We start from the raw sequence: 107,044 nt of genomic DNA, 5'->3' as shown, positions 1-107,044 counted from the left end.
CCGGTCGGGACCGCCATTTTTTTACATAAAGGCTCGGTAGCTCAGTCGGTAGAGCAGAGGACTGAAAATCCTCGTGTCGGCGGTTCGATTCCGTCCCGAGCCACCATTTTGAAATCGCAAGCCGGCTTAGCTCAATTGGTAGAGCAACTGACTTGTAATCAGTAGGTTGGGGGTTCAAGTCCTCTAGCCGGCACCACTTTCAAAATGAGCCATTAGCTCAGTTGGTAGAGCATCTGACTTTTAATCAGAGGGTCGAAGGTTCGAATCCTTCATGGCTCACCATTTACAATTTAATATGCGGGTGTAGTTTAGTGGTAAAACAAGAGCCTTCCAAGCTCTGGTCGAGAGTTCGATTCTCTTCACCCGCTTTTCAATTATGGGCCTATAGCTCAGCTGGTTAGAGCGCACGCCTGATAAGCGTGAGGTCGATGGTTCGAGTCCATTTAGGCCCACCATAATTGTTCCGCAGTAGCTCAGTGGTAGAGCTATCGGCTGTTAACCGATCGGTCGTAGGTTCGAGTCCTACCTGCGGAGCCATATTATAGAGAAGTACCCAAGTGGCTCAAGGGGCTCCCCTGCTAAGGGAGTAGATCGCTAACGCGGTGCGAGGGTTCGAATCCCTTCTTCTCTGCCAGAACTGGCCCGTTGGTCAAGTGGTTAAGACACCGCCCTTTCACGGCGGTAACACGGGTTCGAATCCCGTACGGGTCATACTAAAAGAGATAGCATAATCTGCTATCTCTTTTTTATTGTGTAAAAGCGGACTTTGAAAAACATAATGTATTAAACCTCCCAAGAAACTTTGTCCCATTTCGAAAGTATTCAGGAAATTCATTTTTGATATATACCCTATTGTTTCATTTGAGCCGCGATATATTTTACACTGGTTTCACCATCGCTCTACTGAATATCAAATTCACTGCAATCACGATGGCTGCACCGATAAGGGTTGCAAATACACGGTCGAACAGAATGATAAACTCGAACGGCTTGCCGGCTTCCATGATCAAAATAATGAGCGGGATCATGGTTGCAGAGTATACAAGATAATTTCGAACCTTTAGAAGAGGTCGAACACCTGCGAATAGCCCGATACTTATAACTAACCCCCAAATTGGTAGACTGGTTGCGAGAAGCAAGCTCGCAAAAATCACGCCGATTACTGTACCAAGCACTCGTTGTGTTGTTTTGATTGGAAAGAGTTCTATTTTCCGCTCAGTAAGGATCGCTACGGTAATTGCAATCCAATAGAAGTGATGCTCGGGCCAAAGTATTCGCAATCCCTCAGCTATACTTAGACATAATGCGAGCCTGATTGGGAATTGCCAACCGGATAGGTGTGCAAGAGAATTCCTCCATAGAATGATTTTTTTCGATGTTGGCCCTTTCACAGCTCCATTCAGCGATGATTTAAAACAACGGTGTACCCAGATGCCAAGCGCCAAGCTGATACTGACGGTCCAAATCGCGCCTGCTAAGATTGACAAAATTAGTTCCACCCGGTACTCTGTCTGGTCGACCATGTTGAGGATGATAATTAGGAATATGATAAAGCGTGTTGTTGCCACCGCCAAGGCACGACCATATCCGCCAATTAACGCAGCAAGGCTTACCAGCAGGATCAAGACTCCAAATGTCAGATAGCCGTGTCCGAAAGAGAGAAAAGCAGCAAGCGCAGCGAGCACTACTGATATCAGCGCTGATGCCAACTTTTTCCCGTGATTTATAAAACTCGAACCGACTTTCACGCTACTGACTGCCAAACTGCCTAACGATGCAGCAAAACCAAGAGCCTGATAGCCTAGAACTGTGGCGAACAGAACAGGTCCGGCCATACCTATGCCGGCGGAAAGGAGTTCTACTATTTCTACCTTGGTCTCCTTAGACCAAGAAAACACTTGAGCCTTATATGACTTTACATTCATCTATAACACCTCTTCCGACCCAAAGAGTAGGGTACAGTTTATAGGCTCTTTCTTTAATCCATGGACACGTGGTGATACCTATTTCCATTAGGCTAATATTTTGAAGTATCCCCAAAATGAAAATTTTATCTTTCCAGAGTTATTTATAATCATTCAGCTCATTTTTTTTGATATGGGGAAATGCCAATGTCTTAAGTTGATGGCAATGTATGGTGACTCCTTATAGAAACCTCTAAAAGGATTGTTGCTTATTTACAAAAAGAAGTACGTAAAAGCTGCTGTATTAGGGGCTACTGCGGAAAATAAATAATATAGATAGAAACAAAGGTGGTGCTTAAAAAGCACCACCTTTGTTGATCCCGCAAATAGCAGGATCAACAAAGCTCTTACAGAATAAAGTTTCGCTTTATTCTGCCCAATGCTGCATATATAGTTCATTATCTTTTTTAATGACTCTATATGTATAGTGGAACTCTTTCACTTTTTCTTCATTGTTTTTAGTTACACCAATTTTTTCATATGTTTTGATCTCATATAAATTTGTTTGAAGTTCTTTGATTGATTGGACTTTTGCTTCATAGAATGTCTCGCTTATATCTCTACTATATAAGTTACTAACAAGTTTCTTTTGTTTTTGATAAAAAGCACTTTCTGTATCAATATAGGGTGAAACTTGTGAAAAGTCTCCAGAATTAATGGCTGTTACCAGTGCTTTTACATATGTAGTAAAGTGATTGTGTATGTTTTCTTCTAACGTCGAAGTAAGTACATAATCCGATTGCTGTGTTGTGATAGTTTTTGTATCAGTATCCTCTTTTTGTTGGAAGTGATAAATAACTATGCTACAAATTATAAGTGCAATACAGACGAGTGCAATTAATTTGTGAAGCTGTTCTTTCATAATTTCCATAATTAAGCATGATAAAAGAACAATGGCGACACCACCCCATTTAAAATCATAAATCGTACCTAATGCGAACATGGCTGCTAGTCCTGAAACATAAAGATTTAAGTTCCATCTTAATAGTGAAAGTAGAAAGACGATGATAGCAAGTGTGAGTGTTAATCCTGTGAACTCCATTTCAGACATTGTTACCCCCCCTTATATTAGTATTATTATTATAAATGGATTTTTCATCTGAATATATGTTTTTTAGAATAGGGACTTCACAAACATAACAAAATGCCAAAATTGGTATGGATTCCACACCTATTCTAATAACTTTACACTTTATGTGAAAATGTTCACAAATAGGTCATAATTTGTGAAGTGATTCACAATGATCCGTGCTACAATATGAATGTAAAGAAGTTAAACAACATTAAATTAGTATTTTAATTAATTACTTAAACAATAATAAAAAATATATGTAAAACAATTGAGAGGGGAAATTACCATGAAAAAAGGTATCAATCGCGTAGTATTAGTAGGAACAGGAGCTGTAGGTTGTAGTTACGCTTACTCAATGATCAACCAAGGTGTAGCAGAAGAATTCGTACTTGTAGATGTTAATGAAGCAAAAGCAGAAGGGGAAGCAATGGACTTAAGTCATGCGGTACCATTCTCTCCAGCAGCAACAAAAGTTTGGAGCGGTAGCTATGCAGATTGTAAAGATGCAGATTTAGTTGTTATCACTGCTGGATTACCACAAAAGCCAGGTGAAACTCGTTTAGACTTAGTTGAGAAAAATACAAAGATCTTTAAACAAATCGTTCGCGGTATTATGGATAGCGGATTCGATGGAATCTTCTTAATCGCAACTAACCCAGTTGATATTTTAACTTACGTAACTTGGAAAGAATCTGGATTACCAAAAGAGCGCGTAATTGGTTCTGGTACAACTTTAGACTCAGCTCGTTTCCGTTACATGTTAGGTGACTACTTAGATGTAGATCCACGTAACGTTCATGCTTACATCGTTGGTGAGCACGGTGACACTGAACTTCCAGTATGGAGCCACGCTACTGTAGGTGTACAAAAACTAGAAACAATCTTAGCGAACAACGAACAGTATAACCAAGAAGATTTAGATAAAATCTTTGAAAATGTACGCGATGCAGCTTACCATATCATCGAACGTAAAGGTGCAACTTACTACGGAATCGGTATGTCACTACTTCGTGTAACTAAAGCGATCTTAAGCAACGAGAACAGCGTATTAACTGTATCTGCATACCTTGAAGGCCAATACGGTGAGAAAGATGCTTACGTAGGTGTTCCAGCTGTTATTAACCGCGAAGGTGTACGTGAAATCGTAGAACTTGAGCTAAATGAAGAAGAAAAAGCGAAATTCGCTCATTCTGTAAAAGTGTTAAAAGAAACAATGGCACCAGTACTATAATAATTGCTAAATCATTCAGAGGCGGGAAACTGCTTCCTACCTCTGAATTTACCCTGCGTTAACGCCCAACTGGTGTGGGCTAATAATCAGTGAGAATGAATAAAATCCCCGCTGATTATAGTTTTACTTTATATAATTTAATATAAATTCCTTTTCCGGTTTCCCTTGTATATCCCCAATATACCCCTTTTGCTGGATAAGGGTTGTTTATAGAAAAAAGCACTCTATTTTCGAATAGAGTGCTTTTATATGTTATTTTTTCGTCGACGATGCCGTCTTTTACAGATACTCCTTTTTTACTATAGTTATTAGCGATAATTTCAGCATTTTTACTATTAATTCCTTTATCGCCATTTACGTCGCCTGAAGTATAGATAGAATAAACATAGCATTTTAGTATGAATTGTATTTGTGAAGGTTTTAAGTTCTTTATTGAGAACATGCATATGCTTACGAATTTTCCATTTCAAAAAAATTGTGACAAAAAATGTTGAGAAACATTCTTTTATGACCAATTATTTTGCTGCGATTTTAAGTGAAAATAGCGTAAAAAATAGGATGAACCTAATACAATAAAGGTTGAGAAAAAAATAAAAGGAAGAAAATAAAGCGTTTGCAATGAATATTCGTCAAAATTCGATATTTTATATAGAAATGTGAAGAAAAATAAACATTTTCAAGAAAAAAACGTATATTTTTTATAAATTAACAAGGATATTTCAGTTTTTCGCCGAAATGGTTTAAAGTATAAAAAATTCTGTCATCTTAGTGAGGTGAGCATATTGAGTGTAATAAATTGTGAAGAAGTGAAACGAGATGAGTTTCATACAGAAAAGTACTATGAGAGTTATAACATCTTTGGGGCACATGTTGTGACGGAAGATGAGATGCGAGGTGTACGATTTACAGTATGGGCTCCTCATGCGAAAGCAATGAGTGTTGTTGGGAATTTTAATGAATGGGATTATGAGCAACATAAGATGCTACAAGTGACAGAAGATGGGATTTGGTCCTTGTTTGTACCGCATATTGTAGAGAATGAGATATACAAGTATGCGATTGAAACGATGGACGGTGGCGTTATTTTAAAAGCAGATCCTTACGCAGTATATGCAGAAGTAAGACCAAATACGGCATCTGTAGTTTTTGATATAGAGGGATATGAATGGAATGATAAAAACTGGATTCGTAAGAAAAAGAAAAAATCGGTTTATAAAGAAGCGATGACGGTTTATGAATTGCATTTTGGTTCTTGGAAAAAGAAAGAAGATGGAACGCTGTATTCTTACAGGGAAATGGCAGAAGAACTCATTCCGTATGTGGTGGAACATCAATTTACACATATTGAAATTATGCCACTTGTTGAGCATCCATATGATCGTTCTTGGGGATATCAAGGAACGGGATATTATGCCGCAACGAGTAGATTCGGCACGCCACATGATTTGATGTATTTTGTCGATGAATGTCATAAATATGGAATCGGTGTCATTTTAGATTGGGTGCCGGGGCATTTTTGTAAAGATGCTCACGGTTTATATTTGTTTGATGGGACACCGACTTATGAATATAAAGATATAGATGTACAAGAAAACCAGGTATGGGGAACTGTTAATTTTGATTTAGGAAAAAGGGAAGTACGTAATTTCTTAATTTCAAATGCGTTATTTTGGATGAGGTATTTCCATATTGATGGTTTCAGGGTAGATGCAGTTGCGAATATGCTGTACTGGAATAAAGAAGGAAAAGAGCAAAGTAATGAACACGCTGTTTCTTTCTTACGAGAGTTAAATGAAGCGGTGTTTGCAGAAGATGAAGATTTTCTTATGACAGCAGAGGATTCAACAGCGTGGCCACTTGTAACAGCTCCAACGTATGAAGGCGGGCTTGGGTTCAATTACAAATGGAATATGGGCTGGATGAATGATGTGCTGAAATATATGGAGTGTGCACCTGAGTATAGGAAACATATTCATGAGAAAATGACATTTTCTTTAATATATGCTTACTCTGAAAACTTCATATTACCGCTTTCTCATGATGAAGTCGTTCATGGGAAGAAGTCGTTATTAAATAAAATGCCGGGAGATTACTGGGATAAGTTTGCTCAGCTTCGTTTATTATATGGATATTTCTTTACCCATCCAGGCAAGAAGCTACTCTTTATGGGGGGAGAATTCGGTCAGTTTGATGAGTGGAAAGATCTTGAAGATTTAGATTGGAATTTACATGATTTTGAAATGCATCGTTATATGCATGATTATTTTAAAGAGCTCATAGCATTGTATAAGCGCTCAAAACCACTGTGGCAGCTTGATCATTCGCCTGAAGGATTTCAGTGGATTGATGCTAATAATAATGAGCAAAGTATTTTCTCGTTTATCCGCCAAGGGGATAAGCAAGAAGATGCGTTAGTTGTCGTATGTAATTTTACGAAAGCTACATATGAAAACTACAAAGTAGGTGTACCAGATTTTGAGTATTATAACGAGATTTTAAACAGTGATGCTGAGCAATATGGCGGTTCGGGGCAAGTGAATAAGAAACGTCTCAAGACGATTCTAGAACCGTATCATAATCAAGCAGCATATGTAGAAATTACAATTCCACCATTTGGCGTATCCATATTACGACCAGTGAAGACGAGAAAGGGGAGCAAAAAACAAGATGGCTCAAAAGCAAAAGTGCGTAGCAATGTTACTAGCAGGGGGAAAAGGTAGTCGTTTAAGTGCATTAACAAAAAATTTAGCCAAGCCAGCTGTTCCATTTGGTGGTAAATATCGCATTATTGATTTTACGCTAAGTAATTGTGCGAATTCTGGTATTGAAACAGTTGGGATTTTGACGCAATATCAACCACTCGAACTTCATAATTATATCGGAATCGGAAATGCTTGGGATTTAGACCGAGTAAACGGTGGAGTCACAGTGTTACCTCCTTATGCGGAGTCTTCCGGTGTGAAGTGGTATACAGGTACGGCAAGTGCCATTTATCAAAATTTAAATTATTTAAGTCAGTATGAGCCGGAATATGTCCTTATTTTATCCGGCGACCATATTTATAAAATGGATTACAGTAAAATGCTAGATTATCATATTGAAAAAGAATCGGACGTTTCAATTTCTGTTATTGAAGTGCCATGGGATGAAGCGAGTCGTTTCGGCATTATGAATACAAATGAAGAGATGGAAATTGTTGAATTTGAGGAGAAGCCACAATTCCCAAGAAGCAATCTTGCATCAATGGGAATTTACATTTTTAACTGGGCCATTTTGAAAGAGTATTTAGAGATGGATGCAAGAAATCCTGAATCTAGTAATGACTTCGGAAAAGATGTACTTCCGCTTTTATTAGATGAAGGGAAGAAGCTGATGGCGTATCCGTTTGAAGGATATTGGAAAGATGTCGGAACGGTGAAGAGTTTATGGGAAGCGAATATGGATTTACTTCGCGATGAAACATCACTGAACTTAAACGATCGTAATTGGCGTATTTATTCTGTCAATCCAAATGAGCCGCCTCAATATATTTCAGAACAAGCAAAAGTAGAAGAATCACTTATTAACGAAGGGTGCGTCATTGAAGGGGACGTGAAGCATTCTGTTTTATTCCAAGGAGTAACGGTAGAAGAAGGTAGTATGGTAATCGATTCCGTCGTTATGCCTGGGGCAAAGATTGGGAAAAACGTTGTGATTGAAAGAGCGATTGTTGGATCGGAAATGGTTATTGAAGATGGAACAATAATTCGTCCAGAAAAAAATGTTGACGATGTAGTACTAATTGCTGAAGGGAAATAGAAAAGGGGGATGAAATGAATGGGAGAAAAAATGTTAGGAATTATTAATGCAACGGGAAGTTTTCCTTCCTTAAAGAAAGTAACAGGGCATCGTTCACTAGCGGCGTTACCGTTTGGGGGCCGTTATCGACTCATTGATTTCATGCTTTCAAATATGGTGAATTCTAATATTCATAGTGTGGCGGTTTTTACAAGTCATAAAAACCGTTCGTTAATGGACCATGTCGGTTCAGGAAAGCAATGGGATTTAGATAGAAAAAGAGACGGACTATTTTTATTCCCACCAAACTGCCAATGTGACCAAGATGAGTTTGGGTCTTTTGCACATTTTAGAAGACATATTGATTATTTTCTAAGAAGCAGAGAAGAATACGTTGTTATTACGAATAGCCATCTCGTAACAGCATTAAACTTCCAAGCGGTGTTAGAGCGACATATACATACGTCAGCTGATATTACTGAAGTTTGTCATAATGGTGTTTCGCTTCAAACATACGTGTTAAAGAAACAATTATTATTAGATTTATTTGAGTCATATAAAGATGTGGAGCAATATAGTTTATTTGATGTAGTGAGAGAAAAGCGCGGAGAATCACTGCATATTGCTACGTATGAGCATACAGGATATGTAGCTATTATTGACTCAATTGAAAGTTACTATAAACATAGCTTAGAAATTTTGCAACCTGCTATTTGGAAGCAATTATTTAAGAAAGAAGCACCGATCTTTACGAAAGTAAAAGATGAACCACCAACGCGTTACTTGAAGGGTGCAGTTGTGAAAAACACAATGATTGCAAACGGCAGTATTATTGAAGGCGAAGTAGAAAATAGTGTTGTCTCCCGTTCTGTTAAAATTGGAAAAGGTTCAATTGTTCGTAATAGCATTATTATGCAAAAGAGTCAAATTGGAGATAATTGTATAATAGACGGTGTTATTATTGATAAAGACGTGAAAATTGGTGACGGTGTCGTGTTAAAAGGAAATGCAGATGAGCCGCATGTTGTAGAAAAAGGAAGCGTTCAAAATAGTACGATTAATAGTTATTCTTGAAGAATCAGTGGGGGGAGTCCCCCACTGATTAAAGTTTTAATTTAAATGAAAACTCGAAGGGAGGAAGCTGCAAGAGAAGTAGTGTAAGCTTTTCGCGCAGTGGAACAACAAGTGAATATTTTATTTGCAGTATCAGAATGTGTACCGTTTGTGAAATCTGGAGGATTAGCTGACGTAGCGGGTGCGCTCCCAAAAGAGCTAAAAAAATTAGGTGTGGATGTTCGCATTATACTTCCGAATTATAGTCTTATTCCGAAAAAATTAAGAGATGGATGCACGCTTCATAAAGTAATTAACATTCCTCTTGGTTGGAGAAATCAATATTGTGGGATTTTAAAAGGCGAACAAGACGGAATTACGTATTACTTAATAGATAATGAATATTATTTTAAGAGGGACTCTCTGTACGGTCATTATGATGACGGGGAGCGTTTTTCTTATTTCTCGAAAGCAGTTTTAGAGTGTATTCCGCATCTTGATTTCGAAGTGGATGTTCTTCATAGCCATGATTGGCATACGGCTATGGTTAATTTCTTGCTTCGTGAAAAGTATCAAGATAACCCGTTATATGAGCGTATTAAAACGGTATATACAATTCATAACTTGCAGTTCCAAGGCGTATTTCCTCCTGAAGTGATGTATGACTTGTTAGAGCTTGGTGATGAATATTTTCATAGTGAGCAGCTTGAGTTTTACGGAAATATAAACTTTATGAAAGGCGGCATTATCGCTTCTGATCAAATTACAGCAGTTAGCCCAACATATAAAGAAGAAATTCAATATGAGTTTTTTGGTGAGAAGTTAGATGGATTGTTGCGAAAATATAATGATAAGCTTAGCGGCATTGTAAATGGCATTGATACGAGCGTATATAATCCAGAAACGGATTCATATATTACAGCTCAGTATAGTGCAGATACATTAGATGAAAAGAATGAAAATAAACGCGCCTTGCAGCGTTATTTTGGTTTGCCAGAAAAAGAGGATACACCAATTATTTCAATGGTAACAAGGTTAACGAAGCAAAAAGGTCTTGATTTAGTACGTACTGTATTCCGTGAAATAATGGAGGAAGATGTACAATGTATTATTTTAGGATCCGGCGATTCTGAATATGAACAATTCTTTGAGTGGATGGCATATGAGTATCCTGGGAAGGTAAAAGTTTATATCGGATTTAATGAAGAATTAGCTCACCAAGTATATGCGGGAAGTGATTTGTTTTTGATGCCATCACTGTTTGAACCGTGTGGACTTGGACAACTGATTGCATTAGCGTACGGTACGATTCCGATTGTAAGAGAAACAGGGGGATTAAACGATACTGTACAATCTTATGATGAAGAAACAGGAGCAGGAAATGGCTTTAGTTTCACAAACTTTAATGCACATGACATGTTGTATACAGTCCGCCGTGCACTTGAGTTTTATCACGATAAACTAGTGTGGGAACAGCTTGTAAAGCAAGCGATGACTGAAGATTATAGCTGGGAGAAATCAGCTCTTGCCTATAAGAAATTGTATAAAAGTCTCATGGAATAACATGTAGGTGGTGAAAAAATGTTTACTCATGTTGAAAGTTTCAAATCAGCTTTTCTAGAAAAGTTAGAGACGATGTGCGGGAAAAGTTTTAAAGACTCTACAACTCGTGATCAATATAATACGCTCGGGCATATGGTACGTGAGTATATGAATAGTCAATGGATTGCAACGAATGAAAGTTATCGGTCTGGAGAGCAAAAGCAAATGTATTACTTATCCATTGAGTTTTTACTTGGGCGTTTGCTTGGAAGTAACATATTAAATTTAGGTATCAGAGATGTATGTGAGCAGGGACTGTCTGAGCTTGGGATATCTTTGCACGAGTTAGAAGAGGTGGAAGCAGATGCAGGTCTTGGGAATGGTGGACTTGGACGATTAGCAGCCTGTTTCCTTGATTCACTCGCTTCTTTAAACTTACCAGGGCATGGCTGTGGAATTCGTTACAAACATGGATTGTTTGATCAAAAAATTGTGGATGGTTACCAAGTTGAATTCCCAGAACAGTGGCTGCTTCATGAAAACGTATGGGAAGTAAGAAGACATGATCAAGCTGTAGAAGTCAGTTATTTCGGCAGTGTTGAACCGCAAGAAATTGATGGGCGTTTAGAGTTCAGGCATACGAATGCAGAAGTGATTATGGCCGTGCCATATGATGTTCCAGTAGTAGGTTATGAGACAAGTACTGTAAATACACTTAAACTTTGGAATGCTGAACCAGTTCCATTTCCGCAAAACTGCAAAGACATTTTGAAATATAAGCGTGAAACAGAAGCTGTATCGGAGTTTTTATATCCAGATGATACGCATGATGAGGGGAAAATACTTCGTTTAAAGCAACAGTACTTCCTCGTATCAGCAAGTTTGCAAAATATCGTTCGTATGCATAGAGAAAGATACGGTAACCTTCGTCAATTACATGAAAAGATTGCGATTCATATTAACGATACACATCCCGTTTTAGCGATTCCAGAATTGCTGCGTATTTTATTAGACGAGGAAAAACTAGCATGGGAAGAAGCTTGGCACATAACGACGCAGACGATTTCTTATACGAATCATACGACGTTATCAGAAGCGCTTGAGAAATGGCCAATTCACATTTTTAAACCGTTATTACCGAGAATATATATGATTATTGAAGAGATTAATGAACGTTTCTGTCACGAACTTTGGGAGCGTTATCCTTATGAATGGCATCGCATTGAGGACATGGCGATTATTGCACATGATCTGGTGAAAATGGCTCATTTAGCAATTGTCGGAAGTCATAGCGTAAACGGTGTCGCGAAAATTCATACGGAAATTTTGAAGCAGCGTGAAATGCGATTGTTTTATGAATTTTATCCAGATAAGTTTAATAATAAAACGAATGGAATCGCCCATAGGCGCTGGCTTATGAAAGCAAATCCACAGCTAACAAATCTCATTTCAGAGGCAATTGGAACAGAGTGGAAGAAAGAACCGATTAAGCTTCAAGCGCTGCAAATGTTTCAATACGATGCTAGTTTTCAAGAGAAGCTTGCAGGAGTAAAGCAAGAGCGTAAGGAGATTTTAGCAGAGCGTATTCATAATAAAATGGGGATTACGATTGATCCAAATTCTATTTTTGATGTGCAAGTGAAAAGACTACATGCCTATAAACGACAATTATTAAATGTTCTCCATATTTTATATTTGTATAACCGTTTGAAAGAGGATACTAGTTTTTCATTTTATCCGCGTACCTTTATTTTTGGAGCAAAAGCATCACCTGGCTATTATTATGCGAAGAAAATCATTAAATTAATCAATGAACTTGCAAGAAAAGTAAATAACGATCCGTATGTAAGTCAATTTATGAAAGTTATCTTTCTAGAAAACTACCGAGTTTCTGTAGCGGAAGATATATTCCCAGCGGCTGATGTAAGTGAACAAATTTCAACTGCGAGCAAGGAAGCATCCGGAACAGGGAACATGAAATTTATGATGAATGGTGCGATTACAATCGGGACGTTAGACGGGGCTAATATTGAAATAAAAGACCGTGTCGGTGACGATGGTTGTTTCATTTTCGGTTTAACAGCGGAAGAGGTTCTACATTACTATCAAAATGGTGGATATCGTGCAAGTGATTATTATCACCACAATATGCACATGAAAAAAGTAGTCGATCAGTTGACGAATGGGTTCTTTGCACAGTCGGGAGCTGAATTTGAAGCGATTTACGATTCTCTCGTTATTCAAAACGATGAATATTTCGTTCTGCGAGATTTTGGTCCATATGCGGAAAGGCAAGAAGCTGTTGGCAGAGCTTATCAAAACCAAACAAAGTGGTTAGAAATGTCGATTTTAAATATTGCACAATCGGGTCATTTTGCGAGCGATCGAACGATTTTGCAGTATAGTAATGAAATTTGGGGTATTGGTAATACAGTTAAACAGTATTAAGTGAAAGTCCCTTTTGAAGGGACTTTTACTCATTATATTGAAGTTACATTGAGACAAAGTGTATTCACTTTTAAAGCGGGAATACAATCGCTTAGAAAAGTAAAACGAGCTTAAAGAGTTTAAGCTCGTTTTACTTATTTTGCTCAAGAAAGAAATGGAATCGCGGTATACATTATACCTGTTCCGCCGTATTCTCCTGTCGCAAAGTATGAAAATGTAAAGAAACCTGTAACCGTAAAAAGTGCAATAAGAAAAAGTGCAAAGAGAAATTTTAGCATGTAAGGTCCCCTCATCCAAAAAATAACTTCGTATATTATTATAGTATGAGAATATTTGATTTCCAATTGTTTACTGTTTAAAAATGAGAAGTCAGACATGTTTTGTATGTTGTAATAGAATGATTATTCGTAATGGATTTTGTATTTTTTGTAAATGTCATGTTGTGATGAACATGTGCATATTCCCAGTTTTGATCGTTAAAATTGACATTTCTCGGAGGAAGAAGAGGAACGACATCAAATAAATTAACGAAGCGAAAGCTACTTGCTACTTGTAGTTTATAATAGTTGCGAAATGCAATATCTCCAACTTTTGGAGAGGCAAATGTATAAAGACCGTATTGTGCGAAGGCGGTGTTTATACGTGCATCAAGTATATGTAGCGTAGCGAGCGCGCCGCCTAAGCTATGACCTGTTGCAAGAAGTTTTTTATGAGCGGGTAATGATACGAGCATATCCATAATAGAATCACGGCAAGACTCATAAATAGAAAGAAAGCCGTTATGGACATTCCCACTATTTAAAGTGTACGGATAAGGCCTTTGATTGACGAGTGAATCGATGATCCAGTCTGTATCTGTTTGTGTACCCCGAAATGCTACAATAATCGTATCCTCAGATTCTAATATAAATCCGAACCATTCTGTCGTTTGAATGGCCTTTCCTTGAAACCCTTGTACATATTGGAACCCATCAGGTATTTCGAAAATCCCATTTTGTTTATATTGTTCATACGTTAACTCGCAACAAGAAGCTAACAATATGGCAGTGTCTTTATCAAAGGATAAAGGAGTACGCATCAAGGAAGCCCTCCTTATGAAAAGGTATAGTTCAATATATGCAGTGAGGGACTTGATTCATTCTTTTGGAGGGGGGAAATAGTTTGTATCGCTTATCTAAATCAGTGGATGAAATTATATCGACTTATCGACGAATAATGTCAAAATAAAACAGCGCCCGATAAGGGCACTGTTTACTCTTTTCCATCTAATAAATGACCAAGTCTACCTAAAACGCTGCTTTCACTAGGGCTTTGCGCTGCTGGGCTTGTAAGTCTTGCACTTATTAAAAAAAGCCGATTTCCATCTCAAGGAATCGACTTTTTTCGTTATTCTTAATGAACTAGCGCATGCGTTAGTTGCATAAGTAAGAGATTTGAAAAAATAGCCTGTATATATTTGAACGATGAATGACTTACCTATTTTCTTGTGTTTGTTTGCTTTATATACAGAAAATTCAGGGGAACATAACACATTATTTATCCGTTTGTTTTTGCTTCTTTTTCAAATACTCCGCACGCAAGTTTTCAAGTTGCTGCTTTTTATCAAATTTGGCAGGCTTCTGCTTTTCATGAAACTTTGCCACAGCTACCTGACTTTTGTAATCTAATTGATATTTTCCCACTTTGTTCACCTACTTTTCTTGTCTTTAAAGAGAATCGATTCAACAAATATAATATACCTTATTTTACTGAAGTAAACCTTATTACTTTATTAATGCAATAAATTTGTTAAGAAGGGGCTCTTTTATTGAGTATGCACTTTGTTGTTTGTAGACGTAAATGAAAACACCCTTTCACTGCATTACTGCAAGCAAGGGTGTTTTCATTTTATTATTTTATTAGTCGATGACCATGCACCTATAAGGGCACTATTTACTCTTTTCCATCTAATAAACGACCAAGTCCACCTAATACACTGCCTTCACCGCTGCTTTGCGCTGCAGGGCTAGTAAGGCGTGCTGCTAAGCGACTAAGTGTTAAGGACTGAATCCAAACTGTTCCAGGCCCTTCTAATGTAGCGAAGAATAAGCCTTCGCCGCCAAATAGAGCTGTTTTTACTTTTCCAACGAATTGAATATCGTAGTTAACATCTTTTGTCATAGCAACGAGACAACCTGTATCAATGCGAAGCTTTTCGCCATGTTTTAATTCACGCTTATATACAGTTCCGCCTGCGTGCATGAAAGCAAGACCATCACCTTCAAGTTTCTGCATAATGAAACCTTCACCACCGAAGAAACCAGATCCTATTTTTTTCGTAAACTCGATTCCGATAGAAACACCTTTTGCGGCACAAAGAAATGCATCTTTTTGGCAGACTACTTTTCCTTGATACTCTGTTAAATCTACAGGAACAATTTTACCAGGATAAGGAGCAGCAAATGATACGTGGCGTTTGCCGTGACCTGTATTTGTAAATACAGTCATAAACATACTTTCACCTGTAACGAGACGTTTACCAGCTCCCATTAGTTTACCGAATAAACCGCCAGATGGTCCAGAACCGTCTCCGAAGATCGTTTCCATTTCGATATGATCTTCCATCATCATCATTGCGCCAGCTTCTGCAATAACGCTTTCTTCCGGATCTAATTCAATTTCAACGAACTGCATATCATCGCCATATAACTTATATTCGATTTCATGTGCCTTCATTTTTTTCACCTCATATGTAATAGATACTTATATTGTACAGAATTTAATAGGATTAGAATACTTTAGTTTTGGTAATTTTTAAATAAAATATGAAGATGGAAATTCAACATTATATTAAAATTATAAAAAAATGATAAAATGAAAGTGTTCTCATTTGACGTATTCGATATAGCGTGATATAGTGAAGTCACTATTGAGCTACATAATGTGGTACGGAAATAAAGCGCGTGGAATTATTAGGCTTTACGCTTGTTATGCATTCATGTCCTTTATATCCACCTTTTCATGTGGATTCATAGTTTCATTTTTATTTAGGAGGTACATGACATGCAAACAGGTAAAGTTAAATGGTTTAACGGCGAAAAAGGTTTCGGTTTCATCGAAGTTGAAGGTGGAGACGATGTATTCGTTCACTTCTCAGCTATCCAAGGTGAAGGTTTCAAAACTTTAGAAGAAGGTCAAGAAGTTTCTTTCGAAATCGTTGAAGGCAACCGCGGACCACAAGCAGCTAACGTTACAAAAAACTAATTAGCTGATGATAAAAAGCATTCCGAATTTCGGAATGCTTTTTTTATTCTTTGGAACTAGATTCATTTGAAGATAATTCGCCTTTAAAGGTACGTTTTTCAAAGTCGTCGAGCATTTGTTCATATTCTTCATGTTCTTCTGTTGCAAAAACTTGCAGATTTTTTCCATGCATATCTGTTCCGATAAAGTTTTCAAAATCCTCTACATAACCAACATTTTCCTCACTATTTACGTACATTCCATTATAGTTTTTTGAGTCCTGTCTTTCTAAATCAGACGGTGTTTCTGACGTACCGTAATTTGCGACATCTTGCCACGCATCTTCCGCGTCATATTCAACAGAATGGTCTTCATCATGCTTGTGGAAAGAAGGAGCTAGTACTTCCTCTTCAACAGGCCGCGTCGTCATATTTAACTTATTTGTAGCGTGCTGGATGCATGTTGTAGCAGTTGGCAGCGCTTCTAATCTTTCAAACGGAATTTCCTCACCGGATACTTCACAAATTCCATATGTGCCCGCTTCTATTTTTTGTAGAGCGTGCATTGTATCTTCTAGCTGTTTATGCCAAAGTTCGATGAGTCCGAAATCTTTTTCACGTTCATATAATTCTGTTGCCATATCGGCAGGATGGTTATCATAGCTAGATAATTCTCCAACGGAATCGCGTTCAGATGCACGATCTTCATTTTCGTGAGTTTGTATCGTTTGTTCCAGTTCTTGTTTTTGTTTTTCTAAAGTGGATTTAAATTGATTTATTTGTTGTGGAGTTAACATAGTCGTCCACCTTCCTACAATTCAGTTTCTTTACATAGTATGAGCGTTGGTGGTGGGAATTATGAGGTGAATTTCAGCTTAGAAGTTGATATATGAAAAAAGAGCTGCATCAGCAGCTCTTTTTTATAGGAAATATCCAAGTAGTAATCCGATTCCCATTAGGAAACCGAAGATTGTATTTGTTTTTGCTGTCGCAATCATTGCAGGTACCATTTCCATTGGAATGCTTTTGCCGATGAAACCTTTTGTCGCTTTAAATGCTTTCGGTGCACTTAAAAATACGATAAGCATCCATGGTGATACGATGTTCACGATAATTAAAGCAATTGTCCAAATGTAAGCAACAATGAACATAGAAGCGAGAACACCAACGGCTTTTTCGCGTCCAACGAGAATTGCTAACGTTTTACGACCATTTTCCTTGTCGCCATCTAAATCACGAATGTTGTTAGATAGTAAAATTGCACCAATTAAAATGGAACTTGGGATAGATAGTAAAATGACTTCAGATGTTACTGTTCCAGTTTGGATAAAGAATGAAATACCAATAATGATGACGCCCATAAATAATCCTGCTGTTAACTCTCCAAATGGTGTATACGCAATTGGAATTGGCCCACCTGTATAAAGGTAAGCAACGGCCATACAAACAAGACCGATTGCAGCAAGCCACCAGCTAGAGTTCATGCAAATATAAACACCTAATAGTATTGCGATGCCGAAAAATCCAAATGCTAAGTTCAGTACTGTTTTTGGCTGAATGCCATCGCGAACGATAGCGCCGCCGATACCCACTGAACCTTCGTGATCGAGTCCTCTTTTATAATCAAAGTATTCATTAAACATGTTCGTTGCTGCTTGAATGAGAAGGCAAGCAAGAAGCATCATAAGGAAAAGAGGGAGATGTATTTGATTTATACCTCCGACCTGCATCGCATATGCTGTTCCGATGAAAACAGGAACGAAAGCTGCTGTTAATGTATGGGGACGTAGTAAACTCCACCAAATGCGCCAGCCTGTTTGTTTATTTGGCTTTGGCGCCGTAGGAGAGGAATTCGTTTCGACGTTCATTTCCATGTTGAATCCTCCTTAAGTCACATATTGTACACAATTAAGTGTAGAAAAAGCATCATTTAGTGTCAACGTTTATTTTCTAGGAAGAGAAGGTGAATTTCTCAGAAATGCTAAACGTTGACAGGCCTTTCGTTTGAGGTGTATCTTAAAATCAAGCGTAATTATGACTATTTTTCGCCCATAGGGGGGAGACAATTGTGATTCAAACGAAACAAAAAGGCTTGCAAGAAGTTCTTAGTGCAGCCATTAAGAGTGTAACGAATGGAAAAACATTAGTTAGTTTTGTAAAACAAATAGACTGGGTGGATCCACTTCTGTTTTATGCAGCAGGAAAAAGGATTTCATTCGAAAATAGATGTTATTTTGCAGACCCAGCTCAGCATGTAATATTTGCAGGAATTGGCTCTGTTTTCACTATAGCAAATTCTTCTCATAAGCGCTTTCAAACTGCTCATGATGAGTGGGAGAAAGTAAAAGAGCATGCAATTGTACAAAGAGAAGAATATGAATTTGGCACCGGTCCTCTTTTATTTGGTGGATTTTCATTTGATCCAGAAAAAGAGAAAACGGACTTATGGAAAGAATTTAAAGACACGACATTTTCACTACCAGCATTTTTATTAACTGTAAAAAATGAAAAAGCATGGTTAACGATGAATACATTCGTTTCAGCAACAGATTGTGCAGATACTCTTTATAACGAAATGATTTCTTTAGAAGAGAAAATTTTTGGGGAGAGTAAATGTGCGCTAGAAGGATCGAAATTAATTGTTACTTCTAAAGTAGAAGTTGATCCGAAGGGCTGGATGAAGGCAATAGAGAAAGTGCAAGATGAGATGAAGCAAGGGAACGTGCAGAAGGTTGTATTAGCGAGGGAGTTAAAATTAGAGACGAATCATCATATTGATTCTGCTCTTGTTTTAGAAGCGCTTCGTATTGGGCAACCGGATTGTTACGTATTTTCTTTTGATTATAAAGGAGCATGCTTCTTAGGAGCGACGCCGGAGAGATTAATTCGCAAAGAAGATGAGAAGTTTACTTCGATGTGTCTTGCTGGTTCAATCGGTCATGGTCATTCTATAGAAGAAAGTAAACAAAATGGTAATACGCTTCTTCATGATGAAAAGAATTTAGCTGAACACGGTTATGTAGTGAATATGATCAGGTCGGTATTAAATGAGCACTGTGAATCCGTTAATATTCCGGAAAGTCCAGGGTTATTAACAACAAGAAACTTAATTCATTTATATACGCCCGTTGAAGCAAAAGGTGATGCGAGTCTGTTAACGATGGTAGAAGAACTGCATCCAACACCAGCTCTTGGCGGGACACCTCGTTTGGAAGCAATGAAATTGATTCGTGATGTGGAATTGTTAGACAGAGGATTGTACGGTGCGCCAATTGGGTGGATAGATGATGAAGGAAATGGTGAATTTGCGGTTGCACTGCGCTGCGGTTTATTAAGTGGCGAGAAAGCATCCTTATTTGCCGGTTGTGGGATTGTAATTGATTCAGTACCGCAGCTTGAATATGAAGAAACAAGTTTGAAGTTTAGACCGATGCTCGGTGCTTTGGAGGAATTAATGAAATGAATAATCATATAGAAGCATTATCATATTATTTAGGCGCGTTCGTGGATGAACTGACGCGTCTAGATGTATGTGATGTTGTCATTAGTCCAGGCTCACGGTCAACGCCGCTTGCTTTACTAATGGAACAACACGAAGGAATGAACACATATTTACATGTAGACGAAAGATCGGCAGGATTTTTTGCGCTTGGTATCGCGAAAGCGAAGAAGCGTCCAGTAGCATTATTATGTACATCAGGAACAGCAGCAGCGAACTATTATCCTGCTGTATGTGAAGCGTTTCATGCACGGGTGCCGCTTGTCGTATTAACAGCAGATAGACCGCACGAATTAAGAGGTGTGGGTGCACCGCAAGCGATGAATCAATTTAATTTATACGGTACTTTTGTGAAGGAATTTACAGAGATGGCACTTCCAGAAGCAAGTGAAGCGATGTATCATTACGCTCGTATGACGACGCAGCGCACGATAGCAAATGCTTGTTTAGCACCGCGAGGACCTGTTCATCTCAATTTTCCAGTTCGCGAACCGCTTATCCCGGATTTCTCATTAGAAAGCTTATGGGATAAAGGACGTGGTGAATATACAGGAGTAGTTCAGCAAGGGAACGCGGTGATGCCGAGCGAATATGTAGATTCTCTTGTAGGGCGCCTTTCACATATGGAAAAGGGGCTTATTATTTGTGGAGATGATAGTCATTCGGAACTAGCTGCATCGGCGGCGGAACTAGCTGAAAAAACTGGATATCCAATATTAGCGGATCCACTTTCTAATATTCGTAGCGGATACCACGATAAAACGATGGTGATCGACTGTTACGATACATTTTTACGAAATGAGCTGTTAAAGGAAACGTGGAAGCCAGAAGTTATTATTCGCTTTGGTGGTATGCCTGTTTCTAAGGCATTAACGCAGTTTGTAAAAAAACAAACGAAAGCTGTTCATATCGTTGTAGATGATTCAGGACAATGGAGAGATCCAGCTCTTGTGGCGACAGAAGTTGTACACGCGGGTGATATTGAATTTTGCAAGGCAGTAATAGAAAAAATGCCGGTTGTGAAAAAGAATGATTGGTTCGGAATGTGGCAACATATAAACGAAAAAACAAAGGAAACACTCCTTGAAATAGAAGGATATGAAACTGCATTTGAAGGAAAAGTCATTACGGATATTGTTCGTGTATTACCAGAAGGGGCAACGTTATTTGCGAGTAATAGTATGCCAATTCGCGATACAGATTCATTTTTCTTCACATCAGATAAAAACATACAAGTTATGGCGAACCGCGGTGTAAATGGTATTGATGGAATCATTTCGACAGCTTTAGGAGCGAGCGTTATTTGCGATCCGCTCGTATTAGTCATTGGTGATTTATCGTTTTATCACGATTTAAATGGACTGTTAGCAGCGAAATTGCGTGAATTAAACATAACAATTGTCGTTGTAAATAATGATGGCGGTGGTATTTTCTCATTCTTACCACAGTATGAGAAAAAGGAACACTTCGAATCATTATTTGGAACTCCAATTGGGCTTGATTATGAGCATGTTGTCAAAATGTACGGCGGTTCATTTAGCCGTGTAAATGGTTGGAAAAACTTCCGAGAAGAAGTACAAAAAGGAACAAGGGCGGAAGGTTTACACGTTGTGGAAATTTGTACGAACCGTGATGAAAACTTAACCTTGCACCGTAAATTATGGGCAAAAACGATGGATGTAATTACTACATCTTTGCAAGGTGAATCAAAATGAAAGTAACGCTGCAAGGTGTATCGTATGAATATGAAGTAGTCGGAAGCGGGGAACCACTTCTACTTCTTCATGGTTTTACGGGAAGCATGGAAACGTGGCGTTCTTTTATCCCTTCATGGAGCGAAGAGTTTCAAGTGATTGTAGTAGATCTTGTTGGGCACGGAAAGACCGAAAGCCCTGAAGATGTAACGCATTATGATATCCGAAATGTAGCGCTACAAATGAAAGAACTACTAGATTACCTTCATATTGAAAAAGCGCATATACTTGGCTATTCGATGGGGGGGAGATTGGCGATTACGATGGCATGCCTATATCCAGAGTATGTACATTCTCTTTTATTAGAAAATTGTACAGCTGGCCTTGAAAGTGAAGAGGATAGAAAAGAACGCCTGGGAAAAGATGAGCGACTTGCCGACAAAATCGAGCGAGAAGGCATAGAAAGTTTTGTTTCTATGTGGGAAAACATTCCGCTGTTTGAAACGCAAAAATGTTTAGCACAAAACGTGCAAGAAGCGGTGCGAAAAGAACGACTTGCTAACAAACCAAAAGGGCTTGCGAATAGCTTGCGCGGCATGGGAACAGGGGCCCAGCCTTCATGGTGGCATAAGTTAGAACAGTTTCATATGCCTGTTCTTTTAATGAACGGGGAATACGATGAAAAGTTCTTTCACATATTAAAAAACATCGAAAAATGCGTCTCTCACGCGAAATTTGTCAAAATTGATGGTGCTGGCCATGCAATTCATGTGGAACAACCGGAAAAGTTTGATACAATAGTAAAGGGATTTCTAAAAACTATGCAGTGATGCTTTTTTCATCTAAGAAGGAAGCCAAACTTATAGAGGAGATCAGAAATATACAAGGAGGTAATAGTAATGGCTATTGAATGGGTAACAGAAGGCAATTACGAAGATATTATTTATTCAACATACAATGGTATCGCAAAGATTTCGATTAACCGCCCTGAAGTACATAACGCATTCCGTCCAAAAACGGTAATGGAGTTAATCAATGCTTTTGCACATGCTCGTGATGATGCAAATGTTGGCGTTATCATTTTAACAGGTGAAGGTGGACGTGCATTCTGTTCTGGCGGCGACCAAAAAGTTCGCGGTCATGGTGGATATGTAGGTGATGACCAAATCCCACGTCTAAACGTATTAGACTTACAACGTCTAATTCGCGCAATTCCTAAACCAGTTATCGCAATGGTAGCAGGTTATGCAATTGGTGGAGGACACGTACTTCATATCGTATGTGACTTAACAATTGCTGCAGACAACGCTGTATTCGGACAAACAGGTCCTAAAGTAGGAAGCTTTGACGGTGGATACGGAGCTGGTTACTTAGCTCGTATGGTAGGCCACAAGAAAGCTCGCGAAATTTGGTACCTATGCCGTCAATACAGCGCGGGGGAAGCGCTTGATATGGGCTTAGTAAACACAGTAGTACCATTAGAAGAGCTTGAAGCAGAAACAGTACAATGGGCACAAGAAATCTTAGCAAACAGCCCAATGGCACTTCGTTTCTTAAAAGCTGCATTCAACGCAGACACAGACGGTCTAGCTGGTATTCAACAACTAGCTGGAGATGCAACGTTATTGTACTACACAACTGACGAAGCAAAAGAAGGTCGCGACGCGTTCAAAGAAAAACGCACTCCGGACTTCGGTCAATTCCCTCGTTTCCCTTGATCAAACCAAAAGCAGAAGCGGCTCGCTTAGAACAAGAGGGCGTTGGAACTCCTGACGTAGAGGCGCTTTTTGCCTCGTAGGAAGGCGTGAAACGACCGACTGTTCTAGCCGCTGTAGCTAGATGTTTCAAAAGCGGAAGCGGCTCGCCCATAAAGTGAGACGTAACCGACGATCAAAACCGGAAACAAAACAACTAAGAGACTTGATGTCATATCAAGTCTCTTTCTTTCATGAAAGGAGAATGAATGATGGAGACAATGCCTAATTGGTTAATGCAACGTGCATTTTTGACACCAGATCGCACTGCAATTGAAATAGAGGAAGAGAAAGTTACTTTTATGCAGCTGCATGAAAAAGTAGTATCTGTTTGTGAATACCTCCCGCATGTTGGAGTAAAGCGAGCGCAAAAGGTGGCTGTTCTGATGAAAAATGGTATGGAGATGATTACAGTTATTCACGCCCTATCTTACGTAGGTGCAGTAGCTGTTCTTTTAAATACGCGTCTTTCAAGAGAAGAGCTACTTTGGCAAATGGATGATGCGGAAGTTGTTTGTTTAGTGACGGATCAAGATTTTGATGCTGAGGATGTTCCCGTTTATTCATTCGCCGAAGTGATGAATGGACCGAAGGCGGAAGCATCTATACAAGAAGAATTCTCTTTAGAAGAAGCGATGACAATTATTTATACGTCAGGAACGACAGGGAAACCGAAAGGAGTTATTTTAACGTACGGCAATCATTGGGCGAGCGCAGTCGGTTCTTCGCTTAATTTAGGGCTTCGTGATGATGATTGCTGGTTAGCTTGTATGCCGATGTTCCATGTTGGCGGGTTATCTCTTTTAATGAAAAATATTATGTACGGTATGCGTATTTTACTCGTTCCGAAATATGATGCGAATTTTATTCATAAAGCACTTCAAACGAGGGGTGTTACGATTATTTCTGTCGTTTCTAAAATGCTAACAGATCTTTTAGACCGACTTGGAGAAGGAACATATCCATCTTCTTTACGCTGCATGTTACTTGGCGGAGGACCAGCGCCGAAACCATTATTAGAAACATGTGTAGAAAAAGGAATTCCCGTGTATCAAACGTACGGTATGACAGAAACATCGTCGCAAATTTGTACGTTATCAGCAGATTACATGTTAACGAAAGTAGGATCAGCTGGGAAGCCACTATTCCAGTGCCAACTACGGATTGAAAAAGATGGAGTAGTAGTACCGCCACGTACGGAAGGCGAAATTGTTGTAAAAGGACCAAACGTAACGGACGGCTATTTTAACCGTGAAGATGCGACGCGTGAGACAATTCAAAACGGATGGCTTCATACTGGTGACCTCGGTTATTTAGATGAAGAAGGATTTTTATACGTATTAGATCGCCGCAGTGATTTAATTATTTCTGGCGGAGAGAATATATATCCGGCTCAAATTGAAGAAGTGTTGCTCTCTCATCCAGCGGTAGCGGAAGCTGGTGTTGTTGGTATGGCTGATGATAAATGGGGACAAGTACCTGCTGCTTTTGTTGTGAAAAGCGGGGCGGTAACAGAAGAAGAAATTCTTCATTTTTGCGAAGCGAAATTAGCGAAATATAAAGTGCCGAAGAAAGCTTGCTTCTTAGAGGAATTACCACGAAATGCTTCGAAAAAATTGTTAAGACGAGAGTTAAGACAATTACTGGAGGAGATGTAAGTGGAGATAAAAAAAGCGACACTTTATCTAACGGAAATGCCACTCGTAATCCCGTTTGCGGCAAGTTATGGGACTTACGAAAAGCGTGAGAGTATCGTCATTGAATTAGAAGATACGGATGGGTACATTGGATTTGGGGAAGTCGTCGCGTTTTCTGAACCGTGGTATACGGAAGAAACGGTGAAGACCGCGCTGCATGTACTACAAGATTTTCTATTACCAGATTTATTGAAAGCTGAAATTTCACATCCGAATGAAGTACCGAGTTTGTTCCAGCATATAAAGAGAAACCGAATGGCAAAGGCGGGAATTGAAGGAGCTGTTTGGGATTTATATGCGAAGCGTCAAAAGAAATCGCTTGCGACATTACTGGGCGGAACGAAGTCTGAAATTGAAGTCGGTGTGGTGATTGGGATCAATACGATTCCCACTATGTTAAAACAAATCGAGAAGTATGCGGAAGAAGGATACGAGCGTTTCAAGGTGAAAATAAAGCCAGAGCATGACTATGAGTTATTGAAAGAAATTCGTAAAGAGTTTCCGCATATTCCGCTAATGGCTGATGCAAATTCAGCTTATACATTAGCGGATGTAGAGAAGTTGAAACGACTAGATGAATTTCAATTGATGATGATTGAACAACCGCTAGCGGATTACGATTTTCTTGATCATGCACAGCTGCAAAAGAGAATTGAAACGCCGATTTGTTTAGACGAAAGCATTCATAGTCTAGAAGATGCGCGCGTTGCGATTACACTTGGTAGTTGCCAAATCGTGAATATTAAGCCAGGACGAGTGGGCGGATTAACCGAGTCGGTTCAAATTCATAATTATTGTATGGAACATAACATACCAGTTTGGTGCGGCGGTATGGTAGAGATGGGGATTTCACGAGCGCAAAACGTTGCGTTTGCTTCATTACCTAACTTTACGATTCCAGGGGATATATCTGCTTCCAGTAGACATTGGGAGAAGGATATTATTTCGCCGGAAGTGACGCTTAAGGGCGGGAGAGTAATTGTGCCGCAAAGCATTGATACTGAGTATGAAGTCGATCGCGGAAGGCTGACGGAAATAACGAAGCAGCGGATTGTGTTTGAGAGATAAGTTTGTCACTTAGTACCGGTAAGTCGAGATAATTTTATAAGAAAAGGTTACTCTCATGAGTAACCTTTTCTTATTGTACAAATTGGATAGACTAGTTTAAAATCGAGCGTATGAAAACAGAATGAAGTAGGGGGAGTAAAATGAAGCGCATTTCAATTTTGATAGCTGATGATGAGGCAGAAATTGCTGATTTAATTGAGATACATTTAGAAAAAGAAGGTTATCATGTTGTGAAAGCGGCTGATGGAGAAGAAGCGATTCGAGTGATTAAGTCTCAGCCAATCGACTTAGTAGTTTTAGATATTATGATGCCGAAAATGGACGGATATGAAGTGACGAAACAGATTCGCACCAAATATCATATGCCGATCATTTTCTTAAGCGCGAAAACATCTGACTTTGATAAGGTGACAGGTCTTGTACTAGGTGCGGATGATTATATGACGAAGCCTTTCACACCGATTGAATTAGTTGCACGTGTAAATGCACAACTACGTAGATTTCTTACGTTAAATCAGCCAAAAGTAGAAGAGAGTAAATCTGCTTTGGAAATTGGCGGAGTTGCTATTGATCCTGAGCGCCGAACGGTAGATGTGTATAGTGAGCAAATTGAATTAACCCCAAAAGAGTTTGATATTTTATATTTATTAGCGAGTCATCCGAAGAAGGTGTACAGTGTGGAAAATATCTTTCAGCACGTATGGGCGGATGATTATTACGAAGGTGGGAATACAGTGATGGTACACATTCGTACGTTGCGGAAGAAGCTTGGGGAAGATAAAAGAAAGCATAAGTTAATAAAAACAGTGTGGGGAGTAGGGTATACTTTCAATGGCTAAAAAGATGAGAAGCTTTCGCTCGAAGATGGTTATGCTATTTGCGTTAAGTATGATATTAGCTGGTGGCGTAACGTATATGATTTATGAAGGATTACGGCTTTACTATAAATCAGTAGTCCGTTATGAGGATCCTTTAGCTCAATTTCGTTCAATGGTAAGACAAATTGGGGACATTAATTTCTTTTTAATTATATTTATTCCTCTGTCCATTATGTTTTTCTTCTTCCTTACTAGACCGTATTTAAAATATTTTGATGAGATTTCTAATGGGATTCATCATCTTGCGAATGGTGATTTTACAAATGAAGTTCGCGTTTCATCCAATGATGAGTTTGGATATATCGCACGCGAAATTAATGTAGCGAGTGAAAAATTAAAAGAAGCGGTAGAACGAGGAGATTTTGCTGAAAGTAGTAAGGATCAGCTCGTTGTGAATTTAGCTCATGATTTAAGAACTCCATTAACATCTGTGTTAGGATATTTAGATTTAATTCTTAAAGATGAAAATTTAACAAAAGAACAAATTAAACATTTTTCCACGATTGCTTTTACGAAATCGCAAAGGCTTGAAAGCTTAATTGATGAGCTATTTGAAATTACACGTATGAACTATGGCATGTTACAACTAAATAAAAAGCCAATTGATATAAGTGAGCTGCTTATACAGCTAGATGAAGAATTGTATCCGCTATTAGAGAAACATCATTTAGAAGCTAGATTGAATGTTAATCCGCATTTACCGATTAACGGTGATGGGAAATTATTAGCAAGGGTATTTGAAAATCTTTTAACGAATGCGATTCGTTACGGATATGATGGACAGTTTGTTGATATGAATGGGTATATTGATCATGAAGAGATAGTTGTACAAATTGTTAATTACGGAGATAACATTCCGGAAGAAGATTTACCGTATCTTTTTGATATGTTTTATACAGGTGATAAAGCTAGATCGGAGCAGCAGGGCGGAACAGGTCTTGGACTATTTATCGCTAAAAATATTATTGAGCAACATAACGGGACAATCTCTGCTGAAAGTAATGTAGTTAGAACGATATTTGAAGTGAGATTGCCAAAAGAAGAGAACCAGGCAATTTAATAAAAATTTAAACTTTACCCCACTTTTTATTTTAATAGTTTTTTTTATTCTATACGTAAGTTACGTTAAGGAGGAACTAGAAATGAAAAAGTGGGTATTTATTTTTCTTTTTATAGTGTGCACAGTATGTGTAGGCTTTTATATATCACCGTTATTTCAAAAGGAAATTGATGTGAAAATCGGAGGGAAGGATAGTACGGTAAAGGCTGCAAATATGGAAAAGGTAGAGATTACAAAAGAAGAAATTTATAAGGGAGATCTATTATTAGTTAACAAAGATTACCCAGTAAAAAAAGATAGTATTAGGTCTGATATTATAAATGTAAATCATAATAGTGAATTAGTAAGAGGCTATGTAATATTTGATAGAAACCTTTGCTTATCAAAGGATGTTGTAAAAAAGTTTTTGAACGTTGTCGATGCAGCTGGGAAAGATGGAGTACAGCATTTCTTAATGAGTAGCGGGTATCGAGATTTTAAAGAACAAAGTAAATTATATAAAGAAATGGGATCCGATTATGCACTCCCAGCAGGATATAGTGAGCATAATTTAGGATTATCACTGGACGTTGGATCAACGCAAAAGAAAATGGAGAAAGCTCCTGAAGGAAAATGGATTGAAGATAACGTATGGAAATACGGATTTGTTTTACGTTATCCGAAAAATAAAAGTAACATTACGGGTATTCAATATGAGCCGTGGCATATACGTTATGTCGGTTTACCTCATAGCGCAATTATGCAAAAAAAGAAAATTACATTAGAAGAATATTTGGACTTCTTAAAAGAGAAAAAAGAAATTTCGACTGATGTTGAAGGGAAGAAATATACGGTTTCTTATTATAAAGTTTCAGGGGATATGAAAGTGAATGTTCCGGTGAATAAGCAGTATGAAATTTCGGGGAATAATATGGACGGGGTTATTGTGACGGTTCAGGAATAGAGGTTCTTTTGAAATAAAATGATCTAACGTCAACTTCAAGTCTTTATTTTCTCTTTTAATTTATAAAGAAATTATAATTATTGTAACGTAATCTTCTATAACGGTATCCTGTAGGTTTGAAATAAATTTCGATTAAAAACACTTCAAATATTCATGCTTTACTATAAATAAAAAGAAACCATTTTGAAAAATCTTTGATTCAAATGGTTTCTTCTATAGCAGATTTAAGTTTGGTTTTTATAAAAGGTTTAGTCATCTTCTATCTGTGTTATTCAACACTCGTGCTTGATTGTTGAATAACATGACTGGCGTTTGTTAAATAAATTTATTATCTCTGTACATAATAATAGAAAAAGCAATGTTCATAACCGTATTCGGTTTTGTCCTTTTGCTGCATATTTTTTTAGAAGATACCTTAACAGGTATCTTTTTTAATGAAGCCATTTCCAAAAACAAGCCCGTTTTTAGGTAAGCCAAGCTTCCGATTCGCCCTGAAAACATAATATAAATGGAATCCCCTCATTTAGAGCAAGGCGAACTTGTTGTGAATGATACTAAAGGAGGAATAGAGTAATGAGCGAAAAGTGTGAACACAGACATGATGATTGCGACCGTAGACGTGGCTGCGGAGGCGGTTTTGCGCTTCTAATCGTATTGTTTATTTTATTAATCATTATCGGTGCTAGCTGCTTCGGCGGTGGCGGTGGTTGTGGTTACGGCGGTTATGGTGGATATGGCGGCGGCTATGGTGGATACGGCTGCTAATTATTAAAAACTATTGAAAATGGCCTTGTGCGTATTGCACAAGGCCATTTTATTCATATCTTGATATGCTGTGATAATTTATTGATGTAAAGAGAACGGATTAAGAAGAAGAAAATAATCTCGATAATCCCGAACAATGTGAGTATGATTAATAATTCTTTTAACAAAGAAAAAGCAAACATGCTTTGTAAGAACTTAATCGCAAATATTGTATGAATACCAGCAACGATATAAGGAATAAAAAATAAAATTCCTAATTGAATCGTTGCAGAACGAAACATTTCTGATTCTGTTAAGCCGAGTTTTGTAATTGTAATGTACTTTTGTTTTTCAGTCGTTAAGTCGTTATACATACGGAAGTATAAAACACTGGCTGCCCCAATAAAGAAAATAAAGCCGAGAAATGTCCAAATAAAGAAAGTAGCAATTGAATTTCCTTTACTGTTGTTTAGATCATCAGCAGCTGTATGAATACTAAATGGGGGGGGAGGAGCCAATTCTGTATCTTTATATGCCTTAGAGAAGTTATCCGCATCATTCCTAATATGTTTTAACATATTTTTCGTCGGAACAATTGCATTTTCCCAGTTCTCAACGAAGTAGTTATACACTATGGTCGTTTCAATATGAGGAATCATATTATCAAATACATAATCTTGTACAACAATTATATGTGGGAATGCATAGGATGGTTCGATCCCTTTATTAATAAATCCTTTAATATGAAATTCCTTTTTATTAGATCCGATTGTAATTGTATTTTGTTTTGCAAATGGATTTGATACAAGATTTAAGAGTTCTGGCGAGTACTGAGAAATAATATAAACTTGTGTAGAATCAAGGGTTATTTCCGGTCTCTTTAATTGTTTCGCAAGTGTGTTATAGTCACTCATTTTCATAAGAGTAATGTCTTCTTTTAAAGCGGTATCTTTTAACATTGTAAACTTATGCTTATTGTATTGAAAATTAGCATTTGTAAGCTCTGTTTCAATTGTAGCAATGTGCTTTTGTTCAAATGGATTTTCACCTTTGGACATATATGTGAAGGGGAAAGGATATTGTTCTACTATCGATGCTTTCGTATTATTATTAGCAGCAAATAACCCAATAATAATTGTAAATGCAAGTGCTGACAACATAGAAACGATAAAGAGCACATTAATATTACTACGCGTACGGCTAGCTAAATCTGAAATCCATAACATATTTATTTGTTTCATATAAAACTTTCTCCGCTTTTTTAAAATAAAAATAAGGAGAAGAAATGTTTGTGAAAAGAATAAATATGTTCCGACTATTACGAGCGGTAAAATAGATAAAATAATAAGGTATACAGAGCCGTTTTGTGCATTTTTTTCTGTTATATAGCTTTGCGGATAACCGGCAATATAATAGCACAGCCCTAAACAAATTACGGCAAACAATGAAATGAGTATAGACGGCCTTTTTTCGTCTTTTTCATTTTTATTATTTTTAATTAATCGAGTTGTTTTACGGGTACGAATGAACATCGGTGTAAATGTAGAAACGATGAAAAATAAAATAATAAAAGTTACTGTTGTAACGATAATGGCTTCTGTTGGCCAATATAAATAGAGGCCTTTTGCACTTGTTAATTTAGAAGTAACGAGTAAGAAAAAGTTAGAAAACACAAGACCGCCTTGAATACCTGCAAAGATAGCGAGCATTCCAATGATCATATTTTCAGTAAACAAAAGACGTTTTAATTGTTTGTGAGATATACCAAGAACAGTTAAAACGCCAAATTGTTGTTTTCGCACATTTAAAAATGTCCCTATAGAATATAAGAGAAAGAAGAAGGAGAACAAAACGATAACAAACTGTGCCATGCTAGCTAAGTTCATGAGCGGATCTTGTTCCTGCAATTTATTCATAATTTGTAACCGCGGATGATACGCGTATACAGTAAATGAAAAGAAAACCATAATAGAAAATGCACTACTTACAAAGTAGGCGAAATATGCTTTCGAGTTACGCGAGACATTTTTAAATGCAAATTGCCAAAATGTCATCCACGTCGTCCTCCTAATAATGCTAAGACATCTAATATTTCTTGATAAAATTTCTCGCGGTACAATCCGCGGTGTAGTTCATTGTAAAGTTCTCCATCTTTAATGAAAATAACACGGTTACAATAACTTGCTGCAAATGGATCATGCGTAACCATTAAAATCGTTGCATCTTCTTCTTTGTTTAACTTCGTAAATAGCTCCATTACATCAATAGCTGCTTTTGAGTCCAAGTTTCCTGTCGGTTCATCAGCTAGTAAGAGAGAAGGGTGATGAATAACGGCACGTGCTACAGCAGTACGCTGTGCTTGTCCACCTGATACTTCAAAAATACGCTTATTTAAAATGTGATCAATTCCTAGTTTTTTTGAGATATTATCGAGTTTTTGATCCATTTCTTTTAAAGGAACATTATCTAACGTTAAAGGTAACACGATATTTTCACCGATTGTTAACGTATCGAGTAAGTTAAAGTTTTGGAAAACGAATCCTAATTCTTGGCGGCGGAAAATCGCTAATTTTTCTCGGCGGAATGTGTGCGGTTGTTTGCCGTTAATTACGACCTCTCCAGAAGTAGGAGAATCAATTGTGGAAATAACATTTAAAAACGTAGATTTACCACTTCCAGACGGCCCCATGATCGCAACGAATTCACCTTTATCCACGTGTAAATTTATATTTTTTAAAGCGGTATGAGGGACTTTTCCCTCATACACTTTTGAGACGTTTTTGATGTGTAATACTTCTTCCATAATAATCACCTTTCTATTTCTTAAAACTTAATGTGTTGTGATAATTTTTGCATATAAAAGGAACGAATTAAAAGGAAAAATAGAATTTCAACTGTTCCAAAGATTACAAGTACAACCGTAATCTCAGCGAATAATGAGAGATTTAATATTTCTTGCAACATCTTTGTCGCAAACATCGTATGAATCGATGCCATAATGTAAGGAACAAAGAATAAAATAGCAAGTTGAATGGTAGCAGATTGTTTCATCTCATCTTCTGTTAAGCCAATTTTCGTAACCGTTATATACTTTTCTTGCTCATTTGTTAAATCTGTATACATACGGAAGTAAAGAACACTACCAGCACCGATAAAGAAAATAACGCCAAGGAAAGTTCCGATTAAGAAAAAGGAAGATACATTTAGTTTCGTTTCGTATAGTGAGTTGCTCGCTTCACTTGCATGGAACGGCGGATGTTCTGCCTGAATCGCTGCATTGTCGTTATTGATTTTTGTTATAAACGCAGAGCCAATATTATATGCTTTCTCCCAATCCGGAACGCTAAAGTTATATACACTCATTTGTTTTGAAATGGATGATAATGCTTCTACATTTTCATCAGATAGTACGAGTAAGTGTGATATTAAACTATTTGGGAAAGGGTTATAACTTTTATATTCTTTCACTTGTAGCTGTAAAGAGTTTTGAGAAAGCGTAAGAGTATTTTTCTTTTCTTTATCATAAATGGTTCCAATGAATTGATCATCTATGTCTTTAATAAGGATATAAGATTCATTATTCTTCAAGTCGAGATGTTCCCAGTTTAACGCCTTAGCAAGTATATTATAGTCACTTTGTTTAATTGCATAATAGAGCTGTGGGTTCTCTTCTGCTGAAGATACTTCATATATATCCGTTTTAAATTTTGTATAAGTAAAGTGCTCTTCATTAAATTGTTGCTCTAACCAGTTTAAATGCTGATCAGCTAACGTATTTTCAGTATGAGATAAATATGTAAACGGGAAAGGGTTTTGCCTAATTTCATCAAACTTTGTAAATTTCCCGAATCCATATAAGAATGTAATCATCGTAAAAGCGAGCGTCGATAGCATCGCTACAATAAAGAGCATATTAATATTTGTTCGAATTCTTGTTGCTAAATCCGAAATCCAAAGCATATTAATTCGCTTCATATAAAACGTTCTTCGTGCTTTTAATATACGAATGAGCAAGAAGCTAATTTGTGAAAAGAAAAAATATGTTCCAGCTGCAACAAGTGATGGAATGACAAATATACTAGAGACGGCGTACAAAATTCCAATTATGTCGCCTAGTGACATGAAATATAGTGGATTTGCTGCTAACGCATATCCAGATAGTAAGCACATCGCGCCAAAGAGAGAAATAAGTACAGATGCTTTTTTTTCTTTATGTTGTTTTCCTTCTTTTAAAAGTCGTACAGCTTTTCTCGTACGGATGAGCATCGGTGTGAAAGATGATACGAGAATAAAGAGCCCAAGAAAAATTATCGTAGTTAAAACAATGGCTCCAGTTGGCCAATATAAATATAAACCAGGTACATGTGTAATTTTTGCGGTAACTAATAAAAAGAACTGTGAAAAAACAAGTCCAAGTTGAATGCCGAAAAATATGGAAAGAACACCGATTAACATATTTTCTATAAATACGAGCCTTTTTAACTGTTTTTGAGATATGCCAAGTACGGTCAAAATCCCGAACTGTTTTTTTCGTACTTTTAAGAAAGTTCCAATCGAATAGAGTAAAAAGAAAAATGAAAAGAACACAATGACAACTTCTGAAATTGTCATTAATATGCTTAGAGCATAATTTACGTCTGTCGTATGCAATTTAGGGTGAAATAAGTAAACTGCAAATGAGAAAAAAATTGCGATAGAGAACGCACTGCTTACAAAATAGGCGAAATAAGCTCTGGCGTTCCGCGTTACGTTTTTAAATGCAAACTGCCAAAATGTCATTCACCTAAGCCTCCTAATAGAGTAAAGATGAAAAGAGTATGAGAGATACTCTTTTCATCAAGTTTGTTTTAAATATTTTGTCCATTCGTATACTGTGATAACTTTTGCATATAAAGCGAACGAATGAATAAGAAAAATACGATTTCGACGACTCCAAAAATAATAAGAACAGCTGCAACTTCAGTAAATAACGATAAACCAATGACATCTTGTAGCATTTTTGTTGCGAACATTGTATGAATGGATGCCATAATATACGGAACGAAAAATAAAATACTAAGTTGAATGGTTGCAGATCGTTTCATCTCTAAATCTGTTACACCGATTTTAGAAATCGTTATATACTTCTCTTGCTCGTTCGTTAAATCGGTATACATTCTGAAGTAAAGAACGCTGCCTGCTCCAATAAAGAAAATAACTCCTAGGAATGTCCCGATTAGGAAGTATGCGGCACTTCCTGATGTGATTTTATATAATGATCCTGCTGATTCAAAGGATCGAATAAGAGGTCCTTCGTATTGGAATTTATCTCGATCTTTTTGTACTTTTTCTATAAAATTATCAGCAATTTTATATGTCTGTTCCCAGTTTTGCACTTTGTAATTGTACGCTGATATATGCTTTGCCGTATTGGGTAAATTGTTTACAATAATATCTGGTAAAACTAGCGTTTGATATGAAAAGGTAGATGGAATTGCACTTATATTTTCATAGCCTTTTACTCGTAATTTCGTATTTGTACTAGAGAGTGTAATGTAATCTCTGTTGTAGCTTTGCTCAAATTCGTTGAATATAGTGATATAAGATGTCCCCGTTAAAACATATGCTTCGTTATCAGCTATGAATAGTTGTTTCATTCGTAAAGAATCCGCAAGTTTGTTATAGTCACTTTGCTTAATTGCGTATACGTCATTATAAATAGCTACATTTTTATCTTCTTTTAGTGGTGTTTCATATATATCAACTTTGATTTTCTCATAAGGAAAATGCTCTTTTTGTAATTGTTGCTCAAGCCAATTTAAATGCTCTGTAACAAAAGGATTCGCATCATAAGAAAAATAAGAAATTGGGAAAGGAGAAGTTCTACTAACCTCTAGTTTAATAAATTTCCCGAATCCATATAGGAACGTAATCATTGTAAAAGCGACAGTAGATAGCATTGCTACAATAAAAAGCATATTAATATTCGTTCGAATACGGCTTGCTAAATCAGAAATCCAAAGCATATTAATCCGTTTCATATAAAACTTTCTTCTCGTTTTTAAAATATAAATAAGTAAGAAACTAATTTGCGAAAAGAAAAAGTATGTTCCAATTGTAACAAGCATTGGGATAACGAAAATACTTGAAACCATATATATAACACCTATTTGCGGGCTTACTGATACGAAATATTTAGGATTTCCAGCTAACGCATAACCACCTAATAAACAGATCGCACCAAATAAAGAGATAAATATGGATGGTTTCCTTTCTTTTTGTTTCCCGCCATTCGCTTTTAAAAGATGTACCGTTTTTTTTGTACGAATAAGCATTGGTGTAAATGAAGATACAACGATAAAGAGACTAAGAAAAACAATGGTCGTTAAAATAAAAGCATTTGTTGGCCAATATAAATATATCCCTGGTACGTGCGTAATTTTCGCTGTTACTAATAAGAAAAACTGCGAAAAGACAAGTCCAAACTGCATGCCGAAAAAGATAGATAAAATACCAATTAACATATTTTCCGTAAAAACGAGACGGTGTAATTGCTTTTTCGATATACCTAAAATGGTTAAAACACCAAATTGTTTTTTACGAACTTTTAAAAATGATCCGATTGAATAGAGTAGAAAGAAGAACGAGAACAATACAATGACAACTTCTGAAAAAATCATTAATCCTGAAATTTCAGAGATCATACTGAAATTTTGTAATTTCGGATGAAATAAATAAACAGCAAATGAAAAGAAAACAGCAATGGAAAACGAGCTGCTTACGAAATAAGCGAAGTAAGCTCTTGAATTACGTGTTACATTTTTAAAGGCGAATTGCCGAAAATTCATATTCTATACCTCCAAGTCGAGAGTATAGCCCTATTCGTATTACAAAAAATGTATGAGAGTAAATTCTCATACATTTCAGGAGTAACTAATTTCATTCCTCTATCACCTTCTCTAACTGATTGTTTGCGGCATTATGGAAGATGATTTTAATCGTCGTTCCTTTCCCAACTTCAGAATCTAGTTTGACAGAGTGACCTAAATAATCACAAATTTTACTTACAATATAAAGTCCCATCCCAGTAGATTCTCCGAATGTACGACCATTTTTCCCAGTATAAAATGGTTCAAATACTCTTCGAATATCTTCTTGCGGAATACCTACGCCTTCATCACGAACTTCTAAAATAATATCTTTTCCGTTTCGATAAGCAGATAAGAACACTTTCTTTCCGCGCTCACCTGAGTAACGAACAGCATTTGTCATTAACTGATAGATGATAAATTTTAGCCATTTTGCATCAGAAGCAACCTTTAAATCAGAATGTACTTCTAAAACAGGGAAGACGCCATTACGGATGAATAGTTCTTTTAGGCCGTTAATATTTTTTGTCACAGTATCTTTTAATGAAATCGTCTCGACATGGAAGTCTTCATGGAAATTATTTAATCTTGCCATGTATAAAGCCATATCAAGCCCTTGGTTCAGACGATCTAATTCCTGTTTAAACTTTGGGATTAAATGTTCATCTTCCATTTCGAGCACCATAAGTTGCATGACGGAAACAGGTGTCTTCATTTGATGCACCCAGTGATTAATAAACAATTGATGTTCTTGTTGTTTTACTTCGTATGATTGTAGTTCTTTTTGGAAGAGACGGTACTGCGTACGTACGAGTTCATTTACACCGTGAGGCATCGGAGCGCTCGCCCTTTCAATAAATGCGTCTTCCATTTTTTCGGGCTGCTCACTTAATCTATGGTACATTCTACGATTGCGAACGTAACGATAAGCGAGGAAGCAAATAAATAAGTATAAGCTTAAAACAACGAAGTAAAACTTATTATTTTGAAATCCATCTACTGCATCATAGAGAACGAAAATAATTCCGAAGTTTAATACATATAGTAGAAAAAATGCAAAATGATCACGTAAAAATAGCTTCATGCTTATTCACTCCAAGTTGCGTTAAAACGATACCCAAGTCCACGTACTGTTTCAATAGAGTTCTCAATACCAAGCTCATTGAACTTCTTACGAAGACGCGTAATATTTACGTTTAATGTATTTTCTTCAACGAAGCTTTCATCATCCCAAAGGGCAGCTAATAAATCTTCACGGCTCGCTGTACGTGGGAATTTAGATAATAACATTTCTGCTAAAATTGCCTCTTTCTTCGTTAAAAGAACTTGCTCAGATCCAAAGTGAATTTCTGGACGCTCAGGGAATAACTTTAAACCTTCTACTTCAACGATACGTTCAGAAATGTTTGGTGCATAATCACCATAAATACGGCGTAATTGTCCTTTAATTTTCGCCATTACAACGTCGTAGTGGAACGGTTTTGTAATGTAATCATCCGCACCGCTTTCAATCGCCATAATTTGTTCCATTTCACCCGCACGTGCTGAAATGAAAATAATTGGACAAGTAGATTCATGACGAATTTGACGGCACCAGTAGAAACCATCGAATTTCGGTAAGTTTACATCAAGTAAAACAAGATGTGGTTTCACAGCGTTAAACGATTCCATAATATCATCGAAATTCTCCGCAACAACAGCTTCATAGCCGTACTTTTGAATGTGAGATTGCAGTAATGATGAAATATTTGGATCGTCTTCAACGATTAAAATTTTATACATATGTATATTCCTCCTCAAAAAAACAATTGTAGCTATAGTGTATCATGTGTTTCAAGTCTTTTCATTATGTTGAAAGATAAGCTAGTAAACAGTATAAGTCAAAAGCGTGAAAAGTAAAAAGGGCGCTGGATACAATTGACAAATACCGGTAATCAGTTTAACATTTAGATAAATATCTAAATGTCTAATTATCGAAAGGAAGAAAGACATTGAATCAAGCATTCAAAGCATTAGCAGATCCAACAAGACGAAAAATTTTGGATTTATTAAAAGAAGGCGATCTAACCGCAGGGGAAATTGCTGAACAGTTCAATATGACAAAACCAAGTATTTCACACCACTTAAACGCACTTAAAAATGCGGAACTTATTCAAGATGAAAAGAAAGGACAATTCGTTGTGTACTCTTTAAACACAACTGTCTTTCAAGATTTATTGACTTGGGTGTTTACGTTTACGAATAAGGGAGGAGAAGGGAAATGAGGAAGCATCTTTTTGCAATTATATTAATTGTTATAACTTGTTTAGCTTGGGCGTTTGCTTGGCCACATTTGCCGGATACAATTGCGACGCATTGGAGCGGCGGTAAGGTAGATGGATATTCGTCTAAATTATATGGAATGATTTCTATGGTTGGAATTATGATTGTGTTATATATATTTCTAAATGTAATACCGAAGATTGATCCAAGGAAAGCAAATTACGAGAAATTTTCTAAAGCTTTTATGATGATGAATAACGGAATACTCCTGCTACTATTTGTAGGGAATATAGATATTATTACAAGTGGACTAGGATATAACTTATTTATTAATCGGGTGCCAGAATTATTAGTTGGTATTTTATTTATAGTTATCGGAAACTATTTACCACAATGTAAACCAAACTTTTTCATTGGGATGCGTAATCCTTGGACATTGAGTAATGAAGAAGTATGGAGAAAGACACATCGATTTAGCGGAAAAGTATTTGTGGTGTTAGGACTTATTATGATTATAAGTGTTTTCGCTCCAGCTGATTTGAGATCTTATATGATGCTCGGGATTATAGTAGTTGCTGTTATCATAACGAATTTATATTCTTACGTTTTATATAAAAAAGAAATGCAATTGTGAGTAATAAGCGATTGAATTACACTAATCAAATTTTATAGTTCTAGTTTTTATATGTTAAGAGATTATTTTAATACTCAGTGGAGATAACAAAGGCTCTCTGAGTAAACTTTTCATTTTTAATCTGAAAATTCAGTTAAAAAGACGATTTGGGGGAAATCACATGTTAGAAATTATAAATTTTAGCAAGACATACAAGGGTGGTAAGAAAGCAGTAGATCATTTAAATATTACTGTTCAAGCAGGAGATATCTTTGGATTTATCGGGCATAACGGTGCGGGGAAAAGTACAACAATTAAGTCGTTAGTAGGAGTTATAGATTTTGAAGAAGGGGAAATTTTCGTTGATGGTCATTCAGTAAAAAAGGATCCGATTGCATGTAAGAAAGTAATGGCGTATATTCCTGATAATCCAGATTTATATGAGCAATTAACAGGCATTCAATATTTGAACTTTGTTGCGGATGTATTTAAAGTGTCTGCAAAGAATCGGGAAGAACAGATACAGAAGTATGGGGATGCTTTTGAGATTACACCTTACTTGGGAGACTTAATTTCTTCTTATTCACACGGTATGAAACAAAAAGTAGCGATTATATCGGCGGTTTTGCATAAACCGAAATTATTAGTTTTAGATGAACCTTTCGTTGGTCTTGATCCAAAGGCAGCCGTAGTATTGAAAGGTATTATGAAAGAGCTTTGTGAAAAGGGAAGTGCGATTTTCTTTTCTACGCACGTTTTAGATGTGGCGGAGAAATTATGTAATAAAATAGCAATGATTAATAGAGGGAAATTAGCACTCTCAGGGGAAGTAAATTCTTTAATAAAGGAAGGTTCATTGGAAGAGCTCTTTATGAAGGAGCTTGCTAATGAATACTAATAGTTTAGGTCTTTTAAAAATCCGGTTGATAACGCAGCTTGGTTTAAATACTTTTAAATACGAAAAAGATAAGAAAAAGAAGCAGAATAAGATTTTGCTGACAGCATCTATTGCCCTAGTTGGTGTCATGTTAATGTTATATTGCGGAACCTCGGCATATGGATTGGTGAAACTAGGAATGAGCGACATTATTCCAGTTTATGCACTAGTTATTAGCAGTGTATTAACGTTGTTTTTTACTATATTTAAGGCAAATGGAGAAATTTTTGCTTTTAAGGACTATGACTTTTTAATGTCATTACCGATTCGTGTAAGTACTGTTATTGCAAGTAGATTTTTGTATTTATACTTGCTGAATACGATCTTTTCAATCATAATCATGCTACCAATGGGAGTTGTGTATTGCATACATGAGAATCCATCAGTTTCTTTTTACTTTATGTGGTTCATCAGTATGTTTATAGCATCTTTAATCCCAACAACAATTGCAGCGATCTTTGGAGCTGCGATTACGGCAATTGCTTCTAAATTTAAAAATACGAATAAAATAACTACGATTTTAAGTTTTATAGTAATTATTGCATTCGGTTTCTTTATGCTAAAAAACGGAAATGCTCAATATAGCCTTAATGATATGAATGGAATTGGTGCAATTGTTTCAGAGCAATTAACGAAAGTGTATCCATTAGCTAGCATGTTTCAAAAAGCAATTGTTCATGCTGATATTGTAGCTTTCATCCTATTCGTTGGGATATCAGTTATTTGGTATTATCTTTTTGTAAAAATACTTTCGTTAAAATATAAGCAAATAAACACAGGGATTTCCACTTATCATATGCTTTCAAATTATGAGATTCATAGTATGAGAAAAGAAAGTGTATTGGTCGCATTGTATAAAAAAGAGCTGAAACGTTTCTTCTCTTCTACAGTGTATGTCATAAATAGTGGAATGGGAGTCGTGATGGCTATAGCTTTCGCGCTAGCTATAGTTGTAGTAGGACCAAGTCAATTAATAGCGTATCCTGGAATTGAGTCGATTTTGCAAAAGATTGCTCCATTTGCTATTGCAGCAGCGATTTCAATGACGTGTACAACATGTGTGTCATTGTCTTTAGAAGGAAAAAATGTATGGATTATTAAGTCATTGCCTATAGCGCCAAAGATGATTTATGACAGTAAAATTCTTATGAATCTTTCATTGACTATACCTGCATCAATTATTAGTGCTGTATTACTAATAATAGGGTTAAAACTAGATGTTTGGAGTTCTCTTTTAATCGTAATAACACCGATGACATATTCAGTATTTTCGGCAGTATGGGGGATTTTTATTAATAATCGATTTGGTTATTATGATTGGTTATCAGAAACTCAAGTAGTAAAACAAAGTGTAGGATCGTTTGTTGGTATGTTTGGTGGCTTAATTGTGGCTGTTATACCTGCCTTATTAATCGGTACGGCTGCTATCTCGAACTACAGAGCATTTACTCTTTTAGTTGTTATAGTGCTTATGATTATTACTATTTTCTTGTATAAGAACGAGTCGAGAAGAAGTATAAAATAAAAAGCTGCTTTTCCTTTAAAGAGGAAGAGCAGCTTCTTTATTTTGAAACAGTTTAGACCTTTATATCACTTCTTCAAAACAGGTACCCATATCTCGCTTCTGAAATTCGGCGAAGATACCTCTTTACTTTCATTCCACAATATCTCCGGCCCTTCCGCTAGTTCATAGTTTGAAGAAGGGAACCATTCGGAATAAATACGTCCCCATACATTTTGCAGTGCATCAGGAAATGGACCGACAGCTTCGAATATAGCCCATGTTGAAGCAGCAACTTCAAGTTGTTTAAACTGCTCTGGACAATCCTTCGTTGTGGCTACTCCAATATAATGATCGAGTTCGCCTTTTTCCTCCATTCTTCCTTCAGAAAAGTTAGTAGAGGCACTAATGATTCCATTTGGTTCTATGTTTGCAAGTGACTTTAACGTTTGAATGGACTCTGGGTTTAAACTTTTCCACATAGAAGCAATTTCTTCATTTACACCGTTAAAAACAATCGGGACGCGTTTTTGTATACCAATAATTCGAAATGGCTCTTTTTTTTCAATTCGATAATTCATTTCGTTTCCTCCTTGAATGGATAGCTGGAAGGTCATTGGGGAATAAGCCTTCAAAGAATGATTACTGTTTCGAGCCTCTGAAGGTGTTATGCCGTGCAAGTTTTGAAATGCACGAGAGAATGAATCTGGTGAATTGTAACCATATTTTATAGCGACATCAATGACTTTTACATTGCTGTTTTTTAGTTCAAAGGCAGCGAGAGTAAGACGTCTACAGCGAATATAATCAGATAGTGATATGCCAGCTAGAAATGAAAACATCCTTTTAAAGTGATATTCAGAGCAGAGAGCTAGCCTCGCAACTTCTTTAAAATCAATTTCATCTGTCAGGTTGTCTTCAATATAGTGCATTGCTGCATTCATATTTTTAAGTGAATCCATACTATGACCTCCTCTGTACATAGAATAGCAGGAACGAAATAGCTCCATCCGACATTTCATGCACAACTTTGTAGGTAGTTTTTTCACCTTACAAAAATGTAATGTTCCTGTAAGGAGAATCAATGGTTGCCATCATCTCCCAATGTTATAGTAACAAAGTACTTTGATTCATTACGTTAAATTTTTGATGTCTTTACTTATGTGCCTTACATAACTGTCATGTTTGTGTAAGAAACATCGATAGTGGCAAGAGTAGAGAGTATATATAGTAAAAATAGAGAATAGAAGAAATGAGGGATGTCGAGATGAAAACAGTGTTAGAAGCAAAAAATATTAAAAAAGTATATGACACGGGTGGAAATAAATTTGAAGCGTTAAAAGGTATTAACTTACAAGTAAAAGAAGGAGAGTTCGTTGGCATTATGGGACCTTCTGGTTCTGGTAAGACGACGCTATTAAACGTTCTTTCTACAATTGATAATGCGACGGACGGTGAGATTTTAATTGATGGAAAAGATATCGTGAAGATGAATGATGATAAGCTAGCGTTATTCCGCCGCGATCATTTAGGTTTCATTTTCCAAGATTATAACTTATTAGATACGTTAACAGTGAAAGAGAATATTGCGTTACCTCTTGCGTTATCAAAAGTAAAGGCAAATGAAATTGATCGCCGTGTTCTTGAAATCTCAAAGAAATTTGGTATCGATCACATTTTAAGTCAATTCCCATATCAAGTATCTGGTGGACAGAAGCAGCGCTGCGCGGCATCACGTGCAATCGTTACAAATCCAAGTATGATTTTTGGGGACGAGCCAACTGGAGCGCTTGATTCTAAATCTGCAACAGATTTACTTGAAAGTATGAAGTCATTAAATGAATATGATAACTCAACAATTTTAATGGTAACACATGATGCATTTGCGGCAAGTTATTGTAAACGAGTTATTTTCATTAAAGATGGTGAGTTATATAAAGAATTACATCGCGGTGAATTAACACGTAAACAATTCTTCCAACAAGTCGTTGACGTAATGTCTTCTATTTCTGGAGGTATGGCTGATGACCTTATCTAGCATTGCCCTCCGCAACATACAGCGGAACTTTAAAGACTACTTTGTATATTTTGCATCTATGATTTTTAGTATCGTAATTTACTTTACATTTAAAGCACTGCAATACAATTCACAAATGGAAAAAGCAGCGGAAGCTTCTAAAAAAATTAGCGGAGCATTCCAAGTTTCAAGTGTCATGCTTATCATTTTCGTAGCAGTGTTCATTATATATTCGAACGGATTCTTTACACGTAAACGTAAAAAAGAAGTTGGATTATATTCTTTACTAGGTATTCGTAAAAGACAAATTGGTAAAATGCTTTTTTATGAAAATATGTTAATGGGATTAATGTCTTTAATTATCGGGATTGCGATCGGTAGTGTCCTTTCAAAAGTATTCCTTGAGTTATTAGTAAGTATGATGGGACTAAATTTAAATGTTCATTTTGAAGTACCGATGGCTGCGATTATTGATACAGCAATTATTTTCTTTGTGATTATTTTATATACATCACTTCAAGGATATCGTTTAATTTATCGTTTTAAGTTAATTGAACTTTTCCGCGCAGAACGCGAAGGGGAAGCAATGCCAAAAGGATCAGTAGTTATGGCATTAATTTCAGTATTCTTAATCGGTTCAGGTTATTTCTTAGCGTTAATGTATGTAAAGGCACTTAAGTATGCAGACTTTATGGCAGTCGCACTTTACATTTTACTGGCGACAGTATTAGGTACGTACTTACTATTTATGTTCTTTACAGTATTCGTATTAAAGCGTGCACGAAATAATAAATCGTCGTTTTATAACGGTATGAATATGGTAACAACATCACAGTTACTATATCGCATTAAAGGAAATGCCAAGTCACTTGCAACAATTTCTATTTTAAGTGCGGTAACATTAACAGCGGTTGGTACGTCAGTTACGATGTATTACAACACATTTACGCAATCAAAAGCATTCACGCCGTACAGTTATTCTTATGAGAAAAAAGATGCAGCACTAGATCAGAAAGTAAATGAGATTCTTGCGGAAGAGAAGCAGGATCACCCTGTAAAAGACCAATTTGAGATTGAGACGGTTCCTGTAAAAGGGAAGTTTGAAGGAGAAAAAGTTGATTTCATTCTTAATTTGAATTACACGATTTCAGAGAAATATCAGTTTATGTCTCAGTCTGAATTTAACAAACTCGCTAAAAAAATCGATGCAGAAACAGTGAATGTAGCTACTGATGAAGCATTTATATATGACAGTTCGTATATCGAGGGGCATGAGTTTAGCCCGCAATATAAAGGAAACAAAGCAGTATTCCAAATTGGAAACGAAACGAAGCAATTAAAGATCCAAGGTGCAAACGACGTTGCGATTACAAATTTAGGTGAATTAGTTGTTGTCGTTTCAGATGAAACATATGAACAAGCGAAGCAAGCATTTGGCACACGTATTGTAAAAAATATTGATGTAAAAGATGAGAAAAACAGTAAAGTGTTAACAGAAAAATTAACAAAAGTGATGCCAGCTGGTGAATCAGAAATGGTGCCACCATTTAGAGACTTCTACACTGGTTTCCATATGGGGCTTGAAGGAACGGGACTAATGATGTTCATCGGAATGTTCTTAGGACTTGTATTCTTACTAGCAACAGGTTCTATCATTTACTTTAAACAATTAACAGAAGCGAATGCAGATCGTGAGCGCTACGTTGTACTTCGTAAAGTCGGAGTAACAAAACAAGAAATGAAAAAAGCTATCGCAAAACAAGTAAGCTTTATCTTTGCAATCCCGTTAGTGATTGGAATTTTGCACAGCTTATTTGCACTAAAAGGTTTAGCAAACTTATTACCATTTGAAATTATGATTCCGCTCCTAATTAGTATTGGAGTATACGGTATCATTTATATCGGATATTATTTCTTAACAGTTCGTTCTTATTATAAGATTGTGAGCGCGAAGTAATAAGAGATAACTGTAAGAAAATAAAGAGCCATTTACCTGATTTTGTATGAGGTAAATGGCTTTTTGCTTTTGTATATAAGTACGACTAAGAGGAAGAAATAATTAACGCGCATCAATTATGTCTATAAAACTAAAAGCATGTTTATGACCAAAGATATCTATGCATATTACAGTACGTTGTAAAGGATGCATTTTCATAAAATGTAAATCTATTACTATTCATTTATTCTTACTCTTTATAAAAAAGATTGCATATATTTACAGATTCATTTACTTAGGTGTTATATAACGATAGACGTATCGGTGGTGCCTTCCATAAAAGTTTTCTTTTATATCTGTTCTATCAAATACATAAATGTAAAAGAGGGAGAGTTTGTCGGTATTATGGGACCATCTGGTTCTGGGAAGATGGGTATATTCAATTTTATAATAATGATCGATTCGAAAAACGACTAAGCGGCCTCAGCTCTATGAAATATAGGGCTGAGGCCGCTTAGAATGATTTTGTTATTACAACTTGGTGAGGATATAAGTTCATTTACTATTTGTACTTACCAGAGTTCATTTGTAAATAAAAACTCCCTAAAATGAACTTCATTTAGTAAAGTATCTTCGTTTACTAGATTTCCATGAGCGTCATAAAGGTATTTATACATTTGTAAGCTTTCTATTAAGTTTCTATTTATTTTATTGTAATGATGGCTTAATTCATCATCAGAAGCGTATTTTCGACGAAGGTTTTCTTTGAGGAATGGGGGATGTATAGATAGATATAAAGTGGGTTGCTCTAATTCTAAAAATTGCTTCATGGATGGAATTAAAGAATATTCACTACCTTCAACGTCTATTTTAATAAAATTCAAATCTTTAATATTATGTGTATGAATTGTATCTTGTATCGTGATGCAATTTACGGTGCATGAATTATCTGAAAGAGTTGGAATAAGACTAGGAGTGGAGTCACCGTATGCGCTTCTTATATATAAATTAGTAGTTCCTGTTTTTTCAGATAATGCAGCGTTGATAGGAGTTACTTTTGAAGAAATTTGCGGATTTAAAGTGAGATTTTTATGCAGTTCTCCAAAAGCGACAGGATCAGGTTCGATAGCGTAGACATGTTTGGCTAAGTTGGCCCCATATAAAACTGTAGGCCCAATCCAAGCTCCGATATCGAGATAACTATGATTCTCATTTAAAAATCTATCCATAATGTTAAAAGTACATTCTTCCCAACCGTTATTATTTATTAGATTCCATACTGTAGAAGTGTGTTGATTAGCTATTACATCAAACTTAATTTTTCTTTTTGAAATAGGTATTATACCGTTAGTCATGAATCACATCTCCTTCATTATTTAGTATCGAAATCAAATTGTTGGCTGTGATTTTATTTATTGATTCCAATTACCCCATTGAGTATTCAGCATTTTCCTTTCTTCTTCTGAAATGATATTGTTCTTATACCAAGGTAAGTGTTTACATGTAAAATCATCGGCTACTCTTACTGCATTGTAAAAACCGTTATCAATAAATTTTTTATTATAAACAGCAAAAGTTGTATCGATATCAGCTCGATAAACTTTAGGATTACTATACTGACTAAAAGGAAAAAGCCAAAATTGCATTTCCCATTCTCTTACTGTGTATTGTCTAGTGGATACAAGCTCTTGGTTGAAGTCAGGGGTAGGTGAAATGTCTAAAGCAAGACCTGCTTTAAAAACTGAAAGGTCAATTGTCAACTGTTTTAGATATTCTAAAAAGTTATTGGGCATTTTTTCATTAAAAAATAAATCAGGGTCAGTTACAGCGAAAAAATCTGGAAATAAATGAATGAAATGAGGGCTTGCAAAAAATTGCGGTCCATAATTTTCATTATTTTTTATTAAATTATATTTAGTTGATATTTGTTCGTAAAATTCAAGTAGAGCAGGAGCAGTTGAATTATTATCCCAAATCCATATATTTTCAGGATTTATCTTTCTTTCTTCTAATTGCTGTAACATATTTTTTAAATAAGTAATATTATTAAAAGCTATTACTATTATAGGGATATTTGGATTGTTCTTTAAGTTGTCTATATTAGAACGACTTAGTTCATTTTTACATTCAAACATAATTTGTAACACCTCCGAAGGAGAAAACTGGGTATGAACACAAAACATAATACATTATAAGTAACATTTCGATATATTATGCATAAATAGGAGGAAAGGAATCAGTGTGAGGCCTATGTATTAAATTGAAATACCGGAAAGTTCAGTTATAATATCTGGTTTTTCAATAAAAGTTGTTATGTGTTACTGAGGTGGAGTTTGATTACGAAAACTCATCTTAAAAATTAAAGAGTAGATCAAAATGCCTTTCTAATAAAAAAGACGAGCTAAAATGTTAAAACTTTAGCTCGTCTTTTTGTATTACACAACCGCAGGGTTATAAATCATCGTAAAGTGCCCTTGTAACAATTCAATATGGCAAGGTGTATGAAGCGAGCTTTCTCCATCTGTATCTACTTCTTTTTCTTCTTTTGTTTCGATACGAATGGATTTCGCTTTTACGTGGAAGATGTCATTTTCATTTGTATCTTCAAATAGTTTCTTTCCGATATAATCTTTAAAAGCCTGAATGCCTGTTGATTTAACTACGAAAATATCAAGTGTTCCGTCATCACATTTTACATTCGGGATAAAGGAAGGGATACCACCAAGATATTCACCGTTTCCAATCATAACAAGGACAGCTTCGTCTTCATATACTTGTCCGTCGTAAGTGATTTTGACTGGGAATGTTTCAGCGTTTTTGACAGTTCGAATGGTGCTTAAGTAGTAACCAATTTTACCAAGCTTTGCTTTCTCTTCGGCATCAATATTGTTTGATACTTCAGAGACGAGTCCGATGCCCCAAAAGTTTAAGAAGTATTGTCCGTTTGCTTTTGCAACGTCAACTGGTTTTATATGTCCTTTTGTGATAAGTTTTGCTGCTTCAGCAATGTTTTGCGGAACGCCGAGTGTGCGAGAGAAGTCGTTGCAAGTTCCGCCTGGAATGATTGCAAGTGTAGGTCTAGTTTCAAGAGGTGCTAAGCCGTTTGTGCATTCAAATACAGTTCCGTCACCACCGAAGACGATGATCAAATCTACTTTACTAGCAAACTCCTGACAATATTTTGTCGCATCACCTTGCTTTTTCGTATGAAGGATGTGTAAGTCAGGAAAAGCTGCGGCAAGAGGTGGTACGATTTTCGCTAAATTTGTATGTAAGTCGCCTTGTCCAGCTTTCGGATTTATGATGAGGAGTACTTTTTCAAATTTTGTCTTTGTCATTTTCATTCTCTCCCTTTGTTTTTTTACGAATCGTGATAGAAAATAAACTTCCATCAATAATTGATGGAAGTTTATTATATTAGTTCGTTACAACTGAAGCGATAAATGGTAAGTTACGATATTTTTCCGCACAGTCGATACCATAGCCAACGATAAATTCGTCTGGGATCTGGAAGCCAACATATTCAGCTGTTAAATCAACTTTACGACGTTCTGGCTTATCAAGTAGTGTACAGAACTTTAATGATTTTGGTTTATGCATAAAGAAGTGGTCTTTTAAGAAATGAAGTGTTAAACCAGAATCGATAATGTCTTCTACGACAATTACGTTTTTTCCAGTAATATTTACATCGATATCTTTTAAGAGTTTTACTTTTCCAGTTGTTTCTGTTTGATTTCCGTAGCTAGATGCAGAGATAAAGTCGATTGTTACCTCGTTTTTAATGTGACGAATTAAATCAGCAGCAAATACGAAAGATCCTTTTAATACAGCAATTACAACGATTTCTTCTCCTTCAAAGTCACGTTCGATTTGAAGTGCTAGTTCTTTTACTTTTGCTTGTAATTGTTCTTCAGAAATTAAAGTGTCTTTTATTTCAATATTCATTGGAATCCTCCTACAGTGTAAAACTTGTGAACATTTCGACTGTAAAGGATAGAATAGAAAAAGTCAAAGAAGATCGTATTGTTCTACAAAAACAACGACAAAATCATCTGATGATATGATATACTAATCACATTAAGAAAACGCTTCCAAAAGGGTGATTATGATGAAGAAGAAAGAGTACACAAGTGTAACGTTTATAAAAGCATTACTTTTAACAATTGTTCTTGGCTTGTTGGTTTACATAATTGATGTACCTGTAATTCGCATTTCATTAATTGGCATGACTTTAGTATTAGGCGCAATTTCCCACGGTATGATGTCGCAGTTGCAAGAAGCTGATCATATGGATAAGAAATGAGAAACCTTCACGTATATAGAGTGAAGGTTTTTTTCGTTTCTTACAAAAGTGTAAGGTAGCTGTAAGACAAATCGATAGTTGCATAGTAGTGTTTTGGATAAACTATAAGTGTAAGGTAAAAGGCAAGCATATTTTAGGTAAATGAAGCTTTAGACACTCTATATGTGAAGAAGGAGTAGGAGGGCATGGAGAAACGTTGGACAACCTTTTCTTTTTTAGCGACTAGTAACACTGTAGTGTTAGCTGGAGAAATGGATTTTTTGCACTTGTTTGATCGAGAAGATGATCATTCTTCTTCTAAATTTACAATGAAATGGTGTAAATGGAGCGAAAGTTGTAGATTGGAAGAAGAGACCCCTAACGAAGAGCAAAAAGTTATTTTAACAAACCCTATTAAGGCATGGGTTGTTCAACGTCGTAAGTGTAACGTCAAAAATCACTTCAAGAAAACTGAGCCGAGACAATTAGTTATCGCTCCGGCCTGCTCTACTTCTGAATCACGCGAAAGTAACATGTAAATATTGAGACACACTCGAAAAAACATCGTATAGATTACGATGTTTTTTCTTTTTCTATAATGGAATCTTTAAATGAAATATATTTCATCTGCATCTTATATTTATATCTGTTGTTTATTCTAGTGATACATCCGATGCGACGTGATGTAAAACGTATAAGAGGAGAGAAATAAAATGAAAAAGAAACTATTACCAATTTGTGCAATGGCACTTTTAACAGTAGGTTATTCTTCAGTAGCGAGTGCTTCTACTGGAACACTAACAAAGGAAGAAGCAGCGCAAGTGCAGTCAGATGTAGCTAAAAAGGAAGAAGCAATTAAGGCACAGCAAAAGAGTGATGCAGAGAAAAAGCAAGCGGCGCAAGTACAAGAAAAAAGTGATATGGCTAAAAAAGAAGCAGCGATAAAAGTCGAGCAAAAGAATGAAGTAGCGAAAAAAGAAGCAGCACAAGTGCAACAAAAAAATGATGCAGTCAAAAAAGAAGTAGCCAAGCCAGTTGTACAAGGTGAAAAATTACCAAACACAGCATCAAATAATGTAGCAATGATGGCATTAAGCGCCTGTCTTGTCGCAATAGGTACATTATTTGGATTGAATCGTCGTAGTAAGGTTAAAGCGTAAATAAAATATTAGCCTATAAAGAATGGGATAATTTCATATATTAAAAATGGTAGGTTATTCCTACCATTTTTTGCATGGAGGGATGAAACATGAAGTTACGCAATTATATCGGTATCATATTGATGGCTATAGGGCTATTTATGGGATCCTATTACGCGGTGGAATGGTATAAAGGAAAAAGCTCCGCTCAAGAATTAACGAAAGAAGAAATAAAGAGCCTTAAAAATATACAAGATAATCAGCTTTCAAATGAAAAACTAGTAACTTCACAAGTGCCTTCTTCTCAAACCGGGCATAAAGAAGGAGAAAAGGTGGCAATGTTAAATATACCGAAAATAAAGAAGAAGTTTTCTATATATTGGGGAGCGAATGATGCCACTTTGAAAAAAGGAGTGGGTATGTTCGTTAGTGATGTAACGACAACGCCATCTGGAGGGGGACATACTGTACTGAGTGGGCATCGAGATACTGTATTTACAGATTTGGGAGAGTTAAAAGAAAAGGATACCCTTATTTTAGAGTATGATAATAAAACTTACACATATGAAATTCAAAAGATATGGATTACCCATGCGGATGATCGTACTGTTATTATAAAAAAAGAAGAACCAATATTAACACTGACAACTTGCTATCCATTTGATTATATAGGGGATGCACCAGATAGATATATTATCGAAGCGAAGTTAACTGCGAGTCATGCAAAATAAGACTGTAGTTTCTGAAAGTGAGAGGAGGATACATAAGTTATGTCAAAAAACATTTTAATTGTTGAAGATGAAGAGATTCTACGTGAAATATTAAAAGATTATTTTTTGAGTGAACAATATGTAGTGTTTGAAGCGAGAGATGGGAAAGAAGCTTTAGTTGTATTTGAGGAAGAAGAGGTTGACTTAGTTATTTTAGATATTATGTTACCGGAACTAGATGGATGGTCTGTTTGCCGAAGAATTCGTAAGACGTCCGGGGTTCCGATTATTATGCTGACGGCACGTGTTGATGAGGATGATACGCTCCTTGGTTTTGAACTTGGAGCAGATGACTATGTGACGAAGCCGTATAGTCCGCCCATTTTATTAGCAAGAGCGAAAAGGTTGTTAGAAAGTAGAAAAGTAACAAAGCAACTTTTAGAGAATGAAGATGATACGCTATCAATTCACGGCATTCACGTCCATTTTCCGTCACGCACCGTTACAGTAGATAAGGCAGACATTAATTTAACACATACAGAATTTGAAATATTAGCGTATTTCATGAAAAACCAAGGGATTGTTTTAACACGAGAGCAACTCATTTCAAGAATTTGGGGATATGAATTTGTTGGTGATGATCGAACGGTTAATAGCCATATTCGTAATTTGCGAAATAAATTAGGAGAGAAAGCAAAGTACATTACAACTGTAGTACGGACAGGTTATAAATTTGAGGGGAATGTATGAGGAAAGGCATTGTACTCAAATTATTTACTCTTACAACAGCACTATGCATGCTCATTTTAGCGACGATATTTATTGGGCAAACGATATTTTTCAAGCAATATTATGCGAATCGAAAAGTAGAAGATATTAAAGTGAATTTAAATTCCTTTGAGAAGAATTATTTGAATTATGCAGGAAATGCAGAAGAAATTCAGAACTTGGAGCAAGATTTTTTAAGAGAAAATAATACGTGGATTACGACATTAGATCAGAATGGGAATTTAAAATATGCAGAGGATTTTTATTTTGAGGTAACGATAGACCGTAGGCAACAGAAGAGCTTTGGACAACAAATATTCAAGATGCCCTTATACAACCTCATCAATATAGAGGAGATTGATAATAAAGCAGTAGATCAGTTTTTAGGACAAGAAATTTATTTTTCTGGAGTGAAAAAAGAAGATAGCTTTATTCCATTCTCTTTCTCGTTAGCTAAGCAGAATTTAAGCGGATCTAATAAACCGTTAGAAAAAGCATTTAATGAGAAAATGAGTAAACTAAATGAGGAGAAAAAGAAAGCAGCTGAGGAACAAGTTACTAAGGAAAAGAAGCCGACCGTTCAGGAACAAGCTGCCCAAGAATCAGGTATTTATATAGGAGGGCGTGTTACGAAAGTACAGTTTCCTGATGTAAAAGGCCTCGTAAATCCAATTTATAAAAACACTTTATTTTTGGATAGTATAAAGGAATTTCAAACGGATTTATTACTAAAAGAGAGTAATAAAATACAATATTCAACACAGACAATGGACTATGAAAAAAATGATATAAAATATAAATTATTAATGAAACCGATAAAAGAAAAAGACGGATCAGTGACATATATATATGCGATGGCATCTTTGCAACCAGTCGATGAAGCTGTACAAATGGTGCAAGATTATTACATCTACATCATTGCATTTGTAGTCGTTCTCATCTTCCTAGCTTCGTTCTATTACTCAAAACAAATTGCAAAACCGTTATTAAAAATAAATGATACAACGAAAAAAATAGCTCATCTAGATTTCACAGAAAAAATACCGATTACTTCTAAAGATGAAATTGGGGATTTATCGAAAAATATTAATGTGCTATCGAATAAACTCCATTCGCATATTGGACAGCTGGAACAAGATATTGAAAAGGAAAGAAAGCTAGAAAAGACGCGGAAAGAATTTATTTCTGGTGTTTCACATGAATTAAAAACACCGTTAAGTATTATGAAAAGCTGTATCTCTATTTTAAAAGATGGGGTAGCTGAACATAAAAAAGAGTACTATTTTCAAGCGATGGAACGAGAAGTAGACAAAATGGATATGTTAATTTTGGATATGCTTGAGTTAGCTAAATTTGAATCTGGTACATATAAAATGAAAAAGGATTCATTTTATATTGATACAGTAATTGAAGATATATGTGAACACCTTTCTGTGGAGATAGAGAAAAAAGAACTTCGTGTTCATAAAAATATACGTTCATTTGAAGTGATTGCAAATCAAAGTCGGATTGAACAAGTCATCGTAAATTTCATTACGAATGCAATACGATATACACCAAATAAAGAGGACATTATTATTTCTACAATAGAGCAAGAGGATCATATAAAAGTGTGTATTGAAAATAAAGGCACACACATTGAAGAAGAGCAATTAGATAAAATTTGGGATCGTTTTTATAGAGTGGATGCAGCTCGCCAGCGTTCACAAGGTGGAACAGGGCTTGGACTTGCCATTTCGAAGAACATTCTAGAACTGCACGATGCTGAATATGGGGTAAAGAATACAGAAGATGGTGTGTTATTTTACTTTTATTTACCGAAAAAAGCGTAGGCAACGCATGCTACGCTTTTTTAAGTTATTTTCATATTATCTTTACTTAATCTTTATTTTTAAGCGATATAATCTGGTTAGAAAATGAGGTTATGTAAGGAGTCGATGAACCGTGCATAGCAAATTGCTAAGTATAATGGTGTTTATTTTCTTTTGCGCATTTATTGTTTTTTTAATTGATATTACGATATGAAAAGAAGAGCGCTAATTAAGCGCTCTTCTTTTATGAATTCTGTTGATAAGCACCGGTGCTTTTGAATAAGCGTGGTGAAGTTGTAAATAAAAATATAAGTAAAACGGTACATAAAATAAATGACCCAATCATTGTGCTACCGTTTACGATTAATGAATATAGTACAGCTGATTGGCCTTTCGGTGCATATTGTCCCCAGAAAATAATACCGGCGATAAAATGACAGAAGTACCGTGCAAAGCTACCAACAAATGTTGCAAGGATAATGTAAACAAATGCTTTCCTTTTTTGGTTTTGCTTTGACGCAGGTTTATCTTTACGGCTACCTAAATTAGATGTTACGAGAGCTTTTTGAATTGGACGATAGAATAATCCGGCAAATCCGATAAAGGCAAAGGCAATGAAGTATTCAATGAATGCTTGCATAGGTGTTAAAATGTAAGCGTCACCTACGACAATTTGTAATAATCCCCAAATTAAGCCTCCTAAGAAAGCCATTTTGAAGCCCCAGCGGTATGCGATAATAAAAATAGGAATCATAGCAAATGAAATAGAACCGCCTGTTGGAAGTTTAATTGATAATGGTAAAATGTCGATGACCATGGCGAAGGCTGCAAGAATGGCAGATTCGATCATCGCTTGTAAATTGGTGTTACGCATGTTGTGTCCCCCTAAATCCAAGTTGTACAAAAAAGAATAGATATCATAGGAGGATACGAAATACGTAAATAAAAAAGAGGTATGTATTTCGAACGTTTGCACAATCCCTGCGTTAGCATTAACTAACAGGTTCGAAGGGTCGGAACGAAGTGTTCCCTCTCAGCAGCATGGCTCCCCCTGTGATAACGAGATTCTTTATTTGCTATTGTTTATTGTAAGTGAAATGGATGAGAATGGCAAATAAACCTTGTATGACAATAAGTGAAATATAATTGTATTGAAATGTTAATAAATATGAAGCAAAAAGATATAGTCCAAATGAAATAGAATATGATATAATTTTTTTGAAAATAATTATCATTCTCTTCTGAGGGGGAAGGTTATGAGTTTAGTAGATATTAAAATTGGTGAGAAAGTGTTAGTAAAAAGTATTCAGTCGCTAGATCAGTTATTAAAGCGTAGACTGGCTGCCTTCGGTCTCGCGGAAGGAAGCGAGCTTCGTATAAAACAGAAAGCGATGTTTAAAGGTCCTTGTACATTGGAGTGTCGTGGGCAATTAATTAGTATTCGTCATTGTGACGCGAAAATGATAAAGGTGGAATTAGCGTGAATAAGGTAGCTTTGCTAGGGAATCCGAATACAGGGAAAACATCATTATTTAATGCGCTTACCGGTTCTTATGAATACGTAGGAAACTGGAGCGGTGTAACAGTAGAAAAGAAGGTTGGTAAATTAAAAGATAAGCAAGGAACGCTAATTGATTTACCAGGCGTTTATGATTTAAATCCAGTTTCACGTGATGAAGGTGTCGTTACAAGCTTTCTACTAACAGACGAATTTCATCATATGTTAAATATAGTGGATTCTTCGCAATTTGAGCGAAATATGCATTTAACATTACAATTACTTGAATTTGGTAAGCCAGTTTCAATTGGTTTAAATATGATTGATGTGGCGAAGCAAAGAGGAATTGTTATTGATGTAAAACGATTATCAGAAATATTAGGTGTAACAGTCGTTCCAGTCATCGCAAGAACCGGAAAAGGCTGTGAAGAATTACTTACTACTCTTCATGAAGAGAAACAAAAAGAGAACAAGCCATTCATTGTTTCATATGGTGTACAAATGGATGAGGGGATCGGCGAGGTAATTGCTCTTTTGGAGACAGCGAATTATGAGCATCCAAGATGGTTAGCCCTTCAATTCCTAAGCAATAACGAAGTAGTAGAAAAAGAAATGAAAGCACTACCAATTTATAAGGAACTTGTAGCCGTTCGATCTCGCTTAGAAGGAAAACTTGATTGTACGTTGGAGGAGCACATTTACAAAACTCGTGAAGCGTATATTGAAAAGTTAAAAACAAATGTTATGAAGCATGAGAAAGAAGGAAAAATTCCTTTTTCGGAAAAAATTGATAGGTTAATTACACATAAGATTTTAGGACTTCCAATCTTTTTAGCAGTTATGTTTTTTATTTTTCAGGTTACGTTTACGTGGATTGGTACGCCTTTATCTGATATGCTTGATGGTTTTTTGGGCGGACAACTTACTGATTGGGTAACAGCTGGACTCACAACTGTTGGGGCTTCTGATTTTATTCAAGCACTCGTTACAGAAGGTATTATTGCCGGCGTTGGTGCAGTATTAGTATTCGTGCCGCAAATCTTTGCACTATTCTTTTTCATTTCATTATTAGAAGACTCAGGGTATATGGCGCGAATTGCAGTTGTTATGGACCGTATTATGGAGTACTTTGGCTTGAACGGGAAAGCATTTATTCCAATGATTATTGGTTTTGGATGTAACGTGCCAGGTATTATGGCAGCGAGAACGATTGAACAGGAAAAAGAACGTTTACTTACAATCCTTGTAACACCGTTTATGTCTTGTTCAGCACGTTTACCTGTATATGCATTATTTGCGGGAGTATTCTTCCCTAATAGTCAGGCGACTGTTGTGTTTTCTTTATATGTTGCAGGTATTGTTCTTGCACTACTCGTTACAAAAATTATGTCTCTTACGATTTTGAAAGCGGAAAAATCTATTTTCGTAATTGAATTACCTCCTTACCGCGTGCCGCAAGCGAAAACGTTATGGCTAAGCACATGGGAGAAAGGGAAAGGTTTCGTTCGTAAAGCAGGTACATTCATCTTCGGTGGTTCTGTTGTCATTTGGTTATTAAACTATGCAGGTCCATCAGGATTTGGTGTTGATATGGGAGACAGTTTCTTAGCGATGATTGGTGGTTTTATCGCGCCGCTATTCGTACCGCTCGGCTTTGGAACGTGGCAAGCTGGGGCATCCCTTTTAACAGGATTTTTGGCAAAAGAAGTTGTTGTTTCAACGATGGCGATTATTTATGCGGTTAAAGAAGATGTGCTAGGAAATGTAATGGGAGCACATTATACTGCTTTATCAGCGTACGCATTTATGTTCTTTGTTTTATTATATGTTCCGTGCTTAGCGACAGTAGCTGTTATTAGACGCGAAACAGGATCGGTGAAATGGACAATTTTCTCTGTCGCTTATCCATTAGTTGTTGCTTATGTATTAACGTTCATTATATACCAAGTTGGATCCTTACTCGGATTCTAGAAGGAGATGTATTGTGATGATGGTCAATATTATAATTGGAGCTATCATTTTTGGTTATGCAACATATACGCTAGTGAATTTTGTAAAGAGAAGTAAAAAAGGAAAGTGCGCAGCATGTTCTTTAAATAAGTCGTGTCAATCGACAACTTGTAGTCCGGATATGGAGCAAATTGCTCATAAGTAGAAAAAAGCTTTGCGAAATTCGCAAAGCTTTTTTGTTTATTTATTTTTATCAATTATGGAATTTATTTGTTGGTCACTGCCGTAAGCCACAATACCATGTGCCTTTTCTCCTAATAAAGAACAATCTGATAACGCTCCAAGTGAAATTGTTGCCGCTAACCCGATTCCTACTAATTTTTTCATGATGATTGCTCCTTTTTATGTGCTGTATAGTAAATACAGTTTTGTATAAGAACTATTGAGCTGTAACTACCGAGTTAGCTTACAGTAACATTACACATTCTATAATGTAGTGAAATCGCGTAAAAATAAGTTGATTTCAAGAAGAACCATAATAAGAATATACAAGGAATACAATGTTGTAGTGGGAATGTCATATTATATTGGCTATATTTTGGAAATACCATGTAAGGACATCTTCGTTTTGTTATAATAAACACATAGGTTGTAAAAATGAATATTCTTTACTGTAAAGGGAGATTTTTAAGTTTTCCAAGTAGTGAATTTGAAATATGAGGTATATCATAGGAGGAATTTGGATGTCTGTATTTAAACGATTACGAGATTTAACAATGTCAAATGTGTATTCATTAATTGAAAAAGCGGAAGATCCAGTTAAAATGACGGATCAATATTTACGTGATATGCAAGCAGATGTACAAGAAGCTGAAAAAAGTGTAGCAGCTCAAATCGCACTTGAGAAGAAGTTTAAATTATTATTTGAAGAGCAAGAAGCGCTTGTGAAAAAACGTGAAGAGCAAGCTCATATGGCTGTTCAAGCTAGCAATTTAGACCTTGCGCGTCGTGCTTTAGAAGAGAAACAAAACGCAGAACAAAAGATGAATGAGTATAAAGCAAGCTATGAGCAAAATAAAGCTGCTGCTGATAATCTTCGCGCGAAGTTAGAAGAAATGCGCAAGCAATTAACTGAGCTGAAAAATAAACGTGAAACACTTGTAGCACGTGTAAATGCAGCGAAAGCACAAAAAAATATTAATCAGGCGATGTCTGGATTCGATTCAAATTCAGCAAAAGCTGGTTTAAGCCGTATGGAAGAGAAAGCTCTTCAATTAGAGGCTGAAGCAGAAGCAAGCGGTGAAATTTACAAAAAAGAAAAGTCATTAGATGATGAATTCGCAAGCTTAAACAAAAATTCTGCTGTTGACGATGAATTAGCTCGTATTATGAAGCAGTACGAGAAATAATATAGAATAGACAAAGAAACCGACATGTCTGAAGAGAATTCATGTCGGTTTTCTATTACTTTCTTAGGGGAGGTTTTGTAATGACGTGGATGAATGTAGTAGCCATGCTTGTATGGACTGGAGCGAGTGCAGTACTTTTATTTGCAATTATGTGGGTTGATTCGATTTTTACAAAATACAATGATTTAAAAGAAATAAAAAATGGGAATACAGCTGTAACAACTCGTTTCGTTATGAAATTATTTGCGCAAGGTTATATTTTATCCCAATCGATTACGAAGGCGAATGATTTATGGCAAGCGCTTCTTGCATCAGCAGTTTCTTTCGTTATTTTATTAGTTGTAGAAATGTTTATTGAATTTATTTTAAGAAAAATGGTAGGTCTTGACTTAGAAGAAGGAACGAAAGAAGGTAGCGTTGCACATGCAATGTTAGCTGGTTCATTACATATCGTTGGTGCACTTATTTTAGGTGCTTGTTTATAAAGAGAAAAGGAGGGGTAAATCATGAGTTTATTTAAACGAATTAAAAATATTATGAAAAGCCCAGAGCCACCGAAGCCGGAAAAGAGTCTTTTAACGTTAGCTCCTGGTGATATGATTGAAGTTTCATTAGTCATGTACGAGTTAACTGGGAAAACGAGTATGCATTCTCGCAAGGAAATTGTTTTAACGCTGCAAGACGGGAAAGATATTCGTTATTTAAAAATTGAAGATCGTGAAAATACGTATTATAAATTATATACACCAATTGATGGTCGTTTAGATTCAATTGAGGAAATTCCGACGACAATTGAAATGGATGATATCGAGTACCATATGGAAGAGCAATATAATGGCCGTGTTGTTGTGATGGGGAAAACACCATTTTCTGCTTCAGAGGAACAGTACGTATGGGAATTCCAATCTGATAATCGTAAATTATTACGTATTGAATGGCAAAATGGTCGCACAATGATGTATGAGGGAGAAGCAATCATTCCTGCTGATGTACAAATTATAAGAGCAACGTAAGGGGGCGTAATCATGTCAAACCGATTGTTTACCATGATTAAATCGTTTGTGATCCCTATACTTGCTATCGTTACATTACTTGTTGTTGCTGGTTATGCCTTATCAGGTTGTCAAGGTGGGCAGACAAAGTCAATTCAAGACCGTTACCCACTTGAGTCTGTCGCAAAGGAAGGTAAACAAGAATCTTACGTGTATAGGGCCGCCAATCGGTCAGTTCCTGAAGTCGCGAAGGAACTTATAGCCGAAAGGAAACCGAAGCAAGCATCTAAAGAAGACGAAAATCAAATGTTCCTCGTTTATTCGGATAAAATGTATAACCTTCAAAAGGATAAAGAGAAACCATCCGATACGTTAATTGAAATAAGTAATGAAGAATTTGTCCGTCAAAATTACCAACCGTCATTCCTGCAAGGCTATATTATGGGGAGTATATTAAACGATATATTCGGTTCGAAAAAATCATCATATGGTGATTATCGCGGATATAATGACAGACAAAATCATAAACCCGTTACTCCAGAAAGACCGCCTACGAAAGAGGAAAAGAAAACCCCACCTCCAATTACGAAGGAAGGGAAAGGGTCTATCATTAAGCGAGGCGATAATGTAGATTTGAAACCTTCTGTAGGAGATACAGGAAGTATTACGAAAAAAGGAAGTAACACGCCTCCGCCTTCTACTGGTAGCAAAGGGAAAATTACAAAAACACCAGGTGGTTCGAGCGGATCTGATGTGAAGCCGAAATCATCTATTAAAACGCCGCCAAAGAATACGTCTCCCCCGAAAACAAGGGTCGGTGGTTCAGGGAAAGTTACGAAGAGAAGATAGTAGAGAGACCGAGAAGTGAGATTTACTTTTCGGTCTTTTTTTATTATGGAAATTAATTCCTTGTAGCTGATACAATTAAGGTATAAGGAGGAGATTGTGATGACTATGTATAAAAGATTTAGTTTGGTTATGTTCTTCGTCTTATTCCTCAGTTTGTTCATTAGTACAACGATGAAATTTCACTTTGTAGTAGGTATTCTATGGATCATATGTACATGTACTCTCTTTCTGTATATTCCGCTTCGTTTTCAACATGAAGTGCCCGCTTTCCAAAAATATGTAGCGTGGATTAAAAGCGGCGGAAGATGGGGCGAGTAAATTGGAATATATGGACCGCAATTTAATAAAAAAACGAGGCTGTGCCAACATGCTGGCACAGCCTCGTTTTTCATAACGATTAATGAATATCACGTTTCTTGAAATTACCACCTTTTACTTCTGCTACGTCATAAACTGTAATAAAGGCATTGGGATCAATTTCATTAATAAGGTCTTTCATTTTACTTTCTTCTAAACGGTTAATTACACAAGAAATTTCTTTAAATTGCTCCCTTGAATAACCACCATAAACTTCATTGTATGTTGCACTTCGGCCTAAACGATCGCGAATGGTTTCTACCATTAATTCAGGCTCTTTTGTGATGATTTTAAATGTTTTCGAACCACTTAAACCAACTTCAACGATATGAATCACTCTTGAAGCAATAAAGTAAGCAATTGCCGAAAGGATAGCGCCTTGAAGACCGAATACTGTTGATACGAAAATAAATACGAACATATTTAAGAATAAAATAAGGTCACTCGTTCCAAATGGTAACTTACGAGAAAGTAATACAGCTAGCATATCGATTCCATCTAATGCTCCGCCGTTACGTAATGCTAGTCCCATACCAAAACCAATAATAATACCGCCAGCAACTGTAACTAATAATGTATCGCCTTCAATAATAGTTGGTACTCCGTGCATGACAACGGTACCTACTGCTAATGAAGCAATCCCGATAATGGAATAAATTGCAAAGCTTCTACCGATTTGCTTATATCCTAACCAAACGAAAGGAATGTTAATAACTGCGATTAGAGCCCCTAATGGCAATCCAAATAATCTTGAACTAACGATACTTAAACCAGTCACACCACCGTCGGATACGTTATTTGGAATTAATACCGCTTCTAATCCGTACGCTGTGATAAGTGCCCCAATAATAATCATCAAAGATTTTGAAGCGAATTTTAGCTTATTGGGCTTGTTTTTGATAGTTTTTTCCATATAATTTCCTCGTTTCAAACTAGTTTCTTATGTGTTACATCATTCACACTTAAAGTTTATTTTAACATTATATTTGAAAAAATTCTCCTTTACTGGGTGTATGCAGGAGATATTATTATTTGAAATACACTCGTATATGATTAATGCGTATAAAAATAGGAATGTTTTCAATTGAAAAATAATAGGATGATATGTATGTTTTGGCTACTGATCTTAAGGGGGAGGTTCTTTGAGATATTGTACGAAATGTGGGAATGAAACGAATGAGGATAACAAGTTTTGCGGACAGTGTGGGGAGAATCTTAGCTATAAAACGGTAGAGGGAAGTTTTGTAAATAGTAATTCTAATAGTAGTATAGAAGTTTTTTCTTTAGTTGGTTTCATCACTGGGTTGATATCATGGTTTATTAACTTATGGGGACTTATTGGCACTATAGCTATTGTATTTTCTATATTAGGTTTAAATAAAAAAGTGACAGGTACGAGTAAAACATTTGCTATTGTTGGAATGGTTTCTGGAATTATTAATGTTTTGTACGCTGTTATGTTACTGATTTAAATTTGATGAACTGAAAGATGTAAAAAAGTCCCCTTTTCATAGAAGGGGACTTTAATAGTTGTTATGAAAATAAAAAACTAATGACTGTTAGGAATAAAGCGAAACCTAAAATTGTTCCGCATACTTTCATATGTCGCTTACGTCCCATAACGACGATTGCGACATATTCGCGAATCATTGCGTTAGGCCAATAATAAAAGGCAGTTTTTGATCCGATTCCTTGGCTATTAAGGCCGGCTTGTCTTGCATATATACCAGCGCGGAAAAGGTGGAAATTATTTGTTGTAAAGATACTTTTATATTTACCTTTAGGTTTTAACGAATCCATAATTTCTTTAGAAAACAACATATTTTGATATGTGTTTACAGAGCGATTTTCCTGCACTGTATGTTCAATAGGAATTCCTTTTTCAAGAGCATAATTTTGCATCGCTTCTGCTTCTGGAAGGCCTTCATCTGGACCTTGTCCGCCAGAGAAAATGATTGTTGGTGGTGTATTTACAGCTGCTTGTTTCCAATAAAAGTCGATTGCTTTATTAATACGGCTTGCAAGTAAAGGTGGCACTTTGTCATTAATTAAGCCACTACCAAGAACGATGATGAAATCTTGATTACGTCTCGGTCTATTGAATTGGTATAAAAAATATGCGCTTAAGAAGTTAGACAAATGTACAAAGAAATACATAGTTATAAGAGAAATAGCAGCGAAAATAAATTGAAAATGCTCTGAGAATAAACTTGTTGTATCTATGATAGGAAGCATCATAAAGAATAACATCCCTAAAGCAGCAATTAAAGTTAACGAATTTGTGAAGCGTCGTCCTTCACGCCTCATCAGGATTCTCGCATTAAGAAATAGTCCAAACATTAAAGCGACTATAGCAAAAGGTATCATTACAATTAGCGCTATCATAGGAATAATAACGATAAAATGTAAAGAGTTACTACCAGATACATATGAGGCTATAACGCAAAATAATAAAAATGAACAGAAAAAGGCATTAAATAAAAAGCCGTTTATTATTTTTCGTGGATCTTTTAAGTAAGAGATTAGAAAAATAATAAACAATATAAGAGGAATAATTCCGAAAGACATAAATATAGTACACCTCGATTTGTATAATGTTTTCTTGCATCCTTAATACTACATGATTTTGAAGATGATGATAAAAAAATAACGATTTTGAATTTTCTTAACTAAATATAGAAAACAACTGATTCAAGTTCATTTCATTTAATGTATTAAAGGATTGAAGAATTCTTTTTTCGGTATATAAATAAGCTATTTTCATAGACGGTATTCATATACTAAGAATAACGAAATGAAAGTAGGTGACAAAATGCCGGCAGTTGTGGAAGGTGTTATTGTTGAAAACTGCAATGGGACGATTAATTTAGGGGATAAATATAACGTGCAACCGATTGAAAAGACGAAAGCGTATAATGGATCAGGATCTTCAAATACCGGACTAAAGGTGAGGACATTCAGTGGTATTAGTACAGCGGATGTAACCGATAGCGATGTGTATGATCAAGTAATTCAATCTACGTTATAATTTTTATATGTAAAATTGCACAAAGTAGTGTGCTGGTTGTGTGATGCAATCAAAATGAGAGCTGTCAGTGATTCTTCTGTAGATTGGAAATATAACATCTTATCCCGTTATTTGAGAGCAGTCGGGCGCCCGTACCCCCACTGATTATTAGCCTTCACTTTATCGGAAATCATACGTAGAAAAAAGACACTTCAAACGAAGTGTCTTTTTTATTTTAGTGATACCCTTTAGCAGAGTCTTTATGAATTTTATTTTTAAATATGCTGTAGCTCCAAAGTTGGTAACCGATAACGATTGGTACCATGACCATTGCAACGAAGAACATAATTTTTAAGTTTAATTCACTACCTGCTGCGTTATATAGTGTTGTGCTGTATGCGTCGTTAATACGTGATGGTAACATTCTTGGGAACATACCTGCAAAGCCAGTTGTCATAAACATTGCGATTGTTAAGCAAACGAATGTGAATGCAAGGCCGATTTTGTGTTTGTACACCATAATAAGTGCGAGTACACTCATTAACATTGCAAGTACTGGAAGAATGAATAGTACAGGATATTCCGTAAAGTTTTGGAATAGATTTGTACGATTTGCAGTTGCTACATAGAAGATAGCTAAAATGATAGCAGCTGCCATTGAAAATGGTCTTGCGATTTTATAAGCACGATCAGATACTTCACCAGTCGTTTTAATCATAACCCAAAGGGCACCAGATACGACGAATATAGCAGTGAAGAACAGACCACCTAAAATACCGTAATGGTTTAGTAAGCTAAGTAAGTTTCCTTCATAACCGTTTTTTCCGATTTCTAGTCCGTAATATAGGTTAGCGAATGTAACACCGAATAAGAAGGCGATTAGGAAACTACCGATTGTAAATGCCCATTTACAAGTTTTTTGCCAAATTGGTGAATCATCTTTATGCATGAACTCAAGTCCAGCAGCACGAGCGAATAGTGCAAGTAATACTAAAAATAGTGGTGTATATAGGTAACTAAACATATTTGCATATGTGATTGGGAAGGCAGCAAAGGTTGCGCCACCAGCTGTAATTAACCATACTTCATTACCACCCCAGAACGGGCCAATAGCTTCTTGTAATTGATTTCGTTCTTGTCGGTCTTTCGCAACGAATGGGAAAATCATTCCGTTACCAAGTGCATATCCGTCAAGGATGAAGTAAACTGTCCAAATCACACCCCATAAACCGAACCAGATGATTGCAAGTGTATCATGAGACATGAGCCGCACCTCCTTCAGCAGGTTCTTCTAATGCAGCAGGTCCTTTTTTCGCGAACTTCAGCATTAAGTATACGTCTGCAATTAAAAGTAAAGTGTAGAACAATATTAAACTAATTAGTGAGAACCAAATCTGCGGGACAGATATAGGTGATACAGATTCTGCTGTACGCATCAGTTTATATACTGTCCATGGCTGACGACCTGCTTCAGCAACAATCCAACCAGCGTTAATCGCAATGTATGGAAGTAAGACAGACCACATTGTAATTTTTAAATAACGTTTTGAGTTTTCTAGTTTTCCTTTTCTATTTAAATAGAAACCGAACCAAGTTAATGCCATAAAGAACATGCCAAGTACAACCATTAAGCGGAAGCTATAGTACACGAGGTTAACGTTTGGACGATCTTCTTTCGGAATATCTTTTAAACCAGTAATTTCGCCATCAAATGAATTTGTATAGAAGAAGCTTCCTAGTTTTGGAATAGTAAGGAATTCAAAGTTCTTTTCATTTTTCACATCAGGAATTTGAATGATTGAGAAGCCTTGTCCTTTGCCAGTTTCCCAAACTGCTTCCATTGCAGCTCCTTTAGCTGGTTGATATTTAGCTGCTGATACCCCTGATTGATGTCCCATAAATGGTGTAACAGTTGCAGCGAATAAGCCTAACATTAAACCAAACTTAAATGATTTTTTGAAGAATTCCACTTCGTTTTTACGTAATAAATGATAGGCACTAATTGCCATAACGAAGAAAGCACCAACGATATAACAACCAATTACAGTATGGAAGAACATATTCCAAGCATATGGATTTGTAACAAGTGCCCAGAAATCATTTAATTCAGCGCGGCCGTTACGTACTACGTAGCCAACAGGATTTTGCATGAAACCGTTTGCTGTAATAATCCAAAGGGCAGAAATATTTGTTCCAAGTGCGACCATCCACATACAGAAGGCACGGAACTTTGGTGAAATTTTGTCTTTACCGAATAACCATATCCCCATGAAGGTAGATTCTAAGAAGAAGGCAACAAGTGCTTCGATTGCGAGAGGTGATCCGAAAATATCTCCCATATATTTGGAGTACTCAGACCAGTTTGTTCCAAATTGGAACTCCATCGTAATACCAGTTATAATCCCCATTACGAAGTTAATTGTAAATAATTTACCCCAGAAATTTGCCATTTTGCGGTATGTTGGATTCAATGTGCGGGCATATTGAGTTTCCATACATGCTACTAAAATGACAAGTCCGATTGTCAAAGGTACAAATAAAAAGTGATAAAAAATAGTAATTGCAAATTGAAAACGACTCAGTAACAGAACGTCGGACATAATAAAGATTCACTCCTTTTTTACATTATCTACAATTAGTTTATAGTGAAAATAGGGGTAAAGCATGTGGGAGTTGTTACAAAGCTGTGTGTATATTTTGAAAGAATTATGTCGGTTATCTGAAAATATATTGCTTTTATAATAAAACAATATCCTTTTTGAGTTTTTCATATTTTGGTACACTATATATGTAGTGTAAATGAGAGAAAAGAGGGTTCTTTACTATGAAGTCATTAGAAGAGATTTTACAATACAATGAAAAGTTTGTTGAAGAGAAAAAATACGAAGAGTTCGTAGCAGGGAAATTTCCAAACAAAAAGATGGTAATCATCTCTTGTATGGATACACGTCTTGTGGAACTATTACCGAAAGCGATGAATATGCGTAACGGTGACGTGAAAATTATTAAAGTAGCAGGCGCTGTTATTTCACATCCATTCGGAAGTATTATGCGTAGCATTTTAGTTGCTGTATATGAGCTTGGTGCTGAAGAAGTATGTGTAGTTGGTCACCATGATTGTGGTATGGCAAAAATTCAAGCAAGCAGTACGATTGAGAAGATGAAAGAACGCGGTGTGACAGAGGAGAAACTAGATACACTTCGTTACTCTGGAATTGATTTAGAACAATTCTTGCGCGGCTTCTCTAGTGTAGAAGAAAGTGTAGAGCATAGCGTATCAGTACTTCGCAACCATCCGTTACTTCCGGAAGAGGTACCTGTTCACGGTCTTGTTATAAATCCTGACACAGGAAAATTAGATTTAGTTGTGAATGGTTACGATAATTAAGAATTTACTTTGTCATCCTTTTTATCTGGGACAGGATCAAATCCTCCTGGATGGAAAGGGTGACATTTTAATATACGCTTGCAAGTAAGCCAAAATCCTTTGAGGGCACCGTGTTTTTGAAACGCTTCTAATCCATAATGAGAACAAGTTGGGTAAAAGCGGCACGTTGGTGGTGTCATCGGAGAAATGAACTTTTGATAAAAGCGTATAATACCGATAAAAATCTGTTTCATAATGGTCTCCTTTTCAGCATAGTCTTAAAGTATTATAGCACGACCGTACATAATTCTTTACTAATGTCGATTTCCGTTATATCATATTGGATATAACGGAATTAAATTAAAAGCGGGAGAGATGTTGTATGCCATCAGTAGAAAGCTTTGAATTAGATCATACGATTGTAAAAGCACCTTATGTAAGACATTGCGGAGTTCACAATGTAGGTAGTGACGGTATTGTAAATAAATTTGATATTCGTTTTTGCCAACCGAATAAACAAGCAATGAAACCAGATGTTATTCATACGTTAGAGCATTTATTAGCATTTAATTTACGTAAATATATTGATCGTTATCCGCATTTCGATATTATCGATATTTCACCGATGGGCTGCCAAACAGGGTATTACCTTGTTGTAAGCGGAACACCGACAGTTCGTGAAATCATTGATTTACTAGAACTAACATTAAAAGATGCGGTTCAAATTACAGAAATTCCAGCTGCAAATGAAACACAATGTGGCCAAGCGAAGCTTCATGACTTAGAAGGAGCAAAACGCTTAATGAACTTCTGGTTAAGCCAAGATAAAGATGAACTTGAGAAAGTATTTGGATAAAGTGAAACATTAATTAGTGGGGGCACTTTCCATTGATTATTAGTTTTCATCAATCGATATAAAAAAGAAAACTGCCTGTGAGAGGGCAGTTTTTTTATTTGTAAAAGAGAAAAGTACAAATTTTATATAAAAACAATGAGTGTGCTAAACTAATGAAAAAGGAGTGATGGTAATGAATTGGAGTGAAATAAGAAGCAAATATCCGGATACTCTTGTATTAGTAGAAGCTGTTTCAGTTTATTCAAAAGGGAATAAACGTATGATTCAGGAAATGTCGGTAGTAGATGAATATAATAGTACAGAAAGTGCATGGGCTGCATATAAGAAAATACATCGTGATTTTCCACAAAGGGAATTTTACATTTTTCATACAAGGAAAGAAGAGATTGAAGTAGAAGAACAACGATTTAGCGGAGTACGTGGGAGAGCATGAAAATTCGAATGGATCATGGACTTCCAATTGCTACATTTCCCATGCGGTACAAAAGAAAAAAGTTAGTACTGAATAATGTATTATTAGATACAGGCTGTGCAACAACAATTTTTGATACAGATGTATTAGCTAAAGTCGGGATAGAATTAGACTTAATTAATGGAAGACCAAAAAGAATGTATGGTATTGGTGGATACAGTGAACCGTGTTATGAGCAAGAAATCAATGATGTGAGTATTGATGAAAAGTTATTAAAAACATTTCTAGTTCAATTAGGTATTACACAAGACTCTTATGGATTCGATGGAATCTTAGGGATAGACTATATGAGGTCTGTTGGAATGATTTTAGATTGTAAAAATATGAGTGTCACTTATAAACGCTTTTAAGAAATGAAAGATAGTAAATAAATCTAATAAATAAAAGAAGGCCATCCAAAATATCCATAGGAATGGCATCTTTTGGATGGTAGTATGCGGGAAAGTGCAACATATAAAGTAGCAGCAAAACAGAGAAAATAAACAAATGCTCTCGTTTTTTGCTGCTTTTTTATTTCATCAATTCCAAAAAGGATACACATAATACTCAAAAGGATAAATACGAATGATAAAAGTATAGAAAGGTTTGCAAAGAGGCTAAATAGAGCGAGAATAAGAGCAATGGTTGCTAGTATTATTCGAACGTTTTTTAACATGGAATCCCCCTTTAAAAGAATAGTATAAATGGAATAACAAAAATAATTGTAAACATGCTTAAAGCGATACTAATAGCTCCAATCTGTTTTTGCTGTTTTTGAATGGTCTCAATCCCTACTAAAATGCCATATAAGCTAAAGAGAAACAAAATGATAGGTGAAAAGGTTTGAAATTTCATTGTAAATGTGCTGTATAAACATAGGATCAAAGTAATAAAAACGATGGTTAGTTGTAATTTTCTTATGTGCATTTTAGCCTCCTAGTAGAAAAAGTAGTTATCGCGAGACAAGAATGATAATGGCAACGATTAAGGTGAATAAGGCAGAATAGAATGAGAGCACACTGTTTACTTTCTGTTGTTTTTGTTTTTCTTCTGCGTTTATGATAAATGCCATAATAGATAAGGCAATAAGCATATAGGGCATCATAACAAGCTGATTTGTAAACATTCCATATAGAGCGACAGAGATGACGATAAGGGCGGATATAATGCGCAATGTTTTTAGCATACTAACGCCTACCTTTTTGTAGTTTTAAATTAGCCTCCAATGTAATAACAGTTCTTAGTTGGTACTTAAAATTCACTGCTACATGTAGCGAAAGTAGTTCGATATTAAAAAGAAGAATATAAGACTAGAAACGAAAAAAAACGGAATACTCATTGATTTTCGTCCGGATTTCAGTTCATTCATTCCTAGAAGAATAAAGGAACAACTGAGAATAAATTGTACGTATGGGAGAAGTGAGAAATTATCGGTAATAAGGGCATAAGTGCAAAGAGAGAGTCCGAGAAGCGTGAGAAGTGCTAAAAAAATCCGTAATCCAGTTAGCATTATATAACCCCCTTTAAACAGACTAGTTAACGAAATATTTCTGAGACGCCAAGCAATAAAGCACCAGCTCCAGCTATGAATATGAAAGCAAGAGCACTGTTAGATTGCCCGTGTTTTTTTATTTCCTCTATACCTATAGTGAAAGCCATTAATCCTAAGAAAATGAACATGTAAGGCATAACGTCTCTGTTGCCACTGATAAAACTATAGATTGCTATAGTTAAAGCAATAAGTGAAAAAGTAATCCGCAATCCTTTTAACATAAGAGCCCCCTTATTTTATATAGCTAATGATGAGAACAATCCAACTGAAAGCTCCAGCAACAATACAAATAAATCCTGTTCCGGAATCTTTCTGTTTTATTTGTTCAATTGCAATGAGAAACATTAAAGCTCCTAATAGAAATTGTGAAAGTGGTAGAAAGTAATGTTGACCCATCGTTAAAGTAATACTGGATATGAGGATGGCATTGAGTGAGATTATATATGAAACGTATTATGAATTCTTCTTGCTGTTTTTTGCATAAGGATTATCTTCTGGTTTATCAACGGAATGTTTGTAAGCATACCCTTTATTAATCGTCATAACGGAGAGTACTAGTACGACTAGCACGATTATAATACCGATTATTAATATTTTGAGCATAAGCCCCCTCCTTTTCTTTATTTTACATAATTTTGTAATTGATGAAAACAATAGAAATTAAAAGGATGAAAGAAGGGTGTTACATGGAGAATAAAAAAACATATTATATATCGATAGGAAATGGTCAAATTTCGCAAGTGAAGACGGCAGATACGTATAATTTTGAAATTTATGCAAATGATGAGGAAATTACAGAACTGAGAGCATACTTCGATCAAGCGTACGTAGAGGATTTAGGTTCGTTTGTACGCGCCCAAGTTCCATTTATTGAGTATCATCAAGATTCAAATAATGACCGATATGATGAACAGCTACAAAAAGCATATAAAATGGTTTACGATTTAGGAAATCATGAGACGAAAGAATTAGTCGCGCAAATGGGAATAATCAATGGATTATAATTGGATAATATTATGCAGAAAAGCGAGAATATGCTACAATTTGTGGTAGGAAAAACTTGTAACCATCAATAGGGGAGTAATGGCATGTACAAATTTAAAGATTATTACCACAATACTGTACAATTATCGTTTGAACGTTACCCATTTTCTCCTGAGCCAAAGCATGTTTGGGTTGTATGCCGGTACGGGGATCAATGGTTATTAACGCATCATTTACGTCGCGGTCTTGAATTTCCAGGTGGTAAAGTAGAACTAGGGGAAACACCGGAAGAAGCGGCAGTTCGAGAAGTTCATGAAGAAACCGGCGGCATAGTTTCTGATTTAACTTACTTAGGACAATACAAAGTATCTGGAAAAGACAAAATAATCATTAAAAACATTTATTTTGCAACAATTAGTGCGGTAGAAGAACATACGCATTACGAAGAAACGAAAGGATCTGTTTTATTAACAGACATTCCTAATAACATTAAAACTGATAGAAAATTTAGCTTTATAATGCGCGACGATGTACTGGCGCGCACGATGAAACATATAGAAGAAATCGGCTGTTTTACGAAGTAAAGTAGCCGGTTTCTTTTTTTGTGTTCAAGAATAAATGTAAATATATCTTTACGTTATTTTGGGTATATTATACAATTCTGTAAAGATATATTTTTGTTTTAGGAGGGGGAATATGGATAACAGAAAAGAAACAACTGTTACTGTTTCTATGGTTAAATTAAATGTCTATGCATTTCTTATAATAGTTGCTTTATCATTTGTAATTAGTTTTTTGCATGCGCTTCTTCCAGGCGGGGTTCAAGTTGAAATTACGTTACCAACTGTGTTTCTTTTTATTATCGCAATGATTGTTCTTATTTGTATTCATGAAGCGATACATTTAATAGGATTTCGCTATATCGGAGGTGTTCCGTGGAGTGAGCTGAAATGGGGCGTCAATTGGAAATTAGGTATTGCATATGCGCATTCTAAACAGGTGATTACAGTAAAGCAAATGAAGAAAGTGTTAATACTGCCGTTTGTACCAACTGGAATTTTACCAATCGTATTGGGGTTAGCTACGAATATGCAATCGATCTCATTTTTAGGAATCCTACTAACAGCAGGTTGTATCGGTGATATTGCCTTATATCAAAAAGTTTCAAAGTTTCCAGATGATGCGCAAGTGATAGATCATCCGAGTAAACCGCAGTTTACAGTTTATGAATAATAAAGGAGGAGGCGTTCGGGAAACGAAGCCTCCTTTTACTATTGTCTTGTTTTAATCTCTGCCTCTAAAAACGAAAGTACCTCCAGTAAATCATCTACCATACGTGAATGTTCAAAGTCACCCCAAAAGGAATCTTTCTTCCAAACGCCACGAATTCCTACATTTTCAGAACCAAGTACATCATTTTCTGGATGGTCTCCAACGTAAAGACATTCTTCTGCTTTTACGTTTAGTTTTTGCAAAGCTCGTTCGAAAATTTCAGGATGTGGTTTCTTAATTCCTTCAGCTTCTGAAATAAGAATTGTGTTTGTATACGTATGTATGTTTAAAGCACAGAGATTGTTCAGTTGAAATTCAGTAAAACCGTTTGTAATAATACCAATTTTAATGCTTTGTTGTGTTAATTGTTGAAGTAATTCATGCATGTTTGGGAAAGGAATACAGTGATGTTGAAAGTTTGTGATGTAGTCGTGCAGCAGTTGCTCTTGCGTTAAAGTAGTAATGTTGTATTCGCAAAGGAGAGCAGTATATACCTTATCTTTCCAGGTATATCCATTATTGTCGAGTTCAAAAAAACGAGAACAATACTCGGATTTTTCTACGTGTATTAAATGAGAGGCGAAGCGATTATACTGATCATGAATAAATTTTTCTAAAGATTGACGACGATCTAATAGTGTTGCATCTAAGTCGAATAAGACTGCTCGAATCATGGGAAACCTCCTTACAATTTTTATAATTAATTATCGCATATTTGTTGGAAATTGATTATTATAGTTTTGTAGAATGGAACGACGGAGGTTTATATGAAGGAACTGTATGGAAAGTTAGTGTGTTTTATAATTTCAATTGGTTTAGTAGCCGGATGTGAGTTGTCGGAACAAACTTCGAAAAGAGAGAAAAAAGATGTATGTGATACGACAGAAAAATGCACACAAATAGGCGATGAAACGCTTCAAAAAGTACATAAAAAGATAGATGGACTATCTGAATTGGAAGCAGCAGAAGATTATGATATAGAAGAGCATGAAAGTACGAATATGAAAGAGGCGGAACAGAACAAAGAAGAGGATGACAATTATTTCTTTTTAGCTTCTTATTATATTGATGGTGATGAAATTGTAGATCCTTATTTCGATAAACTAGATCGGAAACGATTGAATAAGGCTTTCGCTGAAGATAAAGAAGCGAAAGAAGAAGTACTACAACAGCGTCAAGATAGAGAGTATCATCAATCGTTATGGGAAATGTACAGTACTCTTATTCCAGCTAAGTATCGCAGTGATATAAAAGAGTTTGACATAGTAACGGATGGATACGATGGCATCGTGGCTCATGTTATGCCAAGTATGGAGTATCCGAAAGAGTGGACTCTTAGTTTAGATACGCTTGATTCTGCAGTAAATATCGATGAAGTGATGAAAACATTAATTCATGAGACCGCGCACGTATTAACGCTCGGACATAAACAAATACCAGTAAATGAACAATACTTAAAGGATTTTGAAGAAGATAAAGATATTTCCTCATACCAAAATAAATGTAAATCTCTTTTCTTACAAGAAGGATGTGCGCAGGAGAGTTCTTATATAAATCAATTCCATAATTCGTTCTGGAAACCAATTGAGCAGGAGTGGACAGAAAAGAAAGTGGAAGAGAGTGAAGAAGCTCAAATGCAGTTTTTCAAGGAGAAACAGGACGAGTTTGTATCTGAATACGGAACAACGAATGTAGCTGAAGATATTGCAGATACATTTACAGCGTTTATTTTACAAGATTCAAAAAAAGTGAAAGAAGGAACAGAGCTAAAATATAAGAAAATTGCCTTCTTCTATCAATTCCCGGAGCTTGTGAAAATGCGCGCGGAAGTGTTAGCAGGATTATATGATGTTTCGAAAACGATAGAATAACAAAGTGGACACTAATGCGAGTTCTGTGTTCGATATATTTGATCTGTGGGAAAACGTGAAGAATTTTAGCTCTTCGCGTTTTTTTATGTTGATAAAATTGAAAATTCTGTCTTTTTATAAAAAAGAAGAAGGAACTAGCGCTATAAAATAGAATTAGTATAAAAATGTCACAAATTAGACACAATTATAATGCGCGTGTTGTAGGGACTATAAGTTTACTCTCGAGGAGGTAATGGAACGTATGAAAACGATTCTTGCGGTTGCTGGTCTCATTTGGGTAATGTCTCATGGTTTTCCGATTTTTGAAGGAGAGCAAATTCGTACTGCATTAAATGAAAAGTTTAATGATTATCATGTGATAGATCGAAAGGATAATGTCGTTACAGTACGTGTGAAAGACTGTTTCCATACAGTTACGGTTGCAAATGGAAACGTTACAAACGAAACGAAAATGTGCGATAAAAATTAAAAGAAAGGAGCTGACTCTAACGCATCATTTTGAGTCAGCTTCTTTTTCGTTTTCCAATTAGAATTTTTTCAAATGCCTCTACAAACACATACATAAGTGTTGCGAGAACACATGTGAGTAGTACACTCAGTAAGACGAGTGTGAAGTTAAAGACTTGGAATCCATAGCTAATTAAATAGCCAAGTCCTTGTTTAGAAACAAGAAGCTCACCGAAAATAACACCGACCCATGATAATCCAACGTTCACTTTTAGCGTTGAAATAATTGCCGGGAACGATGAGGGGAGTATAACTTGTTTATAGCATTGCCATTTATTTGCGCCAAATGTGTCCATCACTTTTATATAGTTAGAATCGACTTCTTGAAATGCACTATAAATAACGAGGATAGTTATGATGATGGAAATGATTACGCCCATTGCAATAGACGATGAAATATTTGGACCGAAAATAACAATGATAATAGGGCCAAGTGCGACTTTTGGCATTGCATTTAGGACAACGAGATATGGATCGAGAACGCGAGCTAAAAGTGGTATCCACCAAAGGAATGTGGCAATAATGGCTCCAAGTACTGTTCCAAGAATGAAACCTATTCCAGTTTCCAGTAATGTCGTCCATATGTGAATCCAAAGTGAACCGTCAATCCATTTCGTTAAGAAGAGATCCCAAATGCTCGAAGGAGAGCTAAAGAGTAAAGGATCAATCCACTCTTTTTTGCTTGCTAGTTCCCATAATGCAAAGAAAAGAACGAGCAGTAAAAGCTGTAAGGAGCGAGCAATCCATGCATATTGACGTTCTTTCTTTCGAAACTGTTCATGCAGCTGTTTTATATTATCCAAGGCGCTCCAGCTCCTTCCATATATCTTGGAAAAGAACTGGGAAATCATAGTGGTGGCGTGCTTCTAACGGTGATAAGGAACGGATACTTTCTGGGACGATAAATATTTTTGCGATTTTCCCAGGATTCGCTTGTAGTAAATAAATACGATCACTCATCGCAATCGCTTCTTCAATATCGTGTGTCACGAGTAAGGATGTTTTTTTATAGTTACGTAATAGGTTGAAGACGAGCTCTTCTAGTTTTAACTTCGTTTGATAATCGAGTGCAGAGAATGGTTCATCTAGTAATAAAATTTTCGGATCGGTTGCTAGCGTCCGAACGAGGGCGGCACGTTGACGCATACCGCCAGATAATTCACGAGGATATTGCTGTTCTACATCATGCAAACCGACTTGTTTTAAAAGTTTTAACGTATGTTCTTTCGTCTGTTCATCGTAAATCTTCCGAATATGAAGCCCAAGCATAATATTTTCTTCAATCGTTTTCCAAGGGAACAAATAATCTTGCTGCAGCATATAGCCCATTGATGAAGTTTTCGTTGTAATCGGTTCACCATCTAAAAATACGATACCCTCAATTGGATCAAGTAGCCCAGCGATAATCGAGAGAAGCGTTGTTTTCCCGCAACCACTTGGACCGAGTATAGAAATAAATTCTCCTTCTTCCACTTGTAAACTCATATCTTCGAGAATCAATTTGGCATTGTCTTTTGCAAAAAAACAGTGAGAAACGTTACGTATTTGTAAAAGACTCATACAATTCGCCTCTATTTCTTAATAACGCTTTCGGCAATTTTTGTATTGACGAGCGCTTCATGTGGGACTTCTTTTTGTAATTCGCCTGCTTCTTTCATAATGGTTTGAAGCTGTTTCCATTCTTCAGCATCTAATAATGGATTTGTCGCATAAGAATGTTGTTTTTTGTAGCGTTCAATTACTTTCACTGAAATGTCTTTTGAAGTGTCTTTAAATAGCGGAGAAACGGCATCAGCAATCTCTTCTGGACTATGTGTATCAACCCATTGTTGTGCTTTATAGAGAGCACGTGTGAATTTTTCAGCAGCAGCTTTATCTTTCTTTAAGAAACTTTCTTTTGCCATGAACGTTGTATACGGAACAGTACCAGATTCAGCTCCGAACGAAGCGACGATATAACCTTTTCCTTCTTTTTCAAATATACTTGCAGTCGGTTCAAAGAGCTGCACAAATTCTCCTGTACCAGATGCGAAGGCATTTGCAATATTAGCAAACTCGATATTTTGAATTAAGTTCGTATCTTTGTGAGGATCAATGCCATTTTTCTTTAAAACATATTCTCCAACCATTTGCGGCATGCCGCCTTTACGCTGTCCTAAAAACGTAACACCTTTCACATCATTCCAATTAAAAGAATCTAATTTTTTACGGGAAACTAAAAATGTCCCATCTGTTTGTGTGAGTTGTGCAAAGTTAATGACAGGATCTTTTGCTCCTTGCTGATGAACGTAAATAGATGTTTCAGAACCGACAAGAGCAACATCAATACCGCCAGATAATAGGGCAGTCATCGTTTTATCTCCGCCAGCTGTTGTTTGTAATTCAATATTTAATCCTTCATCTTTAAAAAATCCTTTTTCAATCCCGACATATAACGGGGCATAGAAGAGAGAATGGGTAACTTCGCCGACGCGAATGTTTTGAGTTTGTTCTTTCTTATTTTCTTTTGTGCTACTACAAGCAGCGAATGTGAAAACCGCTAGTAACATAATGCAAAACACAGCTATTAATTTTTTCACTATATGGCACCTCCTAGAAGTCAATCTACAAGCATGATATGTAGGTAAGTGCCCATATGTGAGTATAGATAGCAGGAATTTTTTTGGTGATAAAGAAGTACACATATAAGGGGTGATAAAATGGAATACGAATATGATGATAGCGTTCATTTGCATCTTGATTATTTCGGAACTGAATGTGATATGGAATCGATTGCTTACAAGAGAAAGCATGAAGACGTATGGGATGTGTATTTTAATTTCGGAGTATATGGTATCCAGAAAAATGAGGTAGAGACAGGTAGGTTTATGGACGAATATGCCGGTTATTACGTTTTTTCTGTACATGCTCGTGATCTTAGCTGGGAATTTGGAAGTGCACAGTTTGAAGAATGGGTGCTACGGAACCATATCGTAGAAAAAGCGCTGCAAAAATAAGGAGGAATTTCGTGATTGGATTTCTCATCTTATTATGTATTTGCGTAGCCGGATTTTTCATCATGCAAGTGCTCATGTACCGATTTGCAAAGAAAAATATTCATAAATACAAAGAAGTGAAATGGGTTCATATGTGGTTAGATATGACGATGAAAAAGGGGCCGAGATTAGATTTTTTTGATTTTGTATGTATCGTGATTGTATGTATCATATGGAAAATATGAATGCTTCCTCTTGTATAGTAAACACGCTAATCATTTTCTCTTTCATAATATAATAAATACGAAAAGAACCTGTCGCATGACAGGTTCTTTTCTATAGTAATAGTATTCTGAAACTCGTGCTGACAAATAAAATAGCATTAGAAATATGATAAGAATCGTTTGTTTTTTTACTTGGTATATACAAGAGAGAAAGAATGACATTTCACAAGTAAGATATATGGGAAGACGATGTGTACATAATATGTTATGTTTATATAAGTAATATTTTTTATGCGGTGCGGGGTGAAATTAATAAACAGAAAAGAGGGAATGAATTGAGGGAGAATTTTTCATTTCATCATCCAAGAAGAAATATATTAATTTCAGCGATTTTAAGTGGCTTAGTAACCTTATATGTAGTACCCACATTTTTCTTGGTTTTGAAATATTTTAGTTTAGATACGACGAAAGAAATGTTAAATCAAAAAGTTGTTTTAAATATAATAACTATTTTGATGTGGATTGTACTATTGTATGTGGCGTATTTAAATAAAGGGATAGTTAATAAATTTAAGCCGAGTATTCGGATTTATATTAGAACATTTTTAGTCGCTCATGCGGTTACTTTACTTTTTGTTTTTATGCAGAATGATATAGATTTTGTAAGTACAATAAATTGGATTTACAATTATAATGCACAGTTTATATTTAGCATTATTGTAATCTTTGCAATATATGTTTTAATGTACAACGTATTTGGAAAGGTATTTTTGAGTACAACTTTGACTAGTGTGTTATTAATTATTTTAGCTATTGTAAATTACTACAAATTGATTTTTAGGGGAGAGCCTCTATATCCTTCTGATTTTGTACAGATTGGACATATGCAGTCTGTTATACCGATGGTGATGGATTATTTTAGTTGGGGTTTTGTTTTTCTTGTTATTGTAAGTATTGTTGTTTGTATTTTGATAGGTATATATGTGAGAAAACATATTCAAAATGTAAAAATCAATATAGGAGTACGCGTTCTTTTGGCCATAGGGTCTATTTTTGTGGTGTATGTGTATAGTAATTACGCGAATACATTCATGAATAAATTGTTTCAACGGTGGGATATCGAGTTTGTTTTATGGGATCAAAATGGAAACTATCGTCAAAATGGTTTTGTATTAGGCTTTATAAGTAATTTAGACACGACAGTTATTGAAAAGCCGAAAGATTATTCAAAAGAAAAAATGAATCAAATAGCAAATGATATAAAGAAACAATATAGTAGCAATACAGGGGATCAAAAGAAAAAAGAGAAACCGAATATTGTTTTTGTAATGAGTGAATCGTTTTGGGATCCAACGAAGGTAACTAATCTTTCTTTTAGTGAAGATCCTTTACCGAATTTGCATCATTATATAGAAAATTTCCCTGGTGGACAAACTATTTCTCCTTCGTTTGGAGGAAATACTGCGAACGTTGAATTTGAGGCGTTAACAAGTTATTCAATGAGTTTGTTAAAGCCAGGATCTATACCATATCAGCAGGTCGTTACAAGTAAGAAGGAAATCCCATCAATTCCGCGAGCATTAAAAAAAGAAGGATATTACACAAGTGCAATTCATTCGTTCGGCCGTGCATTCTTTAAACGTGATGATGTATATAGAGTGCTAGGGTTTGATAATTTTAATGCGGAAGATACGATGGAGAATGTAGAAGTTGATGGAGATTATATTAGTGATTTATCTATCAGTAAAGAGATAATAGATGAATTAGAGAAGCAAAAGCAACCTACATTTATTCATGCCGTTACGATGCAAAATCATTTTCCGTTTACAGCAGGAAGATTTGGTGAAAATCAAATAGAAATTAGTGGAATCGAAAATGAAGAATCGAAGGTTGAGTTAGAGACATATACAGAAGGTTTAAGACGTTCCGATGAAGCTCTTCAATATTTAATCGAGCAACTGGATACTTTAGATAGACCTACCTTATTAGTATTCTTTGGCGATCATCTCCCGTCATTAGGAACAAATAAATCTTTTTATAAAGAGAATGGGTATATAACGGATGAAAAAGCGCTAAACGAACGATTAGCGATGGCACAAACGCCGTTATTAATGTATGCAAATTTTGATATACCAAATGATGATTTAGGTTTAGTAAGCCCGATTTATTTTTCGAATCTTGTTCTTGATTATGCAGGATTAAATAAACCAGCATTTTATCAATTTTTATCAGAATTATATAAAGAAATACCAGTGCTTAGAGATGAATTAAAGGTTGATAAAAATGGCGAAGAGATTAAAGACTTAACAAAGAAACAAAAAGAAATGTTAGAACAATATAAAATGCTTGAATATGATTTACTTGCTGGAAATCAGTATAGTAAGGATATACTATTTCAATAAACGCAAAAAAGAACTTGTATACGATACAAGTTCTTTTTTTATAGTATTGCACGGGGTAACTAGACAAGCTGGGGGTTAGGGAGTATTACCTGTACATTTATTATAAATAAAAATGTAATCATTTTATTCACTTATTTGTGAGAAATGTGTGAATTTTTAATTTCGTCTATTTTTGCTGAACATCAATTTAATATCGTTTTTTATTGATTAAAGTTTTATTTCGGAAATATAAACAAAACTTTCAGAAGAATCAGTTATAATAAGGTGGGATAGGATATTTTTTGGAAAAGAGGTGGGATATTGAAGAGTTTTTGGGGCGGAAAAATAATAGAATTTCTTATTAGTATCGCAGTTATCCTTACATTAAGTTATTTACCATTCTCTTTATTTTTAGGGAATAGTCTTGATTTTATTACATATTTAGAGAGATTAGCTTCTCCGCAAGATATTGCACATATTGATACAAACACTATGCAGTCAATTCCTTTTTTTGAAAGGATTATTGAACCTTATAAGTATTCGATGACGATTCTTTTAATCGCTACTTGTTTAACTATTATTCTTTCAATTGGTCTTTCGTTCGTATACTTATTAGTTTCTTCTAAAATTAAGAAGGGGATTGAGAGTTGTTTAATTTTAATAGAATCAGTTCCAGATTTATTATTAATTTTTAGTTTACAGTTATTTGTTGTATGGATTTATAAACAGACAGGATATCGCGTTATTACTATTTATGCGTTTAATGATGAACGTGCCTATTTCTTACCTATTATTTGTATGACAATCGTTCCAACCCTTCATTTTTTCCGTATTATCGTTTTATTTTTAATGGAAGAAAAGAATAAGCCGTATGTGGAATTCGCCCGTGCGAAAGGATTGAGCAATAAATATATACTGTATGTTCATTTATTACGTAATATTATGTACCATCTGTTAAATCACTTGCAGCCGCTTTTCTTGTTCATGATTTCAAGCCTTTTAATGGTAGAGGGAGCTTTTAATATTACGGGGTATATGTCTTTCTTAATAAGGGCAGGCTCTTTAAATCCTTTAACGATGGCATGGTGGATTCTGTTATTATTTGTTCCATTCTATATTTTATTTACTATTATACATTACCGAGTGAATCGTATTACAGGAGGGGCTTCTCATGACATATAGAACGATTCGGTCCAAACGTTTTTGGTGTGGGGTCCTTTACTTTGTAGGTCTTGTTGTTATTAGTTACCTCATTACATGGTTTGGCAAAGATTTATATACGAGTAAAACCATTTGGCTGAATGATGCGAATGGGAATGTTATTGCAGCAGCGCCGTTTAGCCCACTGACAATACCACCACTAGGTACAGATCGTAACGGCTTTAATTTGTTTTTTCAATTACTAGTAGGTGCGAAGTTTACCATTTTATTCGTATTTGGCATATGTGTTATACAAGTGTTTCTCGGTACGATATTAGGTGTAGCATTGGCTCATACACCATCTATAGTACAAAATTTATTTCAAAAAATATGTAAAGTATATTTCTTTATTCCGACAGTGCTATGGGCGATTTTGTGGATGTTTCCAATCATGTTGCACAGTCAATTAACTGGATTTAATATGGATATTATTATAAAGCAGTTTACGGTCCTTTGTTTTGCGCTGTTACCAGCTGTTATTCTTTATGTGAATCAAGAAATCAATTTATTTATGAAAAATGAATTTGTTACAACTTCGAAAATACTAGGAGCTTCGAGGTTTCGGATTATTAGAAAGCATATATGGTTGTATTTAAAAGAAATTCTTCTTGTTCTTTTTTTACAACAGTTTGTTCAATTATTTACGTTATTAATTCATTTATCATTTTTTGGAATTTTAATCGGAGGACGAGGTGTAGATTATGATACGGGGAAACCATTCTCACTTACGAATGAATGGGCGGGTTTAATCGGTCTATACAAAAATGAATTTTTAACAGCACCGTGGATTGTCATTGCGCCACTACTATTCTTTACTATTTCTATATTCGTTTTACATCTGATGATCAAAGGGATAAAGAAAGAGCAAGAAGGAAAGCTCTACTCTATGGATAAGAAGAAAAAGAAGACGCGAGATGAATTAAAAGAGGAGAAGAAGGAAATCGATACATCATTATTTATTCCAGCAACTTCTAAATCCATAGAAAAAGGTAGTTAGAAAAAAAGAATTTGCCCTCACGGCAAATTCTTTTTTTGTGAGAAGATGTAGTTCAGTTTTCATGCATTTAAAAATTTTATAAGTTCTTTATTTAATTCATCCGCTTGATCGATTGGTGAACCGTGACCACTATTTGTAAGAGCATGTAGTTGAGCATTTTTAATCCGCTTTTGGGTGAGCTCAGCGCTTTTGTAGGGAATCAGTTGGTCATGAACACCGTGGAATATTTTTGTTGGGACGTTAATGTTACTTAAGTCTTTCGTTACGTCTTATTGTTTGTTGGTTTTATGCTTATATATAGCTTGACGATGTTGCGCTTATGGGAGGGTTTTCCTCAATTGTTCGATTTATCTTTGTTTGTCGAAGAAAATCATTTATTATAATAAATGGTATTCTTCGAGATATTATTTTGAAGGGGTGATGAGTTGACAGAGAGCTTTTTATCAGCTAAAGAAGAAAAGAAAAATGCTAAAATCTTTTTGTGGACGCTGCATGTTATTTTAATTGTTTATGAGACTACATATGCAATTATATTAGAAGACACAATGCCTTTAGGCAATTGGCATAAAGGAGTATGGAAGCTTGCATATATTATGATCGTATTAGGTATGGGTGTGTACTTATTTGAGCGAGGAAAAGCACATTTAGTTAAATATACATATTTATTTGCATATATGATTGCAGAGACATTTAATGTTGGATGGTATGCTTTTCATAATAAAATAGCTTTTGATGAAGGGAATGTAATCGAATTTATTTTCATTTTCTTCGTGCCAATATTTTTAAGTAAACGATTTTTATTTATGCTAACTCCATTTCTTATAGGAAAATATATGATATATCTATTTGTATTTGAAGAAATTAATTTGTTTATGCCACTTGTTATATATACATTATTGCTTTTTGTGTCGTATATTATGTTAAATCGTTTTTTGCAATATCTTTCAGCGGTAAAGAAAAGTATTGCAGAGGCTAGTCAGGCACAAAAGTTGGCGGTTGTCGGAAAAATGGCAGCGACAGTGGGACATGAAATAAAAAACCCACTTGCTTCATTAAAAGGTTTTACACAATTACAAAAAGAGAAACATGAAAAAGATGCAACCTATGGACAAATGATTTTTGAAATAGAAAATATGAATAATATGATTAGTGAATTAATGGAAGTTGCTACATGTAAACCTTCAGTGTATGAAAAACATATTGTAAGTGATGTTCTAGTACAAGCCGTAGAAAATATGCGTGAAAAAATGAATGAGTTACATATAAATATAGCTTTCAATGAAGAGCATAATAAAAGTGAAATAGAATGTGATCAAAGGAAGTTAAAAGGTGTATTTTTATATGTGATTAAAAATGCTCTAGAGGCAATGGAACAGGATGGGGTATTACAAATACAAGTTGAAGATAGAAAAAGAGATTATGTAATAGTGAGTATAGTAGATAGTGGTCACGGGATAAAAAATAAAAATGTAGGAAAAGTTACAGAGGCTTTCTATACAACAAAGCAAGATAAAATTGGATTAGGCCTTACAGTAGCAGAACGAATTATTAAAGAACATCTTGGAGAATTACATATTTCTAGTGAAGTACGGAAAGGAACAAAAGTAGAAATACTACTTCCGAAAAAACTTGAGTACAATGTGACACGAGATTAAGAGGTGTTGTTAAAGGAGCCATCATATGAACAAAGGCTATATATTTGAGAAAGAAGAAATAAAGGCGTTAAAAATATTTTTAAGCTTATTCTTTGTTATATTTTTTGTGTACGACTTTGCTACAAAGATTACTGTTTTTTTTGTAGAGGGAGATCAAAAACCAGTTGATGTTTTTGGAGAAGGATTAGGTGTATCGTTATATATTTTGATGATCGTACTATTCCTTACAGGTATTTATTTTATGAAGTGGAAAAATCCATATATTGTGAAGTATATTATTTTAATTGGGTATAATATATTGGACTTTATTCATAACTTCATCATTTATTACGGTAGTGACGCTGAATTTGACGGCGGGAATATAGTAGAAGGATTCTTTATTTTATTTGCACCAATCTTTGTGAATAAAAGATACTTTTGGTTAGTTGCCGGAATTATTGGTGGAAAATATGCACTGATGGGATTCGTTGTTCAATCTTTTATCGTTATTATCCCAATCGCATTATGCAGTGTGTTTGCTATTATAGGTTGGATTATATTTTTAAGAGTCCAGTCCTACGTTCGCACACTTGAAATGATGGATAAAGAAATACAAAAGGTAGAAAAATTAGCGATGGTTGGAAAAATGGCGACGGTAATTGGCTATAAAATTAGAAGACCTCTAGCAAAAATGAAAAAACTAGTGGATAAGCAAGCAAAGAAGCATCCAGAAGATAAGATTTATAATGAAATTATGAGACAGGAAGTAGAGCGAATTCATACCATTGCTACAGAACTAAGTGGGTTTGAGAAGTCTAAATCGGTAGCGTCAGAAATTCATAATATTAAAGAAATCCTTTCATATGTTATTAGGGTTATGGAAAAGCCAGCTTTAGAACAAGGGATAAAAATGCATGCTATTTATAGTAAAGATATCCCTTCAATTACATGTGATGAAAAACGATTGAAACAAGTATTTTTTAATTTAATAAAAAATGCGATTGAAGCAATGTCAGTTGGCGGAACGATTATTGTGAAAGTTATAGTGGAAGATGTAATCATTGTTCAAATTATAGATGAGGGATGCGGCATTCCGAAAGATAAAATTTCGAAGCTAAATGAAGCCTTTTACACTACGAAAGAAACTGGCACAGGCTTAGGATTAGTAGTTACGGAAAAAATTATTAAAGACCATAACGGTAAAATGAATTTTGAAAGTGAAGTTGGGGTTGGAACAACGGTTGAGATTATGTTGCCGATATAATGGTGAAATATTTTAAAAAGGGAAATCACTTATTTGAGAGTGGTTTCCCTTTTTTGGTGGATTGTAGATTCTATTTTTTTGTGTGGTCAATCGTATTGTGTGTCTAGATTTCAAAAATAGAGAGCGGAGGTTTTGTTAGTGTTATAACCACCATTTCTCCTGCGGAAGCAAAGTAACATCCACATCAAAATTCTCTTTAAACCAATCATACATCAATGTTTCTTTCACTAAATATTCAGAGGCAGCGTGTGATACACCGATGAGTGACATGTTTGTTTCTTGTACGTAATCCATAACGAGCGAGTATTTGTGCCTGCCGTAATCATTGTCGATATGACAATGGATTTCTCCTGCAATATATGCTTCAGCACCTTTTTTTTCTGCCTCTTTCATTAAAGATACGACATCACCACATCCAGCGATAATTGCAATTTTTTTTATGGAATCATGTTGTTTACCTTCGAAGTCTGTATAAGGAATGTGGAAGAGTTTTTTTAGACGTTTTTGAAGTGCTTCGGTTGATGTTTCATCTATTTCACAAATAAGGCCAACTGGCTCCTGTTCTGGACCTCCATATGCAAAGCCGTCAATTACATGAGCGTTTAATGCTTTTGCAATTGAAATGCTCGTTCCGTACGTTTGATGAAAATCCATTGGCCCGTGACATGTATATATAGAAAGGTGTTTTTCTTTTATCGCCTGCAAATATTTTTCTGGTATTGGAATAAAACCACGCCCTGATTTTCCAAGCGGATCACCACATTCCATTACAAGTGGATGATGCATAAAGAGTAAATCACCAGATGCGGATTGTGAAATGAATGTTTCAAGAACGTCATCTGTAGGGAATACAGCTAAAAATATTTTGTTTACATTTTCAGCTCCTCGTATCATAAGACCGTTAAATAGCTCAACAAAATTTGCTTCGAAAAATTGTTGCCACGGAAATGTAATAGGATCATATACTGCCGGGATAAATCGGCTAAAGCCACTATCTTTTCCGTATTTTTCAATTTGGAATAAATGATTGAGTGATTGCTCTATTTCTTTTAAAGCTGGCATGTTTTGGAATCCTCCTTAAGGTAATTCTTACTCTGTTAGTTGTTTTTGGCTATCATAGAAAAATAAGAAGCGGACAGGAAACAAATAAAACCTAGAATCCAACCAATAGAAGGAGAATAGGGAAGTATATGTTGTAATAGCATTCCGCTAGAAATAAAAAAGCTACCGAATAAACCTAAGAAAATGGGGTATCGCAGTAGTTTGAACATGAGTGATCAAACCTCCTTTATTCCGATTGGTGTGGGATAATAATCAGAGGGGGATGGACAAAAACCTCTGATTTAAAGTTTCACTTTACCACATACATTGTATAGTAGTCTTAATTTTCTGTATATAACTTTTGAGAAAAATGGTGGTACAATATATGAATGATGCGAGAAGAGAGGATGAAGATTAACGTATGTACGTTACAGTAACAGAAGTAGCATATAAAAAGATTATGGATACGATTCCAAGTGAAGCGAAATATATAAAATTATTTTACGATAATGAAGGTTGCGGTTGTGTTATGAGCGGAATTATCGATTTAGTAGCTGTAGCAGAAAAAGATGAGCGTGATGTAGATATTGAATCAAGTACATTGAACTTTATCGCAGATCGTACAAAGCTTGTATTTATGGATGATAAGTTAACTGTTGATTGGCATGAAGGTGGAGGGACTTTTCAGTTGAAAAGTCCAAGCCAGTTTTATAATCCGAATATGAAGTTACATGTTCGAGTGTAATAAAGAAAAGGCCGATTCGAAATGTTTTTGGATCGGCTTTCTTTAATTATGTAGGGTGCTATTGTTGTACTGTTTGTTGGTAAATTGCTAATGAAATTTCATTTACTAAACAAACTACTCAATACAATAAAAAAAGATTTTTTCACATAATGAAATGTACATGTGATTGAATTTTCTGTATAATTTTCTTTGCGGAGGGGATACGCATGAGAAGATGGGGAATTGAGTTATTAATTTTGAGTGTCGTTATTATTTGGGGGATTAACTATACGATTGCGAAGTATGGCCTTTTAGAATTTACCGCAATTGAGTTTACTGCACTTCGAATGATGGCAGCGGCACCGTTACTGTTATTACTTACATTTTGTATTGAAAAGTCGCTTTACATGGAGCGACAAGATATACCAAGATTAATCATCGTTAGCGTTGTAGGGATTGTACTCTATCAAACGTTATTTATGGAAACTGTTCAATATACATCCGCTACAAATGCCTCTTTACTCATTTCTATTTCACCAATTTTTACAACTGTATTTGCGATTTTCTTGAAACAAGAAAAGTTTTCTTCTCGAAAGTTCATTGGTTCTATGATTGCCTTTGCCGGTGCTGCATTAGTTTTAGTAGCGGGGCATTCACTCGCTAGTTCTTTTTATGGAAATGGAGTTGGATTGATTACATCAATATGCTGGGGTCTTTATCCAGTTTTAGCAGGACCGTTAATTAAAAAGTATTCGGCACTACGTGTTACGGCATGGTCGGCTTTAGTTGGAGCGATTCCGCTTTTAGTGCTAAGTGGTCCACATGTATTTGCCATGCCATTTCACATTACACATGGAATGACATTGTTTGCTTTGCTATATTCTATTTTCTTTGTAACAGTATTCGGCTTAGTGATGTGGTATGTTGGTGTCCAAAAAATTGGGGCATCGCACACGATGGTATATATGTACATTACACCGCTTGTAGCGGTTTTGTTTGCAGCAATATGGGCAAATGAATATGTTTCATTACAACAAATAATTGGTGGAATTATCATTTTCTTCGGTCTATGGTTTGTGAAATCAGAGAAAGTAAAAGTGCATTCTACTGCGGGGCAACCTATATCAAAATAGGAAAACAGATCATCTATGATCTGCTTTCCTATTTTTTTATTTTTGGTAAGAAGATGAGAAATAAGATCGCAGTAATAAGTGGAATTAAGTTTAAAAATGGAATACGGAAGAGTGTAATAAGAATAATGCCTGAAAGGAGAACACCGAGGACAGCGTAGAAAATACTATGATTTTTCGTGTACCAATACAATGAAAGTCCAATAAGTGCAGGGAGAATGAGGTGAATGAGAGTCATTAAAAAATAGATCATTAGACGCCCCCTTTATTTGTGTACTTATTACATCATATCCGTATGTTCATAGATTGATATCACTTTTTTCATAAATGGACGAAAAATGTTTGAAAAGACGTCACAAATTATGAGAATATGATGCTCGAAATCTTGTATAATATTATTTCATAAAAATATTCAAACAACATAAACATTGTGTTTATGTTGTTTTTAATTTGAGTGAAATGAGTTTAAGTAGTATGAATTGGAAAGAAATTTTTTGTTGGATAGATCAAAATTACCGAGGAGGAGTACAGAATGATTAGTATGTCATTAAGGTCGTTTAAAATTCAATCGTATTATTTATTAGGTATTTTGTTATTAGGCTGGATGTTAACACCGTTTTCAGCGCATTTTCTAGGTGCTGGAATTGGACTTATTGTAAGTATGTATTGTGTGTGGCTGTTAGGAAGACGGATTGAGAAGCTTGGAGATAGTCTTGTAAAGAAGACGAAAGCACCGACGCTCGGTATGTTTAATCGTTTTGCAGCTGCAATTTTGGGCGCCATTATTATGTACGAGATTGAGCACCATATGGTTATGTGGGCATTTGCAGTAGGGATTCTGGGCGGTTATTTCTTAATTGTAGTTAATTTAGGCTACTATAGTATGAAAGATGAGAAGGAATTAACGAAGATCTAAAAAGATAAAAAGCTTCTTTTTAGATGGAATAGAGGATCCAGCGATGGATAGAAGCGGTTAGGGCCTTTTTTGTTCTCATGCGGTGTAAAACCAGAGGGATGTAGTGAGTGGGAAATCTGTTTATATGTTTGAAGCCGTGAATTGTATGTGTGAAAATCCGAGTATATCAATTGAGAAATGGTTTAATTTGGAATGAAGGATTCGGCCATGGATGGAAGCGGTTAGGGCCTTTTTTGTTCCCATGCGGCGTAAAACCAGAAGGATGTAGTGAGTGGGAATATGTGAATTGTATGTGGGTAAATTAAAGGATATAAAGAAAGAAGCTTACGTTTGCACGTAAGCTTCTTTTTTATGTAAGTGTGTGTAACCGTTAAGCCGCATTGGGTTTTGTCGGTGAGTACGCGAAACTTTACGGTTACACGACGCTTATTCATATGAGTAAGGGTTATTCCAACAGAAAGTTTGTTCTTAAGCGATTGGACCGCCTAAGTTAATAATGTCTTCAGAAACGCTTTCGAACTTTTTGAAGTTCTCTTTGAATTCATTTGCAAGTTCGATTGCTTTTGTTTTGTAAGCAGCTTTATCAGCCCATGTTTGTTCAGGCATTAATACTTCGTCAGGTACACCTGGTACGTGAAGTGGAACTTCAAGACCGAAGATGTCATGTTTAGCTGTTTCAGCTTTCGCAAGTTCACCGCTTAGTGCTGCTTGAATCATTGCACGAGTGTAACCTAAGTTCATACGCTTACCAACGCCGTATTCGCCACCAGTCCAGCCAGTGTTTACTAAGAATACTTTTGCGTCATGTTTCTCGATTTTTTCACCAAGCATTTCAGCATAGCGAGATGCATCAAGTGGTAAGAATGGTGAACCGAAGCAAGTTGAGAATGTAGCTTGCGGAGATGTAACGCCGCGCTCTGTTCCTGCTAGTTTACTAGTGTAACCACTTAAGAAATGGTACATAGCTTGTTCTTTTGATAACTTACTGATTGGAGGCAATACGCCAGATGCATCAGCAGTTAAGAAAATAATTGTATTTGGATGTCCTGCAACACTTGGCAGTACGATGTTGTCAATCGCATGCATAGGGTATGCAGCACGTGTATTTTCTGTTAAAGTAGTATCGTTATAGTCTGCGATACGCGTTTGGTCATTAATGATAACGTTTTCTAAAACAGAACCAAATTTGATTGCGTCGAAAATTTGTGGCTCTTTCTCGTGAGAAAGGTTTACACATTTTGCATAGCAACCGCCTTCAATATTGAATACACCGTTATCAGACCAACCATGCTCATCATCACCGATTAATTTACGGTTTGGATCAGCAGATAAAGTTGTTTTACCTGTTCCAGATAAACCGAAGAATAGTGCTACGTCGCCTTCTTCACCTACGTTTGCAGAGCAATGCATAGAAAGAATATCTTGTTCAGGTAGTAAGAAGTTCATAATAGAGAAGATTGATTTTTTCATTTCTCCAGCGTATTCTGTACCACCAATTAGTACGATACGTTTTTCGAATGAAACCATAATGAACGCTTCAGAATTTGTACCGTCAATTGCTGGATCTGCTTTAAAATTCGGTGCAGAAACAATCGTGAACTCTGACTCGTGAGTTGTTAATTCTTCTTCAGTTGGACGAATGAATAATTGGTGTACGAACAAATTATGCCATGCGTATTCGTTAACAACTTGAATTGGTAGGCGATAGTTGCGATCCGCGCCTGCAAATCCTTTGAAGACGAATAACTCTTCTTTTTCCTTTAAGTATTCTAAAACTTTCGTATATAATTTATTAAAATGTTCTTCAGAAATCGGTTGGTTCACAGCGCCCCAAGCAATTTTGTCAGCAACCGATGCTTCTTTCACAATAAATTTATCTTTAGGAGAACGTCCTGTGTATTTTCCTGTTGAAGCAGAAACTGCACCAGTCGAAGTTAATTTCCCTTCATTTCGCATTAATACTTTTTCCACTAATTGCGGAACACTTAATTGAATCTGTGCATTGCTTCCGTTCAATAATTCGTGTAAACCAATTTGGACATTCACAGTACTCATATTTATATACCATCCTTTTCATTTAATGAAATATTTCTCTCGTAATCCCCATCAAGAGTATAACACAATTATATAAATAATGTATACTATTTATTTATTTTTGTTTGTGTGAATGTATTATTTCCTTATTAATATTTCATTCTATACGTATTGAGAAAAACTTTCAGGAATATGTGAATATTAATTGACAAATGAATATCATTTCTTTAGTATAGGTTGGGACGGATACTCTCTTATCCCGAGCTGGCGGAGGGACAGGCCCGATGAAGCCCAGCAACCTCACTTGTAGTGGTAAATACAGGTGAATAGGTGCTAAAACCTGTGCGAGGCTAATGGTCTCGAACGATAAGAGCAAAGGGCAAAAAGCAGTATGCAAGTAGCAAATTAAACCTTTCCTCTATGTTAAGTGGGAAAGGTTTTTCTGTATGCTTGTGTGGGAGAATAAATGTATGTCGCAGTTTGTGGCAAATTAAGGATGAGTTCCGTACAATATATACAATTACTGTAGGGAGGTTTACCACATGACAAAAAAACGTCATCTGTTCACATCTGAGTCTGTAACTGAAGGACATCCAGATAAAATTTGTGACCAAATTTCTGATTCAATTTTAGATGCGATCTTATCAAAGGACGCAAATGCACGTGTAGCTTGTGAAACAACTGTAACAACTGGTTTAGTATTGGTAGCGGGGGAAATTACGACTTCTACTTATGTAGATATTCCGAAAATCGTTCGTGAAACAATTCAAGGCATTGGTTACACACGCGCAAAATATGGATTCGATGCAGAAACTTGTGCAGTTTTAACATCTATCGATGAGCAATCTGCTGACATCGCTATGGGTGTTGACCAAGCGCTAGAAGCACGCGAAGGTCTAATGACTGACGCTGAGATTGAGGCAATTGGTGCGGGAGACCAAGGTTTAATGTTTGGCTTCGCATGTAATGAAACACAAGAATTAATGCCACTTCCAATCTCGCTTGCTCACAAATTAGCTCGCCGTTTAACTGAAGTACGTAAAGATGACACATTATCATACTTACGTCCGGATGGAAAAACGCAAGTTACAGTTGAGTATGATGAAAATGGTAAACCTGTACGTGTGGATACAATTGTAATTTCTACACAACATCATCCAGATGTTACATGGGAAGAAATCGATCGCGATTTAAAAGAGCATGTAATTAAAGCTGTAGTTCCAGCTGAATTAATGGATGGAGAAACGAAATTCTTCATTAACCCAACTGGTCGCTTCGTAATTGGTGGACCTCAAGGTGATGCTGGTTTAACAGGACGTAAAATCATCGTTGATACTTACGGTGGATACGCTCGCCACGGTGGCGGTGCATTCTCTGGTAAAGATGCAACGAAAGTTGACCGTTCTGCAGCATATGCAGCTCGTTATGTTGCGAAAAACATCGTAGCAGCTGGTCTTGCTGATAAAGCAGAAGTACAACTTGCATACGCAATCGGCGTAGCACAACCAGTATCAATTTCAGTTGATACATTTGGCACTGGTAAAGTATCTGAGGACGTATTAGTAGAACTAGTTCGTAACAACTTCGATCTTCGCCCAGCTGGTATTATTAAAATGCTAGACTTACGTCGCCCAATTTACAAACAAACAGCAGCTTACGGACACTTCGGACGTACTGATGTAGATCTTTCATGGGAACGTACAGACAAAGCTGTAGCTTTAAAAGAGCAAGCTGGTCTATAATATATGAAAAAAAGCTTTGCGCGGTGAGCGCAAAGCTTTTTTTATTTTGTTTTACTTATTATTTGAATACATGAATTACAATGCACTTCGCCTTCTAGCTCAATATAATTTTTCATATGTTTATATTTTTTTTGCATGATTTACAAATGATTGATTTCTTACGGAACATGTGAAATCAACCTTTCATTTGACGTGCTTTTCCTGCGCAAAAAGCACTGCTCAGTAAAAATAGCGTTGCGAATATGATACTTACTAATGTAGCGTATGGAATCGCGCCTTTTAAAGAAAAGCCGACAGTGATGGAAGCTATAAATAAGAGGATAAATGTCGTTGTTAATTTTTTATAAAGTTCCATAATATGTATACCCCCAATTTATTTTGTAGTGCAAGTTTTAAAATTGAATTCTAAAATATAAAGAAAGTTAAAGAGTAGCTAATGATGTGAAGTCTAGGAGTATAAGAAAGGATGGTTTTTATTTTCCTTTTTGTGGTTGTATATACTTATATTGTATCATGATGTATCGATGGCTTCATACATAATTGTGTGAATATATGTATGATAAAATGAAGAAAAGCCGTTAAGAAAGGAAAGATGAAAATGAGTGTAACTGAACATAAAAAACAAGCACCAAAAGAAGTACGCTGTAAGATCGTGACGATTTCCGATACACGTACAGAAGAGACAGATAAGAGCGGACAATTATTACATGAACTATTAAAAGAAGCAGGTCATAAAGTGACTGCTTATGAGATTGTAAAAGATGATAAAGAGAGTATTCAGCAGGCAGTGTTAGCTGGTTATCATAGGGAAGATGTTGATGTCGTGCTAACGAATGGCGGAACTGGTATTACGAAGCGTGATGTAACGATTGAGGCAGTATCAGCGCTATTAGATAAAGAAATTGTTGGATTTGGTGAGTTGTTCCGCATGACTAGTTATTTAGAAGATATCGGAAGTAGTGCGATGTTAAGTAGAGCAATCGGTGGTACAATTGGGCGCAAAGTAGTATTTTCGATGCCAGGGTCTAGCGGAGCAGTTCGCCTTGCGATGAATAAATTAATTTTACCGGAATTAGGCCATATTACATTTGAGCTGCATCGCCAATGAGTAAGTATGCTGGAATTATATTAGCTGGTGGTATGTCGAGTAGATTCGGTGAACCGAAAGCGTTAGCGAGCTGGGGCGAGAGTACTTTTGTTGAGCATATTTTGAAAGTGATGAAAAGTACGCTTCAAGAAGTTGTAATCATTAGTCATTCTGATATAAAAGAGCGATTAGAGCAATTCGTACAAGCTCCTGTTATAGAAGATATTCCGCACTATAAAGGAAACGGACCACTCGCTGGAATTGTATCAGGAATGGAATATGTAGAAGCGGATTGGTACGTCATTATGCCTTGCGATGCGCCCAATGTTTCACATGAATGGTTTCCTATTTTATTAGAACAAACGAGTGATGAGTATGATGCGGTTGTGCCTATTATTAATGGAAGAAAACAACCGTTACTTGCGGCGTATCATAACCGTGTGAAAGAGAAGATTTACATTTTGCTTCAAGAAGAGAAAAGAAGTATGGGGCAGCTTTTATCACAATGCAATGTGAAATATGTTGCTGGAGAAGATGTACAAGCGAATGCGGATTGGTTTATGAATGTGAATACGAAAGAAGAATATGTGCAGGCTCAAAAAAACCTTTCAAATGAATGAAAGGTTTTTTGATATACAGTAATTGGGGAACAATTGCTGTATAAAGGTATGTGAGTAAGTTGATTTTAAGGGGAATTTCTTAAAATCATTATACAGTAAAAATACTGTATAACCATATATTAATTTTTATGGGTTTTTATTACAAGTCTATTTAGTTATGTATCTTTTTGGTATAATGAATATAGAAATAAAGCGATATTTCACCTTGTGTATCATTTGATAAACTAAAATTTACAATTGTGTAATAAACTCCCTTCAGGTTGTAAATAGCCAGTAAAGGTCGCGTTTGGTTGCGGAACAGCTCCACACAAACAATTATGAAATTGATTCATATACATCTTTAGTTCTATACGATAGACATAGAATATATTTACAAATATAACATTTGATGGGTAGAAAAATGAAGAGGCCTGTTTTATACTAATATTGTGTTATCCCTTCTAAGGGACAGTGCACAGCCGGTGATTGGCTAATGGGAACATTCTCATTTTGCCAGTGCCGGTTTTTTAGTAGATAATGATAATAAAGTGAAACTATAATCAGTTGGGGTTTTGTTCATCACCTACTGATTATTAGCCTTCACCAATCGGGCGTTTACGGGCAGCGGGGCTCCCACCTGACTTTTGAGGTGGGAGTCTTACTGCCCACAAATAGCGGGATAAATTTTTTGAGGGAGGGATCGTTTTGAAAAAGATAGATTTTACTTCTATGAGAGAGCAAGTAGCTAGTTTTTATATTTATTCTATCTCTTTTCTTGGTTTAATTGTTGTTATCATTTCCTTATTTTTAAGTAAAATGCCTTCCCATTTTATACTACTTTTGTTGTTAATTATGTTTATGGGAATTACTGAGTATTTTCCTATCCGCATTTGGAGAGGGGGGATCACACTCAGCCTTACGCTTATTTATACAATGAATTGGCAGTTTGGAATACATATAACTGTTGTTTCGTGTGTGTGTGTGATGTTATGTATCCAATTGTTTCGCCGCTTATCTATGCAAAGGACAATATTTAATTGTGCGCAACTTGCTCTTAGTATCGTATTAGCAGCATGGCTTTCCAGTGAATGTTTCTCTCTTTTTATTTCTGGAATGAATCTTTCAGTTTTATATGAAAAATTTATAAGCGTGTTTTTATTCAGCGCATTTCTTTGCCTTTTTAACAGTTTATTTTACGATCTTTTAATCATACTTCTTCCTCAGCCCTATCCGCTAGAAGAGTGGCGTAAAAAGAATATGTTAGTACTCTTGAGTTTGAGTTTTTGTTTATTTTATTCTTCACTTATACATATTTTAGATTACCGATATCGCGGAGTGATGGATGAAATTATGGTTCTGTTCTTCTTTTTCCCGCTTGTGGCAATCTGTATCATTAGCTCGTTCGTTAGACAAATACGGGTGGAAAAAGAGCGATTATATAAGCTTTTTTCCATTACGACGGAATTAAGTCGTGGACTATCTGCCGGCAACTTACAGCAGATGAAACAATCACTGAAAGGATTTCTAGGAATACAGGCATATGTTTTATGGGCGAAAGATGAAGAGAACTGGACACTGTTATTAAAGGATGGAAAAGTGCGTCGTGATATTTCTAATTATTCTGACCTATATAAGGAGTTTGAAGAGATATCCGAAACTGTTGTTGTTACTGATTGGAAAACAGGTATGGCTCCAGGGGATGAAGTGTTTGAAAATACTATGCGCTCTCTTGTATATTTACCTCTTAAGGTAAATCATGAATTAGTTGGAATGTTTGTGGCAGGGAAAAGCAGGAGTGCGAGTTTTATTACTGAAGATGTACAGACTTTAGCTACGTTTGCTAATCAGTTAGGTAGCTTGCTTAAAACGCGGACACTCATCTCTGAACAGGAAAAAAGAACGATTTTAGAAGAACGAAATCGAATTGCTCGTGAAATCCACGATGGAATCGCACAAGCATTGGCCGGAGTGATATTTCAGATGGAGTCGGCTCAGAAAAAATATGCAGATCGACCAAAAGACATGCAGCAAGTGGTAGATACAAGCATAAAAAAATTACGTAAGAGTTTAAGTGAAGTTCGTTATTCTATTTATGCTTTAAAGCCATATCCAACACAAAGATTAGGACTAAAACAAGCAATTATAAATAAGGTTCAATCCTTAAAACAAGAATATGGTCTAGCCATTACATATCATGAAAGAGGCCGTTCTCGAAAACTTAGTTTTACGAAAGAACGAGTCATTTTCGATACTTTGCAGGAGAGCTTGCAGAACATTATAAAGCATGCAAGGGCAGATAAAGTTGATATTTTATTAAGCTATCAACGGGAACATGTACTTTTAAAGGTAAAGGATAACGGAATTGGCTTTTCTCTTTTTGAATCTATGATTAAAGCAAAGCATGAGCCGCACTATGGTATATTACATATGAATGAACAGGCTGAACAGCTAGGGGCTGCTCTTCAAATTGATAGTTCAGCAGGAAAAGGGACAGAAATCACATTGTTAATTCCAGATTCAGAAATGGGGGAGGAGTATCATGATTCGAATATTAGTAGTGGATGATCATACTGTTTTGCGTGATGGAATTCGAAGTATATTGGAACTCGAATCTGATATGCGAGTAGTTGGAGAAGCTGTTTCCGGGGATGAAGTAGTAAAAAAAGTGGAAGAGTGTAGGCCTGATTGTATCTTAATGGATATTAATTTACCAGGAAAAAATGGTATTGAGGCTACATCACTCGTGAAAGGTCAGTATCCGAACTGCCGTGTTCTCGTATTAACTATGTATGAACATGATGAATACTTGATGTCTGCTCTTCGGGCAGGTGCAGACGGTTATTTACTGAAGGATTCATCATCCGAGCAGGTAGTGGCGGCAATCAGAATGGTATTACAAGGAGATTCTGTGATTCATCCGCGTATGACTAAAAAGTTGATTACATATCATCAGCAAACGAAATCAGAATCAAGTGAAAATGAACTAACAGAGCGTGAAAAAGAAATACTGTTTGAATTGGTCAAAGGTCTTAGCAATAAGGAAATTGCTGAAGCTCTATATATCAGTGACAAGACAGTTAAAATCCATATTAATAAGATTTTCAGAAAACTAAATGTGAAAAGCCGTTCACAAGCAGTCATATATGCCGTGCGAAATCAGCTTGTTCCATTTTCTTAAATAAAAATCATTTAAAAGAACTACCCTGCACCTTATTATTTTACTCAAAATAATAAAGTGCGGGGTAGTTCTTTTGTACTATACGGTATAGAACTAATAACTAAAAAAATATTACTTTTTGATAATTTTCAGAAAAGTTTTAATTTAATAAGATAAGAAAGTAGAGTTGTAGCCTAATAGCTTCGGAAATTTATGTTATGCAATAACTACAGATACAAATAAATTTAGATGGGGGAACTTGTATGAAGAGAGGGAAATTTGGGAGGGTTCTTACAGGAACGTTAGTTGCTGGTATGCTATTGTCACAAGGTATTCCGTATAATGTATTGGCAGAAAGCGCGGTTGAACTGAAACCAGTTGATAATGCGGAACAGGTACTAATGAATCTGTCTTCAGAACAAAGAAAGGCGTTGGAACAGTTAGATGTAAGTCCTAATTTTACGATTTCACCTGATATTGATACTAATAGTTCTAAATTAGTTAACGTTATCGTGGAATTCAATCAAGCTCCAGCAAAAATTGAAGTGATGAAACAAGCAGCGAAAGGGAAGAAAATAGCTGCTACTACTGCACAAGCAAAAGTGGATGAAGAACATAAAGTGTTCAAACAACATGTTGAATCTTTAAAATCGAAGAAGGATGCTAGCACGTACGATACGAAAAAAGTGGAAATCACACGTGAATATAAAAATGCGATCAACGGTGTAGCCATGACTTTACCTGGTGTGGCTGTGCAGGAGTTGATCCAATCTGGAGTAGTAAAACGTGTCTTTAAAGATTACGAGGTAAAAGTGGAACCTCCGGTAGAAACAAAAGAAACAATCGATCCGAAAATGGCGGACAGCATTCCGCAAATTGGTGTGGACAAGCTTCATGCAGAAAATATTATGGGTAAAGGAATTAAAGTTGGCGTTCTTGATACAGGTGTTGACTACAATCATCCTGACTTAAAAGATGCTTATAAAGGCGGATATGATTTTGTAGATAACGATGCAGATCCGATGGAAACAACGTATGAGGATTGGATAAAAGCTGGTAAGCCAGAATATCCAGGCTTAGTGTACTATACAAACCATGGTACACATGTAGCGGGGACAATCGCAGCTCAAAAGAAAAATAATGCGGATTATGCGGTGAAAGGTGTGGCACCTGAAGTTGACCTATATGCTTACAGAGTATTAGGCCCTTGGGGTGGAGGGAATTCTGCGGGGATTCTTGCTGGAATCGATAAAGCGATTGCAGATGGTATGGCTGTCATCAACATGTCGCTAGGTGCGCAGACGAACGATCCGCTATATGCCACTTCTGTTGCAGTAAATAACGCCATGCTTTCAGGAGTAGCGACAGTTGTTGCCGCAGGAAACAATGGACCAAACGAAAAGACGCTCGGTTCCCCTGGAACGGCAGCTCTTGGTATTTCAGTAGGGGCAAGTGATGCTGCTATGTCCATTCCTACATTCAGTGGGAGTGCATCTAATGAAAAATTTGAAAACATGCAGTTATTAGGTAAAGATTTTCCTGATAAGTTAGAAGATTTTGTGGGACAATCGTTACCGATTGTATTTGTGGGACTTGGTAAACCAGCTGATTTTACGGGGAAAGATCTTAACGGAAAAATTGCGTTAATTCAGCGCGGAGAAATTACGTTTGATGAAAAAATTAAAAATGCTAAAAAAGCCGGAGCGAAAGCGGTTATCGCGTATAACAATGTTGACGGACCAATATCTGCCTACTTAGGTGAGGGGGTAGGTCTTATTCCATCTTTCCGTCTGTCAAAAGCAGATGGCGAACGGTTAAAAGGACTAGGTGAAGTATCTTTCAAATTTGAAACGCTGAGCAATACAAAAACGGAAGGCGATCACTTAGCTGATTTCAGCTCCCGTGGGCCGGTAAATGGGAATTATGACATTAAGCCAGATGTAGTCGCTCCTGGTGTGTCGGTTTTCTCTACTGCACCAGAATATATCAATGATCCGCAGGACGGCATAAATTACGGCAATGCATATGTACGCTTGTCTGGTACTTCTATGGCGTCTCCTCATGTAGCAGGTACAGCGGCATTGATTTTGCAGGAGCATCCAGAATATACTCCTTTCGATGTAAAAGCGGCTCTTATGAATACATCCGATGATTTGAATGGCCAAAATTCTGTATACGAAGTGGGCGCAGGGCGCATCGATGCGTACCAAGCTGTTCATACGGACACCTCTATCAAAGTATTGGACAAAACAAAAAATATCGAGAACGGGAATATTGTTGAAATTGACGAACAAACAGGCTCTATTATGTTTGGCAGACTTTTTAAGCAAGATGATAAACCAATTGAAGCGAGCAAAAAAGTGACTGTTCAAAACAACGGTAAAGAAGAAAAATCTTTTAAAGTAGAAGTAGAGTATCACGGTGAGCGTACGGGCATTCAAGATGCAGTAAAGAACGGTATACAAGTGGAGGTACCGGCATCCTTTACAGTGGCAAGCGGACAATCACAGGAGTTACAGCCAAAAATTACGATTCCTGCTAGCGCAGCGAAAGGCAGATATGAAGGATATATTCATGTAACGAATGCGAACAATCCGTCCGAAACATATCAAATCCCATTCGCTGTCATGATGACGGAAAAGGGATTTGAATATATAAAAACGAGTGCACCATCTGTAACAAATAATACACCTTTCTGGGATCTTTTAAACACTACGGTCCACGGAATAATGAAGTTGAATAGTCCGATGCAAACAATCGATGTGCTTGTTAAGGACAGTAAAACAGGGAAAGCTGTAGGTTTTGTAGGAACAGCGAACACTAGTAAGTTGCAAACGGACAAAGAAACTTTTCTTGTAGGAGCATTCAGCGGCATTGTCTATCCATTTACAAATGATCCTTCCAAGCCGATTAGCGATATTCCTGTGAAGCTTCCAGAAGGCGATTATATACTGGAAACGATTGGGCACGATGAGGAAGGGAAATCATATGTTGCAGATAATCCGCTCATTTTGGACAATACAGCACCGGAAGTGAACATGGATAAAAAACCGGGTGTGATTGAAGTGAATGACTCCATGTTTACGGAAGAAGATGGAAAGAAAGCAGTATGGCTGCATGGAATAGCTAAAGACGAGACAGTAGATGTATTGAAGTCCAAAGGCTTGAACGTTGATCAATCATCCAACACCATGGAGTACTATGCAAACTCTGGAATGGTCGGTGGAAGCTTCCCAATCCAAGCAAATGGAGATGTGAAATTCGGTATTGAGGCAAGTGATATTGCAAAAAAACCTCTAAATTTGACTTTGAATACGTTTGATATCGCAACGACATTTAATAAGCAAAGCTATGTCTTCGTAAAAGAAGGCACAGAGTATACGACTTCTAGTTATGATAAGAAAGACGTAAAAGTCGGCGATACAGTTACGATGACACTTAGTCTTAATAATGTGAAGCAGTTTGTATCTGGGGAATTCCAGGTAGGATTTACGAACGATTTGTATAAGTTTGAGAATGTGAAACTGAACAATGCGGCAAACGAGTACGCGAAGGAAAAAGGTTTGGAAGTATCGCTGCAAGAACCTGTGGTGACAGAAGGAACTAACACCAATACGGTGAAAGTCGGCGCATCTATGAAAGGGAATGCATTTAGCGGTATGGACGGCGATCTGCCTTTCCTTGATGTAACGCTCAAATTAGTAAGTGATGCATATTACAATAATGCTACCAAATTTAATGTACAACAGGCGTCTTATATGAAAGCGGGACAAACAGCAGCTACTGCCATTTCTTATTTAAATACGGAAAGCTTTAACATCATTCCAACGCATTCGAGAGTGCTGGGTCCTATCCAACCGGAAGCATTTTTGGCAGCAAGCGGTTCTTTGAAAGCAGGAGATTATACAAAAATAGGTGCCCAAGTATATGTGCTGTCCCCAAAAGGTAAAAAATATAAGGGCACAATTGATAGTAAAGGGGCATATACGATTAATGGTATCCCAGCTTCTACTGAAGCACACACAGTTGTTGTCGATGTTCCGGGACATCTGAAAGCGATGAAGAAATTCATTCCTGGATATTCTGTAAACGGTGAGGTGCACGGGCAATATTTTAGACTAGGCACTAAAGGTCTTGCAGGAGATGTGAATGGTGACAGATTGATTGATATTCGCGATATGCAAAGTGTAGTTGATGTATACGGTAAAAAGGATGCATCCATTTTGCCGCAAGATCTTAATCAAGACGGTGTCGTAGATGAGACAGATGTCCGCTTCATTGAGAAAAACTTCTTGCAAAAAGAAGTCGATGTTCCAGAAGTGGTTAAGCCGAAAGAAACAATCGGTAAAAAAGGTCTGGCAGACTTCCTGCGTCAGATTGGTTTAGAGCCGAAATCAAAATAATAGAGTGAAACTTCTATTAGTGGGGGATTTTCTTCATCCCTCACTAATGAGTTCTCACTTAATCTAATGATAGATTTTATCCGCTATATTTTTACACAAGGTGAGATCAATAGCTTTAAAGGTTACTTCTTTTGTTTGATTTTCAGAATGGCATCTTAGTTTACTAGTTTCACGGATTGTTTGTAAAACAATTATATGAAGAAAAGAGGATGAGCTATGAAGAGAAGAAAAAAAGGGAAGCTTCTTATAGGAACGCTAGCTGTAGGTATGCTATTGTCACAGGGTATTCCGTATAACGTATTGGCAGAAAGTCCGGTTGAACTGAATCCAGTTGATAATGTGGAGACAGTCCTGAAGAGCCTATCGGCAGATCAAAGAAAGGCTTTAGAGCAATTGGATGCAAATCCTAACTTTACGATTTCACCTGATATTGATACTAATAGTCCTAAATTAGTTAACGTTATCGTGGAATTCAATCAAGCTCCAGCAAAAATTGAAGTGATGAAACAAGCGGCGAAAGGGAAGAAAATAGCTGCTACTACTGCGCAAGCAAAAGTGGATGAAGAACATAAAGTGTTCAAACAACATGTTGAATCTTTAAAATCGAAGAAGGATGCCGGCACGTACGATACGAAAAAAGTGGAAATCACACGCGAATATAAAAATGCAATCAACGGTGTAGCGATGACTTTACCTGGTGTGGCTGTGCAGGAGTTGATCCAATCTGGAGTAGTAAACCGTGTCTTTAAAGATTACGAGGTAAAAGTGGAACCTCCAGTAGAAAAACAAAAAGAAACACAAAAAGAAATCCAGCCAAAAATGGCGGACAGCATTCCGCAAATTGGTGTGGACAAGCTTCATGCAGAAAACATTACAGGTAAAGGGATTAAAGTCGGCGTTCTTGATACAGGTGTGGACTATAATCATCCTGACCTAAAAGATGCTTATAAAGGCGGATATGATTTTGTAGATAACGATGCAGATCCGATGGAAACAACGTACGAGGATTGGATAAAAGCTGGTAAGCCGGAATATCCAGGCTTAGTGTACTATACAAACCATGGTACACATGTGGCAGGAACAATTGCAGCTCAAAAGAAAAACAATGCGGATTATGCGGTGAAAGGTGTGGCACCTGAGGTAGATTTATATTCTTATAGAGTATTAGGCCCTTGGGGCGGAGGGAATACAGCGGGAATCCTTGCGGGAATCGATAAAGCGATTGCAGATGGTATGGATGTCATCAACATGTCGCTTGGTGCGCAGACGAACGATCCGCTATATGCTACTTCTGTCGCGACAAATAACGCTATGCTTTCAGGGGTAGTGACAGTTGTTGCTGCAGGTAACGCTGGACCAAACGAAAAAACGCTTGGTTCCCCTGGAACGGCAGCTCTTGGCATTTCGGTTGGGGCGAGTGATGTTTCTATGTCCATTCCTACATTTAGCGCAAGTGTATCTAACGAAAAATTTGAAAATATGCAGTTATTAGGGAAAGATTTTCCTGATAAGTTAGAAGATCTTGGGGGACAATCATTACCGGTTGTATTTGCGGGACTTGGTAAAGAAGCTGATTTTACGGGGAAAGATCTTAACGGAAAAATTGCGTTAATTCAGCGCGGGGAAATAACGTTTGATGAAAAAATTAAAAATGCTAAAAAGGCCGGAGCGAAAGCGGTTATCGTGTATAACAATGCTGACGGACAAATATCTGCCTACTTAGGTGAGGGTGTAGGTCTTATTCCATCTTTCCGTCTGTCAAAAGCAGATGGAGAACGGTTAAAGGCGCTAGGTGAAGTATCTTTCAAATTCGAAGCGCTGAGCAATACAAAAACGGAAGGTGATCACTTAGCTGATTTCAGCTCACGCGGACCGGTAAACGGAAATTATGACATTAAGCCAGATGTAGTCGCTCCGGGTGTGTCTATTTTCTCTACTGCACCGGAATATATTAACGATCCGCAGGAAGGCATAAATTACGGCAATGCATATGTACGCTTGTCTGGTACTTCTATGGCGAGCCCTCACGTAGCGGGTACAGCGGCATTGATTTTGCAGCAAAATCCGAAATATACTCCTTTCGATGTAAAAGCGGCTCTTATGAATACATCTGATGATTTGAATGGCCAAAATTCCGTATACGAAGTGGGCGCAGGGCGCATCGACGCGTATGAAGCTGTTCATACGGATACATCCATTAAAGTATTAGACAAAACAAAAAATATTGAGAACGGAAATGTTATCGAAATTGACGAACAAACAGGTTCCATCGTGTTTGGCAGACATGTTAAGCAAGGTGATAAACCAATTGAAGCGAGCAAAAAAGTGAATGTCCAAAACAACGGTAAGGAAGAAAAATCCTTTAAAGTAGAAGTAGAGTATCACGGTGAGCGTACAGGTATTCAAGATGCAGTAAAAAACGGTGTACAAGTTGAGGTGCCTGCCTCTCTTACGGTAGCCAGTGGACAATCACAGGAGCTGCAGCCAAAAATTACGATCCCTGCTAGCGCAGCGAAAGGCAGATACGAAGGATATATTCATGTAACGAATGCGAACAATCCAGCCGAAACGTATCAAATTCCATTCGCTGTCATGGTGACGGAAAAGGGATTTGAATATGCGAAAACGAGCAGTCCATCCGTGACGAATACGACGCCTTTCTGGCTATATATGTACCCGTTTGTTCATGTCAATATGAAGTTGAATAGCCCAATGAAAACCATTGATGTGCTTGTTAAGGATAGTGCAACAGGGAAAGCTGTAGGCTTTATAGGCACAGCGGATGCCAGCAGATTACTGATAGACGTAGACACGTTTCTTATGAATGCATTTAGCGGTACTGTATATCCATTTACAAATGATTCTTCTAAGCCAATTGGAGATCTTCCTGTAAAGCTTCCAGCAGGCGATTATATACTGGAATTGATTGCGCACGATGAGGAAGGGAAATCATATGTTGCACATAATCCGCTTATCGTGGACAATGCAGCACCGGAAGTAAATATGGATAAAAAACCAGGTGTAATCGAGGTTAATGACTCCATGTTTACGGAAGAAGATGGACAGAAAGCAGTATGGGTGCATGGAACGGCTAAGGATGCGACAGTGGATCTATTGAAATCAAAAGGTTTAAACTATGACCAATCGTCCAACAGCATGGGTTACTCTGCAAACTCTGCATTCATAAATGGGTACTTCCCAATCCAAGCGAATGGAGATGTAAAATTCGGTATTGAGGAAAGTGATATTGCAACGAAGCCTCTAAAGTTGACTTTGACTACGTATGATATTGCAACGGCAATGGGTAAACAAAACTATGTTTTCGTAAAAGAAGGTACGGAATATACGACTTCTAGTTACGATAAGAAAGATGTAAAAGTTGGGGATAACGTTACAATGACACTTAGCCTCAATAATGTGAAACAGCTTGTATCCGGGGAATTCCAGGTGGGATTCATGAACGAGTTGTATAAGTTTGAGCATGTAAAACTGAACAATGTGGCAAACGAGTACGCGAAGGAAAAAGGCTTGGAAGTATCGCTGCAAGAACCTGTGGTGACAGAAGGAACTCAAACGAATACGGTGAAAGTCGGCGCAGCTATGAAAGGGAATGCATTTAGCGGTATGGACGGCGATATGCCTTTCCTTGATGTAACGTTCAAATTAGTAAGTGATGCATTTTTCGATAATGTTACCAAATTTAATGTACAACAGGCGTCTTATATGAAAGCGGGACAAGCAGCAACTACTGCTATTCCTTATCTCGATACGGAAAGCTTTAACATCATTCCAACGCATTCGAGAGTGCAGGGTTATATCGGTCCAGAAGCATTTTTAAGAAATGACGGTAGTTTGTCAAAAGGCGATTATACAAAAATCGGCGCTCAAGTATATGCGATGTCCCCAAAAGGTAAAAAATATCAGGGAACAATTGATAGTAGAGGGGAATACACCATTAAGGGTATCCCAGCTTCCAATGAAGCATACACAGTTGTTTTCGATGTTCCGGGACATCTAAAAGCGATGAAGAAATTCATTCCTGGATATTCTGTAAACGGTGAGATGCGCGGGCAACATGTTGGAGTACGTGCTAAAAATCTTGCAGGGGACGTGAATGGTGATAGGTTGATTGATATTCGCGATAT

At 36.3% G+C, this 107,044-nt stretch carries 105 protein-coding genes, 8 tRNA genes, 5 pseudogenes and 2 riboswitches; of the genes and pseudogenes, 75 read left to right on the top strand and 43 right to left on the bottom strand.

The annotated features are described in order from the left end of the window. Positions 1–30: 30 nt before the first annotated feature. The 8 genes from COI75_RS19465 to COI75_RS19430 all read left to right on the top strand — a co-directional run bounded on the left by COI75_RS19465 (position 31) and on the right by COI75_RS19430 (position 711). A tRNA-Phe gene (locus tag COI75_RS19465) sits at positions 31–106 on the top strand. 14 nt (positions 107–120) lie between these two features. Further along, positions 121–196: transfer RNA gene (locus tag COI75_RS19460), tRNA-Thr, on the top strand. 10 nt (positions 197–206) lie between these two features. Beyond that, positions 207–282: transfer RNA gene (locus COI75_RS19455), tRNA-Lys, on the top strand. Positions 283–297: 15 nt separating this feature from the next. Next, positions 298–368, top strand: a tRNA-Gly gene (locus tag COI75_RS19450). Positions 369–378: 10 nt separating this feature from the next. Then, positions 379–455 (top strand) — tRNA-Ile (locus COI75_RS19445). 7 nt (positions 456–462) lie between these two features. Further along, positions 463–537 (top strand) — tRNA-Asn (locus tag COI75_RS19440). 6 nt (positions 538–543) lie between these two features. After that, positions 544–634: transfer RNA gene (locus COI75_RS19435), tRNA-Ser, on the top strand. Between the two features lie 5 nt (positions 635–639). Beyond that, positions 640–711, top strand: a tRNA-Glu gene (locus COI75_RS19430). 167 nt (positions 712–878) lie between these two features. Here the strand turns inward: COI75_RS19430 and COI75_RS19425 are convergent. Beyond that, the gene (locus COI75_RS19425) at positions 879–1,925 is read right to left on the bottom strand and encodes an FUSC family protein (RefSeq protein WP_001101433.1); all 1,047 of its coding nucleotides are present in this window, start codon (positions 1,923–1,925) and stop codon (positions 879–881) included. A gap of 406 nt (positions 1,926–2,331) precedes the next feature. Continuing rightward, positions 2,332–3,015 carry a TcaA NTF2-like domain-containing protein gene (locus COI75_RS19420; protein WP_002095198.1) on the bottom strand — a complete coding sequence of 228 codons (684 nt, stop codon included), beginning with the start codon at positions 3,013–3,015 and terminating at the stop codon, positions 2,332–2,334. 307 nt (positions 3,016–3,322) lie between these two features. Between COI75_RS19420 and COI75_RS19415 the strand changes: the two genes are divergently transcribed. The 6 genes from COI75_RS19415 to glgP all read left to right on the top strand — a co-directional run bounded on the left by COI75_RS19415 (position 3,323) and on the right by glgP (position 13,087). Further along, positions 3,323–4,267 carry an L-lactate dehydrogenase gene (locus COI75_RS19415; RefSeq protein WP_000715332.1) on the top strand — a complete coding sequence of 315 codons (945 nt, stop codon included), beginning with the start codon at positions 3,323–3,325 and terminating at the stop codon, positions 4,265–4,267. Positions 4,268–5,049: 782 nt separating this feature from the next. Continuing rightward, positions 5,050–6,987 carry a 1,4-alpha-glucan branching protein GlgB gene (gene glgB, locus COI75_RS19410; protein WP_000111411.1) on the top strand — a complete coding sequence of 646 codons (1,938 nt, stop codon included), beginning with the start codon at positions 5,050–5,052 and terminating at the stop codon, positions 6,985–6,987. Beyond that, on the top strand, positions 6,935–8,065 hold the full coding sequence (glgC, locus tag COI75_RS19405) for a glucose-1-phosphate adenylyltransferase (RefSeq protein ID WP_000057603.1): 1,131 nt from the start codon (positions 6,935–6,937) through the stop codon (positions 8,063–8,065). The genes glgB and glgC overlap by 53 nt, the downstream gene beginning before the upstream one ends. An 18-nt stretch (positions 8,066–8,083) precedes the next feature. After that, a complete protein-coding gene (glgD, locus tag COI75_RS19400; protein WP_000504160.1) occupies positions 8,084–9,118 on the top strand; it encodes a glucose-1-phosphate adenylyltransferase subunit GlgD in 1,035 nt (344 codons plus the stop codon). A 111-nt stretch (positions 9,119–9,229) separates the two neighbouring features. Then, the gene (gene glgA, locus COI75_RS19395) at positions 9,230–10,660 is read left to right on the top strand and encodes a glycogen synthase GlgA (RefSeq protein WP_002095200.1); all 1,431 of its coding nucleotides are present in this window, start codon (positions 9,230–9,232) and stop codon (positions 10,658–10,660) included. A gap of 18 nt (positions 10,661–10,678) precedes the next feature. Next, on the top strand, positions 10,679–13,087 hold the full coding sequence (gene glgP, locus COI75_RS19390; protein ID WP_098448538.1) for a glycogen phosphorylase: 2,409 nt from the start codon (positions 10,679–10,681) through the stop codon (positions 13,085–13,087). 143 nt (positions 13,088–13,230) lie between these two features. Here the strand turns inward: glgP and COI75_RS27400 are convergent, their stop codons facing one another. The 5 genes and pseudogenes from COI75_RS27400 to COI75_RS19370 form a co-directional block, all read right to left on the bottom strand. After that, positions 13,231–13,365 carry a hypothetical protein gene (locus COI75_RS27400; RefSeq protein WP_000911280.1) on the bottom strand — a complete coding sequence of 45 codons (135 nt, stop codon included), beginning with the start codon at positions 13,363–13,365 and terminating at the stop codon, positions 13,231–13,233. Positions 13,366–13,442: 77 nt separating this feature from the next. Further along, entirely contained in the window at positions 13,443–14,165 is a 723-nt protein-coding gene (locus COI75_RS19380) for a lipase family protein (protein ID WP_001260113.1), read from the bottom strand. A gap of 173 nt (positions 14,166–14,338) precedes the next feature. Beyond that, positions 14,339–14,431, bottom strand: a pseudogene (locus COI75_RS26610) (TIGR00266 family protein); the annotation flags it as partial. Positions 14,432–14,619: 188 nt separating this feature from the next. Beyond that, a complete protein-coding gene (locus tag COI75_RS26990) occupies positions 14,620–14,769 on the bottom strand; it encodes a hypothetical protein (protein WP_000521650.1) in 150 nt (49 codons plus the stop codon). 250 nt (positions 14,770–15,019) lie between these two features. Then, positions 15,020–15,802, bottom strand: a complete 783-nt coding sequence (locus COI75_RS19370) for a TIGR00266 family protein (RefSeq protein WP_000643603.1) — start codon at positions 15,800–15,802, stop codon at positions 15,020–15,022. A 327-nt stretch (positions 15,803–16,129) separates the two neighbouring features. Between COI75_RS19370 and cspD the strand changes: the two genes are divergently transcribed. After that, entirely contained in the window at positions 16,130–16,330 is a 201-nt protein-coding gene (gene cspD / locus COI75_RS19365) for a cold-shock protein CspD (protein WP_001193050.1), read from the top strand. Positions 16,331–16,373: 43 nt separating this feature from the next. Here cspD and COI75_RS19360 read toward each other — a convergent pair whose 3' ends face one another. Together COI75_RS19360 and COI75_RS19355 are read right to left on the bottom strand one after the other, a co-directional pair. Further along, positions 16,374–17,105, bottom strand: coding sequence for a yteA family sporulation protein (locus COI75_RS19360; RefSeq protein WP_000957362.1), 732 nt, complete (start codon positions 17,103–17,105; stop codon positions 16,374–16,376). A gap of 123 nt (positions 17,106–17,228) precedes the next feature. Then, positions 17,229–18,182: a 1,4-dihydroxy-2-naphthoate polyprenyltransferase gene (locus tag COI75_RS19355; protein WP_000425736.1), complete on the bottom strand. Its 954-nt coding sequence runs from the start codon at positions 18,180–18,182 to the stop codon at positions 17,229–17,231. Between the two features lie 194 nt (positions 18,183–18,376). Here COI75_RS19355 and COI75_RS19350 point away from each other — a divergent pair, with 194 nt between their 5' ends. The 10 genes from COI75_RS19350 (at position 18,377) to COI75_RS19295 (ending at position 29,666) form a co-directional block, all read left to right on the top strand. Further along, positions 18,377–19,771, top strand: coding sequence for an isochorismate synthase (locus COI75_RS19350; protein ID WP_000616762.1), 1,395 nt, complete (start codon positions 18,377–18,379; stop codon positions 19,769–19,771). Then, on the top strand, positions 19,768–21,522 hold the full coding sequence (gene menD / locus COI75_RS19345) for a 2-succinyl-5-enolpyruvyl-6-hydroxy-3-cyclohexene-1-carboxylic-acid synthase (RefSeq protein ID WP_098448537.1): 1,755 nt from the start codon (positions 19,768–19,770) through the stop codon (positions 21,520–21,522). Before COI75_RS19350 ends, menD begins: the two co-directional genes overlap by 4 nt. Next, positions 21,519–22,331 (top strand): 2-succinyl-6-hydroxy-2,4-cyclohexadiene-1-carboxylate synthase, encoded by an 813-nt coding sequence (menH, locus tag COI75_RS19340; RefSeq protein WP_000869209.1) that lies wholly within the window; start codon positions 21,519–21,521, stop codon positions 22,329–22,331. The genes menD and menH overlap by 4 nt, the downstream gene beginning before the upstream one ends. 69 nt (positions 22,332–22,400) lie before the next feature. Next, entirely contained in the window at positions 22,401–23,219 is an 819-nt protein-coding gene (gene menB / locus COI75_RS19335) for a 1,4-dihydroxy-2-naphthoyl-CoA synthase (RefSeq protein ID WP_000963894.1), read from the top strand. Positions 23,220–23,467: 248 nt separating this feature from the next. Then, complete coding sequence (locus COI75_RS19325; RefSeq protein ID WP_000449587.1) at positions 23,468–24,913, top strand: o-succinylbenzoate--CoA ligase; 1,446 nt, start codon at positions 23,468–23,470, stop codon at positions 24,911–24,913. After that, the gene (gene menC, locus COI75_RS19320; RefSeq protein WP_000403321.1) at positions 24,914–26,020 is read left to right on the top strand and encodes an o-succinylbenzoate synthase; all 1,107 of its coding nucleotides are present in this window, start codon (positions 24,914–24,916) and stop codon (positions 26,018–26,020) included. 140 nt (positions 26,021–26,160) lie between these two features. Further along, a complete protein-coding gene (locus COI75_RS19315) occupies positions 26,161–26,859 on the top strand; it encodes a response regulator transcription factor (RefSeq protein ID WP_000822502.1) in 699 nt (232 codons plus the stop codon). After that, complete coding sequence (locus COI75_RS19310) at positions 26,852–27,958, top strand: sensor histidine kinase (RefSeq protein WP_001085283.1); 1,107 nt, start codon at positions 26,852–26,854, stop codon at positions 27,956–27,958. The genes COI75_RS19315 and COI75_RS19310 overlap by 8 nt, the downstream gene beginning before the upstream one ends. Before the next feature lie 82 nt (positions 27,959–28,040). Further along, a complete protein-coding gene (locus COI75_RS19305) occupies positions 28,041–28,901 on the top strand; it encodes a D-Ala-D-Ala carboxypeptidase VanY (protein ID WP_000759373.1) in 861 nt (286 codons plus the stop codon). Positions 28,902–29,474: 573 nt separating this feature from the next. Beyond that, positions 29,475–29,666: a YjcZ family sporulation protein gene (locus tag COI75_RS19295; protein ID WP_001290388.1), complete on the top strand. Its 192-nt coding sequence runs from the start codon at positions 29,475–29,477 to the stop codon at positions 29,664–29,666. Between the two features lie 53 nt (positions 29,667–29,719). Here the strand turns inward: COI75_RS19295 and COI75_RS19290 are convergent, their stop codons facing one another. From COI75_RS19290 to COI75_RS19265, 6 genes are all read right to left on the bottom strand, one after another. Beyond that, positions 29,720–31,699, bottom strand: coding sequence for an FtsX-like permease family protein (locus COI75_RS19290; RefSeq protein ID WP_000144922.1), 1,980 nt, complete (start codon positions 31,697–31,699; stop codon positions 29,720–29,722). Then, on the bottom strand, positions 31,696–32,448 hold the full coding sequence (locus COI75_RS19285) for an ABC transporter ATP-binding protein (protein WP_000393258.1): 753 nt from the start codon (positions 32,446–32,448) through the stop codon (positions 31,696–31,698). Before COI75_RS19285 ends, COI75_RS19290 begins: the two co-directional genes overlap by 4 nt. A gap of 20 nt (positions 32,449–32,468) precedes the next feature. Beyond that, entirely contained in the window at positions 32,469–34,424 is a 1,956-nt protein-coding gene (locus tag COI75_RS19280) for an ABC transporter permease (RefSeq protein WP_000145021.1), read from the bottom strand. Between the two features lie 68 nt (positions 34,425–34,492). Further along, the gene (locus COI75_RS19275; protein WP_001011330.1) at positions 34,493–36,472 is read right to left on the bottom strand and encodes an FtsX-like permease family protein; all 1,980 of its coding nucleotides are present in this window, start codon (positions 36,470–36,472) and stop codon (positions 34,493–34,495) included. 91 nt (positions 36,473–36,563) lie between these two features. Continuing rightward, a complete protein-coding gene (locus COI75_RS19270; protein WP_000765336.1) occupies positions 36,564–37,577 on the bottom strand; it encodes a sensor histidine kinase in 1,014 nt (337 codons plus the stop codon). A gap of 2 nt (positions 37,578–37,579) precedes the next feature. Then, positions 37,580–38,275 carry a response regulator transcription factor gene (locus COI75_RS19265; protein ID WP_000276738.1) on the bottom strand — a complete coding sequence of 232 codons (696 nt, stop codon included), beginning with the start codon at positions 38,273–38,275 and terminating at the stop codon, positions 37,580–37,582. Positions 38,276–38,484: 209 nt separating this feature from the next. On the opposite strand from COI75_RS19265, the gene COI75_RS19260 reads away from it, so the two are divergent. The 4 genes from COI75_RS19260 to COI75_RS19245 all read left to right on the top strand — a co-directional run bounded on the left by COI75_RS19260 (position 38,485) and on the right by COI75_RS19245 (position 41,830). Continuing rightward, positions 38,485–38,757, top strand: a complete 273-nt coding sequence (locus COI75_RS19260; RefSeq protein ID WP_001070537.1) for an autorepressor SdpR family transcription factor — start codon at positions 38,485–38,487, stop codon at positions 38,755–38,757. Then, positions 38,754–39,389 carry an SdpI family protein gene (locus COI75_RS19255; RefSeq protein ID WP_001225531.1) on the top strand — a complete coding sequence of 212 codons (636 nt, stop codon included), beginning with the start codon at positions 38,754–38,756 and terminating at the stop codon, positions 39,387–39,389. Before COI75_RS19260 ends, COI75_RS19255 begins: the two co-directional genes overlap by 4 nt. 160 nt (positions 39,390–39,549) lie before the next feature. Next, positions 39,550–40,266 (top strand): ABC transporter ATP-binding protein, encoded by a 717-nt coding sequence (locus COI75_RS19250; protein ID WP_000889761.1) that lies wholly within the window; start codon positions 39,550–39,552, stop codon positions 40,264–40,266. Next, on the top strand, positions 40,256–41,830 hold the full coding sequence (locus COI75_RS19245) for a hypothetical protein (protein WP_001095686.1): 1,575 nt from the start codon (positions 40,256–40,258) through the stop codon (positions 41,828–41,830). Before COI75_RS19250 ends, COI75_RS19245 begins: the two co-directional genes overlap by 11 nt. 65 nt (positions 41,831–41,895) lie before the next feature. Here COI75_RS19245 and COI75_RS19240 read toward each other — a convergent pair whose 3' ends face one another. Then, a complete protein-coding gene (locus COI75_RS19240) occupies positions 41,896–42,768 on the bottom strand; it encodes an AraC family transcriptional regulator (RefSeq protein WP_000377673.1) in 873 nt (290 codons plus the stop codon). Positions 42,769–43,073: 305 nt separating this feature from the next. Between COI75_RS19240 and COI75_RS19235 the strand changes: the two genes are divergently transcribed. Both COI75_RS19235 and COI75_RS19230 read left to right on the top strand, forming a co-directional pair. Then, positions 43,074–43,844: an ABC transporter ATP-binding protein gene (locus COI75_RS19235; RefSeq protein ID WP_000859663.1), complete on the top strand. Its 771-nt coding sequence runs from the start codon at positions 43,074–43,076 to the stop codon at positions 43,842–43,844. Next, on the top strand, positions 43,831–45,780 hold the full coding sequence (locus COI75_RS19230) for an ABC transporter permease (protein WP_000176141.1): 1,950 nt from the start codon (positions 43,831–43,833) through the stop codon (positions 45,778–45,780). Before COI75_RS19235 ends, COI75_RS19230 begins: the two co-directional genes overlap by 14 nt. A 102-nt stretch (positions 45,781–45,882) precedes the next feature. On the opposite strand, the pseudogene COI75_RS27395 reads toward COI75_RS19230, so the two are convergent. Next, positions 45,883–45,966, bottom strand: a pseudogene (locus tag COI75_RS27395) (YolD-like family protein); the annotation flags it as partial. A 162-nt stretch (positions 45,967–46,128) separates the two neighbouring features. Here COI75_RS27395 and COI75_RS27390 point away from each other — a divergent pair. Both COI75_RS27390 and COI75_RS27695 read left to right on the top strand, forming a co-directional pair. Beyond that, positions 46,129–46,224 (top strand): annotated as a pseudogene (locus COI75_RS27390) (bacitracin ABC transporter ATP-binding protein); the annotation flags it as partial. Continuing rightward, positions 46,197–46,277, top strand: coding sequence for an IS3 family transposase (locus tag COI75_RS27695; protein ID WP_368665681.1), 81 nt, complete (start codon positions 46,197–46,199; stop codon positions 46,275–46,277). The pseudogene COI75_RS27390 and the gene COI75_RS27695, both read left to right, overlap by 28 nt. 54 nt (positions 46,278–46,331) lie before the next feature. On the opposite strand, the gene COI75_RS19225 is transcribed toward COI75_RS27695, so the two are convergent. From COI75_RS19225 to hpt, 4 genes are all read right to left on the bottom strand, one after another. After that, positions 46,332–47,114: an FkbM family methyltransferase gene (locus COI75_RS19225; protein WP_000181234.1), complete on the bottom strand. Its 783-nt coding sequence runs from the start codon at positions 47,112–47,114 to the stop codon at positions 46,332–46,334. A gap of 57 nt (positions 47,115–47,171) precedes the next feature. Beyond that, on the bottom strand, positions 47,172–47,894 hold the full coding sequence (locus tag COI75_RS19220) for a glycosyltransferase (RefSeq protein ID WP_000461063.1): 723 nt from the start codon (positions 47,892–47,894) through the stop codon (positions 47,172–47,174). Between the two features lie 300 nt (positions 47,895–48,194). Further along, positions 48,195–49,097 (bottom strand): diacylglycerol/lipid kinase family protein, encoded by a 903-nt coding sequence (locus COI75_RS19215; RefSeq protein WP_000167876.1) that lies wholly within the window; start codon positions 49,095–49,097, stop codon positions 48,195–48,197. Between the two features lie 79 nt (positions 49,098–49,176). After that, entirely contained in the window at positions 49,177–49,704 is a 528-nt protein-coding gene (gene hpt / locus COI75_RS19210; protein ID WP_001019297.1) for a hypoxanthine phosphoribosyltransferase, read from the bottom strand. Between the two features lie 160 nt (positions 49,705–49,864). Between hpt and COI75_RS19205 the strand changes: the two genes are divergently transcribed. The 6 genes from COI75_RS19205 to COI75_RS19180 all read left to right on the top strand — a co-directional run bounded on the left by COI75_RS19205 (position 49,865) and on the right by COI75_RS19180 (position 54,490). Beyond that, a complete protein-coding gene (locus COI75_RS19205; RefSeq protein WP_002095206.1) occupies positions 49,865–50,062 on the top strand; it encodes a hypothetical protein in 198 nt (65 codons plus the stop codon). A 185-nt stretch (positions 50,063–50,247) separates the two neighbouring features. After that, a complete protein-coding gene (locus COI75_RS19200; protein ID WP_000415621.1) occupies positions 50,248–50,580 on the top strand; it encodes a hypothetical protein in 333 nt (110 codons plus the stop codon). Positions 50,581–50,754: 174 nt separating this feature from the next. Then, positions 50,755–51,201 (top strand): LPXTG cell wall anchor domain-containing protein, encoded by a 447-nt coding sequence (locus tag COI75_RS19195; RefSeq protein WP_000728032.1) that lies wholly within the window; start codon positions 50,755–50,757, stop codon positions 51,199–51,201. 89 nt (positions 51,202–51,290) lie between these two features. Then, positions 51,291–51,911, top strand: a complete 621-nt coding sequence (locus tag COI75_RS19190) for a class D sortase (RefSeq protein WP_000776835.1) — start codon at positions 51,291–51,293, stop codon at positions 51,909–51,911. Between the two features lie 39 nt (positions 51,912–51,950). Further along, entirely contained in the window at positions 51,951–52,640 is a 690-nt protein-coding gene (locus COI75_RS19185; RefSeq protein ID WP_000041868.1) for a response regulator transcription factor, read from the top strand. Further along, positions 52,637–54,490, top strand: coding sequence for a sensor histidine kinase (locus COI75_RS19180; RefSeq protein ID WP_001225343.1), 1,854 nt, complete (start codon positions 52,637–52,639; stop codon positions 54,488–54,490). The genes COI75_RS19185 and COI75_RS19180 overlap by 4 nt, the downstream gene beginning before the upstream one ends. Positions 54,491–54,713: 223 nt before the next feature. On the opposite strand, the gene thiT is transcribed toward COI75_RS19180, so the two are convergent. Continuing rightward, positions 54,714–55,343, bottom strand: coding sequence for an energy-coupled thiamine transporter ThiT (gene thiT / locus COI75_RS19175; RefSeq protein WP_001246591.1), 630 nt, complete (start codon positions 55,341–55,343; stop codon positions 54,714–54,716). Positions 55,344–55,429: 86 nt separating this feature from the next. Then, a riboswitch (TPP riboswitch) is annotated at positions 55,430–55,531 on the bottom strand. A 194-nt stretch (positions 55,532–55,725) separates the two neighbouring features. Here thiT and COI75_RS19170 point away from each other — a divergent pair. From COI75_RS19170 to COI75_RS19160, 3 genes are read left to right on the top strand one after another with little or no spacing between them, the layout of a single operon-like run. Beyond that, the gene (locus COI75_RS19170) at positions 55,726–55,953 is read left to right on the top strand and encodes a FeoA family protein (protein ID WP_000060510.1); all 228 of its coding nucleotides are present in this window, start codon (positions 55,726–55,728) and stop codon (positions 55,951–55,953) included. After that, the gene (gene feoB, locus COI75_RS19165) at positions 55,950–57,938 is read left to right on the top strand and encodes a ferrous iron transport protein B (protein ID WP_001044835.1); all 1,989 of its coding nucleotides are present in this window, start codon (positions 55,950–55,952) and stop codon (positions 57,936–57,938) included. Before COI75_RS19170 ends, feoB begins: the two co-directional genes overlap by 4 nt. Positions 57,939–57,954: 16 nt before the next feature. Then, complete coding sequence (locus COI75_RS19160) at positions 57,955–58,122, top strand: FeoB-associated Cys-rich membrane protein (RefSeq protein WP_000989605.1); 168 nt, start codon at positions 57,955–57,957, stop codon at positions 58,120–58,122. A 38-nt stretch (positions 58,123–58,160) separates the two neighbouring features. Here the strand turns inward: COI75_RS19160 and COI75_RS26985 are convergent. After that, positions 58,161–58,304 (bottom strand): annotated as a pseudogene (locus COI75_RS26985) (lipoprotein BA_5634 family protein); the annotation flags it as partial. Between the two features lie 356 nt (positions 58,305–58,660). On the opposite strand from COI75_RS26985, the gene COI75_RS19155 reads away from it, so the two are divergent. The 5 genes from COI75_RS19155 to COI75_RS19135 all read left to right on the top strand — a co-directional run bounded on the left by COI75_RS19155 (position 58,661) and on the right by COI75_RS19135 (position 61,485). Beyond that, positions 58,661–59,326 (top strand): PspA/IM30 family protein, encoded by a 666-nt coding sequence (locus COI75_RS19155; RefSeq protein WP_000110294.1) that lies wholly within the window; start codon positions 58,661–58,663, stop codon positions 59,324–59,326. 80 nt (positions 59,327–59,406) lie between these two features. Continuing rightward, the gene (locus COI75_RS19150) at positions 59,407–59,811 is read left to right on the top strand and encodes a DUF350 domain-containing protein (protein WP_000220089.1); all 405 of its coding nucleotides are present in this window, start codon (positions 59,407–59,409) and stop codon (positions 59,809–59,811) included. A 21-nt stretch (positions 59,812–59,832) separates the two neighbouring features. Beyond that, positions 59,833–60,339 carry a DUF4178 domain-containing protein gene (locus COI75_RS19145; protein WP_000051754.1) on the top strand — a complete coding sequence of 169 codons (507 nt, stop codon included), beginning with the start codon at positions 59,833–59,835 and terminating at the stop codon, positions 60,337–60,339. Between the two features lie 12 nt (positions 60,340–60,351). Continuing rightward, positions 60,352–61,167: a DUF4247 domain-containing protein gene (locus COI75_RS19140; protein WP_000071205.1), complete on the top strand. Its 816-nt coding sequence runs from the start codon at positions 60,352–60,354 to the stop codon at positions 61,165–61,167. Positions 61,168–61,266: 99 nt separating this feature from the next. Then, positions 61,267–61,485, top strand: coding sequence for a hypothetical protein (locus COI75_RS19135; RefSeq protein ID WP_000180092.1), 219 nt, complete (start codon positions 61,267–61,269; stop codon positions 61,483–61,485). Positions 61,486–61,564: 79 nt separating this feature from the next. Here COI75_RS19135 and COI75_RS19130 read toward each other — a convergent pair whose 3' ends face one another. Beyond that, on the bottom strand, positions 61,565–62,437 hold the full coding sequence (locus COI75_RS19130) for a YitT family protein (RefSeq protein ID WP_000415907.1): 873 nt from the start codon (positions 62,435–62,437) through the stop codon (positions 61,565–61,567). A gap of 229 nt (positions 62,438–62,666) precedes the next feature. Here COI75_RS19130 and COI75_RS19125 point away from each other — a divergent pair, with 229 nt between their 5' ends. Next, a complete protein-coding gene (locus COI75_RS19125) occupies positions 62,667–62,996 on the top strand; it encodes a zinc-ribbon domain-containing protein (RefSeq protein WP_001268094.1) in 330 nt (109 codons plus the stop codon). 61 nt (positions 62,997–63,057) lie between these two features. On the opposite strand, the gene COI75_RS19120 is transcribed toward COI75_RS19125, so the two are convergent. Further along, positions 63,058–64,092, bottom strand: a complete 1,035-nt coding sequence (locus COI75_RS19120) for a YdcF family protein (protein ID WP_000007815.1) — start codon at positions 64,090–64,092, stop codon at positions 63,058–63,060. 226 nt (positions 64,093–64,318) lie between these two features. On the opposite strand from COI75_RS19120, the gene COI75_RS19115 reads away from it, so the two are divergent. Then, positions 64,319–64,552, top strand: a complete 234-nt coding sequence (locus COI75_RS19115; protein ID WP_033657059.1) for a spore germination protein — start codon at positions 64,319–64,321, stop codon at positions 64,550–64,552. 214 nt (positions 64,553–64,766) lie between these two features. Here COI75_RS19115 and cydB read toward each other — a convergent pair whose 3' ends face one another. Both cydB and cydA read right to left on the bottom strand, forming a co-directional pair. After that, positions 64,767–65,795, bottom strand: coding sequence for a cytochrome d ubiquinol oxidase subunit II (gene cydB / locus COI75_RS19110; RefSeq protein ID WP_000017734.1), 1,029 nt, complete (start codon positions 65,793–65,795; stop codon positions 64,767–64,769). Continuing rightward, the gene (gene cydA, locus COI75_RS19105) at positions 65,785–67,131 is read right to left on the bottom strand and encodes a cytochrome ubiquinol oxidase subunit I (protein ID WP_001286169.1); all 1,347 of its coding nucleotides are present in this window, start codon (positions 67,129–67,131) and stop codon (positions 65,785–65,787) included. The genes cydB and cydA overlap by 11 nt, the downstream gene beginning before the upstream one ends. Before the next feature lie 224 nt (positions 67,132–67,355). On the opposite strand from cydA, the gene COI75_RS19100 reads away from it, so the two are divergent. Beyond that, positions 67,356–67,919, top strand: a complete 564-nt coding sequence (locus COI75_RS19100) for a beta-class carbonic anhydrase (RefSeq protein WP_000838165.1) — start codon at positions 67,356–67,358, stop codon at positions 67,917–67,919. Here COI75_RS19100 and yidD read toward each other — a convergent pair. Then, positions 67,916–68,152 (bottom strand): membrane protein insertion efficiency factor YidD, encoded by a 237-nt coding sequence (yidD, locus tag COI75_RS19095; protein WP_000809334.1) that lies wholly within the window; start codon positions 68,150–68,152, stop codon positions 67,916–67,918. The genes COI75_RS19100 and yidD overlap by 4 nt on opposite strands. 128 nt (positions 68,153–68,280) lie before the next feature. Between yidD and luxS the strand changes: the two genes are divergently transcribed. From luxS to COI75_RS19080, 3 genes are all read left to right on the top strand, one after another. Next, positions 68,281–68,754, top strand: a complete 474-nt coding sequence (luxS, locus tag COI75_RS19090) for an S-ribosylhomocysteine lyase LuxS (RefSeq protein ID WP_001141369.1) — start codon at positions 68,281–68,283, stop codon at positions 68,752–68,754. Positions 68,755–68,926: 172 nt separating this feature from the next. After that, complete coding sequence (locus tag COI75_RS19085) at positions 68,927–69,187, top strand: hypothetical protein (RefSeq protein WP_001104577.1); 261 nt, start codon at positions 68,927–68,929, stop codon at positions 69,185–69,187. Then, the gene (locus COI75_RS19080) at positions 69,184–69,576 is read left to right on the top strand and encodes a hypothetical protein (protein ID WP_000702352.1); all 393 of its coding nucleotides are present in this window, start codon (positions 69,184–69,186) and stop codon (positions 69,574–69,576) included. Before COI75_RS19085 ends, COI75_RS19080 begins: the two co-directional genes overlap by 4 nt. A 23-nt stretch (positions 69,577–69,599) precedes the next feature. Here COI75_RS19080 and COI75_RS19075 read toward each other — a convergent pair whose 3' ends face one another. The 6 genes from COI75_RS19075 to ytzI all read right to left on the bottom strand — a co-directional run bounded on the left by COI75_RS19075 (position 69,600) and on the right by ytzI (position 71,360). Continuing rightward, positions 69,600–69,881 (bottom strand): YczI family protein, encoded by a 282-nt coding sequence (locus COI75_RS19075; protein ID WP_000917087.1) that lies wholly within the window; start codon positions 69,879–69,881, stop codon positions 69,600–69,602. Between the two features lie 11 nt (positions 69,882–69,892). Beyond that, on the bottom strand, positions 69,893–70,132 hold the full coding sequence (locus COI75_RS19070) for a hypothetical protein (protein WP_000548098.1): 240 nt from the start codon (positions 70,130–70,132) through the stop codon (positions 69,893–69,895). Positions 70,133–70,157: 25 nt separating this feature from the next. Beyond that, complete coding sequence (locus COI75_RS19065; protein WP_000920929.1) at positions 70,158–70,391, bottom strand: DUF3953 domain-containing protein; 234 nt, start codon at positions 70,389–70,391, stop codon at positions 70,158–70,160. 350 nt (positions 70,392–70,741) lie between these two features. After that, complete coding sequence (locus COI75_RS19055; protein ID WP_000911976.1) at positions 70,742–70,978, bottom strand: DUF3953 domain-containing protein; 237 nt, start codon at positions 70,976–70,978, stop codon at positions 70,742–70,744. A 10-nt stretch (positions 70,979–70,988) separates the two neighbouring features. After that, positions 70,989–71,153, bottom strand: coding sequence for a YczI family protein (locus COI75_RS19050; RefSeq protein WP_080013115.1), 165 nt, complete (start codon positions 71,151–71,153; stop codon positions 70,989–70,991). 57 nt (positions 71,154–71,210) lie between these two features. Beyond that, on the bottom strand, positions 71,211–71,360 hold the full coding sequence (ytzI, locus tag COI75_RS19045) for a YtzI protein (protein WP_000912936.1): 150 nt from the start codon (positions 71,358–71,360) through the stop codon (positions 71,211–71,213). Positions 71,361–71,443: 83 nt separating this feature from the next. Between ytzI and COI75_RS19040 the strand changes: the two genes are divergently transcribed. The 3 genes from COI75_RS19040 (at position 71,444) to COI75_RS19030 (ending at position 72,974) form a co-directional block, all read left to right on the top strand. Continuing rightward, positions 71,444–71,761 carry a hypothetical protein gene (locus tag COI75_RS19040; RefSeq protein WP_000428377.1) on the top strand — a complete coding sequence of 106 codons (318 nt, stop codon included), beginning with the start codon at positions 71,444–71,446 and terminating at the stop codon, positions 71,759–71,761. Positions 71,762–71,845: 84 nt separating this feature from the next. Continuing rightward, the gene (gene mutTA, locus COI75_RS19035) at positions 71,846–72,325 is read left to right on the top strand and encodes an antimutator 8-oxo-(dGTP/GTP)ase (protein WP_000276387.1); all 480 of its coding nucleotides are present in this window, start codon (positions 71,846–71,848) and stop codon (positions 72,323–72,325) included. A 112-nt stretch (positions 72,326–72,437) separates the two neighbouring features. Then, positions 72,438–72,974, top strand: coding sequence for a DUF3267 domain-containing protein (locus COI75_RS19030; RefSeq protein ID WP_000370321.1), 537 nt, complete (start codon positions 72,438–72,440; stop codon positions 72,972–72,974). Positions 72,975–73,012: 38 nt separating this feature from the next. On the opposite strand, the gene COI75_RS19025 is transcribed toward COI75_RS19030, so the two are convergent. Then, positions 73,013–73,687: an HAD family hydrolase gene (locus COI75_RS19025; RefSeq protein ID WP_000617300.1), complete on the bottom strand. Its 675-nt coding sequence runs from the start codon at positions 73,685–73,687 to the stop codon at positions 73,013–73,015. 93 nt (positions 73,688–73,780) lie between these two features. Between COI75_RS19025 and COI75_RS19020 the strand changes: the two genes are divergently transcribed. After that, complete coding sequence (locus COI75_RS19020) at positions 73,781–74,884, top strand: hypothetical protein (RefSeq protein WP_000661686.1); 1,104 nt, start codon at positions 73,781–73,783, stop codon at positions 74,882–74,884. A gap of 241 nt (positions 74,885–75,125) precedes the next feature. Next, on the top strand, positions 75,126–75,353 hold the full coding sequence (locus tag COI75_RS19015; protein WP_000849120.1) for a hypothetical protein: 228 nt from the start codon (positions 75,126–75,128) through the stop codon (positions 75,351–75,353). Between the two features lie 34 nt (positions 75,354–75,387). On the opposite strand, the gene COI75_RS19010 is transcribed toward COI75_RS19015, so the two are convergent. From COI75_RS19010 to COI75_RS19000, 3 genes are read right to left on the bottom strand one after another with little or no spacing between them, the layout of a single operon-like run. Continuing rightward, positions 75,388–76,194, bottom strand: a complete 807-nt coding sequence (locus tag COI75_RS19010; protein ID WP_000368765.1) for an ABC transporter permease — start codon at positions 76,192–76,194, stop codon at positions 75,388–75,390. Beyond that, complete coding sequence (locus COI75_RS19005; protein WP_000055154.1) at positions 76,187–76,951, bottom strand: ABC transporter ATP-binding protein; 765 nt, start codon at positions 76,949–76,951, stop codon at positions 76,187–76,189. The genes COI75_RS19010 and COI75_RS19005 overlap by 8 nt, the downstream gene beginning before the upstream one ends. An 11-nt stretch (positions 76,952–76,962) precedes the next feature. Continuing rightward, complete coding sequence (locus tag COI75_RS19000) at positions 76,963–77,970, bottom strand: ABC transporter substrate-binding protein (RefSeq protein WP_000733212.1); 1,008 nt, start codon at positions 77,968–77,970, stop codon at positions 76,963–76,965. A gap of 120 nt (positions 77,971–78,090) precedes the next feature. Between COI75_RS19000 and COI75_RS18995 the strand changes: the two genes are divergently transcribed. From COI75_RS18995 to COI75_RS18975, 5 genes are all read left to right on the top strand, one after another. Further along, a complete protein-coding gene (locus tag COI75_RS18995) occupies positions 78,091–78,387 on the top strand; it encodes a DUF3986 family protein (protein ID WP_000455570.1) in 297 nt (98 codons plus the stop codon). Between the two features lie 11 nt (positions 78,388–78,398). Then, a complete protein-coding gene (locus COI75_RS18990; RefSeq protein WP_000578977.1) occupies positions 78,399–78,611 on the top strand; it encodes a hypothetical protein in 213 nt (70 codons plus the stop codon). Between the two features lie 314 nt (positions 78,612–78,925). Then, complete coding sequence (locus COI75_RS18985; protein WP_097807500.1) at positions 78,926–80,992, top strand: LTA synthase family protein; 2,067 nt, start codon at positions 78,926–78,928, stop codon at positions 80,990–80,992. A gap of 300 nt (positions 80,993–81,292) precedes the next feature. Then, on the top strand, positions 81,293–82,153 hold the full coding sequence (locus COI75_RS18980; RefSeq protein ID WP_000834896.1) for an ABC transporter permease subunit: 861 nt from the start codon (positions 81,293–81,295) through the stop codon (positions 82,151–82,153). Further along, positions 82,143–83,168: an ABC transporter permease subunit gene (locus COI75_RS18975; RefSeq protein WP_000222446.1), complete on the top strand. Its 1,026-nt coding sequence runs from the start codon at positions 82,143–82,145 to the stop codon at positions 83,166–83,168. Before COI75_RS18980 ends, COI75_RS18975 begins: the two co-directional genes overlap by 11 nt. A 59-nt stretch (positions 83,169–83,227) precedes the next feature. Here COI75_RS18975 and COI75_RS18970 read toward each other — a convergent pair. Then, positions 83,228–83,437, bottom strand: a pseudogene (locus COI75_RS18970) (alpha/beta fold hydrolase); the annotation flags it as partial. A 156-nt stretch (positions 83,438–83,593) separates the two neighbouring features. Between COI75_RS18970 and COI75_RS18965 the strand changes: the two are divergent. After that, positions 83,594–84,823, top strand: coding sequence for an ATP-binding protein (locus COI75_RS18965; protein ID WP_000140332.1), 1,230 nt, complete (start codon positions 83,594–83,596; stop codon positions 84,821–84,823). A 25-nt stretch (positions 84,824–84,848) separates the two neighbouring features. Continuing rightward, positions 84,849–86,066 (top strand): ATP-binding protein, encoded by a 1,218-nt coding sequence (locus tag COI75_RS18960; RefSeq protein ID WP_098448536.1) that lies wholly within the window; start codon positions 84,849–84,851, stop codon positions 86,064–86,066. Between the two features lie 141 nt (positions 86,067–86,207). Here COI75_RS18960 and COI75_RS18955 read toward each other — a convergent pair whose 3' ends face one another. Continuing rightward, a complete protein-coding gene (locus COI75_RS18955) occupies positions 86,208–87,128 on the bottom strand; it encodes a Nif3-like dinuclear metal center hexameric protein (protein ID WP_001111108.1) in 921 nt (306 codons plus the stop codon). Positions 87,129–87,528: 400 nt separating this feature from the next. Here COI75_RS18955 and COI75_RS18945 point away from each other — a divergent pair, with 400 nt between their 5' ends. Next, on the top strand, positions 87,529–87,852 hold the full coding sequence (locus tag COI75_RS18945; RefSeq protein ID WP_000289580.1) for an iron-sulfur cluster biosynthesis family protein: 324 nt from the start codon (positions 87,529–87,531) through the stop codon (positions 87,850–87,852). Positions 87,853–88,058: 206 nt separating this feature from the next. Continuing rightward, positions 88,059–88,964, top strand: coding sequence for a DMT family transporter (locus COI75_RS18940; protein WP_001255406.1), 906 nt, complete (start codon positions 88,059–88,061; stop codon positions 88,962–88,964). Between the two features lie 28 nt (positions 88,965–88,992). Here the strand turns inward: COI75_RS18940 and COI75_RS18935 are convergent, their stop codons facing one another. Continuing rightward, entirely contained in the window at positions 88,993–89,214 is a 222-nt protein-coding gene (locus COI75_RS18935) for a hypothetical protein (protein ID WP_000639049.1), read from the bottom strand. A 279-nt stretch (positions 89,215–89,493) separates the two neighbouring features. On the opposite strand from COI75_RS18935, the gene COI75_RS18930 reads away from it, so the two are divergent. Continuing rightward, the gene (locus COI75_RS18930; RefSeq protein WP_000624939.1) at positions 89,494–89,877 is read left to right on the top strand and encodes an ATP synthase subunit I; all 384 of its coding nucleotides are present in this window, start codon (positions 89,494–89,496) and stop codon (positions 89,875–89,877) included. Between the two features lie 468 nt (positions 89,878–90,345). Here the strand turns inward: COI75_RS18930 and pckA are convergent, their stop codons facing one another. Beyond that, complete coding sequence (pckA, locus tag COI75_RS18925; protein ID WP_000108817.1) at positions 90,346–91,932, bottom strand: phosphoenolpyruvate carboxykinase (ATP); 1,587 nt, start codon at positions 91,930–91,932, stop codon at positions 90,346–90,348. 230 nt (positions 91,933–92,162) lie between these two features. Beyond that, a riboswitch (SAM riboswitch) is annotated at positions 92,163–92,284 on the top strand. Between the two features lie 169 nt (positions 92,285–92,453). On the opposite strand from pckA, the gene metK reads away from it, so the two are divergent. Beyond that, positions 92,454–93,653 carry a methionine adenosyltransferase gene (gene metK, locus COI75_RS18915; RefSeq protein WP_000163112.1) on the top strand — a complete coding sequence of 400 codons (1,200 nt, stop codon included), beginning with the start codon at positions 92,454–92,456 and terminating at the stop codon, positions 93,651–93,653. Between the two features lie 175 nt (positions 93,654–93,828). On the opposite strand, the gene COI75_RS18905 is transcribed toward metK, so the two are convergent. Beyond that, a complete protein-coding gene (locus COI75_RS18905) occupies positions 93,829–94,008 on the bottom strand; it encodes a hypothetical protein (protein ID WP_000424797.1) in 180 nt (59 codons plus the stop codon). A 243-nt stretch (positions 94,009–94,251) separates the two neighbouring features. Between COI75_RS18905 and COI75_RS18900 the strand changes: the two genes are divergently transcribed. From COI75_RS18900 to COI75_RS18875, 6 genes are all read left to right on the top strand, one after another. Continuing rightward, on the top strand, positions 94,252–94,761 hold the full coding sequence (locus COI75_RS18900) for a MogA/MoaB family molybdenum cofactor biosynthesis protein (RefSeq protein WP_000117122.1): 510 nt from the start codon (positions 94,252–94,254) through the stop codon (positions 94,759–94,761). Then, a complete protein-coding gene (locus COI75_RS18895; protein WP_000049590.1) occupies positions 94,758–95,360 on the top strand; it encodes a molybdenum cofactor guanylyltransferase in 603 nt (200 codons plus the stop codon). The genes COI75_RS18900 and COI75_RS18895 overlap by 4 nt, the downstream gene beginning before the upstream one ends. Positions 95,361–96,044: 684 nt before the next feature. After that, positions 96,045–97,904 carry a GAF domain-containing sensor histidine kinase gene (locus COI75_RS18890; RefSeq protein ID WP_000717718.1) on the top strand — a complete coding sequence of 620 codons (1,860 nt, stop codon included), beginning with the start codon at positions 96,045–96,047 and terminating at the stop codon, positions 97,902–97,904. Next, entirely contained in the window at positions 97,879–98,517 is a 639-nt protein-coding gene (locus COI75_RS18885; protein WP_000619337.1) for a response regulator, read from the top strand. Before COI75_RS18890 ends, COI75_RS18885 begins: the two co-directional genes overlap by 26 nt. A gap of 242 nt (positions 98,518–98,759) precedes the next feature. Next, positions 98,760–102,899 (top strand): S8 family serine peptidase, encoded by a 4,140-nt coding sequence (locus tag COI75_RS18880; protein ID WP_000820250.1) that lies wholly within the window; start codon positions 98,760–98,762, stop codon positions 102,897–102,899. A gap of 216 nt (positions 102,900–103,115) precedes the next feature. After that, a partial coding sequence (locus COI75_RS18875) for a S8 family serine peptidase (protein WP_098448535.1) occupies positions 103,116–107,044 on the top strand: 3,929 nt, incomplete at its 3' end.

Origin of the sequence: Bacillus cereus (assembly GCF_002564555.1) — a bacterium.
In the GTDB taxonomy this organism is placed as follows: domain Bacteria; phylum Bacillota; class Bacilli; order Bacillales; family Bacillaceae_G; genus Bacillus_A; species Bacillus_A cereus_K.
Note: the sequence above shows the minus strand (reverse complement) of the source record. Positions and strands in the feature narration are given on the sequence as shown.

Excerpts from the sequence above, each read along its gene's own strand:
- COI75_RS19425 (WP_001101433.1), bottom strand. The coding sequence starts at position 1,925 with ATGAATGTAAAGTCATATAAGGCTCAAGTGTTTTCTTGGTCTAAGGAG.
- COI75_RS19420 (WP_002095198.1), bottom strand. The coding sequence starts at position 3,015 with ATGTCTGAAATGGAGTTCACAGGATTAACACTCACACTTGCTATCATC.
- COI75_RS19415 (WP_000715332.1), top strand. The coding sequence starts at position 3,323 with ATGAAAAAAGGTATCAATCGCGTAGTATTAGTAGGAACAGGAGCTGTA.
- glgC (WP_000057603.1), top strand. The coding sequence starts at position 6,935 with ATGGCTCAAAAGCAAAAGTGCGTAGCAATGTTACTAGCAGGGGGAAAA.
- glgD (WP_000504160.1), top strand. The coding sequence starts at position 8,084 with ATGGGAGAAAAAATGTTAGGAATTATTAATGCAACGGGAAGTTTTCCT.
- glgP (WP_098448538.1), top strand. The coding sequence starts at position 10,679 with ATGTTTACTCATGTTGAAAGTTTCAAATCAGCTTTTCTAGAAAAGTTA.
- COI75_RS27400 (WP_000911280.1), bottom strand. The coding sequence starts at position 13,365 with ATGCTAAAATTTCTCTTTGCACTTTTTCTTATTGCACTTTTTACGGTT.
- COI75_RS19380 (WP_001260113.1), bottom strand. The coding sequence starts at position 14,165 with ATGCGTACTCCTTTATCCTTTGATAAAGACACTGCCATATTGTTAGCT.
- COI75_RS19370 (WP_000643603.1), bottom strand. The coding sequence starts at position 15,802 with ATGAAGGCACATGAAATCGAATATAAGTTATATGGCGATGATATGCAG.
- cspD (WP_001193050.1), top strand. The coding sequence starts at position 16,130 with ATGCAAACAGGTAAAGTTAAATGGTTTAACGGCGAAAAAGGTTTCGGT.
- COI75_RS19360 (WP_000957362.1), bottom strand. The coding sequence starts at position 17,105 with ATGTTAACTCCACAACAAATAAATCAATTTAAATCCACTTTAGAAAAA.
- COI75_RS19355 (WP_000425736.1), bottom strand. The coding sequence starts at position 18,182 with ATGGAAATGAACGTCGAAACGAATTCCTCTCCTACGGCGCCAAAGCCA.
- menD (WP_098448537.1), top strand. The coding sequence starts at position 19,768 with ATGAATAATCATATAGAAGCATTATCATATTATTTAGGCGCGTTCGTG.
- menH (WP_000869209.1), top strand. The coding sequence starts at position 21,519 with ATGAAAGTAACGCTGCAAGGTGTATCGTATGAATATGAAGTAGTCGGA.
- menB (WP_000963894.1), top strand. The coding sequence starts at position 22,401 with ATGGCTATTGAATGGGTAACAGAAGGCAATTACGAAGATATTATTTAT.
- COI75_RS19325 (WP_000449587.1), top strand. The coding sequence starts at position 23,468 with ATGGAGACAATGCCTAATTGGTTAATGCAACGTGCATTTTTGACACCA.
- COI75_RS19315 (WP_000822502.1), top strand. The coding sequence starts at position 26,161 with ATGAAGCGCATTTCAATTTTGATAGCTGATGATGAGGCAGAAATTGCT.
- COI75_RS19310 (WP_001085283.1), top strand. The coding sequence starts at position 26,852 with ATGGCTAAAAAGATGAGAAGCTTTCGCTCGAAGATGGTTATGCTATTT.
- COI75_RS19305 (WP_000759373.1), top strand. The coding sequence starts at position 28,041 with ATGAAAAAGTGGGTATTTATTTTTCTTTTTATAGTGTGCACAGTATGT.
- COI75_RS19295 (WP_001290388.1), top strand. The coding sequence starts at position 29,475 with ATGAGCGAAAAGTGTGAACACAGACATGATGATTGCGACCGTAGACGT.
- COI75_RS19290 (WP_000144922.1), bottom strand. The coding sequence starts at position 31,699 with ATGACATTTTGGCAATTTGCATTTAAAAATGTCTCGCGTAACTCGAAA.
- COI75_RS19285 (WP_000393258.1), bottom strand. The coding sequence starts at position 32,448 with ATGGAAGAAGTATTACACATCAAAAACGTCTCAAAAGTGTATGAGGGA.
- COI75_RS19280 (WP_000145021.1), bottom strand. The coding sequence starts at position 34,424 with ATGACATTTTGGCAGTTTGCATTTAAAAACGTAACGCGGAACGCCAGA.
- COI75_RS19275 (WP_001011330.1), bottom strand. The coding sequence starts at position 36,472 with ATGAATTTTCGGCAATTCGCCTTTAAAAATGTAACACGTAATTCAAGA.
- COI75_RS19270 (WP_000765336.1), bottom strand. The coding sequence starts at position 37,577 with ATGAAGCTATTTTTACGTGATCATTTTGCATTTTTTCTACTATATGTA.
- COI75_RS19265 (WP_000276738.1), bottom strand. The coding sequence starts at position 38,275 with ATGTATAAAATTTTAATCGTTGAAGACGATCCAAATATTTCATCATTA.
- COI75_RS19255 (WP_001225531.1), top strand. The coding sequence starts at position 38,754 with ATGAGGAAGCATCTTTTTGCAATTATATTAATTGTTATAACTTGTTTA.
- COI75_RS19250 (WP_000889761.1), top strand. The coding sequence starts at position 39,550 with ATGTTAGAAATTATAAATTTTAGCAAGACATACAAGGGTGGTAAGAAA.
- COI75_RS19245 (WP_001095686.1), top strand. The coding sequence starts at position 40,256 with ATGAATACTAATAGTTTAGGTCTTTTAAAAATCCGGTTGATAACGCAG.
- COI75_RS19240 (WP_000377673.1), bottom strand. The coding sequence starts at position 42,768 with ATGGATTCACTTAAAAATATGAATGCAGCAATGCACTATATTGAAGAC.
- COI75_RS19235 (WP_000859663.1), top strand. The coding sequence starts at position 43,074 with ATGAAAACAGTGTTAGAAGCAAAAAATATTAAAAAAGTATATGACACG.
- COI75_RS19230 (WP_000176141.1), top strand. The coding sequence starts at position 43,831 with ATGACCTTATCTAGCATTGCCCTCCGCAACATACAGCGGAACTTTAAA.
- COI75_RS19225 (WP_000181234.1), bottom strand. The coding sequence starts at position 47,114 with ATGACTAACGGTATAATACCTATTTCAAAAAGAAAAATTAAGTTTGAT.
- COI75_RS19220 (WP_000461063.1), bottom strand. The coding sequence starts at position 47,894 with ATGTTTGAATGTAAAAATGAACTAAGTCGTTCTAATATAGACAACTTA.
- COI75_RS19215 (WP_000167876.1), bottom strand. The coding sequence starts at position 49,097 with ATGACAAAGACAAAATTTGAAAAAGTACTCCTCATCATAAATCCGAAA.
- hpt (WP_001019297.1), bottom strand. The coding sequence starts at position 49,704 with ATGAATATTGAAATAAAAGACACTTTAATTTCTGAAGAACAATTACAA.
- COI75_RS19205 (WP_002095206.1), top strand. The coding sequence starts at position 49,865 with ATGATGAAGAAGAAAGAGTACACAAGTGTAACGTTTATAAAAGCATTA.
- COI75_RS19200 (WP_000415621.1), top strand. The coding sequence starts at position 50,248 with ATGGAGAAACGTTGGACAACCTTTTCTTTTTTAGCGACTAGTAACACT.
- COI75_RS19195 (WP_000728032.1), top strand. The coding sequence starts at position 50,755 with ATGAAAAAGAAACTATTACCAATTTGTGCAATGGCACTTTTAACAGTA.
- COI75_RS19190 (WP_000776835.1), top strand. The coding sequence starts at position 51,291 with ATGAAGTTACGCAATTATATCGGTATCATATTGATGGCTATAGGGCTA.
- COI75_RS19185 (WP_000041868.1), top strand. The coding sequence starts at position 51,951 with ATGTCAAAAAACATTTTAATTGTTGAAGATGAAGAGATTCTACGTGAA.
- COI75_RS19180 (WP_001225343.1), top strand. The coding sequence starts at position 52,637 with ATGAGGAAAGGCATTGTACTCAAATTATTTACTCTTACAACAGCACTA.
- thiT (WP_001246591.1), bottom strand. The coding sequence starts at position 55,343 with ATGCGTAACACCAATTTACAAGCGATGATCGAATCTGCCATTCTTGCA.
- COI75_RS19170 (WP_000060510.1), top strand. The coding sequence starts at position 55,726 with ATGAGTTTAGTAGATATTAAAATTGGTGAGAAAGTGTTAGTAAAAAGT.
- COI75_RS19160 (WP_000989605.1), top strand. The coding sequence starts at position 57,955 with ATGATGGTCAATATTATAATTGGAGCTATCATTTTTGGTTATGCAACA.
- COI75_RS19155 (WP_000110294.1), top strand. The coding sequence starts at position 58,661 with ATGTCTGTATTTAAACGATTACGAGATTTAACAATGTCAAATGTGTAT.
- COI75_RS19150 (WP_000220089.1), top strand. The coding sequence starts at position 59,407 with ATGACGTGGATGAATGTAGTAGCCATGCTTGTATGGACTGGAGCGAGT.
- COI75_RS19145 (WP_000051754.1), top strand. The coding sequence starts at position 59,833 with ATGAGTTTATTTAAACGAATTAAAAATATTATGAAAAGCCCAGAGCCA.
- COI75_RS19140 (WP_000071205.1), top strand. The coding sequence starts at position 60,352 with ATGTCAAACCGATTGTTTACCATGATTAAATCGTTTGTGATCCCTATA.
- COI75_RS19135 (WP_000180092.1), top strand. The coding sequence starts at position 61,267 with ATGACTATGTATAAAAGATTTAGTTTGGTTATGTTCTTCGTCTTATTC.
- COI75_RS19130 (WP_000415907.1), bottom strand. The coding sequence starts at position 62,437 with ATGGAAAAAACTATCAAAAACAAGCCCAATAAGCTAAAATTCGCTTCA.
- COI75_RS19120 (WP_000007815.1), bottom strand. The coding sequence starts at position 64,092 with ATGTCTTTCGGAATTATTCCTCTTATATTGTTTATTATTTTTCTAATC.
- COI75_RS19115 (WP_033657059.1), top strand. The coding sequence starts at position 64,319 with ATGAAAGTAGGTGACAAAATGCCGGCAGTTGTGGAAGGTGTTATTGTT.
- cydB (WP_000017734.1), bottom strand. The coding sequence starts at position 65,795 with ATGTCTCATGATACACTTGCAATCATCTGGTTCGGTTTATGGGGTGTG.
- cydA (WP_001286169.1), bottom strand. The coding sequence starts at position 67,131 with ATGTCCGACGTTCTGTTACTGAGTCGTTTTCAATTTGCAATTACTATT.
- COI75_RS19100 (WP_000838165.1), top strand. The coding sequence starts at position 67,356 with ATGAAGTCATTAGAAGAGATTTTACAATACAATGAAAAGTTTGTTGAA.
- yidD (WP_000809334.1), bottom strand. The coding sequence starts at position 68,152 with ATGAAACAGATTTTTATCGGTATTATACGCTTTTATCAAAAGTTCATT.
- luxS (WP_001141369.1), top strand. The coding sequence starts at position 68,281 with ATGCCATCAGTAGAAAGCTTTGAATTAGATCATACGATTGTAAAAGCA.
- COI75_RS19085 (WP_001104577.1), top strand. The coding sequence starts at position 68,927 with ATGAATTGGAGTGAAATAAGAAGCAAATATCCGGATACTCTTGTATTA.
- COI75_RS19080 (WP_000702352.1), top strand. The coding sequence starts at position 69,184 with ATGAAAATTCGAATGGATCATGGACTTCCAATTGCTACATTTCCCATG.
- COI75_RS19075 (WP_000917087.1), bottom strand. The coding sequence starts at position 69,881 with ATGTTAAAAAACGTTCGAATAATACTAGCAACCATTGCTCTTATTCTC.
- COI75_RS19070 (WP_000548098.1), bottom strand. The coding sequence starts at position 70,132 with ATGCACATAAGAAAATTACAACTAACCATCGTTTTTATTACTTTGATC.
- COI75_RS19065 (WP_000920929.1), bottom strand. The coding sequence starts at position 70,391 with ATGCTAAAAACATTGCGCATTATATCCGCCCTTATCGTCATCTCTGTC.
- COI75_RS19055 (WP_000911976.1), bottom strand. The coding sequence starts at position 70,978 with ATGTTAAAAGGATTGCGGATTACTTTTTCACTTATTGCTTTAACTATA.
- COI75_RS19050 (WP_080013115.1), bottom strand. The coding sequence starts at position 71,153 with ATGGGTCAACATTACTTTCTACCACTTTCACAATTTCTATTAGGAGCT.
- ytzI (WP_000912936.1), bottom strand. The coding sequence starts at position 71,360 with ATGCTCAAAATATTAATAATCGGTATTATAATCGTGCTAGTCGTACTA.
- COI75_RS19040 (WP_000428377.1), top strand. The coding sequence starts at position 71,444 with ATGGAGAATAAAAAAACATATTATATATCGATAGGAAATGGTCAAATT.
- mutTA (WP_000276387.1), top strand. The coding sequence starts at position 71,846 with ATGTACAAATTTAAAGATTATTACCACAATACTGTACAATTATCGTTT.
- COI75_RS19030 (WP_000370321.1), top strand. The coding sequence starts at position 72,438 with ATGGATAACAGAAAAGAAACAACTGTTACTGTTTCTATGGTTAAATTA.
- COI75_RS19025 (WP_000617300.1), bottom strand. The coding sequence starts at position 73,687 with ATGATTCGAGCAGTCTTATTCGACTTAGATGCAACACTATTAGATCGT.
- COI75_RS19020 (WP_000661686.1), top strand. The coding sequence starts at position 73,781 with ATGAAGGAACTGTATGGAAAGTTAGTGTGTTTTATAATTTCAATTGGT.
- COI75_RS19015 (WP_000849120.1), top strand. The coding sequence starts at position 75,126 with ATGAAAACGATTCTTGCGGTTGCTGGTCTCATTTGGGTAATGTCTCAT.
- COI75_RS19005 (WP_000055154.1), bottom strand. The coding sequence starts at position 76,951 with ATGAGTCTTTTACAAATACGTAACGTTTCTCACTGTTTTTTTGCAAAA.
- COI75_RS18995 (WP_000455570.1), top strand. The coding sequence starts at position 78,091 with ATGGAATACGAATATGATGATAGCGTTCATTTGCATCTTGATTATTTC.
- COI75_RS18975 (WP_000222446.1), top strand. The coding sequence starts at position 82,143 with ATGACATATAGAACGATTCGGTCCAAACGTTTTTGGTGTGGGGTCCTT.
- COI75_RS18960 (WP_098448536.1), top strand. The coding sequence starts at position 84,849 with ATGAACAAAGGCTATATATTTGAGAAAGAAGAAATAAAGGCGTTAAAA.
- COI75_RS18955 (WP_001111108.1), bottom strand. The coding sequence starts at position 87,128 with ATGCCAGCTTTAAAAGAAATAGAGCAATCACTCAATCATTTATTCCAA.
- COI75_RS18945 (WP_000289580.1), top strand. The coding sequence starts at position 87,529 with ATGTACGTTACAGTAACAGAAGTAGCATATAAAAAGATTATGGATACG.
- COI75_RS18940 (WP_001255406.1), top strand. The coding sequence starts at position 88,059 with ATGAGAAGATGGGGAATTGAGTTATTAATTTTGAGTGTCGTTATTATT.
- COI75_RS18935 (WP_000639049.1), bottom strand. The coding sequence starts at position 89,214 with ATGATCTATTTTTTAATGACTCTCATTCACCTCATTCTCCCTGCACTT.
- COI75_RS18930 (WP_000624939.1), top strand. The coding sequence starts at position 89,494 with ATGATTAGTATGTCATTAAGGTCGTTTAAAATTCAATCGTATTATTTA.
- pckA (WP_000108817.1), bottom strand. The coding sequence starts at position 91,932 with ATGAGTACTGTGAATGTCCAAATTGGTTTACACGAATTATTGAACGGA.
- metK (WP_000163112.1), top strand. The coding sequence starts at position 92,454 with ATGACAAAAAAACGTCATCTGTTCACATCTGAGTCTGTAACTGAAGGA.
- COI75_RS18905 (WP_000424797.1), bottom strand. The coding sequence starts at position 94,008 with ATGGAACTTTATAAAAAATTAACAACGACATTTATCCTCTTATTTATA.
- COI75_RS18900 (WP_000117122.1), top strand. The coding sequence starts at position 94,252 with ATGAGTGTAACTGAACATAAAAAACAAGCACCAAAAGAAGTACGCTGT.
- COI75_RS18895 (WP_000049590.1), top strand. The coding sequence starts at position 94,758 with ATGAGTAAGTATGCTGGAATTATATTAGCTGGTGGTATGTCGAGTAGA.
- COI75_RS18885 (WP_000619337.1), top strand. The coding sequence starts at position 97,879 with ATGATTCGAATATTAGTAGTGGATGATCATACTGTTTTGCGTGATGGA.
- COI75_RS18880 (WP_000820250.1), top strand. The coding sequence starts at position 98,760 with ATGAAGAGAGGGAAATTTGGGAGGGTTCTTACAGGAACGTTAGTTGCT.